The following is a 113,630-nucleotide window of genomic DNA, read 5'->3' as shown; positions in this document are numbered from 1 at the left end:
CAAGGTCGAATTCGGCTTGGATATTCATGCCTAATTACAGATTTAATCCACTACCAAATTACCGATAAAATCAGTGTGGTCGGCAACTATGCTTTCACCGATGCGCGCATTACCAAAGACTTTTCCGGTCTTCAGGGCAATCGCCTGAACAACGTTCCTGAGCATTCGGGTAGTTTGTGGCTCAAATATGATGTTCATCACTATGAACCGCTGAATGGCTTGAGTTTTGGTGTCGGTGTTTTCGCTGCCGGGCAACGGCAAGGCGATAACGATAATACCTTCGCTTTACCGGGATATGCCAGAGTAGATGCCTTTACCAGTTATGCTTATAAAATCGGCACTTCGCGCTTGATCACGCAATTCAATATACGCAACCTATTAGATAAAATCTATTACGAGTCCACCGATCCTTTTCAAAATGCACCGCCGCGTGTCGGCATTTACCCGGGTGCACCACTGACGGCGATGGGGTCAATACGTTTGGAGTTTTAACTGGGTAGATCAGCCTGCATGAGACTGCTTCGCTTTAGCTCCGTTCGGCAACATCTTTTCGTTGTCTCTAGCATCATGCGACAGTAGGCAAAATCGAAATCCACCACTCTCTTAAAGCATAGTAATGTTGAGTATAAACAGCATGCCTAACCGACAGGACTTTATATCGTGTTTAAAATTTCTAAAACTGCTTTTGATGAAAACAAATCCTTACGCCTAATTCGCCTCAAAAGCCGTCGTCAATTATGGCTAAACGTACACTTGTAGCTAGGGCTTATTTTAGGATGCTTTTTGGCTATCTTCGGCATTACCGGCAGCATTCTGGTATTTCACTCCGAACTCGACGAACTGCTAAATCCTACGCTGTTAACAGTTGAGCGACCTGTTGGCAATCCGGGTTATAAACCGTTATCCGATATTTTCCAAGCCGGTATTTTAGCAATGCCAAAACAAGATCAGCTTACGTTTGCAGATTATCCGCGTAACGGCGAGGCGGCTTTCAAGCTTTCCTTTTCGGAACCGTTAGCCGCTGACCGAATACAAAATTGGCAGGTTTATGTCGATCCGTACAGCGCAAAAGTCATCGGCAAACGCCTGATGAGCGGTTCCGACAGTCCGTTTCCCAAAACCTTCATTGGGTTTATCTTCGAACTGCATTATGCGCTGCTGTTGGGCGAAAGTCCGGGCTATGTCATCGTCAGCATTATGAGCGCGTTGCTGATTATTTCGGTATTGACCGGCCTGATTGTATGGTGGCCGTTGACCGGCAAATGGCTGCAAGCTCTGATAATCAAGCGTAAAGCGAGCACCGAGCGTTTTATGTTCGACTTGCACAAAACCTCCGGCTTTTATTCGACGCTGGTGCTGCTGCCGGTATTGTTTTCAGGTATTTACATGAATCTGCCCGAAAATGTCGTGCCGGTGCTGGAGTTGTTTTCCCCGGTCACTTACCGGTACTGGTTCCATTCCACGCCAACGCCTAATACTGAATCCATCACGATGGCGCAAGCGGTGTCCATCGCCGATAACCGCTACCCAACCGGACGACCTGGCTGGATTTACGGCGCAACCGCTCCCACCAGCACCTATACCGTCTGCAAAGACGGCGTTGAAGAACCTGGCAGTATTCTGCATAGGCGCTGCGTGGTGATAGATCGTTACAGCGGCAAGATACTGGACGTGGACGATCCGGCCATCGGCACCGCCGGCGAAGTGTTCACGCACTGGCAATGGCCGTTGCATTCCGGCCAAGCGTTCGGCTGGACGGGGCGGATTCTGGTGTTTTTATCGGGCTTGGCTTGTCCGGTGCTGTTCATTACCGGCGTAATTCGTTGGTTGCAAAAACGCAGGGTGCATCAGTTAAAAACAATGTAGCTTGGGTTGCGGTCTTTTTGTCGACCCAACTCGCCTGTTTAGGGGAGTACTGTTTTTTGTTCAATAAAAGCCAGTACGTCTTCGTTGTTGACCTGAGAGTAAATGTCTTCAACCGAGATAGTAATCCCTAACGAGTAAAAGGTGATCGAATCGCCCAGATAGTAATAAAACGATTGCCAGTTTTGGCTGCGGCTGAATACCTGTATTTCGCCTTTGTCTTGCTCGATAAGCACGTATTCCTGCAATGTGGGAATGGTTTGGCAGCGTATGCGTTTGCTGGTCTGGTCGAATTTGCGGGTGGCTTTGGATAACACCTCAACGATGATAATCGGCGACTTTTTGTAGTATTCGTCTTCGTTGTCCTGATCGCAGACCACCATGACGTCGGGATAGAAAAAATCCTCGGCAACCCTGACTTTCATGTCGGCCATAAAGGTGCGGCAAGGGGTGCCTTTCAGATGGTTCTTTAACTCACTGAAGATATTGCCCGCCAGCAAATTGTGGTTCTCGCTGGCGCCTGCCATTGCGTAAGCTTCGCCGTCAATAAGCTGGTGTTTTATGTCCGCTAGTAATTCGCCTTGCAAATACTCTTCCGCACTGATGTGTCGAGGGCTATTTTGTAATGCCACGGGCTAGTCTCCGGTTATAAAGCGTGTTGGTTTGGGCAAACGGTTGATTCAGTTTCGTAAGATTGCAAACTGGATTCGCCGATTGGCTTGTGATGGATAATACAAAGATGCCCCATTATTGGCAACCGCTTAACCATCTATAGCGCAATAGTGACCAGCATGATCCGGTTGAAAAGCAATGTCGGGGGTGAACAACGCTGTTTTTCTGGATAATTGCAGGGTGTTTGCGACGGCGACATGATATGGTGCCGACATTTCGGGAAATTGGTACTCCCTTCCCCATACGCCACGCATCATGATCGCTGCGACTAAAAAAGCCGTACGTGATATGCCTTATTGCACTGTGTCATATCACGCAGTTTTGCAAACTATAGCCATCTTTTCCTCGCCCGCCGGTAGCCAAAAAACTTATTCAATACAACGCAAGCCTTGTCAGATCAGGCCTGTATGCGCTCATATAAAAAACATCCAACTGTGGCATGGATGCTGCTTTCGCTTATCAAATACTTGTCAATCAATAGCCTGTCCTCGACTTTCAATGCCTAAATCCAAACACGATCTGTTCAACAGCCTATTCCGTCATCACAGCAAAGAGCTGTTGACTTTCGCCGGTTGGCGGGTCGGCGATTTCGCGGCCGAAGATCTGGTGCAGGAATCTTATCTGCGCCTGCTACAGCATCCCGAACCCGCATCCATCGGCAATCCACGCGCTTATCTTTACAAGGTGGCGGCCAATCTCGGCTTTGATTACCTTCGTAAAGAGAACGTTCGCAACAAATCCACCGAAACCGATGCAGTCGAACCGGATGACCTGACTTCTCCGCTGCCGGGACCGGAAGCGCTAATGGAAGGAGAGCTTCTACTGCGTAATTGTCTGGCTGCGCTGAAAACATTGCCCGAGGTATACCGCCATGTTTTTTTGCTGAACCGGATCGACGGCTTAACCCATCTCGAAATTGCCGAAGCCTTGCAGCTTCCCCGGCGAACCGTCGAACGTTATTGCGCCAAAGCGCTTGCCCACTGTTTTACCTATACGATGCGTGATCGTGGCTAAATCGGCGTATATCGCCGGCCGCTATTGTTTTATACTGCGCCGCTCACGACATCCTCTATTCCTATGACTGACACTCACGACATACCATCAGGCTCCGTCCATGAACTCGCCGTTTATTGGGTAACGCGGCTTCATTCCGGCAATTGCACAGACCGGGAACGCGATGATTTCGAAGTTTGGCTGGCGCAAAGCAAGGCTCATCGTATTGCTCACGACGAGGTGGCAGCGTTTTGGGAAGGATTAAGCCAAATTGAGCCCCATGCCGCTCCCCAACTTAAAGCTGCACGTTCTTATCTGCGCAAGGCCCGGCAGTCTCGTCGCGCATTCTCCAAAAAACATCTGGCTGGCATATTGTCCGTTGCCCTTATCGCGGGCTTCAGTCCGTTTTGGTGGCCATGGCTTAACACCGACACTTACCGCACCGCCAAAGGCGAATCCTTCGGCATCGAGCTTAGCGACGGTTCGCGCATCGACCTTAATACCGATACCGAGCTGAGCGTACAGTACACATGGACAAGACGCAGCGTGAAACTGGAACGCGGCGAGGCTTTATTTTCAGTCGTTCACAACCCGGAAAAGCCTTTTGAAGTCATCGCCGCAAATGGTCGTATTCAGGACATAGGCACTCGCTTCACTATTTATCGCCAAGCCGATCGCGTATCGGTAACGGTGTTGGAAGGCGAAGTCAGCGTTGCCGCCGATCACAATGCCGTAACGCAAAACCTGATTCCCGGCCAGCAGATCAGTTACGACTCGACCGGACAAATCTCCGCCATTTCACAAACCGATATTGATACAGCCACCGCCTGGCAAAAAGGGCAGCTGGTATTCAAAGGCCAACCCTTGAATGTAGTACTGGAGCAACTGGGCCGTTATCACGATGCCTCACTGCAAGTACCCGATTCGCGTCTACAGTCGCTTAAGGTCAGCGGAGTATTTCCGATCAACAATTTAAGCCTTGCTCTCAATACCATTGCAGGCGCCTTGCCGATCAAAGTCACCCAAACCGCAACCAATACCTTTGTCATAGCCCCGGCTAAATAGCCGTCCACGGCTCCCAAACACCTGCTCTCATCGTTATACACATCTTCCACCGGCTCCAAATCTCCAGTTTGGAAACCTGCGCGAAAAACTACCGATAACGGGAGTGCAGACTTCGCCTGCAAGCGTAAGCAGCCAAAGTAAACTCGAGCTTGAGAGCTTACATAACTATTTTTCAAAAAGTGGCGGTCTGCAACCTCGAAATCAGTCTTATAAGTTAGCGTCAACAAAATAAACTTAAAGGAGAACTGATGCGCACACTACCCAAACTGATAACAACCTTGCCGCTGGCAATGGTCATGGGATCTGCCGTAGCCGAAGAGAGCACTTTCAACCTCAACATCCCCGCGCAACCGCTAGCCGCAGCGATAGAGGCAGTGAGTAAGCAAACCGGATTGCAACCTTTTTACGCCGATGGCGCTTTAGTCGGTAAAAAAAGCTCCGCGCTGAAAGGAAATTTCAGCAAACGCGAAGCAATGGAAAAGCTGTTGGCGCAGAGTGGGCTGGATTACACTTTCACCGGTGACAACACTGTAGCCGTTAAGGCAGCCACCGACAAACCCGGCCAGAAGAGTGCAAAAAAAACAGAAGACCCTTTGGTTTTAGATACGCTAACGATCAAAGCGCAAAAATCCAATGTCGATCAACCGTTCGGCACTTATCTCGATCATTCCAAAATAGCCCTGGCCCGGACCGCTGTCAGCGATACCGCGCAAATGCTTCAAGGCACGCCCGGCGTAAGCTTCTCCAGAGGCGGCGGCATTTCCAGCCGTCCCGTCATCCACGGCTTGGCGGATGACCGCTTACGGGTTCAGGTCGACGGCATGAACCTGATTTCGGCTTGCGCCAATCATATGAATCCCGCTTTATCTTATGTTGCGCCTTCCAGCGTATTAAGCGCGCAAGTGCTTGCCGGAATCACGCCGGTCAGCATGGGCGGCGACAGTATCGGCGGCACGATTCGCGTCAACTCGGCCGACCCGGAATTTGCCGAGACCGGCGCAGCTCCGTTGATAAAAGGCCAGGCCTCGACCTTTTACCGCACCAACGGCGACGCTCGCGGCGGAAATATTGCCGCCTCGATAGCGAACGAGCATGCGGAACTCAAGTACACCGGCTCAACGGTGCAGTCCCGTAATTACAAAGCCGGCGGGAACTTCACCACGACCAATACTAAAAACGGCAACGATGTGGTCGCCTCTTCCGCCTATAAATCCGAAAACCAGTCGCTGTCGCTGGCTTTGCGCAACGACGACCATCTTGCCGTGATCAAGGTCGGCCAGCAAAACATTCCTTATCAAGCTTTTCCTAATGTACGGATGGACATGACCGGCGATGACAGCTGGTTCGCCAATGTCTTCACAAGAAGCCGGTTCGACTGGGGCAACATTGAAACTCGCGCCTATCACGAGGATGCCCAGCATAAAATGAACTTCCTTGAAGATAAATTGACGACGCCGACCCGCAGCATGCCGATGGATACGCATGGCGTTAACCAGGGACTGTCGGTAAAAGCCAACATCGATATCACCAACAAGCATTTGCTGACCGTAGGCAGCGAGTATCAGCGTTACCGCTTGGACGACTGGTGGGACCCGCTCGGCCCCAACCCGATGATCATGATGCAAGGACCGGGGCCGTTTTGGAATATTAACGGAGGACACCGGGATCGCATTGATCTGTTCACGGAATGGGAAGGCCGCTGGAACCAGCAATGGCTGACACAACTCGGCGCCCGTGTCGGAGCGGTGGAAATGAATGCCGGTAATGTGATGGATTACGGCGTCATTACGCCGGAGGCGCGGAGCGTTAACAGTCAAAACCGGAAACAAACCGACATTAATATCGATTGGACCGCACTGGCTCGCTATACCCCGAACGACATGCAGACTTATGAATTAGGGGCGTCAAGAAAAACCCGTTCGCCCAATCTTTACGAGCGTTTTGCCTGGTCTCGCGGACGCACCATGGGCATGATGACCATGCCGATGTCGATGTTCATGAACAACTGGGTCGGCGACGCCAACGGCTATGTCGGCGACATCAACCTTAAGCCTGAAGTCGCCCATACCGTCAGCGCCACAGCCAATTGGCACGATGCCGACCAGGAAAACTGGGAAACCAAGATCACGCCTTTTTACACTCACGTCGAAAACTATATCGACGCGCGGCTCTGTCAACCGGCCAATGGCGTAACCTGTACCAGTCCGTCCGGCGGTTTTAATTTACTGCAACTGGCCAACTTCGATGCACATCTGTTCGGCGTGGATGTTTCCGGGTCTAAACTGTTAGTGGATACCGGTAAATACGGCAGCCTGACCGGTAAAACCGTTTTAAATTATGTCCGGGGGAAAAACAACGATACCGGCAGTAACCTGTACCAACAGATGCCGTTCAATGCGACGGTAGCGCTGGAGCATCGCCGCGGAGGCTGGTCCAATACTATCGAAACGCAAATAGTCGCGCCTAAAACAGACGTACAAGCCGTCCGCTTGGAACCTAGAACCGCGGGTTACGCATTGCTCAACCTGCGCAGCAGCTATACCTGGAAGCATTTACGCATCGATGGCGGCATAGATAATCTTCTCGATAAAAACTATGCCCTGCCTTTGGGTGGCACCTATATTGGGGAAAAAAGTATTGCCGGAACCGCCGTGCCCGGTATGGGCCGTTCATTCAATGTGGGTATGACTATAAACTATTAAGTGTTCTTGATAGCTAACGTTATGCAAGCGACATAAAATCAGCACGTGAACGGTTGTATGGACAAATATTTGCGCCCTGCAGCCGTTCGCTGAACAGCAACTACCTTTCTTACATGACAAGAAACGCTACCAAGGAAACCCGATTATGAAGCAATTAATAACATCTCTCTCAGTAGCGCTGGTTTTTATAGCGATACCGGCCCAGGCCGTGGAAAAGGCAAGCGACGATCGGCTTGATCAGATTGCACGACGCGGCTCGCATGTCATGCCTTTCAATTTGGAGCAGACCACTCATATTTTTTCAAAAACCGATAGAGGCGGCTTGCAGCAGGTCATTGTTAAAGACAGCTCCAATACTGAGCAAATCAAGTTAATCCGCGAGCATCTGTCAAAGATTTCAAAGGAATTTATACAAGGCGACTTTTCCAATCCGGCAAGGATTCATGGCGAAGATATGCCCGGTTTAGCGGAGTTGAAAACTGCTAAGCCGGATCAGATCAAGATTAGCTATAAGGAATTGCCTGATGGTGCCGAAATCGATTATTCAACAGATGACCCCAAACTGATTGAAGCCATTCATCAATGGTTCGACGCGCAATTGAGCGATCACGCCCGTCATGCTGTTCCCGGTCATCCACATCATTTAATGCATCACAAACCATAAAACTTGAATCATCAAGTACTGCTTCCAATACACGTCAAAGGCTGGAAAATTTTTTCTCGCTCTTGACCCTGCAACCTATGGAGCTAACAAGTTAAAAGCCCAAAATATACCGATATAACGTTTAAAAAATGTACTTTTTTATAATGACCCAATTGCCTCATTGAGTTATTTATAATTTTTTTAGCTTTTAGGTGAGGATTTCTTGCACCTGAAACGTCTTATAGTTGAGGCTCGCAATTTGTTGTTTTTCCCTAAAAACCGGCTGTTAAATTAGACGCTGCAAATTCCGGGCTTCGTTGTCTTCCTCATTTTGTGTCAGGCACGGTAAACATTAGCCAGGGATGGTTTTTTTTAACCTTATCATGATGATTGAAGACTCGTTTAAGTCCAGATAAGAATTTATGACGTTTATTTCGTCCTTATCAAAACGCAAAGGCTGATAAAAATAAACTAACGACATGAGGAAGACGATATGAAAACACTAAAACTGGTGCAAAAACCTAAAGGGGTAAAGCCCCCTGCAAAGACGCCTAAAAATCGTGATGTTAAAAAAGATGATGATTTAATCGATTTATTTCCTCTACCACGATATTTCCAAGTTCATTTTCAGCATGTTCATGAAAATACGCACGATCTTCAAGGCGAGCTGGTTCAACTTAAAGCTTATGTGGCTAAAGTCGATGAAAAACTTGAGCGTTTGATGGCACTGTTAAGCCGTCCGCCCGAGCATGTGCTTTGATAAAAAGAGCATGTTCCCTATGTATTTATTCAATAGCCATGAAAGCAGTGCGTTAACGCCTTTGGACGGAGTAGCAATACCGACTGCGCAAAAAGCGAGCTCGCTGCTTAACGCCTTAACAAGTCAGGAAAATCCGCGCTCAATGGGTAGTTTGCTATTGATCTTGGTGCTGTTATTGCATCTATGGGGCGCTATCTGGATGCTGCAACCCGCTGAACCCTTTACCCAGGCTCAACCGATGATAATGGAAGTATCGCTGGTTTCCGCACCAAGCCAGCAAGCAGCGGCTGCGCCGATTGCACAACCTAAACCGGTAGAGCAAAAAAAACAGCCTGTTAAGAAGCCGGTCAAGAAAAAGCAGCCGGTTATCCGCAAACAAATGGAGCTTCCAAAACCGCTGACTATGGCCGATGAAATGCTGCCTGCGCCATCGACGGCTGAATCCGCCCCTGCTCCGGTAGCGGCTAGCGCTGCCGCGAATGCGTCAAGCAAGACCGTGGCAGATACCGCGCCCTTTACCGAAGCGAATTTCAACGCCAACTACGGCTCCAATCCCAAACCGAAATACCCCGGCATTGCCACCAGCCGAGGCTGGGAAGGTACCGTACAACTACGGGTCAAAGTATCAGCCGAGGGCGATAGCGAGGAAGTCACCGTGCAACGCAGCAGCGGTTATGAGGTGCTCGACGAAGCCGCTATCGAAGCAGTCGAAAAATGGAAATTTATTCCCGCAAAACGCGGTGAAACGCCAGTATCCAGTTCGGTAATCGTGCCTATTAATTTTGTTTTGAATAACTAATGTTAGGTCCGGTGCAATGGCCAGGCCAGTATGCGGTCCACAAAAAAACGAATGTAAAAATTTAGCGCCGAGGCCCATCTCTAAATAGCCTGTGCCGGGCGTGCAGGCTTCGCTTGCCAAACTGACGAAGCCTGCACTCCGATTTTCATATTTTTCGTAGACGACCCATAGCATCAATTAATAACTAAAAAAGGAGATCTTAATGCACTATCACATTTCGCCGGAAATTATCATCAACGGTACTTTATACACACTGCTGGCTTTTTCGGTGGCCACATGGACCGTGATTCTATTTAAAATCTGGGAGTTCACCAATAACAGTTACCGTAACCGGCGTTTTAACGCCGCATTCTGGGATGCATCCGACCTGGCGCAAGCGGAATCAGTGCCTGACGATACAGCCATCGGCCCGCAAGCCCGGATCGCACATCAGGGTTTTGCCTGGCTCAACGAAAGCCAACATGCCGGCGGTAAACACCTTAAATATATCGGTTCTCCGGCTGAGTTACTGGAACACTCGCTGTTGGTACAAATGCAGAAAGAGCAACATCTGATGGAAAGTGGCCTGACCCTGCTCGCCAGTATCGGCAGCACCTCGCCGTTTGTCGGCCTGTTCGGCACAGTACTGGGTATCATGCATGCAATGCATGAGATTACCGCCAGCGGTTCGACCAGCCTGGATGTGGTGGCCGGCCCGATCGGCGATGCGCTGGTCGCCACCGCAATCGGTATTGCGGTCGCCGTACCCGCGGTGTTGGCGTATAACTTTTTCCTGCGCCGGGTCAAAGAGCATCGTGCCGGATTGGAAAATTTTGTCACCAGCTTTATGCATATCGCGTCAACTGCGCACAAGGTATAAACATGGCTTTTAAACCGCAATCGGAAGACGAAGGAGCAATGAGCGACATCAACGTCACGCCGCTGGTCGATGTGATGCTGGTATTGGTGATTATTTTACTGGTGACCGCGCCGTTACTGACGCAATCGGTGCATGTGACTTTGCCGAAAACCGCAGAAACTACAGCAGATACTAAAGAGCAACCGCTACAGCTCGGCGTTGATGCGCAAGGGATTATAACGCTGAACAAAGTGCCCATGGCCGATCTTGCCGTCTTGGAAACGGCTTTGAAAGATGAGCTTTTGCAAAATCCTGAAATCGGCCTGCATTTATATGCCGACCAGGACGTTGTTTATGCCAAAGTTGCCGAAGTGATGGCGACCGTTCAACATGCCGGAATCGCCAAAATAGCTTTTGTGACCGTGGAGCAGTAATTTGCCCGGCCAGGTTTGTAATGCTGACCGACCTGCGTATTATAATCAGCGTAATCATGGTGCTTGCAACAGGTTGTGCAACAGCACCGGAGCGCAATGGACAACCGACAACGCATCCAGCAGCCCAATCGCAACATAGTGGTTAAGCTCTTTTGCCGACCCCACGCTAACAGCCTTAGTGCAAGACGCACTGAGCAATAACTATGACCTGAAAGCTGCCGCCCGTGTGGAGTCGTCGCGAGAGCAAACCCGTATCGAAGGCGCAGCACGTTGGCCGGCATCGGCTGCGCTTGGGCTGTCATTGCCACACGCCCGCAAATGGTTCCGAAAACGCCAAATGCCAAAGTGCCCCGTTGGTTACCGTGATTCAGGCCGAACCGCTAACGCTAAGGCTCGATGTTCATTCCCAAGGCATCGTCACGCCGCGCAATGAAATCGATTTGACCCCGAAAGTATCGGGCAAAATCATCCAGCTTCATCCTGATTTTGTCACCGGCGGTTTTTTTGCCCGCAACGATTTGTTGGTGACTATCGATCCACGCGATTACGACTATGCTATCGCGCAAGCCCAAGCACAAATCGCCGAAGACAAACGTCAATTGGCGATGGAAGAAGCCCAGGCCGACGTTGATGATGCTGATCATTATCGGCGGCATCGTTTGCCGCGTATCCGGGCGTTTACGACGTGGTCGATTCCAGCGAACCGGGCAAGCCGGAAATCCGCTTGACCTTGAAGCTGGAAGCCGAACGTTTAGGCTTGCGTCTTGAAGATTTGTCCGATCAGGTCCGCCACGGCTACTACGGCGATGAAGTGCAGCGCGGACGCAATGAAGTCAAGGTGATGGTGCGTTACCCGCGCGAGGAACGACAGTCGCTGGACAGCTTGGCCGCGCTGCCGGTGCAGTTGCCGGACGGTCAGCATGCACCGCTGGGCTCATTGGCTAAAGTCGCATTAGCCCACGGCGTCGCCTAACTGATCCGGCAAGATCGCCGCCGGTCGCTTGGTGCGGCGTGGTCGTCAACGACAGCCTGGTGCTGCTGGACTACATGAAAGAGCATCAGGATCAGGACAATCCGGTGACGGAACTGATTTGCGAAGCCTGCACCGCTCGCTTTCGGCCGATCTTTTTGGCCTTCCTGACCAATTTCGCCGGATTCTTGCCGCACTGCTGGAAGCCAGTCCGCAAGCGCAATTCCTGATTGCGATGACCTTATCGCTGTCGGCGGAGCTATTGTTCGGCATGGCTGCCAGCCTGATATTAACACCGGTTTGTTATGCCATTTTGGGCAAATAAAAGAAGCTTGTCCGCCCTCACTGATCGATTCTGAGCCAACCGTTTTCGGTACCGACTGAAAATATATCTGCTTTGATCATTTCAAGACGTGCTTATGATAGAAATTCTGATAATATCCTGATCACAGAGGGTAAAAAGACGGCTTCTCTAACGCAATAAACTAAGTTGCTTACGACGCCTGAAAGAACCAAGTCAAGCGGACGAAATCGTAGTGAGCAAACAGCACCACACCTCAATTTTATTGTCGCCAAAATCTGATAACATACAGAAACTTTTATAATTATTGATTGGACCTCTATGTCCGAGCACGACAAGTGGGAGCGGTTGTTTAACTTTGTAGGTATTGAACAAGCCATTCCTCATGGCCATTACCTATCGTGTAGCCCCATATTACTTTGGCTGCATGCCATCTCTGATCTGCTGATCGCTCTCGTCTATTATTCCATTTCCTTGATGCTCGTCTATTTTAGCCGACAGCGTAAGGACTTTCCCTATCCGAAGCTGGCTGCCATGTCTGCCGGTTTTATTATCGCCTGCGGCACTACGCATTTGCTGTCGGCTATCACGACCTGGATACCTTTATATCGGCTGGACGAGGTCATTAAAGCCTTTAGGTTGGTTATTCCGATCGCCGTCTCTGTGCTGGTGCTATATCTTATTTCACGCTCCTTGTCTTTGCCCGGCGCCAAACAGCTGCAAGCAGAGATAGACCGAAGAAAAGCCGCAGAGAAAGCTTTACGGGTCGCTAATATTAAGCTACAGAAAAACATCGCTCGCACTCAGCTACTGCTGGACTCAGCGTTAGATGCAATCATCAGTATGGATCATAACGGCAACGTAATAGACTGGAATGCCCAAGCCGAACATATTTTCGGTTATTCCCGCAAGCAAGCCTTAGGGCGAAAAATGGCAGAGTTAATCGTTCCGCCGGCTTATCGGGAAAGACATCTGCAATGTATATCGCACTTTATGGTAACAGGTCGTTCGAATATTATCGGTAAACGTCTGGAGATTACCGGCTTGCGCGCCGATGCTTCGGAGTTTCCGATAGAGCTGACTGTCGGCGCGCTGAAGCAAAAGGACAAGTATTTTTTCAGTGCCTTTATTCGCGATATTACCGAGTGCAAAATAATCGAAGATGCGTTGCACGCTAGTGAATATCGCTGGAAATTTGCCATTGAGGGTTCCGGCGACGGCGTTTGGGACAGGAACATCCAGACCGATGAAGTCAACTATTCCACCCGTTGGAAAGAGATGCTGGGCTATACCGAAACCGATATCCTGCCTACTCGCCAAGATTGGCTAAACCGAATTCATCCCGATGATCAATCCCATGTTGCACGCGTGATACAGGCATATTTGGCTGGACAGACGGATATTTACGTTTGTGAGCACCGATTGCGCTGCAAGGATGGAAGCTACAAATGGATTCTGGCTAGAGGTTCGGTGGTCAGCCGAAGCGAAGATGGCAAGCCCTTGCGCATGATCGGAACACATGCCGATATTTCTGAACGCAAACAGGCGGAAGTGGCTCTACGGCAAAGCCGGAAGGAACTGCAAGAAGCCCAGCGAATTGCCCATATGGGCAGCTGGCAGCTGGACGTAACGACTCATCGTACCGTTTGGTCGGAAGAACTTTACCGCATATTCGGTCTAAACCCGGCGTTGCCGCCGCCGGATTACCCCGAGCTCTTCCGGTTGTTCACCGCTGAAAGTTGGAAACGCCTGAGCACTACGTTGTCCCACACACAGAAAACGGGAATCCCCTACAAGCTGGAACTTGAATTTCTCAGGGCTGACGGCACGCACGGCTGGATACTGGCTCTCGGGGAAGCAATACAGGACGGCAGTGGTGTCATTGTCGGACTCCATGGAGTCGCTTTGGACATCACTGAGCGCAAAGTAATGGAAGATGACCTGAAAACCAGCGAAGCAAAATTCCGCTCTATCATTGAAGTTTCCCCTGTGCCGATGGCATTGCATGATGAGCAGCAGAATATTACCTTACTGAACCCGGCGTTTGTGCAAACCTTTGGTTACAGCGTAGATGATATTCCCACTATGGCAGAATGGCAGATAAAAGCCTTCCCTGATCCGGACTATCGGCACTGGATAAAGACTAGCTGGCAATCGACATTGGAAAAAGCCAAACAAAAACAGACCGACTTTCCTCCGCTGGAGTTGGCAATTCGTTGTAATGACAATAATATTAAAACCGTGTTGGCGAGCGCCGCTGCGATTCATCACGATTTCGCAAATGTGCATTTAGTGATTCTGTATGACATTACCCAGCGAAAACAAATCGAAGCCAAATTCAACGCTATTTTTGCCGCGTCTGTGGAAGGCATTATCACTGTTGATATAGCCAATACCATTGTATCCGCGAATGCCGCAGTAGAAACAATTTTCGGCTATAAACCGGAGCAGCTGATCGGCTGCAGTATTAACAAGCTCATACCGTCATCAAAAGAAACGAATGGTTACAGCTTGCCCGATGCTTTAAAGCTCATCGGTCAAATTCAGGAAGTTGAAGGCGTTGACAAAAACGGTTTTGCGGTGCCGCTGGATATGTCCGTCGCGGAGTTTTCAGTCGATAACGCCCATTATTTTACCTATATTGTGCGTGATGTGAGTTTGCGCAAAAGCCGGGAACAGCAGGATAAGCAACATCTGGACGAACTCGCCCATGTCACCCGCCTTGGACTGATGGGCGAAATGGCTTCAGGCATTGCCCATGAAGTCAACCAGCCCCTGTCGGCGATTGCCAGCTACACGCAAGTCAGCATAAACCTTATTAACGCTGACAATCCCGATCTGGCAAAGCTCTCCGAGATATTATACAAAACGCAGCAACAAGCTCTAACGGCGGGACGGATAATTCACCGTATGAGGAAATTTGTCCAATCCCATGCCAAACATCGATCAACCGCCGACGTTAACACACTGATTCATTATGCTGCCGACCTCTGTATTGCCGAGCTTAAACAACACAGCATAAAACTGACTTTTGAACTGGAGAATGACCTACCGCCTGTCTATGTCGATCATGTACAGATTGAACAGATCATTTTAAACCTGATTCGAAATAGCATTGATGCTTTGCAAAAATTAAGCACCAAACAACAACGCCGAATAACCATCCAGAGTCACTTGACTCTGGATAATGTCATACAGGTCAGGGTGAAAGACAATGGGCCGGGGCTTGACACCGATCAGCAACAAAAAATATTAACACCCTTTTATACCACCAAAGCGGACGGCATGGGCATGGGTCTATCCATCAGCCGTTCACTTATCGAAGCCCATGATGGAACCTTGCATTTCAATAGCCAAGCTGAAAAAGGCACCACTTTTTATTTCACCCTACCCACCTATAAAAATGATGAGCCTTAACAGACTGGGCAATTCCTACATTCTGTATATCTTGCCGACGGCAGCACGGTAGATGGACATGGAAAAAACCGACGTTCAGATTCATGCCGGAGCTATTTCGTAACGCCAATCTACCGTACCACGGCCTGGCCTTGAGCACAGATTTGACGATTCACCCTGTTTATCAGTGCTTAAAAATCAAAGCTTTCAACTTCCGCGATTAAAAATACCGGCGCGCCTCCGGTTGAAATTTCAACCGCATGTCCCGCCGTTTCTTGTCCTCCCGGTGAATTCAAACACGCTTCCAATGCTTCCATGGACGGAAAATAAACTTCCGCAATGCGATGAAAAGGCGTGGGATCATTGCCGGCGCTGCCCGTTATCAGGGACGCAACAAAGCGGGTCTTTCCTGCCAGCTTTTCTACAGCCATCGGCACATGCTCATCCGCATAGCGTTGCTCGAACGTATCAAGATTGGTCGGGTGTGGATACATGACAATCAGTTTTGCAGTTTTCATAGCTTTCTCATATGGTCTTGTTAATGGAGACCTTATCTTATAAGCAATACTATAGCTTTGTATAATACTGACTTACTATGAAACGATAGTCTTTACCTATATGAAAGTTGTATCTGCGGCGCAGGCGTCGAGGGCGAAACATTCCGCTTCGCCCCCACTGCAATAATGATAAAGCCTTTCAGGACAAGTAATGCTTACCCTGTGTCGGCTCAAAGATATCAATCCAGCTTAGTTTACTGAAGTTACTCGTGGCGTTAACGGTTCACCATTGATCTCAAAATCCATTTTGATACGTTTTACCGCTGCTCTCATTTCCGTTTTGCTCTTAAAAGGCCCGGCGATAACCTGATAGGCATCGTTTTTTGAGACTTTACGGGCCGGTATGATCGGTCCCTGATGATTAAGCATCGTTGCCAATTGCTGCGCCTTGGTTTCATCATTAAAGCTGGCCACCAAAATGGACCAGTCGCTCTCTTTTAACTCCCCGGCAACAGGTTGGTCGTAGAACTGCTCCGGATGCTTCAGCTGCACGGCATTTGCCGTTATTTCCGGGACATCGGCGCTGTGCATAAGTATCGGCGTGGGAATGCCGTCTGAACGCTGGAGTATGCGTTCGACTTTTTCCCAATCGACGGCTACGTCTTTTTTGGCGCTGATTTCATGTAATTGCTTCACTACCTGCTTTCGTAGATTGGCTTTGTCCTTGGCCCATTTCGGTAACGGTTCATGCGCTTCAAGATATAACATGTCCTGATGCCACGCAGTCAGATAAGGTTGATGAAGGATGCGCACCGGCATGCCGACCGTGGCTTTTTTGAACAGCACTTCGATGTCCTCCGGGTAAAGCTGCACACAGCCATGGCTGATCTGCATACCGATACCGTAGGGTTTGTTAGTGCCGTGAATCAAATAACCGGGAAACCCCAAACGCATCGCATAAAGTCCCAGCGGGTTATCAGGCCCCGCGCCGACAACCTTGGGCAATGAATCGCCTTTTTCGGCATGTTCGCGATGAATGGACTCGGGAACAGTCCAGCTTGGATTCGCATCTTTGGCAACGATGCTGGTCTGTCCCATCGGCGTATTCCATCCCTGACGGCCAATGCCGACCGGATAGGTGTAAACTTTTTCCGGCTGTTTTTTGGGATAGTAAAACAGCCGCATATTCGCCAGATTCAGTGTTATACCTTTATGCGGCGAATCGGGCAGTATGAATTGCAAAGGCAATAGAACGCGACTGCCCGGTTTGGGCGTCCAAGGAGAGACCGCGGAATTGGCAATGCTGATGTCGTTATAGCCAAGGCCGAAATGGCGGGCAATATCCGGCAGAGCATCATTTTCCTGGGTGTCGATTGCGGCAAGCGTGCCGACCATATTCTCACCATCAGGCAGTTCGAACTCGTGGGTCACTATGGTTTCCGGTTTCGGTTCCGGGAGTTCGATGGTAACCGTTTGTTGTTCTTCAGTGAAAAGCGTCGACAGCGTCTGACAGCCGCTCAGCAACATTAATCCAAACGCCAAACTGAGCGACAAGGCTGACTTTTTAATTTTGAACAGGTCAATTCTAAAGGTTTCTTGGCTGGTCATATAGGTAGCGCGAGTAAAGTTACAAACACCAAGTATATCCGAGCAGAGATTAAGATAGACCTAAAAAAACATTAGGTTATGATTAAATTCGGCTTTAAAAACACCGCCTTGAAGCCCTATTATTTTCGCCCTGCTGACACAGGACTAGCGTCAGACCGAACCGGTTAGTTCTCCGTATTGATGACGCAGCGGATCAGTCGTTAACCGGCCGGTCCGAGTTCAACGCATTCCATCCGATTACAACCCTGTATACTATCAGCATTACAGTTGCGATCAGGATATAAAGCCCGATACCCAGTTCAAAAGTCAATCCGGACAACGCAAAACCGGCCAGAGCTATCCACGCGGTCTTGATCTGCCAGTCAAAATGCGATTCCAGAAAGGTTCCCTTCACTTCGTCCTTCCTAAAAAAGTTAATCGCCACGCCCACCAGCAACGGCAACCCGGCCAATGCAAAGGCCAGTACCTGACACAGATACACGGCCGTTGCCAACCACTTTAATGAATGTAATCTTTCAGTATTAGTTTGATCTGTCGAACTTTCATTCATAACCCACCTTCCTGTTGATTTTTCTTGTTATGACCACAGCACAAAATGTGCTGTATCTCTTTTTGAGATATAAGGCTTTTATAAAGATAAATCAACCGGCGCCAAACTCAATTTATGATTTGAATAAACTCAAAGTCCAAGTTCGGACAACCCCGGATGGTTATCGGGCCTCGGCCCCAGCGGCCAATGAAATTTGCGCTCAGCTTCGTTAATCGGCAAGTCGTTGATGCTGGCTATGCGGCGCTTCATTAGGCCGTTTTGGTCAAACTCCCAATTTTCATTACCGTAAGAACGAAACCAGTTGCCTGAGGCATCATGCCATTCATAAGCAAACCGCACCGCAATACGGGCATCATGGAAAGCCCATAGCTCTTTTATCAGGCGGTATTCCAATTCCTTGGCCCATTTTTGCTGGAGGAATTGAACAATCTGTTCGCGGCCGGTAAAGAATTCAGCACGGTTACGCCATTGGCTATCAACGGTATAAGCTAAGGCTATTTTTTCCGGGTCATGCGTATTCCATGCATTCTCGGCGGCACGGACTTTTTGCGCGGCCGTTTCGGCAGTGAATGGCGGCAGTGGTGGGCGGATATTTTCAGTCATGTCCAGATCCTCTTTATTGTCGGAAGTGCGCAAAATAGATTTTATTGCAGTACGAATTTAAGCCCGATTAACATTAAAACAAAAGCTAAAATCGGCCGTAAAAATCTTTCAGGAATTTTTGCACTCAGGTGGCTGCCGATCCAGATGCCGGGCAAAGAACCGATCAGCAGACTGCCCAACAAAACCAGATCCACATTACCCAGACTAAGATGACCCAGCCCGGCAACTGCGGTCAGCGGAATGGCATGAGCCAAATCAGTGCCGACAATTTTCAGCGTGGTCATTCGGGGATAGAGAAATAACAGCGCAACAGTACCCAACGCTCCGGCGCCCACAGACGACAATGTCACCAATATGCCCAGCACAGCGCCGATAAGTATAGTCGCAGGTATTTGCAAGTGCCTGAAACGTCCGGCATTCTCGGGAGTGCTATGATCATCGTCGATAGGTTTAAGCTTTGCCGACCGTCTTAGTAACACACTACGCACTATCAGCGAAAAAGCAGTCAGCAGCAGCGCAACGCCCAGTGTAAAAGTGATCGCTCCGGTGGTTTCCTTGCCGACTTCCATGAGATGTTTAAGCACAAATAAGGTAGCCAATGCAAAAGGTATGCTGCCCAGCGCCAACCAGCCGACGATTTTCCAGTCTACCGAGCTATGTTTATTGTGATGGACCCATACGCCGCCGGTTTTAGTGATGGCCGCAAACAAAAGGTCCGTACCCACCGCAACCGCAGGTTTGAATCCGAACAGAAAAACCAACAACGGCGTCATCAGCGAACCGCCGCCCACACCAGTCAAACCTACCAACAGTCCTACAGAAAGACCGGAAAAAGCATATGCCCAATTCATAAAACTAGCCCTTGTTTTAATGCATCTAAAAAACCGAGCATTATAACAGCCGAGTAGCGCTATTTTTTAACAGTTGTTGTTCTGCGTGCATTTGATAATGAAGCACATATCAAATCTCTGAGCTTTAACTTGGTGTTGAGTAAGAGCAAATCGCTGCGATTAGCTTCATGGAAAACGATGCGTCTGAGCATTGATAGCGCATCAGTTTGATAATTCCGTCGGTAAGCTAAAAAGATGCGGTCAAAATGCTGACCGCACAGAGGAGGAAAAATAGCTAAACTCTAATTCCTTAAGGAGAGGGAGCGCATACAAGAGTTGCTTGCATTCTAATAATTAAACTCAGCCTTGAAAATGCGACCAATTGCCGCGCACTGCTTGCTCTGTATTAGAGTCGGCGCGAAAAAATATTTTAAAAGGCTTTGTTACAAAAACAGAGCTCATTTATCGCTTTATTAGATACACACATCGAATAATATCGTTTTATTAAAATAAAATATCCTCCTAAGCTATATCCAACCGCAAGCAATGCCGTAAATAAACAGTACGGCGTTGTTTATAACGTGTGTCTGACGTTATTTTTTTATCTGTACCTCCTCTATGACAAGGATTGTTTTTTAGGCGGGTTTCGACCCGCCTTTTTTAATCCGGACAAGGTACTGATTTTTTAAGACTTTCCATACAGCCAATGCAACCTGAAGCGGGAAATCCACTGGCAAATACCGCTTTTATCAGACTTGAGGAATAAATTTATGCCGTTACAAAATTTAGTTGAGTATTTCAATGACCGCTTCGGGCAAGAGCACCGTTCAAGCTTCCGTCCCTTTCTTGTTGAAGATGGCACAATCAGCGCCCTATTCGGTCAAATCAAAATAGGCAGTGTTTTTTCGCCTATTCGAAAAGCGTTAAAACCCGCCGAAATCGTAGGCCATGCCGCGAAGCTTAAAGTTTCCACCCATGACGTCCAGTACCTGTATTCGGACGAAATTGAAAATCTGCTGAGTAATCATCCGCACCAGGCCGGCGATTTTGAATCCATCATCAATTTCGATCGCTTATCCCGCACCGTCCACATGCTCAATTACCTGCCTATAACCCATTTGCAGGGTGCGTTGTTCCTGGAAGTCGATCCGCGGCATATACTGGGTGTTAAAAAGGATCATGGCGCCTATTTTGAAGAAGTGATCGAACAGTGCGGCCTGGAAACTAAAAATGTCGTCATCATTATGGCGGTAAACAGCCACTATGCCCGGCATTATCAGGAACTGGTTACCGGCCTTGATAATTACCGGCATCGGGGTTATCAAATAGCGCTTAAGTTCGATTACGTCGCGCAGGAGAGTCAATCGCTCGACCTGATTACCAAGCTGTCTCCGAATTACGTCAGTTTATCGGCGCGCTATCTTGACCAAGTACGAGACAACACCCTATTTGAAAAATTACAGAAGTTAAGAACGCTGATAGCTTCAGCGGGCGGGCAAAGTATCTTGCAGCAAGTCGATCAAAAAGAATCCGAGTCGCTAGTTCTCAATACCGGTTTTGACCTGGTGCAAGGCAGTTATTATGAACGGTCCTCGGCCCCGGTATTTTTAGCGGCAATACCCGAAGTCAGGATTAGCGCCAATAACTAGCCCTTAGCTTGCTGGAACGATGAAACTATCTTCATGTTTTCGGCTGCTGAACGGCAACAGCCGGCATGACATTGTGAGGAAATTCGATGTGTGAATTATTGGGTATGAGTGCGAATGTCCCGACCGATATTTGCTTCAGTTTTACCGGCCTGATGCAACGTGGCGGACGCACCGGGCCGCATCGGGACGGCTGGGGCATTACCTTTTACGAAGACCAGGGTTGCCGCACCATTAAAGACCCCGCGCCCTGCTGCGACTCACCCATTGCCAAACTGGTTCAAGCCTGCCCGATTAAAAGCCGCGCCGTTATCGGCCACATCCGGCAGGCTAATCGAGGCCCCGTTGCGTTAAAAAACACCCATCCCTTCACCCGCGAACAATGGGGCAGTTTTTGGACTTTCGCCCATAACGGCCAATTAAGCGACTATCAGGCCTTGCAGCAACCCGGCAAACATCTACCCGTCGGCGATACCGACAGCGAAACCGCGTTTTGCTGGCTGCTCAACGAACTGGACCGGAAATATCCCGACAAACCCGCCGACATGCAAACCATATTCAGCTATCTGGGCGAACTGTGTCTGCAATTACAGCATTTCGGCATCGTCAATATCCTGCTGTCCGATGGCAACTATTTGTTCTGCTTTTGCAGCAGCACCTTGCACTGGATTACCCGGCGCGCGCCATTCGGACAAGCCCGGTTGCTCGATGAGGATGTCACCATCGATTTCCATCAGGAAACCACGCCCAATGATGTCGTTACCGTGATCGCCACATTGCCGCTAACCGGCAATGAACAGTGGCATAAAATGGAACCCGGCTGTTACCGGGTGTTTCATAACGGCGAATACATAACTTACGCGTAGACTGTTTCAAGCATTGTTTGACCAATGCCGCTTGCTTAAATTCATCACCGTGCAGGCATATGACACGCAACAATTTTACTTTTGGTAGTAAAATTCCTTACTTTTGTAAGGTTGCAATGATATGTCTACTCTGGAGAACTCTTTATGAATTATTCAAACATGCTGGCCGAGGCATTTGCCGAAGCGCAAACCGGTTTTGATGAAGGCGGCGTACCTGTCGGTGCCGCACTGTTCGACGCTGACGGCAACCTGCTCGGACGCGGCCGCAATCGTCGGGTGCAGGACAACGATCCGTCCGTCCACGGCGAAACCGATGCCTTTCGTCAAGCCGGTCGCCAAACCAATTACCGCGACAAGATTTTGGTAACCACACTGGCACCCTGCTGGTATTGCTCGGGCCTGATCCGGCAATTCAATATCGGCACCGTGGTGGTCGGCGAATCGGTCAACTTCGAAGGCCACCTGGATTGGCTCAAAGATGCCGGGGTGACTATCGTTGAAATGAACGATGCCGATTGCATCGCGCTGATGCAGCGTTTTATCGAGCAATCGCCGCAGATCTGGTTTGAAGATATCGGCGAGTGCGATTGTGCTTAAACAGCTGATTCGAATCCTTTCGATAACCTGGCTGCTGTTTAACCTTACCCCGGCGCGGTCGGCCGAGCCGGACCCCGTCACCCTGCAATTGAAATGGAGACATCAATTTCAATTCGCCGGTTACTATGCCGCCAAGGAAAAAGGCTTTTACCGGGACGCAGGACTCGACGTCAATATCGTTGAAGCGGCTCCCGGCATCGATCCCGCCCAAGAGGTGATTGCCGGTCGCGCCCAGTTTGGCGTCGGCACCAGCGAACTAATTCTGAACCGCTATCGCGGCGATGCAGTGGTCGTGTTGGGCGTAATTTTTCAGCATTCGCCGCTGAGCCTGATTGCCTTGTCCGATTCGGGAATCGACAATATCCACAAATTGATCGGCCGCAAGGTGATGATCGAGCCGAGTTCGGCGGAGTTATTTGCCTACCTGCTTCAGGAAGGCTTTACCTCTAAAGCGTTCAACTTACAGCATCATAGCCTGGATTTGAACGATTTGCTGTCGGCTAAAACCGATGCAATGTCGGTGTACGTAACCGACGAGCTGTATCTGCTCCAGCAGCAGGGACGAACTTACACTCAATTCAGCCCGCGAATGAGCGGTATCGATTTTTACGGCGACAACTTTTTTACGCTGGAAAGCGAGCTGGATGAACGCCCGCAACGCGTCAAAGCATTCCGGGAAGCAACGTTGCGCGGTTGGCGCTATGCGATGCAAAATCCAGACGAAATCGTGCAGCTGATCTACGATCGCTATTCGCAGCGCCACAGCATTGAGCATTTGCAGTTTGAAGCCAATGCAATGCATGACCTGATGCAGCCGGAACTGATCGATCCCGGTTATATGAATATCGGCCGCTGGCAGCATATCGCCCAAACCTACCATCAGCTTGGCTTGTTGCCTGAGCATTTCGATGTCGAGCCGATGCTGTATTTTCCGAACTCGGCAATCGACCTCAAAAAGCTCAAAACCACGCTTTATTACGCAGCGGCAGGCTTATTGCTGTTAAGCGTGCTATCGGTGATTTTGTTCCGCTTCTATCGGAAGGCACGTATCAATGAAGCCCGGCTCAAAACCATGTTCGATTATGCGCCGCTGAGCTTGATCGTGCTGGACGATCAAAACCGGATTCAAGGCTGGAACGCTCAAGCCGAAAAAACCTTTCTCTGGCGCGCTGAAGATATGCTGGGGAAAAATATCTCGACCATAATCCCGCCTGCGAAACGCACGGGAGTGGAAAAAGTCCTGGCAACCGTGCATAAAGAGCACGCCATTTTCCATGCCGAGAATACCAATCTCAGAGAAGACGGCAGTGAAATCCTGTGCGAATGGCTGAATGCGCCTTTTAAGGACCAGCACGATCAATCGAGTTTCATCATTTGCATGGCGCGCGACATCACCGAACAAAAGCGTCTGGAACAAAAACTTGAGCAAGCCGCGCATTACGACAACCTGACTTCGCTACCGAACCGGGCGTTGATTCTGGATTTACTGAAACAATCTCTGGCGACTGCGGCGCGGCAAAAAACCAAACTGGCCATCCTGTTTCTCGACTTAAACGGTTTTAAAGCGATTAACGACAAGCTGGGACACGAGTCCGGCGATATAATTCTGCTGACCGTTGCAAAACGTCTGCCGCAGGCTATCCGCGAGTGCGACTATGCCGGTAGGTTGGCCGGTGACGAGTTTTTGGTCATTCTGCACGACATAAGCTCGCTTGAAAACGCGCTAATGGTTGCCAATAAATTGCAGGATTTGATTGGCCAACCTTGTGCGGTTAAGGATCAGGTTGTCACTATCAGCGCCAGCATCGGCATCAGTCTTTATCCCGACGACGCGACGGAAATTAATGAGTTGATTCATCAAGCCGATCAAGACATGTATCAGGCCAAACAGGCGCATCGTTCGGATAAATGATTTATCCATGAAAAACAAACAGTCACAAATGAAAATCCTTACCCGCCGCTACCTCTTTGACATAACCGGCCTTGATCACAAAGTCGCCGAATCGCTCTCCCGCTTCCCGCTCAAGGGCATAGCGTTGAAGGATAGGAGTAAGCTCGGCAAGAACCTGTTCCTCATTGATATTCTCGCGGTACAGCTTATTCAGGCGTTGGCCGTAAAAACCTGCGCCCAGATACAGGTTGTACTTGCCCGGCGCTTTGCCGATAAAGCCGATTTCCCCCAGCACTGAACGTGCACAGCCGTTCGGGCAGCCGGTCATGCGGATCAGGATCGGATCGTGTTCAAGTCCGGCTTGCTTGATGACCAGCTCAAGCTTATCGAGCAGCGACGGAAAGTAGCGCTCGCTTTCAGCCATCGCCAAACCGCAGGTCGGAAAAGCCACGCAAGCCATTGAATTCAGGCGCAGCCCGGTCTGCTGATTGACGTCAGCCAGCCGGTATTCCGTTAGCAGCGCGTCAATGACCGGTTTCCGTTTGCTGCTGACTTGGCCGATCATCAAATTCTGGTTCGCGGTGAGCCTGAAGTCGCCGTCATGCACTTTGGCGATTTCGCGTAGTCCGGTCATCATCGGGTAATCTTCGGTGTCAAGTATGCGCCCGTTCTGGATAAACACCGTGTAATGCCAAGTATCGTTAGCGCCTTCAACCCAGCCGTAGCGGTCGCCGGAATGTTCGAATACAAAAGGCCGGGGCGGCTCCATATCCCAGCCCAAGCGCCGGTTCAGTTCGAATTTGAGCCAGTCGACGCCCCGGTCTTCGATAGTGTATTTAAAACGCGCATGTTTGCGATGGGTTCTATCGCCAACGTCGCGCTGAATCTTGACGATTTCCTCAGCGACTTGCAGCGTCTTGCTTTTGGAACAATAACCGATCACGTCGGCCAAGCGCGGGTAGGTTTCGATATCACCGTGTGTCATGCTCAATCCGCCGCCGACGCTGACGTTAAAGCCGAGCAGACGGTCATCCTCGGCGATCGCGATAAAGCCGAGATCGTTGGCAAATAAATCGACATCGTTGCTGGGCGGAATCGCGACCGCTATTTTGAATTTGCGCGGCAAGTAGTGTTTACCGTAGATCGGCTCTTCGTCCTGCCGACTTGAGGACAGCAGTTCCTGATCCAGCCAGATTTCATGGTAAGCAGTGGTTTGGGGAGTCAGGTGTTCGCTGATGCGGCGGGCATACTCGTAAACCTCTTGATGCAGCCGCGATTGATGCGGGTTTGGATTGCACATGACGTTGCGGTTCACGTCTCCGCAGGCGGCAATGGTATCCAGTAGCGCGGCGTTAATCTCGGCAATGGTCTGTTTCAGGTCGCGCTTGACGACGCCATGCAACTGGTAAGCCTGCCGCGTTGTTAGCCGAATGGTCTTATTGCACCAGGTGTTCGCGATACGGTCCACTTCCAGCCATTGCGTCGGTGTGCATACGCCACCGGGTGCGCGGATGCGGACCATAAACTGGTAGCGAGGTTCCAGTTTTTGCCTGCGGCGTTCTTCCCTCAAGTCGCGGTCGTCCTGCTGGTAAATACCGTGATATTTACACAACTGGGTGTCGTCGTCAGCCAGCGCGCCGGTCAGCGGGTCTTGCAGGCTTTTGACCAGCGTGCCGCGCAGATAATGGCTCGCGTCCTTGACTCGCTCGACTTCAGCCCGTTTCGACAATTCTTCCGGAGTTAGTTCGATCATCGTTTAACCCTCACATTTAATACACATCCCGCTGATAACGTTTTGCCTTTTGCAAATTCACGACATAGTCTTCCGCGTTGTCCGTCCCGATTTCAGCCGCCACAATTTTTATCAACGCCGTATGTACGTCATGCGCCATCCGTTTCTCATCGCCGCAGACGTAAAGGTGCGCGCCGTCCTGTAACCACATATACAATTCCTTGCCGTGTTCGGCCATCAGGTGCTGAACGTAGATTTTTTGTTCTTGATCGCGGGAGAAAGCCACATTCATCCGGGTCAGCACGCCGTTTTTCAGGTAACGCAGCCATTCGGCCTGATACAGAAAATCGGTCTCGAAATGTTGATCGCCGAAAAACAACCAGTTTTTACCGGTCGCGCCTATAGCTTCACGCTCTTCGACAAAAGCGCGGAAAGGCGCAATACCGGTACCGGGACCGATCATAATGATCGACGTGGAAGGGTCCACCGGCAATTTGAAATTATTGTTGCTATCGATATAAACAGGGATGATCGTGTCCTCGTCTATGCGCTCGGCCAGAAATGTCGAACCGACGCCCTGACGATACCGTCCATGCGACTGGTAGCGCACGACCGCCACGGTGATATGTACTTCGTCGGGATGCTGCTTCAGGCTGGAGGCAATCGAATATAAACGGGGCGGCAGTCTGCGCAGGCAGTCGATAAACGCTTGCGGCGATAGATTCCCTGCTGGAAAATCCTCTACCAAGTCAATAATTTCACGGCCATGCAGATAATCTTTCAGCTTGTGCTTGTCTTTTTGCAACTGATCCAACTTTCGATTACTCGCCAACAAGGCATACTTCTGCATCATCGGCCGGGTAATGATAGTCGCCTCAAAATAACTGAACAGCGCGTCGTAAAGAAAAAAATCCTTATCGTCAAACGTAACCGGTTCGGTACCGTCAAAGTGCAGTGCCTGTAACAACGCATTGATCACGTCAGGCGCATTGCTCGGATAAACACCGAGCGCATCGCCCGGCTCGTAAGTCAGGCCGGAACCGTCCAACGACAATTCAAGATGATGGGTTTCCTTGATTGAGCCTCGCCCATTCAGTCTGATATTTTCCAGTAAAAGTGCAGGAAACGGGTTCTTGCGGGAATAGGCGGATGCGCCTGCAACGGGCGGCGAAGTCAGCACGGCCGTTTGAAGCTTTATCTCCAGGCGTACCGACAGTTCATTTAATACCGCATCCATCCAGGCTTCGGCTTTTGATTCATAGTCCACGTCGCAATCGACCCTGGGATGAATCCGCGTCGCCCCAAGCTCTTCCAAACGGCGATCGAAATCAACGCCGGTTTTACAGAAAAACTCATAGCTCGAATCGCCCAAGCCAAGCACCGCGAACTGTATTTGCGTGAGCGATGGAGCGCGCTTGCTGAATAAATGCTCGACCAGTTCCCTGGCATTGTCGGGAGGTTCGCCTTCACCGTAAGTGCTGATGATGACCAGCAGGTTTTTCTCGGCCTTCAATTGCAGGAGCTTGTAATCGCCCATCTTCTTTATGACCGTTTTTAATCCGCGGCCGGCGGCCAAGCGGTGCATTTGTTCGGCCAGCACTTCACTGTTACCGGTTTGTGAACCGACCAGGATAGTAATCTCGGCAATATCGTCAGCGCTGGGAACGGCGGTTAAATCCTTGGTAACCAGCCCGGTCAGATATCCTCCGATCCATGCGGCTTGTTCCGGCGATAAGGCGGCAATAAATTGCTGGAGAATATGATGTTGATCGCCGCTTAATGGCGTCTGGCTGCGTTCAGGTAATAATATCTGCATATAAATACCCTGATTCTTAAATGAATGAAGCGTAACGCGATAGTTTGCAACTTTTCTTGTCAGATTACTCTAAGCCAACCGGACCGGCAATACCGGTCAATACGTAGATTTGCAGATGAGCCCTCAAAAGTACCGGCTTTCAATTATCCTCGACAGCCTTAGTTCGGCTTTATCAAGACACAGGTCATTTTTACTGAAACAAGTATCACATCATCTGTTTATTGTGTATTTCTTAAAAGGGACAATCGCAGTTAAAAAAGGCGCGCCGAATTGTGCTACGCTCTTGGTATTGCGGGCGCTAAACTCGACCTGTAAGACTTTTATTAACGCGTATTACATTTCATTAATCAGGAGTCAAGCCATGCTAATCGGATTACCTAAAGAGATTAAGGACAACGAAAATCGAGTCGGTCTGACACCGGGCTCAGTCAAAGCGTTAACGCGCCGGGGTCATCAGGTGCTGGTGCAAAGCGGCGCCGGCGAAGGCAGCTCGCTTTCGGACGAAGAATATCAGTCTGCCGGCGCCCAAATCGTCCCTTATGCGGAAGATGTGTGGGCGGCAGACATGGTGGTCAAAGTCAAAGAACCGATTGCAGCGGAATATCAGTATCTGCGTCAGGATTTATTGCTGTTTACCTATCTGCATCTGGCATCGGATAAACCGTTGACCGACGCCCTGCTGGCCAGCGGAACCACCGGCATCGCTTACGAGACCGTGCAAACCGAAGACGGCAGCTTGCCTTTATTGATACCGATGAGCGAAGTGGCCGGACGCATGGCGACTCAGGCAGGCGCAACCTATCTGCAAAAATCGCATGGCGGCCGCGGCGTATTGATCGGCGGCGTGCCGGGCGTCGCTCCGGCCAATGTCGTCATTCTGGGCGGCGGCATCGTCGGTACCAACGCCGCGCGGGTCGCTGTCGGCCTGGGCGCGCAAGTCACGGTGCTGGATATCAGCCATACCCGATTGAAATATTTGGACGACATTTACCGGGGGCAATTACAAACTCGCATCAGCAATGAATCGACTATCGAAGAAGTGCTCGATACCGCCGACATGGTCATCGGCGCGATTTTAATCCATGGCGGACGAGCGCCCTGGCTGATCACCAAAAATATGCTCCCGACCATGCGTAAAGGCTCGGTGATCGTCGACGTAGCCGTCGACCAGGGCGGCTGCGTCGAAACCACGCGCCCCACAACCCATAGCAACCCGACTTATGAAGTTGACGGCGTGGTGCATTATTGCGTCGCCAATATGCCTGGCGCTGTACCGCGCACCAGCACCTTTGCGCTGAACAACCAAACGGCCGGCTACGCCTTGCGCCTGGCAAACGAAGGTTTGGATGCTGTACGTAAAGATACCGCTTTGCAATACGGACTCAACACCTATCGTGGAGATGTGACCTACCCCGCCGTGGCGGAAGCGTTCGGCCTAAAACATATCGATCCGTTGCTGGCATTGGCTAATTCTTAAGAACGACAGTTCCCGGTAGAAGCTTGAGTCGCCTCTACCGGGAACCGGCTTATGCAATAGTGTCCAAGGTTTTATTTCAGCCCGGCAGCCAATGCTGACTATTGGACAAACATTGTTGTATGGCTTATGTCGGACGGTATCAGGAATTTTTGTCGATCTTATTCGAAAGGAGAATCCGAATGCCCTCATGGCTTGTCTTTGTAATTATCGGTATTTTCGGCATCGGCTGCGCTTAAGCGGCCAAACGGTTGTCTTTGAGCGCGGCAATAAAGTGCTTTTTCTTTTTCGCAATGAACTCGACGTTTTCCATGGAATCGATCCAGCCATTTATTATCACATAATGAAATTTCAAGGCGTTATTCACCATACTCCGAATTTGTGCCCTATAAGTATCAATCCGCTTTTGATGACGTCACTGGCCCGCTTCACCTATCGTGTTTTCGCCGCAACTTAAATGCGACCGGAAGCGATACACCACCGCTGTAATACAGGGCATTCAACAAGTTGATTCTCCTTACCGAACGCCCACCGCAATGATTGAAATGCCAGCGTTACATTTCTTGACCGGTTGCCAATATCGTCCATTACTTCGTGATTTTCCCATACTGCTTCCAAGTGGCTTGGCTGTGGCATGTCGGGTCTGAGCGATTACATTTGGCTTTATTGTTGAAAAAATACTGCGGCATTTGACTTACTTTTATTGTTGAAATGCGTGATATGACACAGTTTTATTGGTTCGGTAGCTAAAAAAGCTTGCCGAGACCTGGCCGGCCGGGCTTTTCATTAATTGGCACATTTATTGTGTGCGAATTAGATTTATGGAACTTCGTTTAAAAGGAATAAAGCCCAAAGGACCGAGCGCTATAACTTTACAATTGTAGATACGGATAATTTGGTTTTCCTCTGAAACTGCCGAGGACGAACATGAACGAATGACCCTTTTTGAAATAATGCTCGTCAACCTGTAATTATTTGGAGATCTATGTGATGCATAATGTTATTCAACCTATTTTAAAAACCACGTTAACGGCGGCCGCTTTAACGGCTACGATGGCCGCTTCCGCAGCGACTAATAAGTGGGTTAACGAGGATAATATCCTCGAACCCGGCACAACCATTCAAGCCATTGCGGCAAACGCTAATAAAAACAGCTACACCAGCAATCCGGCGTTAACAAACAACGCTTGGGGTATGCAGGGAACATGGCTTAGTTTCAATGTGACCAGCCAGTCTACTGTGGTCGTTACCTTAACCTCGGCAATAACTAATGCGCCGGGGTTTACCGTTTACAGAACAGACGGCAGTTTTACCGGTAACGGCACCGGCACAACGACAGGAAATAACGGCGCGATTCATAGCTTCAACCAAGTTGGCCAAGCCGGAGCGGCCGGAATAGTCTGGGCGACCGATGACTCGGTTACCAATTCGTTGGCGGGCAATACAACCGCCAACGGTATCGTCGAAACACTGGGTTATGTCAACGGTTCAGCGAATGAATATATCAATGCTTATAGTGGTGTGATATCTCCAGGCGCTCACGACGTTAGTATCGACAATCTGTATGAAAACGGTGTTTTCGGCAGTACTGCCACCGTAGGTAACATGAACTATTCCAATTTGACGCTGGTTGGTTTGGCGCCGGGTTATTACACGATCTTTTTAGGCGGCACCAACACCAGCGCAACCAGCGGCACGCCTATAGACGTTAAGGTTTCTGCCATGCCGGTATCGCCCGCTGATTGTTTGTTTAACGCAAATGAACAAGCATATCCGAGTTTATTGCCTGCGACCGGCACCCCATCCGAATCTGCGACAACTTACTACTATCGCAGCTATCCGCAAACCAATTCATATATAGGTATATCTTCTGCCGATAACCATCTCTATTACATGGGACCAGACGCTAAAATGCAAGATCAAGGAAATGCCGCTACCTTGATGACACAGGCAGGATGTAATTAGACTTGGTCAGCCATGCTTGGCATGCGGATCATGTTTAGCATGGCTACGAATCAACGTATCTTCGGATTTTGGTGTTTGCCATAACCGAAGATCAGCATGAATGATGATGTTTTTACCTTTCCGCGATTTGGCTTGTTTTATGATGCCGTTGGACCGATTTTCTCGCCATGGCCTTTTGGCTCTATTCTTATCATTGACCTGGCTAACAGATTGCGGCGCTGAAGAATTGGCGCTGGGTCCTATGCCTATCAGTTTGAAATCCATGCAAGTACCGGAAGTACCGGGCTTGCTGGATGGTCCTCAGCCTATCGTAGTCAATAAAACGGCCGCTATTTCCTTGGGTAAGGCGCTGTTTTGGGATACCAATGTCGGCAGCGACGGCATGGCTTGCGCTTCCTGCCATTTTCATGCCGGCGCCGATCGCCGAATAAAAAATCAGGTTGCTCCCGGCGGTCAATCGACTCCGGTAGCCAACCAGCAATTTGCTATTTCCTCTCTCGGTGACTTATTGGGAGCCAACAATGTTCTAAGCTTGAGCGATTTTCCGTTGCATCGAAGACAGAATCCTCTGCAGGAATTCTCCCAAATTGTTTTCAATAGCAATAATGTCGTCGGATCGTCGGGCACTTTCGGGGGCGAGCTCAGAAGCGTCAACCGTTCAGGCAGCATGGTCGACGATTGCCGACGCGACGCCGATGTGTTGTTTCATGCCGGAAATATCGGTACTCGGCGTGTGACACCACGGAATGCGCCCAGCGTGATCAATGCGATTTTTAATCATCGCAGTTTTTGGGACGGCCGTGCGAATAATGTGTTTAACGGCAGCAGCCCTTGGGGTGAGCGCGACCCGGATGCTGGCGTCTGGGTAAAAATCAATGACCAACAACTGATTAAGGAGCGGTTGCACTTGATCAACTCCTCCCTGGCGTCATTGGCGACCGCCCCACCATTAAATTCAACTGAAATGAGTTGCAAAAACCGAACGCTAAAAGATATAGCTAGGAAATTATTGTCGCGCCGTCCGCTGGAAAACCAAAAAGTCCATTGGAACGACAGCGTGTTGGGACGTTTAAGTTTAAGCCGGCCGGGAAATTTAAACTCCGGACTTAATACGACTTACGGCAATTTGGTCAGACAGGCTTTTGACCCGAAATATTGGTCCTATTCACCGGTAGGCGAATTCGGTAGTCCGATTGAAGATAGCCCCTACACCCAAATGGAAGCCAATTTCGCGATGTTTTTCAGCTTGGCTATTCAGCTTTATGAAAGCACGCTGATTTCCGATGAGGCGCCGTTCGATAACAGCCGGCGCGATTCGAACAATCAACCGATCGACCTGACGGTTTCGGAATTGAACGGACTGGAGCAATTTAGAGTCAATATGTGTGGCCTGTGTCATTTGGGGCCGAATTTCAGCTCTGCCTCGGTCAATGCCAATGCCGCTTTGGCTCAGTCTCACCCGGAAGTTTTCGGCCAACCGACTTTCTATATCAGTACGACAAACAATGTCGTCGAGCGCATTCCGCTCTTGGTTGGTAATCAAGCGTTGACCGCATTTTACGATACCGGTTTCGCGTCTACCGGCGTTGCCAAGGAAACCTCCGACATTGGCTTGGGCGGTGTCGACGACTTCGGCAATCCCTTATCTTTTAGTTTGCAATATCTGCAATATTTAGCGGGCAATACGATCAGAGTCGTTGACAGTGATGTGAGCACGGTACGCGCCTGCGATTTTCAGGAAGAATTTGCATTAAATTTCCAGCCGCTTTATCGGGCTACCAGCTTATTTACTCCCGGCGACGGTATTCAACCTCAGCCGCAGGCTACCGATAATTGCTATTTACCGGCAGGAAGCAATGCTTTTCTTCCTACTACTGAAGCGGCTTTAACCGAACTGAACAATCCCAATACAACTAAAATGACCGCCGAGGTGAACGCCTCTTTCAAAATTCCTTCGTTGCGTAACGTCGAGTTGACGGGGCCTTATATGCACAACGGCAGTATGGCGACCTTGCAACAAGTAATAGAGTTTTATACTCGGGGCGGTAATTTTAATAATGACGCTAAACAAATTACTCGAGTCTTTCAATTACACAATTTGCAATTCTCAGCGCAAAACCGTGCCGATCTGGTCGCGTTTCTAAAAACATTGACCGATGATCGAGTGCGTTACGAGCAAGCCCCTTTCGACCATCCCGAGATTTTTATTCCGCATGGGCATGAAGGCGATCAGGTGTTTGTGACGGCTTACGAGTCGTATCCCAACCAGGCCAGAGATGAGTTTTTGGCGATTCCCGCAGTCGGTGCAAGCGGTACGGCAGTTCCGCAGCAGCCATTTGCCAATTATTTGGCACCCTAGATAATTAGATATAGCCTATGAACAATAGCCCATTATTTACCTTAAGCCTATTCGCACTGGCGATTTGCCAAAGCGCTTATGCCGGCAATGAAACCGAAAAGAGCGCGCTCGACGAAACCATTACCTTTCTTGAGGACATCATAATCGTCGGAAAATCACCTTCCTCGACTATGTCGGTCAAAAATGAAATGTCGACTGAAGAAATTGCCGCAAAACAGGCTCAAGTCACCGATACCGCAAAATTATTAGAAGATACCGCGGGACTTAGTTTTCAAGCCGGTGGCGGGGTATCCTCATTGCCGATCATTCACGGCTTAAATGATAACCGCATCAAAATCGATGTTAACGGTATGACTGTGCATTCGATATGCCCCAATCATATGAATCCGGCGCTATCTTATATTGACCGTACTAACGTCGGCAATATCACGGTTTTACAGGGCGTAACACCGGTCAGCATGGGCGGGGACAGTATTGCCGGAACGATTTCGGTCGAATCGGCTAAGCCGGAATTTGCCGAGCCGGGCAAAGACATTTTGCTTAGCGGCAAAATGTCGTCGTTTTATCGCAGTAATGGCGATGCGTTCGGCGGCAGCATCGCGGCCGGGATTGCCAACGAACATGTCAGGCTGGACTACACAGGCTCGGATACGCAAAGCCGTAATTACAAGGATGGTAATGGCAAGGTTGTGCATTCCAGCGCTTATGAAAATCAAAACCACGCCGCCGCGCTGTCGTTCAAATTCGATAATCACTTGTTGGAGATCAAGGGCGGACAACAGCATATTCCTTATCAAGGCTTTCCAACAGCACGGATGGACTTGATCAATAACGACAGTATTTTCGGCAATGTCCATTATAAAGGCGCATTCGATTGGGGGAATCTGGACGCTAAACTTTACCTGGAGAATACCAGCCATACCATGGATTATGAGGCCGATAGACGTGCCCCGGAGCCGATGCCGATGGAAACGCGCGGTAGAAATCACGGCTATAAGCTGCAAGCCGAGATGCCATTCGGCGAACAGGAAATATTTCGTTTCGGCAACGAATTCCATAGCAGTTTAATCAACGACTTTTGGCCCCCCACTTCTCCATTGCCTAGTATGATGGGACCCAATACGTTCTTTAACCTGAACAACGCGACTCGTGACCGTGTCGGCACCTTTGCCGAATGGGAGTCGGATTGGTCGGCTGAATGGAAAAGCATGTTGGGGGTTAGATATGACCATACCATGACCGATACGGGAAATGTTCAGGCCTACAATAATGTGACTTCCGATTATTTTCAAGCACTTGCATTCAACACCTTAGACCATCAACGCAATTACGATACCTTTGATGTTACGGCATTAATGCAGTTTACGCCTAATCAATGGAGTCAATATAATTTCGGTTATGCCCGTAAAAACCGCGCGCCATCGCTCCATGAACTTTACCCATGGAGTATAAGCCCGATGCAGATGACCATGGTTGGCTGGTTCGGCGACGGCAACGGCTATGTCGGCAATATGAATCTAAAGCCGGAAACAGCGCACAATATAAGCTTTACCGCGGATTTTTATGACCCCAAGTCGGATGCCTGGGGCTTAAAGGTGACGCCTTATGTTAGCTATGTCGAAAATTTCATTGATGCCGACCGGTGCAACAATTGCAGGCAACCCAGAAATGGTTTCTATTACTTGCAAATGGCTAATCATGATGCGAGGCTTTGGGGTATCGATGTGACGAGCAGGGCCGATTTATTTACCGACAAAACAGCCGGAAAATTTTCTACTCATTCCATTATGAGTTATGTCAATGGCCGGCGGATGGATGGAGGCAACCTTTATCATATGATGCCTTTCAACCTTAAACTTAGCCTGGATCATGAAAGGAAAGGATGGAAGAACACGTTTGAAATGCAATTTGTAGATGGAAAGAACGATGTGCAAGCCATTAGAAATGAATTGCGTACGCCCGCCTATGTTTTGTTGAACGCTAAGACCGGATATCAATGGAAGAACCTTGGCATCGATATTGGGCTGGATAATATCCTCGACAAGCAATATTACTACCCTTTGTCCGGTGTCTATATCGGCGATCAAAACGCCATGACGCTGGTCTCATCCCGGCCCAATATTAATAACCTTCCCGGCTTGGGAAGATCGGTATATGTGGGCATGACCTTGACTTATTAAGAAGTATTTAAGGCTTTCGATCGAGCACAAAATAAATTTACCAAGGAATATTAAAATGAAACCAGTTGTATTGCTTACCGCATTGTTCATCACGGTTGCCGACATTCACACGGCACGAGCGGATGTTATCCATTATCAGGTCTCGGTTACTTTCCTGGATGACACCACCTTCATCGGATCATTCGATTATGACGCCACGAATCAACAGACAAGCAATCTACGGGGAATATTGGACGATGTCCTGATGGGAAATGTGGAAACACTCAATTATCAACTGAGTGCCGTTAGCGATGGGAAAGGGGGCATCACTTCCAAGGTATATGAGTTAAATACAACGGCAATCAGTACTAACCCCCCGATAAACAACAACGTTTATGCCGCGATCAATTTTAATGCCACGGACCCCGCGCTTGGCGCAACCGATCCTGCTCAATTGGCGTACATGGATTGCTCGGCGGGCGGCTTAATGGGACAGACTTGCATGTACCACTTGTCATGGCATAATCCGGTATTTCCGATGGAGGGAGGGCATGGCATACTCTCGCAAACAATTACTGCCAGTAACCAAATCTCTCGTTCCGACTGTTTTTTAAATTGGGCGGAAAATTACTACGCACAATTATTTGCTCCCGCAGGCGCTATTTCACAAACATCGTCGCCTTATTTATATCGTTACTACCCAAATACGAATGCATATCTCGGCATTTCTTCCGCCGATAGCCACGTTTATTATTTAGGGCCGGATAATCAGTTGCTGGATGTAGGTCATTTATCCACTTGGCTAACTTCGGCAGGGTGTTAGTTCATCCTGATAAGGCCGAAGCAAAAAAGATGACTCCAGAGAGGGGATTGTTCAAACCCAAAAAGCGGCGTAAGTTTTAACCGTCGAGGAACAACTACATTGACAATTTCCGGTCACCTACGCCTGTCAAATCACGGCAGACCGGATTCCCCTATGCCGCGTCTTTGTTGGTAAAAACTTGCCGATATATAACGCTTCTCCCTCACCATCTTAAAAATTAAACGCCTTAGCCTTCCCCGCCTGCGCCTTAAACTGCTTCAACCACGATTTCCCTGACAATTTCTCAGCCAGCGCAACCGCAAGATGCTGCGGATCGACACCCATGCTCTTGTTACGCCCCAAACCCTGCATGCAGGATGGACAGTTGGTCAAGATCGTAGCCCTGCCTTTTTCCGGCATGACTTCCGCCAACGACTCGCGCTTGCGGTGCAGCATCGAGGCGGAAATGTCTGGGCGCGACAAGGACAGCGTTCCCGCCTCCGAGCAGCAATTGGGCACCGGTGTGACGCTACCGAATCCGCCCAGTTGATCAAGCACGTCCAGCGCTTTGCCGTCCAGCGAGTCGTGGCAGGGCGCATGATAGAGGTAGCTCTCGTTGCCGGTGCCTGCCAAATGCAAGTCCCGCTCCAACGCATAATGGGTTATATCGACCAGCCGGCCGCCGAACAACTTGGCCGCTTCCATCTCGTTCAAGCCTTCGCGGCAAGTTCCGCAGGTTACGACGCAGCCATCGAACTCCAGGTGGGTAAACATGTCCCGGATTTGATTAAGCTGAATCGTCACGCGCAAACTGTTTTGCGAATGCATTTCGGCTTGGCCGTTGGCGTAGGCCGGAAATCCGCAGCACAAAAACGGCGGCGGTAGTACCACTCGGGTTTTCAAACCCATCAATACATGGATCGCAGCCATCGAGATGTCGGACACCATGCGCTCGGAACCGCAACCCGGAAAATAAAATACGGTGCGTTCGGCTTCCTGATCGGGTTCAAACACCAAAACCTGGTCAGGCTTGCAGTCGGGTAACAGGTCGCGCAAGGTCTTTGCCGGCACTGTCGGCATCGGCGAACTCAGCAGTTGCAACGCATAATGCTTTGACTGGCCTTTTTTCGGTTGCAGCGGCTTGGATAATGCCGCGCCCAACTGCTGTCCGACAAAACCGGCCCGAAGAACGCCGAAGCGGAACACTTTATTGAACGTCGGCGAGTCGCTGTGCAAATAGCGCAACGTCATCTTGGTCGCCGCTGCCGTGTGCTTATAGCCCCAATCGGCCAGAATCCGGCGTTCCAGCACTGACACGTCGGCAGAATCGATATCGACCGGACAAGGTTTGGCGCATTTATGACAGGTCGTGCAATGATCGGACACTTCTTCCAGCCATTGCAGCAGTTCGAATTTTGTCGAATATTCGCGCTGCGCGTCGAACAGCAAGGCTTCGATAATCGCGCCGATCGCCAGATTCTTGTTGCGTGGATGATAAAACAGGCTGCCCGCCGGATGGAAAACGCCGCAATCGGGCTTGCACTTGCCGCAGCGCACGCAATGGGCGATCTTGTTCGCCAGCTCTTCCAGTTGGCCGTGGCGCAGTATGCGCGCTTCCAAGCCCAATAGGTTGAACGACGGCGTGAAGATATGTTCCAGCACCTCGAAATCTTCGAGCTTGCCGGGATTCATCAGCCCGGTCGGATCGACTTCCCGGCGATAGGCGCTGAGTGCCGCGATGCGTTCGGGCTCCAGGTACTTGAGTTTGGTGACGCCGATGCCGTGCTCGCCGGAAACCACGCCGCCCAGTTCGACGACTTTAAACATCACCTGATCGATGACTTCGCCGGAGCGTTCCAGCATGTCCCTGTCGTTGGACAGCACCGGTAAGTTCACATGCACGTTGCCGTCTCCGGCGTGCATATGAGTCGCCAGCACAATGCGCCGGTCGCGCACTTCCTGATAGGCGAGGTCTACGGCGGCGATAATTTTAGGAAAGCCGCGAGCCAGCTCGGCGAACTCCTGCCTGAAATCGTTGATGATAGCCAGGCTGCGTAATGTTTTTTCATCGGCCAGGGGCAGCGTTTTTTGGGCCGTCGTATAAAGGTACAAAGCGACGCTTGAACGCGCCGTAAATGAATCGGCATTATCTTCAACCGGCGGTTCGCGAAATAAGGCGGCCGCGCGATCCAGGAATTTCATCTGCGCATAACGTTCTTCTTCTACGTTGACCTCTTCGATAAAACGGGCAAATTCGGCCAGCGTTTCCAGAGGAATGACCACGTCTTCATTCAGTTTGAAGGCGTTGGTGCGCCGGGCAATCGCGCCGAATTTTTTGCGGTCGGCCCAATACCGCTCCGCTTCGGCGGAATCGTGCGCTTCAAAAAGTTCGCTGTTCGGATACTGATCCAGAATCGCACGTATCTTGTCGATACCGCGCTGGGCCTGATCTAAAGAATGACCCGCAACATCAATCAACAACACGGCTTTCGGCGTTTTGAACCGGCTCGATTTGACCTGATAATCGATCGCGCGAACGTACTCGTCATCGAAATGTTCCAACGCGACCAGTGTGTCTTCGCCTTGATCGGGAAACGGAAATGTCTTGGACAACTCGACAATCACACGGCTGGCTTCTTCCATATCCTGGCCGAAAAACTCCAGGCAGATCGTGCGCGTGGCTTCGAATTTCGGATAGAGGATGAATTCCGCCGACGTGATAATGCCGTCGGTTCCTTCCTTTTGCAGCCCCGGAACGCCGCCCAATGCTTTGTTGGTGATGTCTTTCCACAGGCCTTTCTTCCTGATCTCGCTACCTTTCAAGACAATGGTCTTGATCGACTCGCCGCTTTTCTGGTCGGATACCTCGAAAGTCACATCATCTTCCGGCAGGATTTTACGCAGTTGATGATCGGTTCTGCGCACTTCCCAACGTTTGCCGCCGGGCATCGCCATCCGCCAGGAAATCAAGTTGTCGATGCAGGTGCCCCAGCGCACCGCGCATTTGCCTCCGGCGTTTTCGGCTATGTTGCCGCCTATCGATGAAGCCCAGGCGCTGGTCGGGTCGGTCGCAAACACCAGGCCCCGGCTGCTTGCGTATTGGTGTGCTTTTTCGGTGATCACGCCAACCTCAACTTCCAGCACTTGGGCCGTTGCGGTCTGCCCGTCCCAAAGCTTGAATTCCATGTCGCGCGTGCCGCGAATGTGATCAAGTTTTTCGGTATTAATCACCACGCAGTCGGGGCGTAGCGGAACCGCGCCGCCGGTCAACCCGGTACCGCCGCCGCGCGGCAAGGCTTTCAGGCCCATCTTCGCAATAGCGATCAACAGCGGCGCAAGCTGTTCTTCCTTGTCCGGCATGATGACCGCGACCGGCAGGTACAAGCGCCAGTCGGTCGCATCGGTCGCATGGGAAACCAGCGTGAACGGGTCGAATAATACATTACTGACGCCGGTCACAGCGCCCAACTCTCTTTTCATCCGGCGGCGCAAGCCCGGCACTTTTTCGACATCGTCACGAAAATCGTCAAGCAATTGTCGGGAAGCGACCAGTACTTTATGCACCCTGGATTCGTTGCCGATATTCTGTTCGATGATGCCAAGGTGCTTTGCGGCATTGTCGAACATGCGTTTGCGCCTGCTGGCCGAAGTCACCAGCTCCTGGAACAAATATGGATTGCGGCGGTAAATCAGGATCTCGCCGAAAAAACGCATCAGCAAGCGGGCCGAGCGCCCGGTTACGCGGCGGTCGCGCAATTCTTCCAGAATCAGCGCAATCTCTGTCCCCAGCAGGAAGGATACGACCTGCCAATCATCCGCAGAGGTGTAGTTGAACGGAATTTCCCGGTAGCCTCTGGGAATGGTTACCGTAGCATTGGATTCAGTTTTTAAGGTAGTAGGCGACATGGGTTTAATCCTATCCGGGATGATCGATATGGGCTATTGTCCCATTAATGGCTGAGACGGCGAAAGTGCCCGTTTTTCTGATACTGTGTTTCCTATCGTTGTTCAGATTAACCATAACAACAGCAATTACAGTGCCATGCTTAGTCTGATGAATAGTTTGCAGTATAAAAAACCTTTGGGAAATTTTGATGACAAACGTCCAATCGGCAATATATTGTTATTTTTTGCCGTCTGACCCGGTCGATAAATCAATGGGCTAAACCCATCACTCCACCGGAAAAATCAAATAATCCGTCCACTTAGTCTCACCACCCGCTTGGTCGGGACTCGGCAGCATAGCCGTATTCCAGCCGCCGCCCAAAGCCTTGATCAGCTGCACCGAGGCCGTCAACCGTTCGCCATGTAGCTGTACCGCAGTCTGCCGGTTCGACAAGGCCGCCGTTTGCGCGATTATTACATTCAAGTAACTGATCGTTCCCGCCTGATATTGATTGATCGTCAACTTCAGCGCCTGATTGGCTGCATCGACAGCTTTATCCTGCACCTGCGTTTCTTCCTCCAATATCCGCAAGGTGGCTAGATTATCCTCGACTTCCTGGAAGCCGGTCAGCACCGTTTGCCGATAAGCCGCGACATTGGCGTCGAAACTGTCGATGGACTGCTTGTATTGGGCGTTTTTAGCGCCGCCGTCGAATGCCGTCAACGCCGCGCCGGCAGGTCCAAACGCCCAATAACGGCTGGCTGTCTTGAACAGGTTATCCAACGTGGACGTTTGAAAACCATTCGAAGCAGCCAGATTCAAAGTCGGGTAATAAGCCGCTTTGGCCACGCCAATCTGGGCATTGGCGGCGGCGATTTGGCGTTCTGCAGCAGCAATGTCGGGACGTCTTTCCAGCAGTTCCGAAGGCAGGCTGACCGGAATCGCCGGCGGCTGCACGTTCAGAGGTGCAGGAGCCAGCGACAGTTCAGACGGAGGCTTGCCGATCAATACCGCAATCGCATGCTCCAGTGTCGCCCGCTGCACGCCGAGATTAATGGCTTGAGCGCGCACCGACTCCAGTTGGGTTTCAGCCTGCACCACGTCGCTCTTGGCGGCCACGCCGACCGTATAACGATTTTTGGTTATTTGCAGGGTTTTGCTGTTAACAGCCACGATTTCATCCAACACCGCCTTTTGCTCATCCAATATCTTCAGCTGAAAGTAATCCTGCGCCAATGTCGCCTGACTGGACAGCCGCAAAGCCTGCAAAGTAGCCGCGCTGGCTTGGGCGCTACCGGTGTTGGCTTCAACCTGACGGCGGACGCTGCCCCATAAATCCGGCTCCCAGGCAATTGCCCCGGCGACGCCGAACAAGTTCCTGACCCCCGACACGGCCACGCTTTGACCGCTGGCGGCGCGAAAACGGTTAGTCGTGCCGGTCAAATTGAGCAGCGGGAAAAATGCCGATTGCGCCGATTGCACCAGATGCTGGGCTTGCCGGTATTGCGCCTCGGCCTGGATTATCGACTGATTGGCGGCCGCAACCTGCTCTTCCAGCTCATTCAGCCGGGAATCGTTGAAAATCTCCCACCATTTGCCGGACAGCACGGTATCTCGGGGCTGGGCCTGCTTCCAGCCTTTACTTTCCTTAAACTCTTTCGGAACCGCCGCTTCAGGACGGACATAATCCGGACCTACCGTGCAACCGGCCAAGTGTGCGGTTAATAGTGAATAAATCAGGGGTCGGGTAATATGAACTTTCATGTAAGTCTCGTTTTGGTTCAGTTATTCACCACGAAGGCACGAAGAGCACGAAGTTCATGTTTTTTCTTCGTGCTCTTCGTGTCTTCGTGGTGAGTAAAAATGCGTAACATTGTGGATATTACTTAAGCAGGCTTATTTGCTTGGGAAGCAGCGCGTGGGAGCGAGAAAAGTGGTCGCACTTACACTTCGTTCCGGACGGAACAACATGTCCCATCCGGCTTGTGAGTCGCCGAGAACACGGAGTTTCATCTCTTCGTGTCCTTCGTGTCTTCGTGGTGAATAAGAAATTTGGGCGTTCATTGTATTGAAAGATTTTGTCTGCTTCGAAAGCGTCCACCAAACCACAGCCGGAAACGATCCAGGTAAAGGTAGACGACCGGTGTCGTGTACAGCGTCAGCATTTGACTGAAAATTAGGCCGCCGACAATCGAAATGCCCAGAGGGTGACGAAGTTCCGCGCCGTAACCGCTGCCCAGAGCCAGGGGCAACGCGCCGAACAACGCGGCCAGCGTGGTCATCATGATCGGCCGAAAACGCAATAAACAGGCCTGAAAAATCGCCTCGCGAGAATTCAGGCCCTGCTCGCGTTCGGCAAATAACGCAAAGTCGATCATCATGATTGCATTCTTTTTGACGATACCGATCAACAAAATCACGCCGATCAGCGCGATGATACTGAACTCGGTGCCGCAAGCCATCAACGCCAGCAGCGCGCCGACACCGGCCGACGGCAGCGTGGACAGGATAGTCAGCGGATGGATATAGCTTTCGTAGAGCACGCCCAGCACGATATAGATGGTCAGCAAAGCAGCCAACACCAAAAAAGGCTGGTTGCGTAACGATTCCTGGAAAGCTTTGGCCGAACCCTGGAAGCTGCCTTGAACGGCATTCGGTACGCCGATGTCGCGCATGGTTTTCTCGATCAGCTGGGTGGCTGTGGACAGCGAGATGCCGGGCTTAAGATTAAACGACAACGAGGCCGCGGCGAATTGGCCTTGATGGTTGACGGACAGCGGCGTACTGGTTGGCGCAAAACTCGCCAGCGCCGACAGCGGCACCTGGAGTGCACCCGGCTGTTCGCCGCTCGGTAAGCGCTTGGCGGGCACACTGATATAAACCTGCTTCAAAGCTTCCGGGCTTTGCCAATATTCGGGAGCCAGCTCCATGACCACCCGGTACTGGTTAAGCGGGTTATAAATCACCGATACCTGACGCTGGCCGAAAGCATTATTAAGACTGGTATCGATCATCGCCTGGGTGACGCCGTAGCGCGTCGCCATATCCCGGTTGACGACCAAACCGATTTGCTGCCCTTTGTCTTGCTGATTGCTGCTGACGTCACTGAGTTCCGGCAGCTTGGACAGTGCGGCGATGACTTTAGGCATCCATTCACGGAGCAGGCCCAAATCGTCGGATTGCAAGGCGTAATCGAACGAGCCGAACGAAGGACGGCCGCCGATACGCAGTTCTTGTGCCGGGAACATATGCAGATCGGCGCCGGGAATGCGCTTGACCTTATCGCGCAAACGGCCCATGACTTCTTCAATCGGAGGGCGTTCATTATGCGGTTTGAGCACTACGAAGACTCTGGCGCTATTACTGCCGGAACCGGCGCCGCCAAACCCGGCCACGGTACTGACCGCAGGGTCCTTTAACATCAGTTCGGAAAACTCGAAAAGTTTTTTCTGCAAGGCCCAAAAAGAAGTGCCTTGATCGGTTTGAACCTCCCCAAGCAATCTGCCGCCGTCCTGGGTCGGGAAAAAACCTTTATCGATCACGATGTACAAATAAACATTGAGGCCTATCGTGCCGAGCAGCATCAGCATCATGATGCGGCTATGACGTAGCGCCCAGCGTAACGAACTTTCATAAGCCGCTTGCAGCCGGTCGAACGCCCGGCCTATGCCTAGATAAAGTCGGCCATGCTGCGGACTTTCTTTGCCTACCCACCGTGCGCACAGCATCGGCGTAACGGTCAGCGAGACCAGTAACGACACCAGAACCGCTGCCGACAGCGTTACCGCAAACTCTTTGAACAAACGTCCGACCACACCGCCCATCAATAAAATCGGCAGGAACACCGCCACCAGCGACACGCTCATCGCCAGCACGGTAAAGCCGACTTCTTTGGCGGCCAACAGCGCGGCCTTGAACGGCGCCACGCCTTTTTCGATATGGCGCTTGGTGTTTTCCAATACCACAATCGCGTCGTCGACCACAAAGCCGGTGGAGATAGTCAGCGCCATCAAGGTCAGGTTGTTCAGGCTGTAATTGAAGAAATACATGACCGCGCAGGCGCCGAGCAACGACGCCGGCACCGCAATAATCGGCACCAGCGTCGAACGTATATCGCGCAAAAACGCCAGCACGACCAGAATCACCAACACGATCGCAATCAACAAACTGTGCTCGACCTCGGTAATCGAAGCCCGGATGGTCTGGGAGCGGTCGACAACTACCGACAGCTCTATAGTATTGGGGATAGCCGCGCGCAACTCCGGCAACAAGGCCTTAACCTGATCGACGGTTTGAATTACATTAGCGAGCGGCTGCTTTCTGAGAATCAGCAGCACCGAAGGTTTGCCGTTTTTCAGCCCGGTATTGCGCAAATCCTCGACCGAATCCACGACTTCGCCGAGGTCTGAAATTTTGACCGGCGCGCCATTGCGGTAGCTGACGATCAGCGGCAGGTAATCCGCTGCTTTGCGCGCCTGGTCATTGGCCTGGATCTGCCAGCGTTGCTCGCCGTTTTCGAGCACGCCTTTCGGGCGGGAGATATTGGTTTGAGTGATGGTATTTCTGACATCCTCCAGACCGATACCGTATTTGCTCAGCGCGTTAGGGTTCAGTTCGACCCGTACCGCCGGTAGCGCCGCACCGCCGATTTGCACTTGGCCAATGCCTGGAATCTGCGATATTTTCTGCGCCAGGATGGTCGAAGCGGCATCATACATTTGGCCGCGGCCAAGGTTTTCGGAAGTCAGCGCCAATATCAGGATCGGCGAATCGGCCGGATTGTCCCGGCGGTAACTGGGACGATTGGGCATGCTGGTAGGCAGCAAGCTGGCGGCGGCATTAATCGCGGCCTGAACATCGCGGGCGGCGCCGTTGATATCGCGGTCCAGGTCGAATTGCAGCGTAATTTGGCTGGAACCCTGGGAACTGCTTGAGGTCATCTCGGTGATGCCCGCGATTCGCCCCAATGCCCGTTCCAATGGCGTGGCAACCGTAGCCGCCATGGTTTCGGCGCTCGCTCCCGGCAACTGGGCCTGTACATTAATGGTCGGGAAATCCACCTGCGGCAACGACGCCACCGGTAAATTCAAAAAAGCCAGGATGCCGACCAGAACGATGGCCAGAGTCAGCAGACTGGTGGCGACCGGACGGTATATAAACACTGCCGACAGATTCATTACAAACTTCCGTCGTTTTCAGGAACTTCGGGTGGATTCAGACGCAACCATCCGTTCACGCGCCGGGCCAGACTATCCATCCATAAATAAATCACCGGCGTGGTGTACAAGGTCAATAATTGGCTCAGCAACAAGCCGCCGACCATGGTGATACCCAGCGGATGGCGCAGCTCCGAGCCGACGCCGCTGCCCAGCATCAACGGCAAAGCACCCAACAGCGCGGCCAGAGTGGTCATCAGGATAGGCCGAAAACGCAGCAGACAGGCCTGAAAAATCGCATCGGCGGGCGACATGCCTTGCTTGCGCTCGGCGTCCAATGCAAAGTCGATCATCATGATCGCGTTCTTCTTAACGATGCCGATCAACAGAATAATGCCGATAATGCCGATAATGCCCAGATCGCCGCCGGAAACCATCAAGGCCAACAATGCGCCGACTCCGGCCGAAGGTAGCGTGGACAAAATGGTAATCGGGTGGATATAACTTTCGTATAACACGCCGAGCACGATATATACGGTGACGATCGCGGCTAAAATCAGCCACAAGGTATTGCCCAGAGACGCTTTAAACGCCAGCGCAGCGCCTTGGTAACTGGTGCGGATGCTTAACGGCAGATCGATCTCCTGCTTGGCGCGGTCGATCGCATTGACCGCATCGCCCAATGCTGATCCCGGAGCCAGGTTAAACGATAGCGTCGCAACCGGGAACTGGTCGAGATGGTTAATCGATAGCGGGGTTGGCCGTTCCGATATTTCGGCTATCGCCGACAACGGCACCTGCACGCCGTTGCTGGATGGAATCCGTAATTCTTTCAGGGCTTCCGGGGAACTTTGCGCGGCCGGATCGACTTCAAGCACCACCCGGTACTGGTTGGACTGGGTGAAAATAGTCGATACCAGCCGTTGCCCGTAAGCGCTGTACAACGCATTATCGACTGCGGCGGTGCTGACGCCGAGGCGGCTGGCGGTGCTGCGGTCGATATTGACATAGACTTGCCGGCCCTGGTCCTGCACATCGCTGGTCACATCGGCAAATTCCGGTTGGCCGCCTAGTTCTGCTACCAGCTTATGCGTCCAGCGATTCAATTCATCAATATCCGGCGTTTCCAGCGTGAACTGGTACTGGGTGCGGCTAATCCGGTTTTCCATGGTCAAATCCTGCACCGGTTGCAAATACAGGGTAACGTCGGTCAGCGCGGCCAGTTTGGGCTTCAGCCGGGCTATCACTTCGGTTGCGCTTAGCTTTCGTTCGGCTTGCGGCTTCAGGTTGATCAAAAAGCGGCCGGCGTTGGGCGTGGTATTGATGCCGTCGACGCCGATGAATGACGACAGGCTTTCTACCGCCGGATCTTCAAGCAGCAGAGCGGCCAACTTTTGCTGATGTTCGGCCATCGCCGAAAAAGATACATTTTGCGGCGCTTCGGAAAAACCCTGGATGATGCCGGTATCTTGAATCGGAAAAAAACCCTTGGGAATGAAAACGTACAGCGCCACGGTCAGCGCGGCGGTAACAAAGAATACCGACATGGTCAGGCCTTGCCGCAGCATGACCCATTCCAGGCTGCGGCCGTAAGCGGCAATCAGCTTGTCGAACCAATCGTCTGGCTTTTCGGCATGCGCTTGATGCGGACGCAGCAGCTTGGCGCACATCATCGGCGTCAGCGTCAGCGATACGATGGCGGAAATCAGGATCGCCACCGCCAGCGTGATCGCGAATTCCCGGAATAAGCGGCCGACCACATCGCTCATGAACAGCAGTGGAATCAGCACCGCGACCAGCGAAAAAGTCAGCGAAATAATGGTAAAGCCGATTTGTTCGGAGCCTTTCAACGCGGCTTTCAACGGCGATTCGCCGCGCTCGATATAGCGGGAGATATTCTCGATGACCACAATCGCGTCGTCGACCACGAAGCCGGTGGCGATAGTCAATGCCATCAATGTCAGGTTGTTGATGCTGAATTCGGCCAGGTACATCACAGCAAAAGTGCCGACCAAAGACAGCGGCACTGCGACGCCCGGAATGATGGTGGCCGGGACGTTGCGCAGGAACAGGAAAATCACCATCACCACCAGGGCCACCGCCAGCAGCAATTCGAACTGCACATCGTGCACCGAGGCGCGGATAGTCACGGTGCGGTCGGTCAACGGCAGCACTTCGATGCTGAGCGGCAACGAGGCCTGCAATTTCGGCAACAGCTCCTTGATGCGGTCGACCACCTCGATCACGTTCGCGCCGGGCTGACGCTGGATGTTGACGACCACGGCCGCAGTTTTGTTCGCCCAGGCCGCCAGCCGGACATTTTCCGCACCGTCGATCACTTCGGCGACTTCGGATAGCCGCACCGGCGCATTATTGCGGTAAGCCACGACCAAATCGCGGTATTCCGCTGCCGAACGGAGCTGGTCGTTGCTGTCGATAATCGCCGAGCGCATCGGGCCGTTGAACATGCCTTTGGGCTGGTTGACGTTGGCGGCGGCAATCGCGCTACGCACATCTTCCAGGCTGATGCCGTAAGCCGACAGCGCTTTATGATTGGCTTGAATCCGCACCGCAGGCCGTTGGCCGCCGCTGATGCTGACCATGCCGACACCGGACAACTGGGCGATTTTCTGCGCCAGCCGGGTATCGACCAGGTCTTCGACCTTGAACAACGGCAAGGCTTTGGACGTGACCGCCAGTGTCATGATCGGCGTGTCGGCCGGATTGACCTTGCTATAAATCGGCGCTTGCGGCAAATCATCCGGCAGGAAATTAGTCGCCGCATTAATTGCCGCCTGCACGGTTTGTTCGGCAATATCCAAGTCCAGATTCAGGTTGAATTGCAGGGTAACCACCGACGCGCCGCCGGAACTGGTCGAGGACATCTGGGTGAGTCCGGGCATCTGGCCGAACTGGCGTTCCAGCGGCGCGGTCACGACCGAAGTCATCACTTCGGGACTGGCGCCCGGATATAAGGTCACGACTTGTATGGTCGGATAATCGACTTGCGGCAACGCCGACACTGGCAATAACCGGTAAGCCAGGATGCCGAGCAATAACATCGCCACCATCAGCAACGAGGTCGCCACCGGGCGCAGGATGAACAACCGGGACGGGTTGAAATTCGGCAGGGTATGGTTTGAGGGAGTCATAGTCTAAGGACGCCGATCTTTTTTACGTGACTTGCCTTCGGGCTTGACCAGCGCATTCGTATCAGCGGCCACGGCCAGTCCGTCTTTTTGGGCAATATCGACCTGGCTGCCTTCATGGAGACGGTCGATACCTTCCACCACCACCGTTTCGTTGGCGGCAAGATTGCTTAACACCGCAACTTTGTCCCCATCGGTCGGCCCCAATGTGATACGGCGCAACTGCACGGTTTTGTCCGGGTTGACGACGTAGACAAACGCGCCTTGGGTATCGTGCTGAATGGCGGCGCTGGAAACCAGTGTTACGTCGGGCAAGGTATCCAGCTGCATTTTAACGTTGACGAACTGGTTGGCGAACAGGGTGCTCTCGATATTGTCGAATTGCGCCTTCAGTTTCAGCGTGCCGGTGGTGGAATCGATCTGGTTATCGAGCGCCAGCAATTTGCCCTCGGCCAGTTTGATTTTACCGGCCCGGTCATAAGCCTCGACGCGAACCGGTTCGTTCGAACGTCGGCGCCGCACCACCGATTGCACATTGTCTTCGGGCAGTGTAAACACCACGGTGACCGGCTGGAGCTGGGTAATCACTACCAGGCCGTTAGTATCATTGGCATGGACAATATTGCCCTGGTCAATCTGGCGCAAGCCGACCCGTCCTGAAATCGGCGCGGTCAGCCGTGCATAGGTTAGCTGGAGTTTGGCATTATTGACTTGGGCTTTATCCATTTCGACAATGCCGCGGTATTGTTTAACTTGGGCTTCCTGGGTCACGGTCTGCTGAGAGGAAATCGAATCCTGTTCCAACAAGGTCAGATAACGGTCATGATCTACTTGGGCATTTTTCAGCAGGGCTTCATCGCGCATCAATTGTCCTTCAGCCTGTTGCAGCTGTACCTGGAACGGGCGTGGATCGATTTCCGCCAGTAAATCGCCTTCCTTGACCATCTGGCCTTCGCTGAACGCTACCCGCACCAGTTCACCGTCAACCCTGGGCCGCACGGTCACTGTGCGCAAGGCAGTTACCGTACCCAAGCCGTTCAGGTACACCGGAAAATCGGCTTTGGCCGAGGTTTCTATCGCCACCGGTGCCGGTGCGTCATCGTCATGGCCACGTTTACCGCCTCTGGAATCGGATTTCTTCTCAGGCACTGCTGATGTCGAATGCTGGAAATAAAAACCTGTGCCGATCATAGCCAGCACGATCAGCGCACCGGGCAATAAAAAAGCCCGGCGCCGGTTGGCGAGCGTGGGTAATTCGTGGTGATTGTCTTTGCTCATACGGACATGGTTAATTAAGGGTTTGAGAGCGGATAGCTTGAATACCGGCCAGCGAGAATTGCACGACGTGTTCGGCAAAGGCTTTGATGTCGCTTAAGTCGCTGGGATGACTGCGGAACGGCCGGGCATTTTGCATGTGCCTTAAGCGCAGCAGTTGAAAACATTGGCCCATGATGCTGGCGTGGCAGTATTGGATTTGTTGGTCGGTAGCCGCCTGTCCCAGGCATTCTTTCAGCAAAGCGAACATTTGCATGCGTTGCGGGTTGATTTCCTTTTCCAGAATATCGGCCAACAACCGGGTAGGCTGCGCCATTTCCTTATGAATAATCGCAAACGAATAGGAATTCTCGTCGCCGATACGCCTGACCAGGGATTTAATCCGCTGCGCCAGCCGTTGTTCTGCCGATGCATCGCCCATCAGGCCGCCGTCGGGCGGATACAGGGCAAGTTCCTGGTTAAAAGCAAAACGCCAGGATTCCAGGTAGAGGGTTTCCTTATCGCGAAAATGATAATTGACCGAGGCGATGTTGGCATCCGCTTGCCCGCAGATTTCGGCTATCGTCGCATCCTGAAAGCCTTTCTCGGCAAAGATTCGACTGGCTGCGTTTAATAGGCGGATACGGGTTTTTTCCGGCTTGGTTTTAAGATTCTGCATGCAGACACATTGAAAATAGACCTGTTATTTATGTTTGGTAATTGTAATTGAAATCTATAATTTAAATACATATTTTACCAAACTTTACAACAAGCTCTATATAATTGATTTTTATTAATATTCGGCACTTAATCGCTGATCGCTCGGCAGCAGTTCGCAACGTTATCCCGGGATTTGAAATAATTCCCGCGCTGGAGCCTCACTACCATTAAGTTAAGAAGACAATGACACCGTAGGAGCGGGCCGCGCCCGCGATATTTAGGCGGCGAGCAGGGTTGTAGTTCCTTCATCGCGGGCATGGCCCGCTCCTACAACGCTTAACTTAATGGCAGTGGAGCTGGAGCGTGGGTAACGATAAATCCTGCTAAACCGGCCTATTTTGCAATTTAAATGTTAAATGCGTATTTCAAAGTCAGCCGTCCGCATACCTGCTTTATCTATTCGAGCTCCGCTGTTGACTGTCCGAAGATCAGCAGCGGTTGCGTAAAAAAAGCTATCTGTCGGCCAACAATTTGCCCGCGTCACCATCGCGGACCATACTGTTAAGCCGGGATTTAAGGCGAACCGATAAAAACAGTGAATCAAGGCAAAAGTCTTGCACTTTCACCTTGATTCGAATCGGGCCGGTTATTTAGCGGCTGTCGGTTGGCCAATGAAGTTACGCAGATCGGCCAGCGTGACCACGCGCGGACCGTGCAGGGCAGCAATCTGACCGACATCCAGTTTCAGCTTCTGGATGTTTTGGTAAAGATTTACTGAATAAGGGTTAGCTTTGGCAGGCGGCGGTACATTGGCTGCGGTAGGCGTGAAGGCGTCGGCTTCGACCAGGATTTTTTCTTTAGGCAAATAGACCAGTACGAACGCATCGTTGTGACTGTTACCGGCGATAGAATGAATCTCGATAGTGCGTTTGCCGTCCGAAAGTACATGTTTTCCGGTAAAGCTCTCAAAGTGCGCGGGCTTTTGCGACTTGGCCAGACGATCGGGATTGATCGTATGCGGAGCGGCCCAAATTTTTTCATAATACGACTGGTTCGGTTGCAACGTGACGATCGTTGAACCTTCATCGACATAAGTGCGCAAGCCTCCGGCATGGTCGAAATGGGCATGGGTGTTAATCAGGTATTTGATCGGCTTGTTCGGAATGATCTCTTTGAGCTTGGCGATCACAGCTTCCGAGCGCTCTTCATTTTGCGGTGCTTCGACCAGCACGATGTGGTCGCGCTGATTGATCGCAACGCTGTGATGACTGCCGCCGGTCAGGTAATAAACGCCGTCGGCCAGCTTGTTGGCGGTCACGACCACAGCCGGGGCCTTGGCGACTTGCTGGGGTACCGCAATGTCAACCGGCGGATTCGCTTTGACTGCCGAGACGTTGATGTCCAAAACCGGGTAACCGCCCTGATTGCGGACAATGTGGCTTGGGAATTGTATGCCGTCAAAATCCTTATAATCGCTGTACCGGGTTTCGACCAGCGTGTCGCCGAGCACAGGATTATCAATCCAGGTCTGCACCCGTTCCAGCTGATTGTTCGCGTTGATGGTGCCGACATAGCGGTATTTGCCTGCAATAGTGAACGCTACTTCGGTGCCGCTATCGACGGTTTTCGAAACGGCATTGTTGGCTTGCGCCGCTTTCAGGAAGCCTTGCGGACTGGCCCAGATTTCCGCCAGGCGCTCTTCAACAGCCGCCGGTTGCGCGGTTGGCGCTGGTGCGGCGTTACCGGCAGCGGCCACGTTCCAGGCGGTACCGCCGCTGACATATTGGTCGACCTTTTGCTCAACCGGCGCAGGACGTACGCGGCCGGGCTCCACAGTCTGGCTGCGGGTGATCTGCACCCGCACACTGGCAGTGTCGTAATTGATGTCGGCGGTAAAGTTTTTCACGTCGAACTGCGGCCAGGATAAATCCGGGTTCGGCGCCTGGCCGAACTGGTACCAGCGTCCGGCGCCTGAAAATTCGATGGATTTGATGTTGTCTGCTCCCGAAACCTCGGACGCCGCCTGCAAGCCCTGCGGTTGCAGAGCGCTGCATCCTGCCCCAGTCAATGCGACTGCCAAGCCAACAGCTGTATATATCGATCTATGCATGAAACCCCCTTAGGATTATATAGAATGAAAAAAATATGAAGGATCAGCCAAGTGCAATGCAATAGACATACCAGGCGGTCTTTACTGGGTAAACGAGGCGTTTAGGAATGAGTTCTGCTGAATATCCAGCAGAACTTGTTGGGAGGCTGCATCTGGTGAGGCAGTCTTGAGGCTGAATAGTTTTGATGGGGCTGGCAGCTTGCACTAATGTGTTTGATAAACAGCTAAACCTTAGCACTACCGCACATGAGCCTATCTCAGCCCGAATTTTTGTGGATTTGATACGAGCGGCGCTGAGTATCTTGATTGTGTTTTGATCAAAACGCTGGCACCGCCAAAAACTAAAAAAGCAGGCGAAATGTTTCGCCTGCTTATTCTCTTCGGCTAGTGATTATTTGTTGGCTGCTTTCAAGTGCTGAACAGCTTCTTCAGCGGATTTTGTTGCGATCTCGGCGTGGTCTTGTTTGCCTTGGGTTATCGAGTCTTCCAATGATTTTATACCCGCTTCCAGGTGGGTTTTGGCTTCACCCGTTGCAACATCTTCACCTTTTTTGGCATGTTCAAGGGCGCTTTCGGCATGCGTCACCAACACAGATGCGTGCCCCGCCTTGCCGTGGGTTACCGCCTGCTCGGCGTGCTTTAAGGCTGCGGCGGCATGTTCTTCAGCAAACACTCCTGTGCTAACAAATAATAATGCACTGATAATAATCGCTTTATAGTGTTTCATGAATTCTCCAAGGAAAAATATGTTATCGGGTTACAAACGGTTTAATTCAAAGCGCTAAAAAACTTAACTTACTCCAGTCGGTTGATTTTCGGACTTTGACCATCACAGGGTAATAGCCGGTTATTGCAATGCACGAGGCTCGGCAAGTTTTAAGAAAAGCCGATATGCAATATTAAGCTATCAATTTTCATACCATCGTTTAATACTCTGTTTTTGAAAGAAAAATAAATATTAAGACGGGCCATGATGATGCCTAACCAGCAGGTGTTGTTGAACAGCTGCTCATAGAACAACTATCGATTTCTTGAAGTTCAAGTTTTTAACTTGTTTGTATATTCTGAATAGGTACGGGCCAAACGGACGCCGCGCTTCAATATCTTGCAGACTACGAAAAACTGTTAATTAGGCCCGGATGAATTGGATGGCTTCCTGTTCCTCATATTCCAGCAAACCGGCTTATCCGTACGAAAAATATCAAAGCCCTAAATCATCAAAACCGGCGTTTGTAAGTGATTGTGCGTATTTACAATGATCCGTAGACAGAACACAGTAACCCGGCAAGCGAGCTGACCGGACAACCGGAAGCCTGTGCGCCCAAAGAGGCCACGGGCTTTTTTTTGGTTCAAAATTTAGCGGCAACTATCAGTTTGCGGCCCAATCACAGGAGCTTTTATGTCCCATTGGTACGAAGATAATTCTCTCTCCATCGGGAAAACACCGCTGGTACGGCTTAATCGCATCATCGACGGCGCGCCGGCCACTCTGCTGGCAAAAATTGAAGGGCGCAATCCCGCTTATTCGGTCAAATGCCGGATCGGTGCGGCGATGATTTGGGATGCCGAGCGGCGCGGCTTGTTGGGTCCCGGCAAAGAACTGGTAGAGCCGACCAGCGGCAACACCGGCATTGCGCTGGCGTTTGTCGCGGCGGCTCGCGGTATTCCATTGACCTTGACGATGCCGGAGACGATGAGTCTGGAGCGCCGCAAGTTACTGATCGCCTATGGCGCCAAACTGGTATTGACCGAAGGCGCCAAAGGCATGAGCGGCGCGATAGCCAAGGCCGAGGAAATCGCCGCGTCCGATCCCGAGCGTTATGTCTTGCTCCAGCAGTTTAAAAATCCGGCAAATCCGGCTATTCATGAGCAGACCACCGGGCCTGAGATCTGGAATGACACCGACGGCGCTATCGATATTCTTGTTTCCGGTGTCGGCACCGGCGGAACCATTACCGGCGTTTCCCGCTATATCAAGCAGACGCAGCATAAAGCCATCGTTTCGATTGCGGTTGAACCCGAGGCGAGTCCCGTACTCAGCCAGCATCGCGCCGGTGAACCGTTAAAACCCGGCCCTCATAAAATTCAAGGCATCGGTGCGGGATTTGTCCCTGATGTGCTTGATCTATCCCTGGTCGATGAAATAGAACAAGTCAGTAACGAAGACGCGATCGCTTATGCGCGCCGTCTTGCCAGAGAGGAAGGCATACTGTCCGGTATTTCCTGCGGCGCTGCGGTGGCTGTCGCTGTACGTGTTGCCAAGCGGCCTGAAAATGCAGGCAAAACCATTGTTGTGGTGTTGCCGGATTCCGGTGAACGTTATTTGAGTTCGCCTTTGTTCGAAGGCGTTTTCGATGCCGGTGGTTTGGCGGTATGAACGGCAAATATGATTGGGGTATCGATCAGCTCGTAGCGCAATTGCGTGATTCGCGTACGCAAGCGCAGGAAGCTCGAAACCGGCGAGATAAACCCTCCAAACCGCCATCAAAAAATGAGCTACATGCAATTTTAGAGGGCTTGAGTTCAGTCTTGTTTCCAAACCGCTTGGGACCACCTGATTTGAGTGACGAAGGCATCGATTACTTTGTTGGCCATAGCCTTGAAACCTTACTACGCCGACTGTGTACGCAAATCAGCTGTGAACTTCAGTCTAATTCGGAAAGTCCGGATATCGATAACGCAACTCATGAGCAAGCCATTGGCATTGTCAAACAGTTTGCTGCACAATTGCCCACGGTAAGAAAGTTACTTGATAGCGATATTCAGGCTGCATTTGAAGGCGATCCCGCCGCAAAAACGCCTGACGAAGTACTGGTTTGTTATCCGGGCATTACCGCCGTCATTCATCAGCGGCTTGCGCATATCCTTTATCAATTAGGCGCGCCACTGGTTGCCCGCATGATCTCAGAACTTGCGCACTCGGCCACCGGCATTGATATTCATCCCGGTGCACAAATCGGCGAGAGCTTCTTTATCGACCACGGCACCGGCGTGGTCATCGGTGAAACATCGGTAATCGGGCGGCATGTTCGTCTGTATCAGGCCGTTACCTTGGGAGCCAAACGTTTTCAAAAAGACGATACCGGTATTCTTCTCAAAGGATATGACCGGCATCCTATCGTTGAAGACGATGTCGTTATTTATGCGGGCGCGACGATTTTGGGTCGTATCACCATAGGCCGCGGTTCGAGCATCGGCGGCAACGTCTGGCTGACCCATAGCGTGCCGCCTAACAGTAATATTACCCAGGCGCAGGTGCGTAGTGAATTATTCCAAAGCGGAGCCGGAATATGAGCTTTTAGGCTTTTGCCTGGAAATTCAGGAATCGGAAGACGGAGCTTCCCTACTATTTAGTTTCCGATCTGGAGATTGGAATGTAACCAATTAAATTACACCAACCACAATAGGAAAAAGTCATGACAGATATCCACCAAGGCCAAGAACATACCGCATTAGGCGATGTTGCCGCGCGTACTCTGGCGAATGCCACCAAAACCGTCCCCATGCTATCAACCATCACGCCACGGTGGTTGGTCCATCTATTGCATTGGAAACCGCTCGAAGCCGGTATCTATAGAGTCAACAAAGTTAAAAATGAAAAAGATCTCCATGTTGATTGTTCCAGTCTCGATGAAAAAGAACTGCCGCAAACCTTTGCCGATTATGAGGAATGGGGGCGTGAATACAGGCTGAATGCCGTCAATACGGTACTTGATATTCATACACGTATTGCTGATTTATACAGCAGCCCGCATAACCAAACTCATGAACAGCTGCGTTTGACTATCGAAACCATTAAAGAGCGCCAAGAAAGCGAGCTGATTAACAATGCTGAATACGGTTTGCTCAATAACGTCGCGGTATCGCAGAAAGTACAGCCGGTTAAAGGTGGCACGGGCGCACCCACGCCTGATGATTTGGATGAATTGATTTCCCGTGTCTGGAAAGAACCGGGATTTTTTCTGGCTCATCCAAAAACCATTGCCGCGTTCGGACGTGAAGCTACTTACCGTGGCGTACCGCCTGCTATAGTCACTTTGTTCGGCTCGCAGTTTTTAACCTGGCGCGGACTGCCGTTGATTCCATCGGATAAGGTCAGAATTATTGACGGTAAAAGCAATATTTTGCTGTTGCGCACCGGTGAAAGCCGCCAAGGCGTGGTCGGTCTTTATCAACCCAACCTGACCGGCGAACTGAGCATGGGTCTTTCCGTCCGCTTTATGGGCATCAATCATAAAGCGATTGCCTCTTACTTGATCTCCCTGTATTGCTCGCTGGCGGTGTTGACTGATGATGCGCTCGGGGTGCTTGAGAATGTCGATGTGGGCCAATATCATGAATACAAGTAACGTTGAATCCGCCAATCAAGCTCCACAAGGCTTTACGGAAAATCCTGGTCACGCCGCATCGCTGCCCGATGTAGCGTATCTAACCAAACTGGCCAATGAGTTGTTTACGGCATTGCCTTGCGATGGATCGCGTATCGGTCTTGCCGCTTCGGCAGTGCCGAGCGGATTGGCTTCATCTTTGCCTGGTGTAGATAAGTTAGACATACCGCAAGGTTTTGCTCAGCCGGGTGAAGCAGAGCTGCAAAAGTTGTTTTCTCTAGGTCAACCGTCTTTAAAGAGCGTCCCGGACAGTCTTGATAGGGGCCCGGTTTTCGGCAATCCGTCTTCGACGGCAACATCGCCGTTGGCAGGTTTGGACGAATCGGTGCTGGCGGGTATTTTTCCGCAAGACCTTGGACTGCCCGGTGAAGCGGAATTGCAAAAATTGTCGGTTACGCGCCCGACTTCCGTAAGCGCCTTTCCTGAAAGTATTGACCCCCGTTCAATTCCTGCCGTTTCACCTTCGGTGGCGGCACACGAGCTGACGGCTGAAGCGCTGGCAGATAGCGACAAGTCAATGGAAACGGTAATTTCACCGCAGGTTTTTGAAACGGAATTGCAAAAACTTTTCGCTGCCAATGCATTGTCTACCGGGAAAATTCCGACAAATGCGGCAGACAGCTTGATATCCGGGATTTCCACGTTGACTGCAACATACGGTTTGGCTAGTTCGCTGGCCGGCTTCGACGCTTCATTGATAGCAGGGCTTTCACCTCAGGCCTATGGTCTGCCCGGCGAAGCTGAGCTGCAAAAACTTTTTGCTTCTTCGGGAAGCATCCCGGCAAGCACCGGCTCGGGTTCATCATTTTACTTTCTCGATGAATTGAAAACCGGCGGATTTAATGCGCAAGCGCCAACGTTGGCTTCCGCTCATCCACCTTTTGATGTCCAGGCGCTGCGTCGTGATTTTCCGATTCTCAAGGAACATGTCAACGGACATCCGTTAGCCTGGTTTGATAACGCGGCGACGACCCAAAAGCCGCAGGTGGTAATTGACCGGGTGTCGTACTTTTATGAGCACGAGAATTCAAACATTCACCGTGCAGCGCATGAACTGGCGGCGCGGGCGACCGATGCTTATGAAAAAGCACGGAATACTGTTGCGCACTTTTTGAATGCATCGTCTTCCGACGAAATTGTTTTTGTGCGGGGCACAACCGAGGCCATCAATCTTGTGGCGCAAACTTGGGGGCGGCAAAATCTTGTTGCAGGCGATGAGATCGTCATCACTTGGCTGGAACATCATGCCAATATTATACCGTGGCAACAATTAACCGAGGTTACAGGAGCGAAGTTACGCGTTGTGCCCGTCGATGACGATGGTCAGGTATTACTTGGTGAATTCCAGAAATTGCTGAATTCACGCACCAAACTGGTCTCGTTTTCGCAGGTATCCAACGCACTGGGTACGGTAACCCCCGCCAGGGAAATGATCGAGATGGCGCATCGTGTCGGTGCGCGTGTTTTGCTGGATGCCGCCCAATCCGTTTCGCATTTACACGTCGATGTACAAGAGCTGGATTGCGATTGGTGTGTATTTTCCGGGCACAAGATATACGGTCCGACCGGTATCGGCGCGCTGTATGGCAAGGCAGAGTTACTTGAGTCCATGCCGCCGTGGCAAGGCGGCGGCAATATGATCGAAGACGTGACCTTTGAAAAAACTCGCTATCAACATCCTCCCGCCCGCTTTGAGGCCGGTACCGGCAATATTGCGGACGCTGTTGGATTGGGGGTAGCGTTGGAATACCTGACGAAAATCGGTATCCATAATGTCGCGCGTCATGAGCATGAGTTGCTGGCCTATGCGATGGATGCGCTAAGAAGCATTCCCGGCTTGCGTTTGATCGGCACGGCTGCCGAGAAAACCAGCGTATTGTCGTTTGTGTTGGCAGGGCATAACAATCAGGATGTTGGTGATGCGTTAAACCGCGCCGGTATTGCGGTACGTGTCGGCCATCATTGCGCTCAACCTATTTTGCGCCGTTTCGGCCTGGAAAGCACAGTGCGTCCGTCGCTGGCGTTTTACAATACGCATGAGGAAGTTGATCGTTTAGTCAGCACCGTGAGACGGATTCAGAGCGGTAAAGATTTTTAGCGAGTTTGCTTGATAGCAAAAAGGATGCGATGAGGCTAGCGTTAAGGTCAAAGCCGTCGAAAAAAAAGATATAACCGTCTTTTAATCATAATATTTTAGCTCCAACAGCAGTGAAATAGGCCGTCAAAAGAAGCAATTAGTGAAGGAGTCAACAGATGTTTAAGGTATTAACGTATAACAATATATCGCGGGCCGGTCTGGACATGTTTCCAACCTATAACTACCAAGTTGCATCACAAATCGATAATCCCGATGCCATTTTGCTGCGTTCTTTTAATCTTCACGACCAGCCGATTCCCGAATCGCTGAAGGCCGTCGGCCGTGCAGGCGCAGGTGTTAATAATATTCCGGTGGAAGAATACACAAAGCGCGGCATTCCGGTGTTCAGTACGCCTGGCGCCAATTCGAACGCTGTCGCGGAGCTAACTATTGGCGGAATGCTGCTGGCCTCTCGAAACATTCCTGCCGCGTTAAATTTTGTCAGCGGCCTGGAAGGCGATGAGAACAGTATCAATAGCCAAATAGAGCAGAACAAAAAAGCTTTTGCCGGTTTTGAATTATCAGGCAAGACGTTGGGTGTACTGGGATTGGGGGCGATCGGGGTAAAGGTAGCCAATTATGCGGATGCTTTGGGTTTAAAGGTCATCGGTTTCGATCCGTTTATGTCGCTGCAAAGCGCCTGGAAACTTACCTCGTCCGCTGTGCCGGCAACCGGCATAGAAAACCTGATTTCCCGCTCGGACTTTATCAGCCTGCATGTTCCATTGAATAATCAGACGAAGAATTTAATCAACAAAAACTATATCGACCAAATAAAGAAAGGAGCCACCCTGCTTAACCTTTCCCGTGCAGGGGTGGTCGATGAAGCGGCTGTCTTGTCGGCTTTAGACTCCGGCGCTTTACATGCTTATGTCTGCGATTTTCCAACGCCTGCATTACTGAATCATCCTCGTGCTATCGTGCTGCCCCATCTGGGAGCGTCTACCAAAGAAGCCGAAGACAATTGTGCCGCAATGGTGGCGGAGCAGGTGCGTGAGTTTTTGGAATACGGCACCATTCGTAATTCGGTGAATTTCCCGGAAGTCGTTGTAACTCACAATGTAGAGGGAGTGCGCCTTGGCATTGCCAACAAAAATATCCCCAATGTACTGGGTCAGATTTCATCGACCTTGGGTGATGCCGGTCTGAATATTCTCGATATGCTTAACAAGTCGTGCGGCGATTTTGCTTATACCCTGATTAATATCAATGCCGATGTGCCCCGTGAGGTATTGGAACGCATTCGTTCTCTTGACGGCGTGCTGTCTACACGTGTGATTAAAGTTTCAAAATGAAAGTCGCCCGCCGAAGCAATTGCAGCAGGCCAACGGAATAACGCTGCGATACTGCTGGGCGGCATACCAAGCTTAATTAAATTTTATTCAAAATCGCCGCCGCTTTTTCCAAAGTCTCTTCTTTTTTAGCGAAACAAAAACGCAGCACACTATGATCTTCCTGTTGACGATAAAAAACCGAGACCGGAATGGACGCAATGCCAAACTCCTTGATTAAACGCAATGCGTAATCGGTATCTTTTTCCCGGCTTAAGTTTTTATAACTTAACAGTTGAAAATAGGTACCGGCAGCCGGTATCAATTCGAACTTAGCGCTTTTAATCAAGTCGATGAAATAATCGCGTTTTTTCTGGTAAAAACGCCCTAACTCTAAATAATGATCTTTTTGGCTTAAAAACTCAGCCAAGGCAAATTGGACCGGCGTGTTTACAGAAAACACCAAAAACTGATGCACTTTTCTAAACTCGTCCATCAAATTCGCCGGAGCCACACAATAACCAACTTTCCAGCCGGTGGCATGAAAAGTTTTCCCGAACGAAGAAATGATGAAACTACGCTCAGCCAATGCCCGGTATCGCGCTACACTGTGATGCGGCTGGTCATCAAAGATAATATGTTCGTAAACTTCGTCGCTGATAATAACAATATCGGTACCTTTGGTAACTTCCGACAACATGAGCATGTCAGCCGCACTCAGCACGGTTCCGGTAGGATTGTGCGGAGAATTTATGATGATCATCCGGGTGCGTTGATTGATGGCCTGTTTTACTTTTTCCCAATCAATCGTATAGCCGGGAGCCTGCAATTGCAGGTGAACGGTTTTACCGCCATTTAATTCGATGGCCGGTTGGTAACTATCGTAAGCCGGTTCAAAAATAATGACTTCATCGCCTTCGCGGATGACTGCGGTAATCGCCGTATAAATAGCTTGGGTGGCACCGGCGGTAATGGTAATTTCCAGCTCCGGGTCATATTTGGCACCGTACAAGCTTTCCGTTTTTTCCGCCAATATTTCCCTAAGGCTTGGGACACCTGCCATCGGTGCATATTGGTTGCGACCGGCTTGCATGTATTTATCGACCAGTGCCGGCAGTTCTTCGTGACAGTCAAAATCCGGAAAACCTTGAGAAAGGTTGATTGCATTATGGTCGGCGGCCAGTTTACTCATCACTGAAAAGATCGTGGTGCCGACATTGGGAAGTTTGCTGTCGATTAAATTGGGATAATTCATATTTTTCTCATGACTTCGCCACACTCTTTTCCTTCGGCTTGTCGTCCGGCTTTTTCTGTATTTCGACCACGCCGACCTTCTCGCCTTCGACCAACAGATCCGACGGACTGGCTACCAGCACATCGTTGGGCTCCAAACCTTGCCAAACTTCGACTTCGCGCCCAAAATCGCGGCCCAGCTTGACCGGACGAAACGCTATGCGCTTTTCCGCGTCGACAATGACGACATGGGTACCCGCTTGATCAACGACCAACGCATTCGCAGGCACAATCAACGAACCGGCTTTGTTGCCGACCACGTTGATCGAGATTTCCACATAAGAGCCGGGCAATAATTTCCCCTCTTTATTGGGAAGCGCAATATCCACCTGGCGTGAACGATTGACCGGGTCCAAAGCTCCTGCAACATGCTCCACGTGAGCGGCAAGAGGCTTACCTCGTGCGTCGACAGAGCGTACGTCGACTTCCTGACCCACCTTGACATCGTCCGCGTAAGCTTGAGGAACCCAGACGGTCAGGCGGAGCGGATCGATTTGCGTCAGCGCGAACAGTTCCTGGCTGCCCGCGTTGATCAGGCTGCCCACATCGACACTCCGGCGTGTAATAACCCCGGAAAACGGCGCGACGATGCGGCGATAATCCTCGACTTTTTCAAGCCGCTTGACATTGACTTCAGCCGCCGCCAAATCGGCTTCCGCCTGCAGGACGGCGCTGTGTTTTTCGTCCAGCTCTTGTTGAATAACGCTGTCGGTGTCTTTCAGCAGCGTCCATCGCTTTAACGTGGAGCGCGCCAATTCCAGCCTGACTTTGATCTGTGCCGCTGCGGCATGCGCCTGGGCCAGCTCCTGCTCCAATTCGGGAACATCGATGACGGCCAACAGTTCGCCTTTCTTGACTTGATCGCCGATGGTCTTGTGCCAGGCGCTCAGATAACCGTTGCTGCGGGCATAGAGCTGGGTCTCGGTGTTGCCGCGCAAACTGGCAGGCAACACGATCTTGCGCGATGCCTCACCCGGCTTGGAGCGCACCGTGATAACGCTACGCGACAGGCTGGCCTCGGTGCGCTGCCTCAAGCTATCGGCTTCGCTCCGATTGATCACCAGCCGCCAGCCACCGGCCAGCAGTAAAAACAATAACAGCCCGAAACCGAATCGCCTGACAATAATCAGCGTTCGTTGCGGATGGGACGGCAAAGCAAATACAGGTGTTTGATGACTACTCATGACGGTTTCATTCAGTGATAAGGATAGGTCGAGTCGAATGGCGATATTCAAGCCATCGATGCGTGCTGGCGAAGACTATCGGAACAAACAGCAAGGTGGATAACGTGGCGAACGCCAGCCCACCGATAACTGCACGGCCCAACGGTGCGTTCTGTTCGGCCCCTTCGCCCCAACCGACAGCCATCGGCAACATGCCGACGATCATCGCAAAGGCAGTCATCATGACCGGGCGCAAGCGGGTGGCTCCGGCTTCCAGGGCTGCCGTCACCGGCGGCACGCCATCGCTCAACCGGGTGCGGGCGAACGAAACCACCAAAATGCTGTTGGCGGTGACCACGCCCATCGACATGATGCTGCCGGTCAAGGCCGGAATGCTCAACGTGGTTCCGGTCAGGAACAGGGTCCAGGCGATTCCGGCCAGTGCCGCCGGTAATGCGCTGACGATAATGGCCGGATCGAGCCAGGATTGAAAATTGACCACCAGCAGCAGGTACAGCAATACGATGGCCACGGCCAGTCCGGTCGCAAGCCCGACAAACGAACTGTTGAGCGTCTGGATCTGTCCGCGCACCGCCAGCTCGACACCGCGCGGCAACTTGGCCGTGCTGTCTTCGATCAGGCGGTCTATATCGACGCTGACCGAACCCAAGTCCCGACCCTCGACATTCGCATAAATATTAAAAACATTATCCACGTTGAAGTGAGTCACTGCCGCAGGCTGCACTGAACGCTTCAATGTGACCAGATTGCCCAGCAGTTGCGGCTGGCCGTTATTATCGCCGGCCACCGGCGTCCGCATCAGCGCTTCGATGCTGTCGAGATCGAGCGGGTTGCCCATCACGCCGATGTTGACCGTATTGCCATTGTTGGGATTCAGCCAATAGGTCGGCGCAGTCTGCATGCTGCCGCTCAGCGTCAGCAACAGGTTCTGCGCCACGTCGCGGGCCGAAAGCCCCAATTGCTGAAGCTGCGAGCGATTCATCTCCAGGTCCAATGACGGCCTGTTGGTGCGTTGATAAATATGCGCGTCGACAATGCCGGGAATTTGCCGCAGCCGGTTATTGAACTCCACGACCAACGGCATAACCTCTTCCGGCTTGCCGCCGACAAACTGGATGTCGATCGGTGCAGGAATACCGAAGTTCAGCGTTTGACTGACTTGGTCGGCGGGTTGGAAAAAGAATTCTAGCCCTGGGAAACGGCGCGGCAATTCGGCTCGCAGATCCTTGATATAGTCGACACTCGGTGCGTGATCGCCGGGACGCAAAGAAATCATGATCTCGGTATCGGCGGTTTCGACCGTGCCGGAGTTTCCGAACAGCGTATTGCGCGTACTATAAGGCCCGCCGATAATATCCAGCACGTCGCCCAGTTCATACGACGGAATCCGCTCGCGGATCACTCTTTCCACCTCATCTATCTGGCTGGGCATTTCTTCTATCCGTGTGCCCGACGGCGCACGCACATGCAGCCGGATTTGGCCCGCATCGACCGCCGGAAACAAATCCCGGCCGAGCAACGGCACTAACGCCAGCGACAACAGGCAAAATCCCAAAAACGCGGAGCCGTAACGCAAGCGATGGTTAAGCAAATGGCTTAACAGCGCCACATAATGCCCGCGAAATACCTCGAAACCCTGCTCAAAGGCATGGTGAGTCTGCTTGAAAATGCGGGCAACAGCGTTAGACGGCGGACGTTCCTTGTGTCCATGATGTCCCGACATCATATACATCACCAGCGTCGGCACCAGCGTACGCGACAGCAGATAGGACGCCAGCATCGCAAACACCACCGCCTCGGCCATCGGTACAAACAGGCTGCGCGCAACGCCGGTCAAAAAGAACATCGGTACGAACACAATGCAGATACACAAGGTCGATACCAGCGCCGGCATCGCGATTTCCGCAGCGCCGTCAAGAATAGCCTGACGCGGATTTTTACCCATCAACATTTGGCGTTCGATATTTTCGATCTCGACGGTCGCGTCATCGACCAATACGCCGACCGCCAGCGCTAAACCGCCCATCGTCATCAGGTTGATGGTTTCACCGATCAGGTACAGCACGATCAGCGAGCACATGATAGACAGCGGTATCGACATCGCGATAATGCAGGTACTGCGCCAGTTGCCGAGGAACAGCAGTATCATCGCGGCGGTCAGGCCGGCGGCGATCAAGCCTTCGTGTATCACGTTGCCGATTGCCGCCTTGACGAACAGCGACTGGTCGAACATCAGTTTCATGTTGATGCCTTCGGGCATCTGCGCCAGCATTTTGGGTATGACCTGTCTTACATGATCGACGACATCCAGCGTCGACACGTTGCCTCGTTTAAAAATAGAGTTAAGAATGCCGCGTTCGCCGTTTTGGCGTGCGATGGTGGTCTGCGGCGCTGAGCCGTCGCGCACATTGGCGACGTCGCGAATCAGCGTGGTCGTGCCGTTGTCCGTGCGCACCGGAATGTCGCCGATGCGGGGAATCGCGGCAATCGCGCCGTTCAGGGTAACGTCGTACTCGGTCGAACCCACCTTGATCGTTCCGGTCGGTAAAATCAGGTTCTGCACGGCCATCGCATCGACCAGATCATTCGGCGTGAGTCCGCGGGCAAGCAATGCCGATGAGTCGATATCGACAGTCACCTGGCGGCTCTTGGAACCGAACGGATTGGTCACGGCCACGCCCGGTTTGGACTGGAGGGCGTTGCGGACGATGTTGTTAACCAGGTCGTTGACTTCCGTCTCCGGCACCGTGCTGCTGGAAATGCCCAATTGCACCAGCGGTAAGTCGGAAGCCGAATACTGTATAACCTGCGGCGGCGCGGTGCTGGCCGGCAGCGAGCGATAGACCGAGTTGCTGCTGGACATCACCTGCGCAATCGCCGTGCGGATATCGGTGCCGGGATGGAAAAACACCTTGATAACAGACGATCCGGCAAAGGACACCGATTCACTATGTTCGATACCGTCGATCAACGACATCGAACGCTCGACCGAACCGGCAAGACGGTCCGCGATTTCCTTGGAGTTCATGCCCTTGTAATCCCACAACATCGCGACCACCGGAATATCGATATCCGGAAAAATATCGGTCGGCATTTTGCTCAACACATAAGGCGTGGACAACAGAATAAGTAGCGCCGCTACTAAAAAAGTGTAAGGGCGGCGTAGTGCAATATTAACGATCCACATGAATTTCCCGAGAGATACGGTTTCTGCTCTAAATAGTCCATCCTGCAAGGACAGCAAATAACTGGGTTAAAGCAATTCATGTACCAGTAACGCGTCCGCGGTTGGTGTTAGCTGGATTTATAGCGATAGTTTGAAAGGGAATAGTGAGTTGCAGCTTGCTTGTCGCTCAAGCCGGATTCGGAAAGCGCGGCCGGAAATGTTCAGGCTGTTGATGTGGCGACAGTTGTCGATCACTTGTTGCTGCTTTAGCAGCAATGTTGAGCTAGGGATGAGTTTCAAGATTGGGTGAGGCACGCAGCCTAACATCTTTCAGCCTCGATCTGTTGGGCTTCCTTCGTCAGCCCAACCTACGCACTACGCACTTTCTTTAATTGAAGAAGAGTGTTCGTCTGCTGATATATCGACAATCATGAATCAATCATTGCTGCTTCAGCAATAATATTGGGAGCTAGATTGCTGTGCCAGTAGCGAATCTAAAATGTTGGAAAACTACAAGCAGTTTGCTCTATTTACATGTCTATCGGTACGGGCATAATGATAGACGGAATAAAAATAGCTAAGTAAATCTTAAGCTTATTGTAAGGGAATGACCTTTTATGGTAGATATATGAAACTTTATAGTTACTCAATATGTGAATAAGGGAAACAAATGGCATTAAATCTTGACAAATTAATCGGCGCTTACCGGTTTGTGTGGAATAGTAAAACACTCGGTAAAATTCTAGTACACAACCTTTCCGTTTCAGCAAATTTGACTCTCAATACCGCCCATGGGAGCTATATTGATGCAGACTCTATTGAGTTTGTTAGGTCATTGATAGCTATAGTTTGTCAATTGGATTTGGACGATTCCGGTAAATACACAGATTCAAGAGTCTCCACTGAACAAGCAAACACACTAACCGGCGATGAGCTAAACGAATTTTCAAGGATGTTTTTGGAGAAAAATTCGTACTTAAAAAATGACCAAGCCAAAAGCAAAACAAAAAAGAGGAAGAATCAAGATGGTAAGCTGGTAACGACAATTGAGTATGAGAAAAGAAACGACGTTGAAAAAGCTGAGGGAGAATCTGATTGTGATTTATTGAAGAGGTTAATGCATTATTATCGTCTCCACGAAGAAGAGCAGACAAAAAAATTATTTGAAAGCCTTAAACCAAAAAATATTTTTTCAAATTCTGTTCTTGATCTTATCGGTGAAAATCAAAGAATATCAGATAAGTTAGGTGTAACTCTGCGTAATTATGAACCAACTCGCCTCATTGAACTCCCAGAAAACCCTATATTTGAAACTAATCGTCAACTAGAAGTATTAGGTAGAGAATTCAGGGAAACCTCAATCCTCGTAAAAAATATGAATGATTTGGGGCTGCAAATGGCTGTAGATATGGCAAGTAGTTCTCAAATATCCCAGCGCCACAATACAATCATGATAATTATTGGCTTAGTTACCCTAATCTTTAGCGCTGTTATGTCATATTTATCTTATGTTTCTTCAGATGAAACAACACGTTCGACTCAAGAATTATTACTTAAAGTAAATGCAGATCAAAATGCTGCCCCAGCTTCTTCGATCAAGAATGGTGAATCAGCGTATTTGCGGCTTGGTGAGATCAGAGATAGTCTTTCAATCATTAGCAAACAACAAAATGCCTCAGATAAGGATCTGGAACAACTCGCATTAGAGATCAACAAGCTATCCGAAATACTGAAAAGCCCGCGTAGGTCCGATTAGCGCAGCGTAATCGGACGCATGCCATCCAATCATCAACACATTCCCAAACCGTAAAAGCACATGCCCAACTACAGACGCGCATTCATACCGGGAGGCACGTGGTTCTTTACGGTAAACCTGTTGCAGCGGCATCACAACGATTTGTTGGTCCGCGAGATCGATTTACTGCGCGAAACGGTGCGATGGGTACGCGAAAGACATCCGTTTCAAATCGACGCCTGTGTGGTTCTGCCGGAACATTTGCATTCCGTATGGACTTTGCCGCCTGGAGATAGCGATTTCAGCCTGCGCTGGCGATTAATCAAAAGCGAATTTTCGCGGCTACCCAAAACCGAGCAGAGTTCGGCCATGCGCAAGGCAGCCGGTGAGCGTGGTATCTACCCAAGGGCACAAGTGGCAACGGCATTATTGGGAGCATTTCATACGCGACGATTCCGACTATCAACACCATGTCGATTATGTTCACGTCAACCCTTTGAAACATGGGCACGTTATTCGAGTGGTTGATTGGCCTTATTCGACTTTTCATCGCTATGTCGCGAGAGGGATTTATCCTTCGAATTGGTGTGGCGATATGGATGTCGTCGTTGGCGGCGACGAATAACATGCGTCCGATTACGCTGCGAGACTGTGAAAGTATTCTTGAAAATATGACGTATATTATTTTAGTAACGTCTAAGTCATTGTTTTATTGATTGTGGGAGGGGCTTTAGCCCCGACTTTCGGGGCTAAAGCCCCTCCCACATGAATACTTTCACAGTCTCCTGCGCTAATCGGACCTACGCGTTATGCATCAATTTATATTTGAAGCTGTGCGGTATGGCGGGAAATTTGCTTCTTAAACACGGACATGTTCCAGCGGATACAAAATGTTGGACCGAAATCCGGTTAAAACCGAAAAAGTAGGCCTATTCTATTGCTTTACAATCCATTAAGATGCTTTTGCCGAAACGCCCGAAATTAGTCGATGCGTTGGCAACCCATGACGTTTCTACCCCTAACCATAATCAGATGCCATTAAAATTAAAGTTCACCCTCATCGTCCTATCAATATCGGCAATTGCAGCCTGTACGCAGAAATCGGTCATACGCGACCAGAAAGAAAATCTTAAATCGTCAGAGACGATTCAAGAGCTGATGCTCTCGTTGATTGCGCCCACCTCCGACGGGATTTGGGACTCTGCCAACAGGTCAGGCATAGTGGAACAACAACCGCAAACCAACGAAGAATGGGCGGCGGTCAGGCAACAAGCCGTCACACTGCTTGACGCTGCCGAACGTTTGAGTGAAGGCGGCCGCCGCGTAGCGGTAAAAGACTCGAAATTCGAAATTCCTGGGATCAAAAAAAGTCCTGAAGAAATTCAGCAATTAATTGATGCGAAACCGGAGATTTATTTCAGGTATGCACAGCAACTTCAGGCTACAGCAGAAGAAACGCTCGCCGCAATCGATGCCAAGAACGCAACTGCCTTGCTTGAAATCGGAGGCCGAGTCGATGACACCTGTGAACAGTGCCATAAAACTTTTTGGTATCCGAATCAGTTTGAGTCTAAACAGTGATTGTATGCGAGATAGTTATAAGAACCGGCAAAAATCAGTTTTACCGAGCTAAATTTAATCAATAACCAACAACAAGGAATGACTATGGAACGTCGCGATTTTATTCGCTTAAGTGTAGCAAGTGCAGGCGCGAGCCTGATCGCCCCAACCCTGGCACTGGCTGCCGGTGATGAGCAGGCAACGGCATCGAGAGATATTTATTATACAAAAGAAGCGCCGGGACGTTGGGCGGGCAAAGTCGCAACCCATTTACCCACGATTGAAATTACCAAAGCCGAAGACATTACTACGGTAAAAATTGCCACGCCTCATGAAATAAAAGGCTACGAACATTACATTGTTAAGCATGTTCTATTGGATAAAAACTATAAATTTATCGATGAGCATCTGTTTGATCCCACTAAAGACCGTGCGGCAGTTTCTACATTCACGCTTAAAAATTACAGCGGCGCGCTGTACGCGCTAAGTTTATGCAATAAACACGATCTTTGGCTGAATAGCGCCGAGGCGTAGGCTTGTCAGTTGGGTATGCGGTTTATGCCCAACATGACTAATCCGTAGAATGATAGTTTTACCATACGGTGCAATACGCTACGCTATTGCACCCTACATATTGCACCTTACCCTGTTGGATATTTTGGTTCTCGAAATAGATTGTCCATCGGAATGCTTTACCCCCAATTATTTTGGTATTTGTCAATGGGCCGCGATACGAGCGCCTACCAGACTCGTGTAGCCCGACGCACGGCCCATGTGGCGCTACGTGCGCGATTGAAGTAGAATCGCAAGGCTTTACCCACTTCAATTCCTTTAAGATTCTACCGAGGTCCGTCATGCCACAATACCGTTCCCGCACTACCACTCACGGCCGCAATATGGCAGGCGCAAGGGCGCTGTGGCGAGCCACAGGGATGAAGGAGGAGGATTTCACCAAGCCCATCATCGCCATTGCCAACTCGTTTACCCAGTTCGTGCCCGGCCATGTGCACCTCAAGGACATGGGGCAACTGGTGGCCCGCGAAATCGAAAAAGCCGGCGGCGTGGCCAAGGAATTCAACACCATCGCCGTGGACGACGGCATCGCTATGGGCCACGACGGGATGTTGTATTCGCTGCCCAGCCGCGACCTGATCGCCGATAGCGTGGAATACATGGTCAATGCCCACTGTGCCGACGCGCTGGTGTGCATCTCCAACTGCGACAAGATCACCCCCGGTATGCTGATGGCCGCATTGCGCCTGAATATTCCGGCTATCTTTGTGTCCGGCGGCCCGATGGAAGCCGGAAAGGTGGTCTGGAACGGCCAAACCCGCGCACTGGATCTGGTCGACGCGATGGTGGAAGCTGCCGATGACAGAATCAGCGACGAACAGGTCGCCGCCGTGGAACGCTCCGCCTGTCCGACTTGCGGTTCCTGCTCAGGCATGTTCACGGCCAACTCGATGAATTGCCTGACCGAAGCGCTGGGCCTATCATTGCCGGGCAACGGCTCCATCGTCGCTACCCATACCGATAGAAAACAGCTGTTCCTGCGCGCAGGGCGCACCATCGTCGAGCTGAGCAAACGGTATTACGAACAGGACGACGCATCTGTGCTGCCGCGTTCCATCGCCACTTTCGACGCATTCCAAAACGCGATGAGCCTGGATGTTGCGATGGGCGGTTCCACCAACACCGTACTGCACCTGTTGGCCGCCGCCCATGAGGCCGGCGTTGATTTCACCATGGCCGACATCGATGCCATTTCGCGCCGCGTACCTTGCCTGTCCAAGGTGGCTCCGGCCAGCCAGAAATACCACATGGAAGATGTACACCGTGCCGGCGGCGTGATGGGTATTCTGGGCGAACTGGACCGCGCCGGCGTCATCAATCGCGATGTGCCGACTGTGCATGCGCCGAGCATGGCCGCGGCACTAGACCAGTGGGACATCCAACGCAGCCAGGACGAGACGGTCAAAGACTTCTTCCGTGCCGCACCCGGCGGCATCCCGACCACCATTGCCTTCTCGCAATCCATGCGCTACCCGACCTTGGACGACGACCGCGCCGAAGGCTGCATCCGCGACAAGGCGCATGCCTATTCGCAGGACGGCGGCTTGGCGGTATTGCACGGCAACATTGCGCTGGATGGCTGCATTGTCAAAACCGCCGGCGTGGATGATAACGCCCTCAAGTTCACCGGCCGCGCCCGCATTTTCGAAAGCCAGGATGCTGCGGTGGCCGCTATTTTGAATGACGAAATCGTCGCCGGCGACGTCGTGGTTATCCGTTACGAAGGTCCCAAAGGTGGGCCTGGCATGCAGGAAATGCTCTATCCAACCAGTTACCTGAAGTCCAAGGGGCTGGGCAAAGCCTGCGCCCTGCTGACCGATGGACGCTTTTCCGGCGGCACCTCGGGGCTTTCTATCGGCCACGCCTCACCTGAAGCGGCCGAAGGCGGCGCGATTGGCTTGGTCGAAGAAGGCGACACCATCGAGATCGATATTCCCAACCGCCGTATCCACTTGGCAGTCACAGTGGAAGAACTGGAACAACGCCGCGCCGGGATGGAAGCTAAAGGCGTGCTGGCCTGGAAGCCGGTCGACCGTAAAAGGACAGTGTCCGCCGCGCTCAGGGCTTATGCCGCCATGACCACGTCGGCTGCTAAAGGGGCGATTAGGGACGTTTCACAAGTCGAACGAAAATAAGGGCAGAGGACGCCTTATCAGAATTGATTTAGGCGAGTAGTTTGGATGAAGCGTAACGGAATCCGGGATGATTGATGGCTACGAAACTTCGGATTCCGCAAAGCTTCATCTAGGTTACTCTGCTGAACTCATAAGACAATACGGATAAAGCTACGGCTGAGAAGGAAAAAAGGAGGGTAGGCCGGAATAAGACCATCCAAGCGCGTAGCGCGAGGTGGCGTTTCCGGCGAGTTTGACTAGTTCCCAAGCTCCCGCTTGGGAATTCAGTGTAAGAAGCTCCAGCTTCCCGTCCCGCAAAGCTAGAGCTTTGCTCACTGGGTTCCCAAGCAGGAGCTTGGGAACCAGCGTAACCCTGTTCAAGTTCACAATTATCCCATTTCAATTTTTCAAACAGGCCTTCACAGGTATTAATTGGGACGCGTGGTGATGATAGATCATTATTTATGTCCATAATTTATTTCGCCTCTTTTAAAAGCCAGGTCGAGTAGCCCCAAGGAACTGCCCCTTGAGGCTCTCACAGAACCGGACGTGAAACTCTCGCTTCATCCGGCTCTTATCATTCAACCTTAAGCCTACCAATGGGCAAACGCCCTTGGATTTCTTGACTTAAAAGCGTTTAATCGCCTCAGCGCTTGTGCAATAGTTTTAAGCTTCTTGTATTTTCGCTTTGCCCAGCGGCTCAGCTTCTTGTCAAAATGAAACAAAACGTGGTTAAGTTTGGCTGATGTTTGCCGGAAACGCCGGTTTTCCCTACCGCTCGAACCGGCTTATTCCGGCCTACTGGACTACGAACGCTCCGCCAACGGATAGCAAAATGTTGGGCAACGTGCCTAGCATGACTACAATTCGTGCTGAGCTAAGCCTAAACTAAATCCAATTAGTCGACCAACATGAAAAAAAGGAACGTCAATGTTCATTTCCATAATGTACGAATCTCTTATAGCAATAATGTTTTGATTGCCATTTGAAATAGTATTTCTCAGCACATCTGTATATTCTGTTCTGTCGCCACAAAAAACAATGTTTTTAAAATGCAGTGAGTTTTGTAGTTTATCTTGCCCAACATAAGATACAACTTTGCTAATACCGTTAATCATTTCTTTTATCTCCGATAAGTTAAATATATGAAACTGAAAAATTAATTTATCAGAACGTAAATTTTTTTTGTCTAAATTAACAATATCCTGTTCAAAATGACTAATGCTTTCTAACTTAGAAAAGAACACATAAAACAAAAATACACGATCTATTTCAAGTGTCCTCGTATTTGCCAATATGTGATAGAAAAACTCCTCACACTTTATTTTTTTGAAGTTTTTATTTGGATATATCTCTCCATAAATCTTAGTATACTTTTGTATAGACTCACTTAGCCAATCAGCATCAATTATGACTATCGACTTGGCACAGTTTTCTTCGTTGCTTTTCTGTTTGTTCTTCTCGGCAAGTTTCTTTTTATCTTCCCTAATTTGCTCTATATCTGACCATGATTTATTATAGCTCTCTATAAGGTCGTTAATACAGAAATGAAGATATTTTTGTAATTTATCAAATAGATATTCACGCTCTAATGAATCTTGATATATTCCTATATCTTCTAAGAATTTTCCGTTATGAATGATTTCAGTTCTTAATCCGTTATTGTTATTCCCGCCAGTATAGGCTTTAAACTCTTCTCTAATTCTTATCGCATCATTATTATTTTTAGCAACATGAGATAATATTTGTTCTTTTACTTTTTCAAATTTCCTCGATTCTTCTGGAAAGGCGATAAACTCAAATAATCTCATTATTTGAATAAACTTGTTAGTGTCAGAGCTTTCTTCTAAAGCAGAGGAATATATTTTTAATGCGTTTTTTGCAATATTTCCAACTTCTGCAATGTCATGATTGAAAAGTTTAAAATCATCAAAAATTTTATCTTCTTGTATTTTTAAACCATTTCCTATGGTTAAGGTATTATTGAATACTGTTTTATTTATGATTCTTGGAACTGCCATGTGATCCATAAATAGTAATAATGTTTCGCCTGTAGAAATTTGTCCTAATCTACTCGGCAGATTTTTTGAATTTGAAAAATGACAATACTTGAACTTTAAAAAATCAATTATAAAGTCTACTTTCTGATACGCTTTCTTTATTATTTGCTCATCGCTTACAACACTTAATGGGTAATTTTGAAAAGCTTCATCTGAAAATACGAGTAGCGTGTTATTTTTAAAAATCTTTAGTTGTTCATCTGCTTTTATTTTTTCTTCATTATCAAGATAAAAGACATTTTTCAGCAGTTCATCAATATCCAAATATCCAGCAGGGTAGATTGATACATCACCAACCTTTTCTTTATTTTTAATCTTTAGCCTTTCAACTGGAAAGATGTACAGATACTGATTTTCACCATCAAGACTATAGTCGTTGAGTACGGATTTCATTTTTATCATATCTGAATAAAGCCTAACGTAGAGTAGACACTTGAGCAGGTGTACATTAATTTTCAACCGCCGGTGATAACGCCGCCCCGGCAATTCGTTAGGCCTGATGCTATATGAATTAATAATTGATAACAACCTTTCAGGCAAACTAAAAAATACGCCTCCGAATCCGTTATTTTGCCGATACCGCCGGAGTCGATGTCGCCGGCCCGATACCGACAATCTGCAAAATCGTATCGCCATCCTTGGCACCGTCGTAATGAACTTCGTTGCCGTAATGGGTGACGAAACTGCCCGCCGGGACCGGTTTCAAATTGTCAGGATTGTAATCGGTGCCGGTGCCGACCCACCAAGTGCCTGAAATCACAGTGATGAAACGATTGTTCGGGTGGGAATGCGGCTTGCTGTTGTGATGCGCTTTCCATTTGTTCAGCACCACATAAAGACCGGGCTTGGAAGGGTCGCCGACTAATACCGCGGATTCCGAACCGCTGGGGTTTGCGACCCATTTGATGTCGTCGGGCAGTTTGATCGAAATCGCTTTGGGATCAAGATCGGCGGCCGATAGCGAGCCATAGCATAAAAACAAGCCGATTGTCAGAGCAAACCGCGCTAGCCGTTGGAGGATGAAAAAACGAGACATATGAATTCTCCTGTGAAAGTTATAATCGTTGCATGATTCGGTTGCGGATCAAGGCCCCGGCGGAAGGGGAGTTGACTGGCTTAATTCAGGCGGAACCACCGCTTTTTCAGAGTGCGCCGTACCGGCCGGCACCCATTCGTACGGCACCGGCTGACCGCGATACAGCTGATTGTTGGCGGTCGCCCGGCCGGTCAGCTTATCCTTGCCGATACGGAAATAAGGATTGACGTATTCCCATACAATGTCGCCGTTACGGGCCACCTGGAACAACCGGCCGCTCTGGCCTTCGTCTATAAACGTGTTGCCGTTCGGCAAGCGTCGGGCCGCGCTGATATGGGTGCTGCGAAACGACCAGGCGGGGCCGCCGGAATCTTCTCCGGTATACTGCCAAACGATCTCGTTCTTGACCGGATCGATTTCTAATACCCGGGAGCCGCCGGTTCTTGGCACCGCCGCCATCGGGTAGCCGGCCAGACCTTGATTGTCGAATACCAGCAAGTTACCGGCACCGGGCAGGCCTTCAGGAATGATATGGGCATCGTGCTGGGCGCTGATCTGATCGACCGGCCTCGGCACATTACGCGGCTGCGCCTGTTCTTCGCTGGCGGCTTTATAGTGTGGCCCCAGCCGCCAGACGATCTTGCCGGTCTTCTTGTCGATGATCGCGATGAAGTTGGCATTGCGCGCATCGAACAGCAGGTTGTCGGGGTCGAAGCGCTTGTCGCCGGCTGCAAACCAGTGGTTGGGGCCGACTACCTTGAGATTGTTCACATGCAGGTAGTCGGCTATGTCGGCGTTGCGTACCAGTTTGAGTTCGGCCGGACTGAAGCCGAATTCGTTGATATGCTCGGACGCGATCCATTTCCAGACCACTTCACCGGCCGGGTTGACTTCATAAACGACATCATCGAGTACCTGCTTTTGCTTAAAGCCTTTCACCGGATGCACGAGATTGGCCAACACGACAGTATTGCCGTTCGGCAAGCGCGCCCAATCGTGATGTTGCTGGGCGGCTCCGCCGGGCGCTTTGTCGCCGAAATTCCAAACGACTTTCCCGTCCCAATCCAGTTCGCCGATTGTCTTGGACACTCTCCTGCTAACCTGGCCCGGCACCAAGTCGGTGCCTATGCCGTCGGTCATCTCCAGTGTCACGAATACATGACCCAGTTTTCCGCCGTTTACGGTCGGGTCGATCAATGTGCTGTGACCGGCCGCATCTTTCCATTCATGAATCGAATTGCCGTTCAGGTCGATCAGGTGAGCGATGTTGTCGCCGGCGGTAAACAGCACGAAAGAATTGAAGGCCTTGGTCGGATCGTAACGCGTGGTGCCGGTGGGATAGATGCTGGGAGCAGCGGTTACAGTAGCCGTTAACAAGACGCCGGCCACGCCCAGCATCGCTTTGGATAAATCCGGTGAAAACCGGGCTATGCTACCGGGGCTGCCAGGTAACTTCTGAAAAACAGTTGTCAGCGTCATGTATTGATTCCGTTAGTGATTGATAAGCAAGTACTCGCATATGGCAGAGCAATTAACAAGCCAGAACAAGGAGAGAACCGTAAGCGGTACCGATTGCCTGAGACTGGGCAAGCTTTCTCCACTTAATTAAAATTAGCTTCTATCGTTATTAATATATTCTGCTGCTATAGCAATAGCAGCTGTTGTATTACTGCCTTTAAATCAGCATATTGCCCGCGGTCTGAAATAACCATGCCTGCGGAAGTAATTGTCGATTGAATCCATCACGTAAAAATATCGCCGGATTGGCTGATCGTCTTTAAGCCTGGGCTGCAAAATAGACCGCGGCACGGATCGGTAGGGACTTTCAAGTCAACAGAATACGTCTGTTAAACAGATATGTGTCATTGTTTAGAGTTGTTTGAAAAAAGGGGCTACCTGACTTTAGGCCGTTTGATAGTTATACTGGTAGGCAAAAAATCGAGCTAGGGCATCCCAATTGCCCGGATAACGATGTTGGGTGTTGTAAAGGTGCGTAAAAAAGAACAATTGCACCGCGCTGATGCAATCTCGCTATTAAAAATATAATTTTTTTCACTGCCGCCGGCAATCGCATTTCCTTCTCATACCCACAAAACCTTTGATAATCATGGTTTCCCGGCGATATTGAGCCGCGCCTTGCGGCTTTGACCGGCTAAAAATATTTTATGGCGTATATTTTGCTGCACTTTAATCAAGCAATTTCCTTAAGCAAAGCAACCGAGCATAACGATTATCGCTCACGCTTTTTTCATCATGTTGTCACTGTCTTTGCTTAAGATTCCATTGCGAGTTTACAGTTATCGAGGTAAAGACAATGTCCAGCGAAATTACGACGTCACTCATCACCTTTGTTGAATTCTATTCAACATGGCTCTCAAATCTGTCGGGAGAACTGGCGACATTTGCCCTGCTTATTGCATTTGTCGTGCTGTCGGCTCTTGAGCTTATCTATCCTAAACGCAGATTGCCCCTGAAACAGCTGCGCCAATCATATCGGACCAATGTCAGCCTGTTTGTTTTTAACAGTATCGTTATCTCGCTACTATCGGCGACACCTTTATTGATAATGGCCGACCGTTATTCAGACCGGGGACTATTAGACTATATCGCCAATCCTGTATGGAAAGCCCTGCTGTCGTTTCTGCTACTCGATTTACTGCTCTATTGCTGGCACAAGGCCAGTCACCATTTCGATTGCCTGTGGATGTTCCACAAAGTGCATCACAACGATCCGTATTTAAATGTTTCAACCGCATTTCGGATACATATTGTGGAACTGTTAATCATCACCGCGCTGAAGTCGGCTTATATCGTCTTGCTCGGAGTGGACAAATCGATGGTGCTTACTAATGAAGCCATATTGACCTTGTTCGTGATGTTTCATCACACCAATATCTCGTTTTATTGCGAGAAATATTTGGGCCTGGTCGTCATCGTGCCCTATCTGCACCGCACCCACCATTCAACGGAACGTCATGAGCACGACAGTAACTACGGCGCGGTCTTTTCGATATGGGACCGTCTTTTCGGCACATTGGCAGAACAAGAGCCTTTGGAAATCGGCATTAAAAACGGCTCACCGCAAACTGTTTTAGGCCTTGTGAGATTCGGATTCACCCCGGCAAATCCAATGCCTGTACCCACCGCACCTTTGCCTGCATACGAACTGAACAACATTAAGTCGATGATTGCCGAAGCGGCTTATTACAAAGCGGAAAAACGCGCTTTTAAGCCTGGGAATGAGCTTTGCGACTGGCTGGAAGCGAAAAGGGAAATCATCCGGATGGTTTATGGCGATAAATACATCCGCCAGCACGCAAACGATTCCAACCGTTCTTTCATGCGGGGATCTTTTACGCTTTGTTAGCCATCACAGCCAATCGCTCGGCGGTCCAACGGCTGTATGAGCGGAATTTTCCCGGTGTGGTGGCGTGAGATTGAGGGGCCGGAAGATTTGAAATCCCCCATGCCGACCGGGACAAGGCGTTGTTCGATATCGGCTATAAACCGACGTTGAAGTATGTCACTGAAACGTATGATCGGGAGTTTGGATTGTTGATTCTAATGCGGCGGCAGCTGTGAAACCGGCCAATGTGGTCAGGCGGCTGGTGCCCCCACAAACATTGATCCTACACCGGTCACAGCGCAAGCCGGTTTATTACACCGGCAGGACAGAAGCAACCGAAACCCATCATGACTCAATCTTAAAGCGATGGGTTTCGCATTGCTCTACCCATCCTACCGGGCTGAATCCTTGTAGTCGTTCGCAGTGATTTCACCTTCAATGACTTCAGTCTTATTTTCGGCGGCGGGATCGTGCTCGCCTTCTGCCACGGCCGTGCGAAAGCCTTTAATGGCCCCGCCCAGGTCTGTGCCTATATTGCGCAGACGTTTAGTGCCAAACACAACCGTGACGATGGCAAGTACAACTAATAAGTGAGTAACGCTAAGACCCATTTCCAACTCCAATGGCGACGTTGCATGACAACGTCATATTTATTGAAGACCTTGTGATTCAAGGCCTTTACTTGTTACGTTGCAGATTTCTTTCATACCTGACAAACCGATAACATTGCAGTGTTTGCAAACATTATCCGGCCGTTGTCCCTGATCGAACAGCAACACCTGGTAATAAAACCGCAAATCGGCAGTTTCATAGCTAATCTGGAAAAACCGGTTTATCCCCGAAGGGCACAACTAGTACTCAGTCAAATTTATAATGTCGAGTGAAGAAGGCTATGTGGGAGCGGCTTTAGCCGCGACAATCGCGGCTAAAGCCGCTCCCACAATTAAATTATCGCCCCACAAAACAAGATTGACTGAGTACTAGGGAAGCGCTGATTAAGTCGATTCCGCTCATGGTTCGACAAGGCTCTCCTGAGTTTATCGAAGAGCTCACCACGAACAGAATCAATAACTGACCGTTCGCCCTGAGCCCTTCGACTGCGCTCAGGAGAGCCCTGTAGAAAGACTTAATCAGCGCTTCCCTAGGTCAAGCGGTACAGATTTTCCGGAGCGATTGTTCCGGTCGCGGCTCCGACTTCCACATCACAGAGAGCACTTGATAGTTTTTTCTGCGCATTCGGCAGCATGCCGTAGAGTCCCAGCTTATGCCTAAGCACATTACGGCTGATGTCCAATAAACGTGCAGTCTGAACCTGGTTTTCCTCGCAAAATTCAAACGCAGTCCGGATCACCGTCTCTTCTATAATGTCAAACAGCTTCGGCGGCGCTTGCTCGCAAAGGCGTTGCAATGCGCTTTCCAACGACGTGGTTGAAACTGACGGCCCATGTTCCAGGCTTCTGACACCGGACAGTTTGAAATCTTCCGGGCGCAAACGATTACCCGGACACACCAGAAGCGCACGATGGACGGCATTTTCCAGTTCCCGGATATTACCCGGCCAATCGTAATTTAACAGGGTCAGTTCAGTCGCTGGCGACAATTTGATTTCGCCATAGCCCAAACGCTCGCCGTAAATTCTCAGAAAATGCCTTGCCAGCGGCAGGATATCGCCCGGCCGTTCGCGCAAGGGACTTAGCTGGATAGTCGCAACGTTGAAACGGTAGTATAAATCGGCCCGAAAATGCGAAGCGGCCACCGCCTCTTCCAGATTGACGTTGGTTGCCGCGATAATCCTGACATCGACCGGCACCGGCTGCCTCGAACCGACCTTAACAACTTCGCGTTCTTGTAGCACCCGCAACAATTTAGCCTGCATGCCAAACGGCAAGTCGCCTACTTCATCAAGAAACAGACTGCCTTTATCCGCAGTTTCGAACCAGCCGTCTTTACTCGTCAACGCGCCGGTAAACGAACCTTTTTCATGACCGAATAATTCGCTCTCGATCAGGTGCTCACTCAGAGCCGCGCAGTTTAATGCGCCGAAAATATTTTTACTGCGCTTGCTCAGGGCATGGATGTGCCGGGCGACCAGTTCTTTACCGGTTCCGGTTTCCCCGATAATAAGCACGGTGGCATCGCTAGGTGCAATGCGCTCGATCTGTTCCAGCAGGCGACGGGAAACGGGGTCTTCAAAAACCAGGGCCGTTGCCCGAACAGAGAGCGACAACGAACGCGATTGCAATTCATCAAAGGCCAGCAGTGTCGAGGCATGTTCCTCTTGGCTGCCGGCGATATTGCGACCTAAAAGTGTATCCATAATAATGTACTCGTTTGCATTTCAAAAAATGGGTAGTTCAACCCTTTTCAGGATCGTCATCTGGATTTAGATCAAATCACTGAGTTTACGAAACAACTACAATTAAATCGGGTTAACAGAGTGGATCATGTTATTCCGTCAACGTTGGCAGTTATCTTAGGACAATTGTTATGCGTAATAAAACGATATTATTAGATTTGTATATCTTTAAAATCGATGTCACGCATCAATAACCGGCTCCTTAATTCGCGTAAAATCCGTTTCATCACTTTTCTTGCCCACTTTACCGGCGACCACCGGCGTGCGGCGAACCGCACGTTTTTTAGGCGCAAAGGTTTTTTTCAGCAGTCGCCAGCCCATTACCAGCGAACTTGCGCCCAGCACCAGTCCGAACGATACCCAGGTCAACATCCAGAGATCCCATAGCGGCCGGTAATAAAGCCAGCCGAAATCCCAGTGATGCAGCGCGGAGTATAGCCAGCGAAAAATACGCGTACTTTGGTCCAGCTTGGCAAGCAGCCTTCCGTCTTGCGGATCCAGGTAAAAGCGGGTTCCGGCGGTATCGGCCAGTTTCACCATCAGTACCGGCAGCGGCTTCTCCACCAGACTTTGATGGTGTCTGGGATAATAGTAACTGTCGTATTCAGTCAGGACCGTCCTGGATTCCACTTTAGCATTACCGGCTACTCGCTCCACGGCAGCCAATAACGCCGCTTCGCTGAACTGCGGCGAGGTACCGTCCGGTGTTTGCGGCAAGCGCTGTCCGTCACGAGCATGAGCCAGCAACACGGCTTCACCGCCCAAGCTTCTCCAGCCCAGCTCGACAACATCGGAGCCATCGACAGCCGTAGCCAATAGAATAGGCAGAACCGGTTGCCACAAACGCATTGTCTCGGGTAATCCGGTTCCCAAATAGCGCGTTATTTCCTGTTGATTGGGATTGGCCGGTGAAAACAGTTTTCCGGGATTGGTATCGATAAAACCGCTGAGCGCCCAAAACAGTGCCACAGTACCGCCGATCAGCCCACTCCAGAAATGCCATTTAAACCAGAATTCGCGATAAGGCTGGGTGCGCCCTTCGGAATAGGTCGGCTTGCCGCCGAAACCGGGCCGCCAGCGCAGCCAGCCGATAATCAGGCCGGCCAATGTCGCTATCGTAGCGAGCAAGCCCAGCCACAGTTGTACATCATGGCGGATATTGCCCAAGCCGATAGACTCCAACGGCTTAAATAAATGCAGCCAGTTACCGGCCCAGTAGAACACCCGGTCCATACGCGTGGACGCATGCAATACTTCGCCGGTACGCGCGGAGATCAGCAACTCGCCGCCGTCGCCGACCGCAATGCGATGGAAAGGACGCAAGGCTTCCTGGTTGCGCAGAATAACCGGATTTTCAACGGTCTCTACATAACTTGCATTGATAACGCCGCCATCATTATCTTTAAACCAGTTTTCCGCAATTTTCAATGCCTGATCCGCCGACGTTTGACGCAATGAACCGTCAATTGCCGACAAGGCGAAGCGCTGGCCGCTGCTATCTTCGACCAGCCATAGCGGTTCTCCGGCACTACGCACTAATCGGGCATCGGCGATACCGACACCAACATTGCCGTCTGCACCGGCTTCTTTGGGCTTACGTTCCGCGCCGGCCTTAGTTTTATCCGCAGCCGCCTTGCGTTGTCCGGCACTGCGATCCCAAGCCTCGCCCAAACTCAGCCAGTCGAGCTGTGGTGCCAATGTTTCGGCGTGCGCGAGTTGCTGACTGCGATTTTGCGTGGTCGGCGTGGAATACATGATCACCAAGCCGGTAAAAAACCAGAAAAACATGAACAAGGCCAGCACCAGACCAACCCAGCGATGGACTTGATATAACAGCCGATTCAGAAACTTCATTGTTGCTCTCTCAAAAATAAAAACCGGGGAAATAGTGAACAAAGTTCTCGCCACCGTAGGGCGCGCCGTGCGCGCCAAAGGGATAGCACTGTTTTTTAAGCATAGGGAAAGGCGCGCACGGCGCGCCCTACTCTATTAATATTTTTCTTAACTTAATCGCATTGACGCGCTACGTGAGAGCGAGACAATAGTTACGCTACAGCCCGGAAATATAATCGACCAGCGCTTCGATTTCGTCATCGCTCAACGACTTGGCCTCTGCATTCATTACGCCGCCCGGACTATTGCTACGCTCGCCCAATTTCCAATTAACCAATTGAGCGCGCAAATAAACATTGCGTTGCCCGCCGATCACCGGGTAAACCACATTACCGGCAATGCCGCCCTTACCGTTTTCGCCGTGGCAACCCGCGCAAGGCAGAATGCCCCGGGCCGGATCGCCGTTAACGAACAGATTCCTGCCCAACTGACGGTCACCGGAACCGTCGCCGTTCATGATGTTCCGGCCCGCGAAATAAGCGCCAATATCCGCCATGTCGGTAGTGCTTAAATCTTCGGCCATGATGGTCATGATTTCGTGTTTGCGCGCACCCGACTGGAAATCTCCCAGTTGCTTAATCAAGTAAGCGGCATACTGCCCCGCATGATTGGGAATCTTGGCGTCGGAACTATTGCCGTCCGCACCGTGACATCCCTCGCAACGCCCGGCCTCGGACTGCTGTTGGCCGATACCGGGGTTGCCCCTGCCGATACGTCGTGAGACTGTTTCCGCATTCTCCTCGGCCGCCATGCCCTTTACAGAAGCAAGCAGCGCAAAAGTGCTGACGATAAGCAAAGAATTTCGCTTCCAACATCTGTGAGTCAGATGCTTTTGTCGCTGTCGGCCGGAACAAGCCGTCCTCCGCGACATCAAAGGCGATAACTGCATGCCTACTTCGCAGCCGCAAGCTGTTGCACGATTTCCAGCGACTTCTCGACATTCTCGGCCGGTTTAAGCCCGGTCAATGTGGCGGCAATTTTGCCGTCAGGCTTAACGATAAAGGTGGTGCGTTCGGCAAATCCATGGTTAATGTCAACCCCGCGGGTATCCTTCTTCCCAGGTGCCGCATCCCTGATCGTCAAATCGTAGGTTTTGGCGATATTGCCGTCGATATCGGAAGCAACCGCAACCTTACCGCCGCAAAACTCAGGATCGGCGGAGAATTCATTGAGTCTGTCGATACTGTCGAGCGACACGCCTATAATTGATGCCCCGGCGGCGGTGAATTTGTCATAATTGACCGCAAAGGTGTGGGCTTGAATATTGCAGCCGCCGGTATAGGCCGACGGGTAAAAATAGACCACGACCGGACCTTTTTTCAACGCATCTTGCAGCGAATAACTAAAGGCCTTTCCGGCCAGAGAGGCTTGCGTCTGGAAGTCCGGGGCAGGATGGCCCTCCGGTAATGCACCGACGGCAGGAAGCGCGATTGCGCTTGACAACAGGCAGCTCAATAGAAAACGTTTCATAGTTGTACTCTTTAAATTTAAAGAAAGATTTGAAATTTTAAAGTGGCTTATAAGTGTCGTGACATGCGTCGTCGCAAGAATTCGATATTTCAATGGCCTTATTTGAGGCAGCCTCGAAATTATTCGCTTCCGCAAATTTCACTATTTCGGCAGCCATATCCTCGTATCGCTTGGCATCAGTTACCGCGTCAGCCGCATTGCCTCTTTTTTCAAAGAAACCTTCGACCAGTTTGAAATCACTCTGCATTTTTTTGGCAAGGGCAATGGTTGCATTAGTATCTTTGTTGACGATATTGCCCTGTAGGTTATGAGAGTTGTTGTCTATAGACTCCATCAACTCTTCGAAATCGAATTCGGCTTCAGCATAGACAGCACTGCATGCCAGTACAAACAAAATTCCGCAAAGTTTAAACATCTTACGCATATTATTTTGATCCTTAAGAAGGCGGTTTCGTTTCCATGCCGCCTGCTGTTCCCCCATGCACACAACTGTTCAATTAGATTGTCACATTCAGGTTATTTTTTAGAAAATAAATGGCACAAACATAACCCGGAATGCCTATTCCATCCGGGCTATATTTATATCCCCAGTCAATATGACAGGGTTTCAACCTTAGGCTATAAGTTCCTTAATAACCTTTCCATAAACAACAGTAGGACGCTCCGAGCGGCCATTATGTAGGAAAGTCGTTTTAAGGTGATCTAACCCCATCAACTGAAGGACAGTGGCATGTAGATCATAGGTATCAACCGCTAAGCTTTTATCCGCCACTTGCAAGCCGATTTCGTCAGTTGCTCCGTACGTCGTCCCCGCTTTGACGCCACCACCAGCAAGCCATTGTGTGTAACCCCATGGATTATGATCACGTCCATTACCGCTTTGACCGTATGAAGTTCGACCAAATTCCGAAGTCCACACCACCAAGGTCGAATCCAACAAACCACGATCCTTTAAATCAGCAAGGAGTCCGGCGATAGGCTTATCCACGGCTCTAGCATGCTTGCTGTGATTCTCTTCAAGGTTGGTATGACCATCCCAGTTTCTGCTGTCGCCGGCAACTTCCTGCGGTCCTGAGATAACTTGTATGAAGCGCACACCTCGTTCCACCAGACGCCGCGCCCGCAACAAGGTTTCTCCATAACTTTTGCTACCTTCGTCATTCAAGCCGTAAAGCTCTTTGGTGGCATCGGATTCTTTCTTCAGATCGACAGCTTCCGGCGCAGTAGTCTGCATACGATCTGCTAGCGCGTATGATTGATTACGTGCTTTGAGTTCCGTGTCTTCCGGATAGCGAGCCCCACTCTGTTCATTTAAACGCTTCAGCAGATCCAGAGCACCGCGCTGTTGTGATGCTGCAACCAATTCGGGGCGATCTAAGAAGAGAATTGGCGAATCCCCCGGACGAAAAGCGGCACCTTGGTATACGGCCGGCAGGAAACCGGAACTCCAATTGATAGACCCACCAGTTGGTTCCTTTTTGTCATTGTAAAGGACAACATAGGCCGGCAAATCAGGGTTGGCAGTACCCAGAGCGTATTGCACCCATGCACCCAACGATGGGCGACCAGGATTCAAATCACCGGTATTCAACTTAAGAATCGAAATATTGTGGGTAGCACCTATGGTCACGCTGGACTTGATGAAGGCTATCTTATCGGCATGCTGAGACAGATTAGGCAGCAGATCGGAAAACCAAGCACCGCTCTCTCCATGCTGTTTCCAGGTCCGATTGGTGGCAAAAAGTTTACCCGTTCCTCCTCGCACACCTTCTTTAATTCCTTCCATGAAAGATTTTGGAATCTCCTGACCAGCAAGTTTTATCAATTCTGGTTTGTAATCATAAAGGTCCAAAGTGCTAGGCGCACCGTCCATGTGCAACCAGATTACCGATTTGACTTTGGCGGGGAAGTGGGGCTGCTTAGGCGCAAGGGGGTCAACCAAATCAGCTGCCATCGCAGATGAAAAAATCCCTCCACTTGGCAGCAAACCGCTCACTGCAAGCCCTCCCAGACCATATCCTGTTTTGACTAAAAAATCTCTACGCGATTGATTGTTCATGATGCATTTTCCTATTTAGAAAGTAATGTATGTCATTAAAACCGGTAACTGAATTCGTTTGAATTCGCAACTGTATGTACCAAGTCAACAAAAGCAGCAGCCCTTACAGGATTCAATACCTTTGTATCCTTCAAACCAGTCGGAATGCTAACCGCGAACTTGCCGGTTGCCGCCTTTTCCAAGATAGTTTTTTCCTGACTACCCAAAAATGCTATCAAAGCTGTTTTTTCCGCATCATTTGGAAAACGTGAAAACAAAATTTGATAGAGCCTATTTAATTGAGCCGTTTCATCACTACCTGCTTCACTGATTACTCTACCGGCTAATGCTTGAGACCATTCGAACACGGTATCGCTGTTAAACAATGCAAGTGCTTGTAACGGGGTGGTCGTCACGTCACGTTTACTATGTACCTGTTGCGCCGAGGCCATATCGAATGTTTGCAACAATGGATACGGAACACTGCGTCGGGTAAAGATATAAAGGCTGCGACGATTTTGATCGTGAGGATCCTTCGAAACCTTCCATTTATCACCCGCGCCTAGATTAGATGGCACAGGAGGAAACACACTCGGTCCGCCAACATTGCCTTCCAGCTTACCTGATGCTACGAGCAACGAATCGCGAATCTCTTCGGCCTCTAAACGCTGTCTGGGGAATACAGCCAACAGTTTGTTTTCAGGATCTGCTTTCGCTACTTCTTCACGATAATCGGAAGATTGACGATATACGCTAGACAAGAGAATCTCACGATGCAGCTTCTTAATACTCCAGCCTTGCTTAATAAAGTTGTCAGCAAGATAATCCAGTAATTCCGGATTCGTGGGTTTTTTCCCTGCCTTACCAAAATCGCTGACCGTTTCCACGATACCGCGTCCGAAATATTGACCCCATACACGGTTCACATAGACTCTTGCGGTCAGTGGATTATTTGCACTAGCAATCCATTTGGCCAGAGCCGCACGACGTCCTGATGAAAACGATAAAGATTCAATAGCGGGTTTCTCATCATTGATGGCGGCAATAAACCCAGGTTGTACCTCTTCTGTTGGCCGATCGAAAACACCAGCAAAACGCACATAAGTCGGTGGCGCATCAGTATGCCCAAGTTCGGTGACCGCTGAAATGGTGGTGGAACCACCGGCGGGTTTGAGCTTATCGAATTTTTTCAATTCCTTGTCTAACTCTTTATACTGCTTCGCTTTTTCAGCATATTCGGGATTGTAATTTTTGGCCGACTTATCCGAATTATCCGTATAGTAAGCCACCAAATCGTCATCCTTAGCGTTATCATCATAACGATGATTTACCCAACGATCATCAGGTGTCCACTCACTTTTGGGTTTATTAAGCGCTGCTTGTGTAGCCAGAGAAAAACGTTCGTAGTTATATTTTCTACCCGCCTCTCTGATAGGATCGAGCAGAGCTTTTTGCTTAGCCTTGATCTCCTTGGTTGCCTCTTCCCACTTATGCCATTCTGCTTCGTAATTGCGTTCGATCTGTCCTTTTGATGCTGGGATATTGTCCACCGCATGAACATTCGCAAAGAAAGACTGAAGCGAGTAATACTCTTTCATAGAAATATTATCGAACTTGTGATTATGGCATCTCGCGCAACCCACCGTCTGCGCCAGGAATACTTCGCCCACTGTATCGGTAATATCGGTTGTGTTTTGAAATTTCTTCTGGACCAGATCACGAGAGTTGCTATCATCCGGATAACTCCTCAAAAAACCGGTAGCAATCAATGCGTCTGGATTGCCCGGTGCAATTTCGTCCCCAGCTAACTGCTCTGAGACAAATTGGGAATAGGGCTTATCCTGATTGAAGGCATTGATTACATAATCTCGATAACGCCACAAGCTCTCACGCGTCTCATCATTAGTAAAACCTGAACTGTCCGCATAGCGCGCAAGATCCAGCCAACGGCGCGCTTGACGCTCACCGTACTTAGGCGATGCCAGTAAGCGATCCGCCAAATTTTCGTATGCATTCGGAGACGTATCGCTTACAAAAGCCGCAACTTCCTCCGGAGTAGGAATAACTCCCCATGTATCGAGTGTTGCACGACGCACAAAGGCTGCACGATCAGCATCTGGTGAAGGAGTTAGTCCTTTTGCTTCCAAAGGCGCCAACACGAACGCATCAAGCGGTGACCGTATCCAATTTTTATTATTAACGCTTGGTTGAGCCGGAGCTTTAATTGGCTGATACGCCCAATGTTTTGACTTCTTCGGTGCTGTTGCATCAGCCGTGGCAACCACTTTATTGTCCGTCACTGCCGACTGTACCGCTTGCGGTGACTGCGCAGCCTGTGCCGCACCTGTATCTGCAGCAACTTGTTTGTTTTCCGTTGCTGTGGGCTCAGCTTGCTTAGCCTCTACAGCAGCAGATGCTGCTTGAACTCCTATTTGACTAACCGGGCTGTTAAAAAGATCAGCCTGTTTACTCTCGCCTATAACGCCAACAGGATTGCTGAATCGATCCACTACTGCTCCAGACTCTTCGATTACCATCACCGAGAGCCCAAAGAGAATGGCAGAATAAATTTTCTTGCTCATAGACTTCCTCCAAAAACCAAATACTGAGACCATCTCTGACCTCACCAATCCTGAAAGGCAACAGAGATCGGCCTTTCAGAATCTTCACATTTATAGTCGTCGACTTATTTGTTGTAATTCTTGACTATTTCTTCGGCTCAGGCGGAACGACTTTAGTCAACTTGCCGCCTTCTTGTTCGTAGTTCTGCGCGCCTACCGCACCAACGACTTTAAAGCCTTTTACCGATAATAAATCAGCCGCAGCGCCTGCGCGGCCAGCGTGATTCGACACAGTAACAATGCTTCTATCTTTTGGAATAAACGCTATGCTATTCTCAATCTCTTTAGCCTGAATACTTAGGTAGACTGGAAATCCGCCTTTTGTGGATAGCTCATCCGGACGTCGTACATCGATAATAACCAACTGCTCTGGATTAGCCAGCAATGCGTCAAACTGAGCGCGATTAAGCTTTGGAGTCTTGTACTTATATTCTGTTGCAGCAGCCGGAGCCTCTGACTTTTTATCATGATCATGAGCAGCCCCAAACGCAACGGGTGTCACCAGAATCATTAAAAACAATATCAATTTCGATGGTATCTTCATAATATTTATCTTTCTCTTAATTAATTACTAAAAATGCATGAAATGCGCGTGCACACTGGATGTCAATGTAATATAAGCATCTATCATGCCACCATCATAAACATTACATTCAATTGATAATAGACAATTGGAAAAGAACTTAATTAATTGATTATTAAAATAATATTTTACTCCCCAACTTTTAACCTGCTCTGCCCTAGCTATAAGACTGATAAATTCTCAAATAAACTGTTATTAATACAGCAGTCCAGTAACAGTTGCTGCGGCTATATGAGCAGTCAAAATTTTAAAAATGAGGAATTGGACTATTGCGCGAGTTATTAGGGATTAACGCTAGCAAAACTGATCCTGCGAACAAGCTGTATGCTATTAAAAAAACACATAAAAAAAAGCCCGGGATGAACCCGGGCCAAGTGGAAGCCTGCTACATAAAACCCGTTATAACTTGCCGCTGACCATCACCCCAAACCATTGAGGAAGACCTGGCGTATAAGAGTTCCAAAGTATGGCACTAGGGGTTTGGTTATTGAATACATTCTTCCCCACCAAAGAGATATCGAACAACTTATCGCGACGGCCAACACCAATGGCAATATCCGTATATGAATTGGCTTTTATCGTACTGTAATCCGATAGAGAAACATCCGATTTGTAGCTGCTAGTGAATGAGGTATTGAAACTGGTGTGGAATTCATTTTTCCCCAGCGCCTGAAATCCTAACGCTTGCAGCGGAATCCGAAATTCAGGTCCTATATTAAATGTGAACTTCGCGGCACCCGGCAGAGTCTGCCCAGTGACATCCTGGTAAGCCGGCGATCCAGGAAAGTTTTGCTCCAGAGGCTTTGCACTGTTCTTGAAGTCCGTATAGATAGCATCATTGTAAGACCCGGAAAAATTAACCGAAGTATAAGGAATGCCATTAAAAGATCCATCTACTTCAACCCCTAACGCTCTTACCCCTGCTGCATTACCGGTACTGGAGATATAGGTCGGCGCGGCTGCGGGATTAGATTGTCTCGCAAGATTAGTTGAATACTCATCCACCACCTGAACTGCTTGCTGATAGTTAGAAATATCGGTGTAGAAGAAGTCTGTATTTAATATTAACGCTTTGTCGAATAGCGATGATTTAAAGCCTATCTCATAGGAGTTGGTTTTTTCAGGCGCGACACTAACCGCTATAGCATTAGGAGTCTGAGAAAAACCCGCTTTTTCACCATATTGCCACGACACATAGGTGGTCAGATCTTCGTTAACCTTATAGCTTGGGCTGACCACATATCCAGGCTGAGTTGATTTGAAGGACCGTCCTGGCTCTTTATCCCAGAGGACCCCCATATTCGTCTGGCGGAGAGTTTTAGCAGTAGCCACCTGAGTCATCTGCGCTGCAGTTAAACCGGCGTAGGTTGCCACGCCAAAATATTGCTGAGCCACTGAATTTGCCAGCGCTATCTGTGCAGCGCTGTTACCGGCGAGTAATGCACCAGTGGTGCCGTTAGAATTAAAGCCTCCCGTCTGTACACCATTTACCGAGACCGGATTCAGGGCGCCACCGGCCCCATTATTGGTGATTAATTTTTGAGTTTCCTGCTCTCGGCTTTCATTACTGAAACGCACACCGGTGGTCAAAGATAACGGCTCAGTTATATGCCATTTTGCATTTGCAAACAGAGCTCCGCTCTGATTATGAATAAAATAAGGACCATTGGTATCCAGTCCATCCAGAGAGTTTTGCATCAGTTGCCGACCAGCGCTATTGGTATCAAGTATATTGTACTGAGCAGTTGAAGCGAACCACGCACCGGCATCTGAACCAAAACCAACCCTGTTTCCTTTGGTCTGTTTCCGATCCATAAGATAGATGCCAGCTTGGTAATCGACCAACTTACCGAAACTCGAACTCACTTTCAGCTCCTGACTAAGCTGCAAAAAATCCGGCACCGCACCGCCGCCGTTTTTACTGATATCGAACGGAGTGCCTTCGTCATTTCTAGCCTGGAATCCATAATCCCTTGCGGCAGTGATCGAGGTCAATTTAAAACCGCCGACATTCCAATTTAATTCCGCCAACCCTCCCTGACTGTCCGTGACCAGCGGAAACTGAGCATCCTGGTTAAATGCATTCTGCCCGCCGCCATAGAGATAATCATTTTGGTAGGTGTATTTGGAATTTGCTGCGGTAAACCAACGCCTGTTCAATCTGGTTGACGCGTCGGTGCTTAAGGTATTAACGGCACCATTGGCATATTGAGTCGGCGTTGGCGTGAAGAATAAATTGCCATTGTAAAATTCGCTTTGTTGGGGCTGCTTGTCATAACTGAAACGGGCACTGAAATTTTCAGTAGGTGTAAATAATAACTGGATACGACCGGCTACACGATCCCTGTTATACCAGGTCTGATCTTCATTCCAGAGGTTTTTAGTGGCACCGTCTGCCTTGTTTACATGTATTGAACCTCGCCAGGCAAGAAGATTGTCAATCACTGCTCCACCACCAGCGGCATCGGCGATATAGGTGTTATATTTACCATAGGTCAGCGAGTAATTAGCTTCTGGCGTAAAGGTTGGACGCTTGGTAGTCATATTAATCACCCCCAGAATTGCGTTTTTTCCGCCCATAGTGCCCTGCGGACCACGGTCAACCTCTACTTGATCGATATCGAAAAAATCAAAACTGGTCAGCGGATTGTAGGCATAAGGCACGCCATCGACGACAGTACCGACGCTCGGATCCATGGCATCGGTCTGCGCTTGCTGACCTACACCACGAATGGATAAACTACTGGTACGTGAGTTGCCCGTATTCCACTTGACGTTGCCCGTGCGTTGCAAAATTGAACCCAGATCCTGAGCCAACTGCCTATTAAGCTCTTCACCTGATCTTACGGACGACGACGACGGCACATCCTTCACTTTTTCAAGACGCGAGCGAACTTTGCCTCTAACAACAACCTCGCCAAGATCATCAGTTTCAGCCGCCTCTTTTTTGGCAACTACTTCGGCAGATTCAGCAGTCGGTATCGCTTCCGAAGCAGGCGCTGCGACTGCATCTTGCTTAAGAAAACTGCGGTCGCCCTGCGCTGCTTGCAATTTTTGCAATTGTTCACGCAAATAAGCATTTTCCGCTTGCAATTCATTCACGACTTTTGCATTCGGTGCCTTATTTTTCGTTTTTTTCTTAGTGTCTGCCGCCTGTACATCTTGGATAGTCATCATAGAAGCGCCGACCATGGCAGCGGCTACGTATGCAGAAAGTTTTCGTCGGCGGCTTACCGCATCAGGAATATTCTGCTGCGGGCTGATGCCATCTAAGAAAGTGCCTGCCATAAAATATTTCATTATTTATTTCCCCTTGTTTTAAAAAATGCAAACTCAGCAACCACTACAAACATTTGAAATGTACATTTAGTTTTCGCTAGTCTAACTACCCTAATCTTTATCTCAATTATCAATTTAGCCAGAGTTTGTCCCACAATACGTGGGATTACCTAGTCATGAAGCAAGCCATGTGCCATTACCGTCATAAATTGAATTTTCTGGGAAACATCCCATTCCGACAACACATCCATTTGATTTTTATATTTTTTATATCTACATGACTGAAAAAACGCCGCTACCTCAGGTAATTAATAGTCTTTATTAATGCTCTGAACTGCTTATCGATATTCACCCACTGCTGATTCAGTGTTTATTAATCAGCACATGAAAAATACATAGGCAAGCCTATTCATGGATCTGTTTTTGTAGCTGTCTAACAAAAATGGATAATCTGAGGTTGGCAAAACGTATCGACCAAAAAGATGGATTCTAGGAATTAATCAAACATGCCGTATATTTGATTCTAGATTTGAACTGAAAGTTATATACTGATATTACGCAAGAAAACCAATAATCAATAACTTACGAAGCAAAAAGAGCTATAAGCTATTGATAGTTAGTAGACGGTGCGTAACATCAGTTATTAATTTAACAAACCAAGTTTCGTTTTTGCGCTCACCTAACGCTCACTTACCCTATGTGCAAAACCAGAGAAGCTGCGCTTTTGCATGTCTGAGTTAAACTGGTAGCTAAAGAACGATTTTCTTCTCCATGATTGTGACCGAATAACCATGGCATTCAGTTTTTTCATTAACACACCGTCCTAGTCTCGAATAAAAACCTTCAGACTCCGGCGTATACAAGTACAACTTTTCTATTTGAAGTTCGTGAGATTTCTTTTCGATAGCTGAAACCAGCGCTGTACCGACACCCTTTCGCCGCGATGGTGTTACGACATAAAGACCGGCTAGCCAAGGCGCTAAATCAAGACGCGTATCCATATCATGAACTTTGAGACACACGGTTCCGAGCAGTTAACCGTCTTCAAAAGCAACTAACGCGACGGGAATTTTTGTTGTGTTGGCTCTTTTTCACCAATAAGGCGTTCCACATCCAGCAAGGTACGGTCCGGATACAGATACGCCCATTCTTGGTAGAACCATTGCGCAAGTGTTGGAATGACTTCTTTGTGATCGGCTAAGTGGACTATGTCCATTCGCGATCTAATTGACAGATAAAATACTTACCAGACAGGTGGGAGCGCAACACTCGGCCAATTCAATGGCTGAGCACCGCACATTTATCCCACCCAACATAATTTTTACTCTTTTATACGAATCAGGTCATGACAACCTTTGCAGGATTCACCGACTTTTCCAAACTGGGTTTTAATCAGGTTGACATCACCTGTTGCCGCCACTTTCGCCAGTTCGTTTGCGGCTTCGTTGAAAGTGTTCGCAACTTTAGTCACTTCTTCTTTTTTCTGGAAGAATTCAGGCTTGAGCCGTGTTTGTTTCCAGCCGACTCCTTGATCCGTGCCTTCGCCATACAATGCGCCCAACCCGGAATTAGCCACCGCAGCAATCGCATTGGCGGCCGCGGCGACAGCGTCTTTGTTATAGGTTTCGGGATGATCCACTACCTGGTTTTTAATTTTCGAAATATTCCAGGCGGCAAAAGAATAGGCCGACTGGCGGAATCTTATTTGCTCTTCAATCGGACCGGCTAGCGCAGCGTTGGCTGATGCAGCGAGCAAAATAGCCAGTGTTAATTTTTTTTTCATTTTTTTCAGTTCCTGTGGTTGTAGAAATATTTAAGCGGGTTAAAAACTTGAAGGTGCTTGGGCGACTTGTTGCTGGCTTTGCATCGGATAAAGTTGAGATATTCCGCCCGAAACGCCCCAGACCACCGTACTGGAAATAATCAACGACAGAATAAAACGCAGAATGCCAAATCCTTGGTCATGACGGCCCGCGACAACTTCCGCCAACGCTACGGGAATGTTCTTTTTGCCGGTCAACATAGGCACAACGAGATTGGTTTTTTTAATCCAGCGATAATAAACGATCGCGGCCAAATGCAGCGCAACCAGAGCCAGCAAAAAATTGAATGCCGTATTGTGCCAGCCGGTCAATTTGTCGCTAGAGGACTTATCGACGAGGTTGAACAGCGGCCCTTCAAAAGCGATATCGTCATTAGCGAACAATCCGGTACCGACCTGGACAGCCAATACAGTCAGCAGTGCGATCACGGACAGCGCGCCTAACGGATTATGGCCAATACCCTGCCAACGGCCTTTAAGGTATGCAGCCAACCGTGAAAAGGTCGGAAAAAAAGTGACAAATCGGGAATGGGTCGAACCGATAAAGCCCCAGATAATACGAAACACCAGTAAACCCAAAATAAAAATGCCGATGCGGCCATGCCAATCGATCAGCGCGCCGCCGATTTTGGCTGTGATATAGGCTGCGGTTACAGAAATCACGAGTAACCAATGAAACAGCCTGTGCGGCAAATCCCAAACAGGTAATGTCACTTTCATCTTGATTCTCCGGTTAATCCAAGTGCTTCAGCGCACAGCAGCACAGCAGCACAGTTCCCGCTTGCGCAAAAGTGAAGCTCACTGAAACAATTCGATAAAGTCGATGTAAAAACATAATGGACTCCTTATTCATGAGTAAAAAACCGTGTTCGGGAACAGCTTAAAAATTAAAAAAAAGGCAGGAAATCAATCCATCTCATTCCTACCCGAATCGGTCCTTCAATAGCGAATCGGAGAATTGCCATCGCAACGCTTACCAGCTTTGCCGATCCCTACACTCTGGCTTGATCACGTCGACGCCGCCGGTCTGAATTGCTTTGGCCGGGTTTATTCGCTTCCTTTTTGAGATTGCATGGTCCGTTGCTATCTCCTTACTTTTTACTGGCTGCCTGTATCGTAGGGCGCGCCGTGCGCGCCTTGGAAGGGATGCAATGGCGCGCACGGCACGCCCTACGACCGGAATTACCTAGCTGCGCAAATGCCGGTTAAAAAACTCTATCGTGCGCTGCCAAGCCAACTTTGCCGCAGCCTCGTCGTAACGCGGCGTGGTGTCGTTGTTAAAACCATGCTGCACACCGGGATACACATAGGCTTCGTATTTAATGCCCGAGGCTTTTAACGCGGCCTCGTAAGCAGGCCAACCGGCATTGATGCGTTCGTCCTCTGAAGCGTAATGCAGCAACAGCGGCGCTTTGATTTTTGCGGTATCTTCCGCACTCGGCTGGCTGCCGTAAAAAGGTACACCCGCCGCCAACTCGGGAAGCTGCGTCGCCAGGAAATTGACAATGCCGCCACCGTAACAAAAACCGACCGCACCGATTTTGCCGTTGCTTTCGGGCAGACTTTTCAGCACGTCGGCTGCGGCGATAAAGTCGGCATGGGTTTTGGTTTGATCGAGCGATTTGAACAGTTCGCGCGCCTTGTCTTCATCGCCCGGATAGCCGCCGAGCGGGAACAGCGCGTCGGGAGCGAACGCAATAAAGTTATCGAGCGCAATACGCCGGGTAATATCTTCGATATGTGGATTCAGGCCGCGGTTTTCATGCACGACCAACACCGTCGGCAATTTGCCGGTGAATTGGGCCGGTTTAACCAGATAGCCGCGAATCTTGCCGTAACCGGAAGGAGACGGATATTCCACATATTGCGCCGAGATGCGGGCATCAACCGGAGCTATTTGCTGCGCCTCGGCAAAGCGCGGATTCAATGCCTCAAGCAAACCCTCGGCAGTCAGGCCGAGCAGTGTGAATTTTGCGGCCGAAGCCAAAAACCCCCGGCGCGATATATCGCCGTGGACGTATTTGTCGAATAGTGTCAGGACTTCCGGATCGAAGTCTTTTGCTGTTTTACGTGTCATAGTTCCACCTATTAATTGTTGTTCCCATGTTTCGACGTCACTGCCATAAAATTAAATTAAGCGTTGTAGGAGCGGGCCGCGCCCGCGATAAATGAGCGACAATTCTGTAATTACAACCCTAACATCGCGGGCACGGCCCGCTCCTACAGTATCCATGTGCTTAACTTAATGGCAGGAGGCCGGAGCATAGAAAAGTTATAGCTTTGTAAGCTTATTTGGCACGCCCTTTAAATCCCTGGGCCAGCAAAGGTATCTTATAAGCGGAACCGCGCCCTACCGCATAAAGCGTTTTCTTGTCCTTACCGGCAAACGCTATGTTTTGCGGTTTTTTAGGCAGGGCAATCACACCTAATGCTTCGCCTTTGGAACTAAACACTTCGATGCCGGAATTGGATGCGACATACAGTCTATCGCTATCGTCTATCGCCAGACCGTCCGCACCGCTGGACCAGACGTTGTCTTCATTCTTCCAGCCGTCCAGTTTGGCGCAGTTCCTTCTGTTGGAGATTGAGCCGTCAGCGGCGATATCATACGCAAGAACATATTCGCCAAGTGTATTGGCCACGTACAGCACAGTTTCATCTTTATTCAGCTGAATGCCGTTCGGGCGCTCAATATCGTTAGCCAGGCGTTTCAACTCGCCGGTCGGCGAGATGTAAAATACGCCCGGATGAGAAGGCGGCGGATTAGGGTTTTCCTTAGTCGGACGAGTGCCGCTGTCGGTAAAGTAAATACCGCCATTCTTGGCAAGAACGACATCGTTCGGCCGTTGAAATGCAACGCCTTCGAAATTTTCGGCGAACGTTTTTTGCTTGTCCGCAGGATAGATGATACCGACCTGAGGTTTAAGCGTTTGCACGGCGATAAGCTCGCCGTTCGCATTTAGCGCCAAGCCGTTTGCACCGTTTGAATTTTCCAAAAACGTTGAAACGGTATTATCGGGCGCGATACGCGTAATCCGGTTGTCATTGGTTTCAGTAAACAGCAAGCTGCCATCCGAATAGCCGATAGGACCTTCGGTGCCTTTGAAGCCGTCCTTGATCAATTCGATAATGACGCCGCCGGCCGATACGCCTGGAATGGCTGGCGTAACGGGATCTTCCGCCTGTACAGAGGCGGCAAATGCTAAAGCGCCCAGTAATGAAAATAATTTTGCATGTGAAGTTTTTAGTAACATCTTGTTCTCTGGATTTAAGTGTTGAATCAATTTAAACAATATCTGGCGGATAACTATCGACCTTTACTTCTATTTACTCGCGAATCAAAGCCTTTGGGTTGTCCAATCACGGATCAAAATGTAAGTAATCATGAAACTAACTCCTCTGGATAATTTATACATAATCAGATATCGCCCGGTTCTTTAAAACAAGCATCCCTAGCCAGCCCAGAGAGGGCTAGATTATTTTTTTGCGATAATTACTTACCGGGGATAGTCAAAACCGATAACTTGGTAATTCCTGATCTTTCTATCGATGACATCACTTTAGCTACGGTGCCGTATTGAACGGCATCGTCTGCGTTAAGGTTAAGCGCAATCTCTGGGTCGGCGGCCTTCCGGGATAACAATTCATTTTCAAAGGCAGCCAAGGCAATCTCCGTTTTGTCAATGAAGACCTTTCCCGTTGCATCGACACTGATATACACAGCTTCTTTTTCTTCGGGCGGCGCGGTCTCAGCAGTCTTCGGTAAATTGACATGTACGGCTTGAGTCAATAAGGGCGCTGTTACAATAAATACCACCAACAATACCAACATCACATCAACCAGCGGTGTGACGTTGATCTCGCTCATAACATCATCATCACCCCCACCGTCTTTTGTATTCATTGCCATCAGATTTATACCCCTTCCGTTTGTAAGTCTTCATGACTGGTATTATTAAGAACCGGTTTTTTCGTTGCGACGCTAGCGCGTGATGATGCATCCGGGCTAGGCGTTGAGCGTTTGATTAAAAATGAGGTTTTCAAAGCTAGATGGACAAAATCAATAGCGAAGTCGTCTAGAAATGCCCAAATTACCTTATTTCTGCGAATAAAAAAATTGTATCCGATAACGGCGGGCACCGCGACCGCAATGCCGACGGCCGTAGCAACCAGCGCTTCACCGATAGGGCCCGCCACAACCTCCAGACTAGCCGACCCGCTTTTGCTGATACTGGTCAGCGCCCCCATAATCCCCCAAACCGTACCGAATAAACCCACAAATGGCGAGATACTGCCGATAGTTGCCAATATGGACAAACCACTTTCTAATGCTCCACGTTCTTTCTGCATTTGTTGTCGCAGGCGTCTATCCAGTAACTCCTGGCGATCCCCGGTATGTTCAAGATCATGAGTGGTCGTGCCGCCGTCGGCTTCTATCAATGTGATAAAACCAACATCGGCGACTCTGGCAGCAGGTCCTTTATTATCTTCCAGTGCTGAGGCGGCCTGGAAATCATGAGCCCCCCAAAACTTCTTGCCATAAATTCGATTGTGATGAGAAATCCGCAGATGCTGTATGCCTTTGATCAGTATCAAGGCCCAAGTCACCACAGAAAATCCAATTAAAACCCACAAAGTGGCATCGACAATCAGCGCCGAAGTAATTTCCGTGGTCGCAGGCGTCCCGCTGATCGCACCTGCAACATCAGCACCTGAAAGCGGTATTTGATTAGCTGCCTGTGGAATTGTCGTTGCAGTAGATGTTGTTTCTGTCATAAATAAAACCTCAACGTTATAATTTAAAAGAGATAGGAACTGTTACCCAACCATCGATTGGAGTTTTTCCTCGAGTAGCCGGAGCAAATGACCATTTTTTAACCGTCCTAACCGCCTCATCGTCTAATACCGGCTTTCCACTCGACTTAAGCACGGAAACATTGTCAGGCTTACCGCTAGCAAGAACATGCACTTTCATTAACACCTTACCTTCCCAGCCGCGATCCATAGCAATTTCTGGATAAACCGGCGCCGGGTTATCCAAATAACCCGCACCACCGCGCGGCTCAGTCACTTTTTCTTCTACCGGAGGTGCCGGCGGTGCCGAAACCACCGGCGCATCGGTTTGCACCGCAGTTGGCGTGGAGATCGGCGGCGGCTCGACCTTTGGCGCCGGTTTCGGTTGCACCTTAGGCTTGGGCGGTTTATTAATTGCCACCACTTTCGGCGGCGGAGGCGGCTGGACCACCGTCTTCGGCTGAGGCCGAACAAACGAAATCTGCACTTTTGACGGCGGTTTGACCGGCTCGACCAGTTGTTCTTTTTCAACCGATGCATGCTTGAAGTGATCGACAAGTATGGTATGCGCCAGTATCGACAGCACAGCTATAACCAGATAGTCGATAACTTTGCTGTCGCGATAATCGGCGCTATGTCTAAAATTTCCCAACGCCACGGAAGCTGATGAAGTGGAAAAGCTTTCCATCAGTCGGCCTATGTCCTGATTGATCGGAACAACATCGGCCCTTTTCCTGTCCGGCGCGGATGTTGCCGACTCAAACTTATTAAAAGCCGCCAAAGGTCTATTCATGAGAGTTCTCCCGTTCATTAAAAAATCACCGGTCCTGTCCATTCACTGATAAATAGGAGGCTATAACCCCAACTGCCGACCGGTTTTAGCAGACAGTGTCTCTATCAATAGAGCATGTCCCATGCCATTTCTGGAATAATCCGTAAAAACGCCGAATAATCTTCCGCCTACAATCAATAACGTGTTGTATTTGCAGTGCTTATTTTTCATGTCAAATCTCTTGCCGATAACTGCCAAGCGAATATTTTTAACAAACGCTCAATTAACGGCTGCTTGTTGAGCATCAATTTTGGGAAGCTTTTGCTTGCAGGGTGTTCGCTGATCAACAGTTCGGGAACGCGATAACGGGAAATCAAAAGGGAAATGCTCAGATGTTTTTCAGCCACAAATGCGTTCGACAGTAAGCAAACGATTCCGACTGCTCTTCAATGCGGTGATTTTGTAAGCTTTATTAAGCAACTGCGGACAGAGCTGCGGTAATTTGCGACAATACTTGTATACTCCCGCTCAATCCCGATGCCAGATCAACTCGCCGTTCTTGTAAACCGACTTGACCCGGTGCAGCGGAATGGTATGCGTCCGGCCTTCGCAATCGATCAATTCGAAAACGCCGGGGCCATCCTTTGGAAATGCAACTTCAAGAAACGGCACGCGGATGATTTCGTGCGCTATCCGGTCGTAATAACCGATGACGAATTCGCCGCGGCCAAATTCCGGATCCCAGCGGATGCGATGCAGGAGGTCTTGAATGGGGATCATGATCGCGTTACCTGTTCGCCAGGATTTTAATGACACCGGTTCCGTCGGCGGCCGGAGCGATGTCTATCCGCGCCAGCCCGAAACGCTCAACCACCCAGGCATTAGTGACAATGTGCGAACTGATGCGCTCGATGCCGAGCATGGATTCGTCCCGGCACAAGGCGGCCGGCAGGATCAACTGATCGGCAAGATGCTGTTCCAAGGCAGCGCCCGAACGATAGTGATATAACAGCGCGGAACAGGCTTCCTCGGCGACTTGCTCGGCGGGCTTGCCACGTTTACCCTGGGCGCTGAAACCCGCCAAGCAGTTTTCATAATGCGCCGTTAAATACAGACCGGCTCCGGGACAGGCCGCTTTCAAAACGACCGCCTCGATTTCCGCGCTGATCCCGGCCTGCTCCAGAAGGTCGCGCGCGTGGGAAGCCATGCGCTCGCAAATATGGGCAGGCAGGTTCGCTGCCAGTGCACGTCCCGTAACCGCAACTAGCGCACCGCGATGTTCCAAGCGCAGCGGTAGTAATTTCCCGGCTTCCATGATTCGCAGCTTCACTTGTCCTTGCCCGACCGGGTACCAGCCGGAGCGCACCAGGGACAGCTCGACGTTCATGCCCATGCGGGCAAGTGTGGGTAGCCAGACATCGTGCACGTAATCGTATGAAGGACTCATGTTAACGTGCGTGCCGCCGCGCAATGTGACGGTGGATACGCCCGTCGTTAACGCCAGCGGCAGCAGCAGGGTTTGCAATACCAGCATGGCCGCACCGGAGCTGCCGCCTTCCCGTGCCTGGGCCACATCCAGAAAGTAATCGCCGGACCGGACCGGCGTGCGGGGAATGAATTGCAGGGCTTGCGATCCAAGTTCCGCGCCCTTCATTTCGGCGCTGCAAAGCATCGCCGCGGCCCGCACCGAAGTCAGATGCTGAGCCGCCAGTCCCGGCTTATTCCGGTTCGCACGGAGGTTTTCGATACGCACCGGACGCCCGGTGATGGCGGACAAACTCAATGAGCTACGCAGGATTTGCCCACCGCCTTCGCCGTAAGAACCGTCGATAATCAGAAACTCTGTCATATTAAATCTCCGGTATTTAAGAAGGATCCTGAAAACAACCGTTAAATCCTGAAAGTCGGCGTCGGCACTCCTGTCGAAAGCGAGTGTCGAGTAGAGTTTGTATCTACAAGATACATATCGATTTTGAGACCACTGTATTTATAAGACAAGACTTTGTTGAACCCGCCGGAATTTGACGAACTAGAGCGACAGCCGCGTCGATGCTCAAAAGCTGCCCGTTTCTTTGACCTGATGTGGATTAGATTAGCGGCGATAAGCATCACCTTAATAATGGAGTGCGGGCTTTGCCTGCAAGTACTGCGATGTTTTTTTAAAAACTGATGTTGCGCACTGTCCACGAAAGCGCAAGCAAATAAAGAGCCATATCTTTCTCGGCTGAGGGATTTCGCGACAGATAACTTTCGCTTACGGTTCATCAACACTCCGTAGGAGCGGGCCACGCCCGCGACATTTAGGCCGTAGTTGCAAATTTGTCGTACTCTTACGCGGGGCATGGCCCGCTCCTACAACACTTCGCTCTCGTTCCTACGGGCATTCCGTGGGAATGCCGTGACGGACGCGCTGCGTCCCGTATCTGCGACCTGAGTCATATCTCGCTACGCAGCGCGTGGGGACGAAAACAATTTATTGGTCCTATGATAGCTATATGTTTTGCTATACCCGCTTTTTATTATGTCATGCGTAACATCAGCTAATAACTAACTGATGTTACGCAGACGCATGATAAAAAAGCGTCGTCCACGAAAGACACAAAAAACACGAAAAAAAACGGTTCCAAGGACACCATCGGCAAAGCATACCCCGTTAGACCTTCCAGGTTTTAAAAACCAGAAAGGTCTGCCGTTCGACTTTTTTCCTGCCTGATTGATACTTTTTCCTTAACTGAATGGCCGGATGCAGTCTGGAATAAAATTATCTCAAGGGCCGCGAAAAAGACGTGAAGAATATCGGGTATGATCCTATCAGCGACCAATCCATGGCTGAACTTTTTCGTGCCTTTCGTGTTTTTCGTGGACGTACGTAACATCAGTAACTAAGTGGAGCTTGCACTCCTGCTATTATCTAAAAATACGGATTAACGCGCCGGAAATTCCGCTTCTTAATAAAGATGAAGCTCTTTAGCCGCAACCTGCAGCTCTTCGATAAAATGCCGCGTATATAAAGGCAGGTAGTTGTTTTTGAGGTAGGCGATCTTGGTTCTTGAGCTTGGAATAAGATGTGACAAATCCCGCGCTACCAAATCCTGGTCCATCGCCGGGTCATAGGCCATACCGGCAATAATGCCGACGCCCATCCCCAGCCGAACGTAAGTCTTGATCACGTCGGTATCGGCCGCCGCCAGGATGATATCGAGCGCCATGTCAGTGTTTTTAAACGCAGTCTCGATATTTGAGCGTCCGGTAAAGCCAAAGCTGTAAGTGAGTATCGGATAAGAGGCCAGCCGCTTGAGGGAAATGTCACCCTCACTCAGCGGATGATTCTGCGGCACCACCGCCGCATGATGCCATTCATAACAGGGTTTGATGACCAAGTCGGTATCTTCATCGACTTTCTCGGTACAGATGGCGATGTCCGCTTTCCGGGTATGCAATTTATTAATCAGTTGCTCGGGCGAGGCTTCCATCATATAAATCCTGACGCCCGGATATTTTTGCCTAAAACGCAGGATAGGTTTCGGTAGAAAATACTTGGCCTGAGTGTGCGTAGTCGCAATGTGCAGAACGCCCTGGTTACTGTCGATATAATCCGCCGCTATGGTCTGGATATTTTGTTTAGCCAGGTTAATGGCTGCGACTTCTTCCATGATGCGCCGCCCCAAAGTGGTTAAACCTATCAGCTTTTTGCCCTGCCGTTCATATAAAGGAGAACCCAATTCCTCCTCAAAAAGCTGCAATTGCCGACTGACCGCCGATTGCACAACGTGCATTTTTTCGGCCGCTTTTGAAAGGTTGAAATCGTTTTCCTGAAGCACGCGAAGTAATTCAATCTGGCTTAAATTCATAATAATTCCGATAGATTGCGCGCGGCTATATCGCAAAAAAGTGTCAACGCCCGGAGCGCATCAATAATTAAGTGGGTCACTCTATTTTGCCCCCTAGTAATGGCCGGCCTTATTATCTGATTATCCGATTTTATAATCCATTAATATCGCTATTAGAGAATACCAAGCGTTTCAACGATTTCGCCTTATAGAGCAATGACAACCTTCCTCATCATTCAAGCCAGCAGTTCGGATACTAGATTCAGACGACCATCCAATATCTATTTATAAGATATCGAGTTCTAATTATATCGTTTTATCAACAATCAAGACGGTACTAAGATATATCCCAACAACATGGCAGCCACCTTTGCCGCTTCTGTTTAGAACCGAAAGGCGGATCAAACAGATCAAATAACGTTATGCCTTTATGAAAGATAGTTAAGTTTTTTGTCACTCCTGAGCATACAAGGATGTTGTTGTTGCGGCGGGTTACGACCCGCCTTTTTTTATATTGGGAAAGCCCGTTAACACTCTTGCCAGCAACACGCATTGTCAGCCCGGAAACAAAATCCCATGCTTTTTTATATTGGTTTGGAGTAAAACTTATGCCATTACAAGACCTGGTAGAGTATTTTAATGATCGATTCGAACTTGAACACCGCTCAACTTATCGCCCATTCATTCTGGAAAACGGGGAGGTCAGCGGCCTTTTCGGCCCGATACGGATAGACAGTATTTTTTCCCCGCTCAGGCAAACATTAAAGCCCACGACCATTGTCGGCCATACCGCGCAAATTACCGTTGCTACGCATAAAACCCCGCCGTTGTATTCAAACGAGATTGAAAATATCCGTACCGATAGTTCGGTACAAGCGACCAATTTCGAGTCCATTATCAATTTCGACCGCTTGTCACGCACCGTACACATGCTGAACTATTTGGCGTTACCACGCTTACAAGGCCTGCTGTTTTTAGAAGTCGATCCGCGACATATATTGGGCATTAAACAGGATCACGGCGCCTATTTTGAAGAAGCGATTGCAAGATGCGGGCTGGAAAACAAAAACATCGTAATATCGATGGCCGTATTCAGCCAATATGACCGCTATTATCAAGAGTTGATTAACGGCCTGGATAACTATCGTCGGCGCGGCTATCGAATTGCCCTTAAATTCGATTATATACCTCAAAAAAACCAGTCGGATTTGATTACAAAACTATCGCCGGATTACGTTGCTTTCTCGGCGATAAATATCGACAGCAAAATTGAAGAAACCTTATATCAGCTAAAAGTCCTCGTGGCGTCAGTGGGTGGCCTCAGTATCTTGCAACAAATTGATGATAAAAAAACCGATACCTTAGCCCGTAATATCGGATTCGACCTAGTCGAAGGCAGTTACTACAGGGCCATCGCATTTGATTATTTTGATAGCGCCAAACCAAAAAAACTGAATATTCCTTTATCTGAAAATCGGTAGTAACCACTGACTGTCGTCTACTGGTTACGGCATTTGCTGCAAGAAAAGATCGGAAAGATACCTTTAACCGGTTAGCGTCCATAAAAGGCAATAATTATGTCTCCATATACAAACATTAATGCATTAGAAACGAAGATTGCCCGCTTCGAGCATCTGCTTTCCGCCGCCCCCATCACTATTTATACCCGCAAGCCGTTTGCCGACTTTAGTATTACTTTTATTTCCAACAGCGTAAAAGAATTATTAGGGCACGAAGCCGATGCGTTTATTTTTTTTCCCGATACATGGCTAAGCCATGTGCATCCTGAGGATCATCACGTCGTATTGGACAATTTTCATCGTATTCTGCTGGGCGATGCAACCCTCATTAAATACCGTTTTAAAATGAACGGTGGGCAATGGAAATGGATACGCGATCGAGCAAAATTAATTACCGACACAGCAGGGCATGCGTTAGAGATTATCGGTGGCTGGACGGATATGACCGAATTGGTTCAAACCGAAGAGGCCCTTAAGCAAAGCGAAAAAAAGCATCGTTTTTTGCTCGAACAAGTCAACGCCGGCGTAATCGTTCAGGCACCGGATACACGGGTGGTGTCAAGCAACCGGCAGGCCGCGCATTTATTCGGTTTAACCGAAAAACAACTGGTCGATAAATTAGCCGTCGATTTTAAACGGATTCTGTTAAATGAAGACGGCTCGCTGATCGCCTTTGATGACATCCCCGTAAACCAGGTCATTCATACCCACAAAGCGGTAAAAAACCGTGTGCTGGGTATTGAGCGCAACGATCTTAACGATATTGTTTGGGTTATGGTCAATGCGTTTGCCGAATTTGATAATAACAAGCAAATCAGCGCAATTAACACAACATTAATCGACATTACCCAGCACGTTAAATCACAGGAAAAAATTCATCGCCTCGCGCATTACGATTCACTGACGCAATTGCCTAATCGGGTTTTAATCAACGAACGTATCGAGCAGGCAATCCACTTTTCTTTCCGGGAAAATAAGAATTTTTCGCTACTGTTTCTGGATTTAGACGACTTTAAAACCGTTAACGATTCACTCGGCCATCATTACGGCGACATGCTGTTGCGGCAAGTCTCCCAACGTTTGGAGCGCGGTTTACGCGAAGTGGATACGGCCGGCCGATTAGGCGGCGATGAATTTGTGATCATACTGAGCAGCACTAATGCGGATGGCGCGGCGACTGCGGCGCAAAAAATCACCGACATGCTCAAAGAACCTTTTGACCTTGACGGACAAATTCTTTCGATTCAGACCAGCATCGGCATCAGCATTTACCCGAAGGACGGCCGTGACAGCAACACCCTGACCCGCCATGCCGATATTGCGATGTACCATGCTAAACAGGCAGGGCGCGGGCGCTTTTCGTTTTTTGATTTAAAAATGAATACACGTCTTGAATACCGCTTGGCAATGGAACGCGAACTGCGCCTCGCCATAGAAGAAGAGCAATTTTTACTCTATTACCAACCGCAAATCGATTTAAACAGTGAACACATTGTCGGTGTGGAAGCCTTGATTCGTTGGCGGCATCCCGAGCGCGGCATGATTTCACCCGCTGACTTTATTCCCATTTCGGAAGACTGCGGTTTAATCAACCCGATAGGCGAGTGGGTTTTACGGCGGGCTTGCGAAGATATGAAAGCCTGGCAGGCCTTAGGTCTTGCACCGCTTAAAGTGTCGGTCAACCTGTCATTGCGTCAGTTGCAGGAAGGCACGCTGTTTAACAAAATCAGTAACATTCTGGCTCAGAACGGTATTGCGGGCAGTCAGCTGGAATTGGAACTGACCGAAAGTGTGATGATGGAAAACCACGCCGTCACGCTTAATTTTATGACGCAATGCAAAGATCTAGGCATTCATTTTTCGATTGATGATTTTGGTACAGGCTATTCGTCGCTGAGTTATTTAACCAAGCTACCGCTGCTGGATAAGTTAAAAATAGATCGTTCGTTTATTCAGGAACTTTCTAAAAACAATGACGCGAACACCATTGTCAGCGCGATCGTCAATTTAGCCAAAAGTTTGCGCTTAAAGGTCATTGCCGAAGGAGTGGAAACCGGAGAACAACTGGCTTATTTGAGAAATTGCGGTTGCGATACGGTGCAGGGTTTTTATTTCAGTCCGCCTGTCAGTTATGACGCATTGACCCGATTACTCACACAAGAGGTGCTAGCCGCATGAACAAGTTAAGTTTTAAAGCCCGGATATTTTCAGGTTATGTACTTATTATCGGCATGATGATGATCATCGTTACCTCCACATTGCTGAATTACGCACATACCGAACAAAACCTTAAGACCATAAAAAACACTTATTTACCGAATGCGCTGGTGTCATCGGTTATGGCGCACGAGATAGTCATCTTGCAGCAATTTTTAACCGACGTTGCCGCAACTCATGATTCGGAAGGACTGGCCGATGCGCGAACCACCAGTGAAAACTTTAAAAAGAATCTTGAGGATTATAGACAGCGTTTAAGCGATGATCCCGAAGAGCAAAACAACATCAAGCTCCTTGAAGCTAATTTCGACAAGTTTTATAGCGACGGCAAACGCATGGCCTTCACCTTTATGGATAAAGGCATTGATGCGGGCAATGCGTTCATGGATGATTTTGATGGGACAGCAGACCGCTTGACAATGCAAATCGGCAACATTCGTGCTAAAGAAGCCGGCGCGGTAAAAAACAGCATTGATGAAATTACCGACTACGCACATAAGATGTATATTATTTTGTTGGTTCTGTCGGCGATTATTGTCGTAATGGCTTTTATCATCGCTACGCTGCTGACCCGTCATTTAAGCAAACAAATCGGCATCGATCCTGTTCATGCCAAAGGCATCGCCAAAGAAATCGCCAAAGGCAATCTATCGCGGCAAATCTATTTAAACGACGATGACGACAGCAGCTTGTTGCACGCGATGAAAGAGATGCAGCAGGAACTGCTGGAACGGCGTAACACCGAACAAAAAGCAACGGCCGAAATTCTCCGTATTAAAAACGCACTCGATAACACCAGCACCGGCATTATGATTGCCGATAATCACCGGCAAATTGTATATACCAATAAATCGGCGATATCCATCATTCGCGCTATGGAAGCAAAAATCCGCGAGCGGATACCCGATTTTTCTACGGATAAACTGGAAGGCAGCAGCATGGACGACTTCCATCAAAAACCGCAACACCAAGCCGATTTACTCGAAAGCTTAATACAAACCTACAGCGCGGATTTAGCATTAGATCAACGCACGATTCGTGTGATTGCCAATCCTGTAATTAATGAGCAAGGGCAACGTTTGGGCACGGTTGCCGAATGGCACGATCGCACCGCCGAAGTCGTTGTCGAACAAGAAGTCGCTGCAATTGTACAGCGGGCAGGCCGGGGCGATTTTTCCCAACGGTTTGATTTAGAGGGTAAAGAAGGCTTTTTACATGAATTATCCCAAGGCTTAAATGAATTATTAAGCACCAGCGAAACAGGTTTAAACGAAATTGCGCATGTGTTGGCGGCAATTGCGCATGGCGACTTGACTAAAACAATCACCAACGATTATGTCGGCACCTTCGGGCAGTTAAAAGATAATGCCAATATTACTGTTGAACAACTGAAAGCGATGATCGATCGCATTAAACTGGCAGCAGACAGCATTTATGTCGGCGCAAAAGAAATCGCTTCCGGCAACAACGACCTGTCGCACCGCACCGAAACCCAAGCGGCGCATTTACAAGAAACCGCGGCAAGCATGGAAGAATTTACCGCCGCAGTACAAAGCAATGCCGATAACGCCAAACGCGCTAATGAATTAGTGGCCGATGCGGTTGAAATCGCTACGCAAGGCGGTGAGGTCGTTAAAAACGTTATCAGCACGATGCAAAATATCAACGAATCTTCGCATCGTATTGAAGACATTATCACCGTCATTGACGATATTGCTTTTCAAACCAATATCCTGGCATTAAATGCGGCGGTAGAAGCCGCGCGTGCAGGCGAACAAGGCCGGGGATTTGCGGTCGTTGCGATCGAAGTCCGCAATCTGGCGCAACGTGCCGCTACAGCCGCCGATGAAATTAAACGCCTAATTGCCGATTCGGTGACTAAAGTTAATGACGGCAGTCAGTTGGTTACCCAGGCGGGCGATACGATGAATCGAATCATCGACGCAATCCAGGGCGTCACTGCGATTATGACCGGCATCAGTACGGCTTCGGATGAACAAAACGCCGACATTAGCCAAGTTAACCAAGCCATTAGAAAAATGGATACGGTCACCCAACAAAACGCCGCGTTGGTCGAACAATCCGCCGCCGCAGCGGAATCGCTTGAAGAGCAAGCACAAAATTTAGCGCTTGTCATAGGGGATTTTAAACTATAGAAATCCGTCAGGGCATGCTTTTAGACTCACAACTTACGACATGACTTGCCGTTCAGCTTTAACAACGAGACGAAATGAGCGCCCTGCCCCGGCAAAAAACAAAAACCGGGAAGGCCGCTCTCCTTCAACAAAATGATTTTCTACAGTGCCATTAATGCCGGATAACTTCTTTACCGCTTTGAATTTTCCGGACAACGTTGACCAGCCGGTCAATTTCCTCATAGGTATTGTAGAACGCCAGTGACGGACGTACCGTGCTTTCCAGGCCAAACCTTCGCAAAATAGGCTGTGCGCAATGATGGCCGGTACGGACCGCGATACCGGAGCGATTTAATGCCACACCGATATCCTGATTGCTGTGCCCTTCCAGCACAAACGACAGCACGCTGGTTTTTTCCGGAGCGGTGCCGATTAAGCGTAAACCGGGAATGCTCTTTAGCGCTTCCATACCGTAAACCAACAGCTCATGCTCATAACGGGCGACATTATGAATACCGATTTTTGTCAGATATTCCAACGCCGCACCCAATCCCACCGCATCCGCAATGTTGCCGGTACCGGCTTCAAAACGTGCCGGGGCAGGTTGATAGACGGTTTTTTCAAACGTCACATCGGCAATCATGTTGCCGCCGCCCTGCCAAGGCGGCATTGCGTCAAGCAATTCCGCTTTGCCGTACACTGCGCCGATGCCGGTTGGACCGAATATCTTGTGTCCGGAAAACACGAACCAATCGCAATCCAGCGCCTGCACATCGACAGCCAGATGCGAAATGGACTGGGCGCCATCCAGCAGTACCCGGGCGCCAACGCGGTGCGCCATATGGATCATTTCCTGAGCAGGCGTGATGGTGCCGAGCGCGTTGGAAACCTGGGTAAAGGACACCAGCTTGGTCCGTGAAGTCAGCAATTTTTGATACTCGCCCAGCAATACCTGACCGCTATCATCAACCGGGACTACGCGCAGCTTGGCGCCCGTCAGTTCGCACAATTGTTGCCACGGGACAATATTGGCGTGATGTTCCAGCCATGTGATGACAATCTCATCGTCTGCACGGATATTTTGCCGTCCCCAACTTTGCGCAACCAGATTGATCGCTTCGGTGGTGCCGCGGACAAAAACAACTTCCTCGGAAGAAGGCGCATTAATGAAATGTGCAACCGTATTACGCGCTTTTTCGTAAGCATCGGTCGATCGCGCCGCCAGTTCATGCGCCGCGCGATGAATGTTGGAATTCTCATGCTCATAGAAATACGAAAGCCGGTCTATCACCGCCTGCGGCTTTTGAGTCGTCGCCGCATTATCCAGCCAAGCTAACGGGTAACCGTTGACGCGTTCTTTTAGAATCGGAAAATCGCGACGAACGGCCTGGACATCGAAAGGCGGATGAGCGGAACCCAGACCGGCCGATTGCGCATTGAACCCGCCTGTTTTCAATTCATCCAAAAAATAAAATGACGGATTCGCCCCGGTAGCAGCGCTCGCCGGAACCTGTCCGGGCCGCGAAGAGAACGTAGCGAAGAACTCCTGCAACTCGGTTTCTCCGGGCAGACCGTAGGCTTGAGCCGACAAACCGGCGATTAATGAAGCGTCCAACTCAGCCAGGGAAGCGGTCAATCCCTGCGTTGCCGCCGAAGACGGTACCGAACTGCCCGCCGCCGTTTTTTGAATTGTCTCCGCCGCCGCGTTATTGGCAGCAAACAGTTTTTGCAGTTCCGTCTGAAAAACCTGCGACGAGATGCCCTCAGCCACCGACTTATCGGCGTCAGCCAGCGCTTCGTCAGCCGCCGGAACAGCAGCAATGCTTGCTGAAGGCGGCGGCGTTACCAGCAGCTTTTGCAATTGGTCTTCGCCAGGCAAACCGAAGTCGTGCTGAAAAAGGCCCGAAAGCACGGCTTTGTCCAGGCCTGCCAAAGGCGATGCTAAGCCGTTTGGCTGATTGCCCAAAATCGACCCTGTATCAATGCTGTCAGGAACGCTTTCGAAAGACAGTTTTCTTGGAGCGAACAGCTGCCGCAATTCCGCATCTCCCGGCAGGCCGAAGCCTTGCCCGGGAATGCCCGCTTGATCAAAGCCCGTCAAAGACGTCGCCGACCCGCTCTGCACTGCCGATGCGGCAAGACCGAGTCTCGAACCATCGCAAGGCAGAGCTGAAAACAACTCATTGGCCAGTTTGGTCAGCTGGTCTACATCGGGCAACAATGCAGAGTGATTTGAATTTTCCGTAAAACCTTGCTGCGCAGGACTGGATTGATCAAATTCACTTGTATTCATGGTATTTGCCCACTTCGACATTCTCGAGCACCCCGAGCGCATCATCAGTCAAGACCGCCAGCGAGCAATACAGCGAGATCAGATAAGAGGCTATCGCTTTGTGGTTAATACCCATAAATCGCACCGAAAGTCCCATGCTCAGTTCACCGGTCAGGTTAGGCTGATAAAGACCCACTACGCCTTGACGGCTTTCACCGGTGCGTAATAACAGGATGTTGGATTTGCCGTTGACAACTCTAAGCTTGTCAGTGGGAATTAAAGGCAGGCCGCGCCAGGTCAAGAACTGGGAACCGAACAATGTGACTATCGCCGGTGGTACGCCGCGACGGGTGCATTCGCGTCCGAACGCGGCAATGGCTTGCGGATGAGCCAGGAAAAACGCGGGTTCTTTCCACACGCGGGAAATCAGCTCATCCAAATCATCCGGCGTTGGCGCACCGTTTCCGCCGGGACGCGGCTGCACTTTCTGAGATGGCGCGACGTTATTGAGCAAACCGTATTCTGCATTGTTGATCAGTTCGCTTTCCTGGCGTTCTTTAATGGTTTCGATAGTCAAACGCAGCTGTTCATGGATTTGATTATGCGGGCTGCTGTATAAATCTGAAATGCGGGTATGTACGTCGAGTACCGTGTTAACAGCATTCAACCGGTATTCACGGCCCCATTCTTCGTAATCGACAAAGGTTTGCGGCAGTTCTTTTTCATCAAGGCTGGAACAATCAACCAGTAGAGCGGATTCGTTCTTAACTTTGTTGACCCGGTAAATACCGGCTTCGAGGGGTTTCCAGTGTAGTAGATGAACCAACCACCGAGGGGTGATGGTTGATAACATAGGGACGGTTTTGGTGGCATTCGCCAGTGTACGCGCGGCGACATCGCCTAGCGCGGTATGGGATTGGCCTTCGTGGATATCAGACATGATTTTTCCTATTGTGGTTAATGTAATGAGTTGTTTAATATCGTTCCCTCGCTCTCCAGCTTGGGGACTTCAGTCTCGAAAGCTCCAGCTTTCAGTGTTTCAGCTTCCAATTCCGCGTTCCCAGGCTGGAGAGACTGTGAAAGTATTCATGTGGGAGGGGCTTTAGCCCCGAAAGTCGG

General features: G+C 50.0%; 83 protein-coding genes and 3 pseudogenes. 37 read left to right on the top strand and 49 right to left on the bottom strand.

Annotated features, from left to right (window positions below; all coding sequences use genetic code 11):
- Both V7051_RS06150 and V7051_RS06145 read left to right on the top strand, forming a co-directional pair.
- The coding region (locus V7051_RS06150; protein ID WP_334168719.1) for a TonB-dependent receptor domain-containing protein at positions 1-492 on the top strand (492 nt) is incomplete at its 5' end.
- A gap of 168 nt (positions 493-660) precedes the next feature.
- A pseudogene (locus V7051_RS06145) lies at positions 661-1,866 on the top strand (PepSY-associated TM helix domain-containing protein).
- Positions 1,867-1,904: 38 nt separating this feature from the next.
- Here V7051_RS06145 and V7051_RS06140 read toward each other — a convergent pair.
- Positions 1,905-2,495, bottom strand: coding sequence for a Uma2 family endonuclease (locus tag V7051_RS06140; RefSeq protein ID WP_333874060.1), 591 nt, complete (start codon positions 2,493-2,495; stop codon positions 1,905-1,907).
- Positions 2,496-3,033: 538 nt separating this feature from the next.
- On the opposite strand from V7051_RS06140, the gene V7051_RS06135 reads away from it, so the two are divergent.
- The 12 genes from V7051_RS06135 (at position 3,034) to V7051_RS06085 (ending at position 15,457) form a co-directional block, all read left to right on the top strand.
- Positions 3,034-3,549 (top strand): RNA polymerase sigma factor, encoded by a 516-nt coding sequence (locus V7051_RS06135; protein WP_333874059.1) that lies wholly within the window; start codon positions 3,034-3,036, stop codon positions 3,547-3,549.
- A gap of 63 nt (positions 3,550-3,612) precedes the next feature.
- Entirely contained in the window at positions 3,613-4,593 is a 981-nt protein-coding gene (locus tag V7051_RS06130; protein WP_333874058.1) for a FecR family protein, read from the top strand.
- 248 nt (positions 4,594-4,841) lie between these two features.
- Positions 4,842-7,295 carry a TonB-dependent receptor gene (locus V7051_RS06125; protein ID WP_333874057.1) on the top strand — a complete coding sequence of 818 codons (2,454 nt, stop codon included), beginning with the start codon at positions 4,842-4,844 and terminating at the stop codon, positions 7,293-7,295.
- Between the two features lie 145 nt (positions 7,296-7,440).
- Positions 7,441-7,959, top strand: a complete 519-nt coding sequence (locus tag V7051_RS06120; RefSeq protein WP_333874056.1) for an aspartate carbamoyltransferase — start codon at positions 7,441-7,443, stop codon at positions 7,957-7,959.
- A gap of 472 nt (positions 7,960-8,431) precedes the next feature.
- Positions 8,432-8,698, top strand: a complete 267-nt coding sequence (locus V7051_RS06115) for a hypothetical protein (protein WP_333874055.1) — start codon at positions 8,432-8,434, stop codon at positions 8,696-8,698.
- A 19-nt stretch (positions 8,699-8,717) separates the two neighbouring features.
- A complete protein-coding gene (locus tag V7051_RS06110; protein WP_333874054.1) occupies positions 8,718-9,497 on the top strand; it encodes an energy transducer TonB in 780 nt (259 codons plus the stop codon).
- Between the two features lie 202 nt (positions 9,498-9,699).
- The gene (locus V7051_RS06105; protein WP_333874053.1) at positions 9,700-10,356 is read left to right on the top strand and encodes a MotA/TolQ/ExbB proton channel family protein; all 657 of its coding nucleotides are present in this window, start codon (positions 9,700-9,702) and stop codon (positions 10,354-10,356) included.
- Between the two features lie 2 nt (positions 10,357-10,358).
- Positions 10,359-10,769 (top strand): ExbD/TolR family protein, encoded by a 411-nt coding sequence (locus tag V7051_RS06100; protein ID WP_333874052.1) that lies wholly within the window; start codon positions 10,359-10,361, stop codon positions 10,767-10,769.
- Between the two features lie 224 nt (positions 10,770-10,993).
- Positions 10,994-11,497, top strand: coding sequence for a hypothetical protein (locus tag V7051_RS06095; protein WP_333874051.1), 504 nt, complete (start codon positions 10,994-10,996; stop codon positions 11,495-11,497).
- Positions 11,455-11,742 carry an efflux RND transporter permease subunit gene (locus V7051_RS24620; protein WP_442919629.1) on the top strand — a complete coding sequence of 96 codons (288 nt, stop codon included), beginning with the start codon at positions 11,455-11,457 and terminating at the stop codon, positions 11,740-11,742. The genes V7051_RS06095 and V7051_RS24620 overlap by 43 nt, the downstream gene beginning before the upstream one ends.
- A 74-nt stretch (positions 11,743-11,816) precedes the next feature.
- Entirely contained in the window at positions 11,817-11,969 is a 153-nt protein-coding gene (locus V7051_RS24615; protein ID WP_442919630.1) for a hypothetical protein, read from the top strand.
- A 392-nt stretch (positions 11,970-12,361) separates the two neighbouring features.
- A complete protein-coding gene (locus V7051_RS06085; protein ID WP_333874050.1) occupies positions 12,362-15,457 on the top strand; it encodes a PAS domain S-box protein in 3,096 nt (1,031 codons plus the stop codon).
- 170 nt (positions 15,458-15,627) lie between these two features.
- Here the strand turns inward: V7051_RS06085 and V7051_RS06080 are convergent, their stop codons facing one another.
- The 5 genes from V7051_RS06080 to V7051_RS06060 form a co-directional block, all read right to left on the bottom strand.
- Positions 15,628-15,954: an EthD family reductase gene (locus V7051_RS06080; RefSeq protein WP_333874049.1), complete on the bottom strand. Its 327-nt coding sequence runs from the start codon at positions 15,952-15,954 to the stop codon at positions 15,628-15,630.
- 228 nt (positions 15,955-16,182) lie between these two features.
- Positions 16,183-17,541: a L,D-transpeptidase family protein gene (locus V7051_RS06075; RefSeq protein ID WP_333874048.1), complete on the bottom strand. Its 1,359-nt coding sequence runs from the start codon at positions 17,539-17,541 to the stop codon at positions 16,183-16,185.
- 193 nt (positions 17,542-17,734) lie between these two features.
- On the bottom strand, positions 17,735-18,091 hold the full coding sequence (locus V7051_RS06070) for a DUF4870 family protein (protein ID WP_333874047.1): 357 nt from the start codon (positions 18,089-18,091) through the stop codon (positions 17,735-17,737).
- 129 nt (positions 18,092-18,220) lie between these two features.
- Complete coding sequence (locus tag V7051_RS06065; protein ID WP_333874046.1) at positions 18,221-18,694, bottom strand: nuclear transport factor 2 family protein; 474 nt, start codon at positions 18,692-18,694, stop codon at positions 18,221-18,223.
- Between the two features lie 41 nt (positions 18,695-18,735).
- On the bottom strand, positions 18,736-19,545 hold the full coding sequence (locus tag V7051_RS06060; RefSeq protein WP_333874045.1) for a sulfite exporter TauE/SafE family protein: 810 nt from the start codon (positions 19,543-19,545) through the stop codon (positions 18,736-18,738).
- Between the two features lie 749 nt (positions 19,546-20,294).
- Here V7051_RS06060 and V7051_RS06055 point away from each other — a divergent pair.
- The 4 genes from V7051_RS06055 (at position 20,295) to V7051_RS06040 (ending at position 24,545) form a co-directional block, all read left to right on the top strand.
- The gene (locus V7051_RS06055; protein ID WP_333874044.1) at positions 20,295-21,173 is read left to right on the top strand and encodes an EAL domain-containing protein; all 879 of its coding nucleotides are present in this window, start codon (positions 20,295-20,297) and stop codon (positions 21,171-21,173) included.
- Positions 21,174-21,259: 86 nt separating this feature from the next.
- Complete coding sequence (locus V7051_RS06050) at positions 21,260-22,036, top strand: class II glutamine amidotransferase (RefSeq protein ID WP_333874043.1); 777 nt, start codon at positions 21,260-21,262, stop codon at positions 22,034-22,036.
- A gap of 144 nt (positions 22,037-22,180) precedes the next feature.
- On the top strand, positions 22,181-22,633 hold the full coding sequence (locus tag V7051_RS06045) for a nucleoside deaminase (RefSeq protein ID WP_333874042.1): 453 nt from the start codon (positions 22,181-22,183) through the stop codon (positions 22,631-22,633).
- The gene (locus V7051_RS06040; RefSeq protein WP_333874041.1) at positions 22,602-24,545 is read left to right on the top strand and encodes a diguanylate cyclase domain-containing protein; all 1,944 of its coding nucleotides are present in this window, start codon (positions 22,602-22,604) and stop codon (positions 24,543-24,545) included. Before V7051_RS06045 ends, V7051_RS06040 begins: the two co-directional genes overlap by 32 nt.
- A gap of 22 nt (positions 24,546-24,567) precedes the next feature.
- Here the strand turns inward: V7051_RS06040 and cysI are convergent, their stop codons facing one another.
- Together cysI and V7051_RS06030 are read right to left on the bottom strand one after the other, a co-directional pair.
- The gene (cysI, locus tag V7051_RS06035) at positions 24,568-26,277 is read right to left on the bottom strand and encodes an assimilatory sulfite reductase (NADPH) hemoprotein subunit (protein ID WP_333874040.1); all 1,710 of its coding nucleotides are present in this window, start codon (positions 26,275-26,277) and stop codon (positions 24,568-24,570) included.
- Between the two features lie 16 nt (positions 26,278-26,293).
- A complete protein-coding gene (locus tag V7051_RS06030) occupies positions 26,294-28,072 on the bottom strand; it encodes an assimilatory sulfite reductase (NADPH) flavoprotein subunit (protein WP_333874039.1) in 1,779 nt (592 codons plus the stop codon).
- Positions 28,073-28,433: 361 nt separating this feature from the next.
- On the opposite strand from V7051_RS06030, the gene ald reads away from it, so the two are divergent.
- Positions 28,434-29,549, top strand: a complete 1,116-nt coding sequence (gene ald / locus V7051_RS06025; protein ID WP_333874038.1) for an alanine dehydrogenase — start codon at positions 28,434-28,436, stop codon at positions 29,547-29,549.
- Between the two features lie 235 nt (positions 29,550-29,784).
- On the opposite strand, the pseudogene V7051_RS24610 reads toward ald, so the two are convergent.
- Positions 29,785-30,097: pseudogene (locus V7051_RS24610) on the bottom strand (IS701 family transposase); the annotation flags it as partial.
- 436 nt (positions 30,098-30,533) lie between these two features.
- Here V7051_RS24610 and V7051_RS06020 point away from each other — a divergent pair.
- The 4 genes from V7051_RS06020 to V7051_RS06005 all read left to right on the top strand — a co-directional run bounded on the left by V7051_RS06020 (position 30,534) and on the right by V7051_RS06005 (position 36,852).
- Positions 30,534-31,511 (top strand): hypothetical protein, encoded by a 978-nt coding sequence (locus tag V7051_RS06020; RefSeq protein ID WP_334181126.1) that lies wholly within the window; start codon positions 30,534-30,536, stop codon positions 31,509-31,511.
- A 100-nt stretch (positions 31,512-31,611) separates the two neighbouring features.
- Positions 31,612-33,870 carry a cytochrome-c peroxidase gene (locus tag V7051_RS06015; protein WP_333874036.1) on the top strand — a complete coding sequence of 753 codons (2,259 nt, stop codon included), beginning with the start codon at positions 31,612-31,614 and terminating at the stop codon, positions 33,868-33,870.
- Positions 33,871-33,887: 17 nt separating this feature from the next.
- Complete coding sequence (locus V7051_RS06010; RefSeq protein ID WP_333874035.1) at positions 33,888-36,050, top strand: TonB-dependent receptor; 2,163 nt, start codon at positions 33,888-33,890, stop codon at positions 36,048-36,050.
- A gap of 55 nt (positions 36,051-36,105) precedes the next feature.
- On the top strand, positions 36,106-36,852 hold the full coding sequence (locus V7051_RS06005) for a hypothetical protein (protein ID WP_333874034.1): 747 nt from the start codon (positions 36,106-36,108) through the stop codon (positions 36,850-36,852).
- Between the two features lie 210 nt (positions 36,853-37,062).
- Here the strand turns inward: V7051_RS06005 and V7051_RS06000 are convergent, their stop codons facing one another.
- The 8 genes from V7051_RS06000 to smbP form a co-directional block, all read right to left on the bottom strand.
- On the bottom strand, positions 37,063-40,737 hold the full coding sequence (locus tag V7051_RS06000; RefSeq protein WP_333874033.1) for a DUF3683 domain-containing protein: 3,675 nt from the start codon (positions 40,735-40,737) through the stop codon (positions 37,063-37,065).
- A gap of 265 nt (positions 40,738-41,002) precedes the next feature.
- Positions 41,003-42,481, bottom strand: a complete 1,479-nt coding sequence (locus V7051_RS05995) for an efflux transporter outer membrane subunit (RefSeq protein ID WP_333874032.1) — start codon at positions 42,479-42,481, stop codon at positions 41,003-41,005.
- Between the two features lie 296 nt (positions 42,482-42,777).
- Positions 42,778-45,894 (bottom strand): multidrug efflux RND transporter permease subunit, encoded by a 3,117-nt coding sequence (locus tag V7051_RS05990; protein ID WP_333874031.1) that lies wholly within the window; start codon positions 45,892-45,894, stop codon positions 42,778-42,780.
- On the bottom strand, positions 45,894-49,025 hold the full coding sequence (locus tag V7051_RS05985) for an MdtB/MuxB family multidrug efflux RND transporter permease subunit (RefSeq protein ID WP_333874030.1): 3,132 nt from the start codon (positions 49,023-49,025) through the stop codon (positions 45,894-45,896). The genes V7051_RS05990 and V7051_RS05985 overlap by 1 nt, the downstream gene beginning before the upstream one ends.
- Positions 49,026-49,028: 3 nt before the next feature.
- The gene (locus V7051_RS05980; RefSeq protein WP_333874029.1) at positions 49,029-50,300 is read right to left on the bottom strand and encodes an MdtA/MuxA family multidrug efflux RND transporter periplasmic adaptor subunit; all 1,272 of its coding nucleotides are present in this window, start codon (positions 50,298-50,300) and stop codon (positions 49,029-49,031) included.
- Positions 50,301-50,310: 10 nt separating this feature from the next.
- Positions 50,311-50,955 (bottom strand): CerR family C-terminal domain-containing protein, encoded by a 645-nt coding sequence (locus tag V7051_RS05975; protein ID WP_333874028.1) that lies wholly within the window; start codon positions 50,953-50,955, stop codon positions 50,311-50,313.
- Positions 50,956-51,582: 627 nt separating this feature from the next.
- Positions 51,583-53,046: an MBL fold metallo-hydrolase gene (locus V7051_RS05970; protein WP_333874027.1), complete on the bottom strand. Its 1,464-nt coding sequence runs from the start codon at positions 53,044-53,046 to the stop codon at positions 51,583-51,585.
- A gap of 391 nt (positions 53,047-53,437) precedes the next feature.
- On the bottom strand, positions 53,438-53,773 hold the full coding sequence (gene smbP, locus V7051_RS05965) for a small metal-binding protein SmbP (protein WP_333874026.1): 336 nt from the start codon (positions 53,771-53,773) through the stop codon (positions 53,438-53,440).
- A 672-nt stretch (positions 53,774-54,445) separates the two neighbouring features.
- Here smbP and cysK point away from each other — a divergent pair.
- The 5 genes from cysK (at position 54,446) to V7051_RS05940 (ending at position 60,866) form a co-directional block, all read left to right on the top strand.
- Positions 54,446-55,423, top strand: coding sequence for a cysteine synthase A (gene cysK, locus V7051_RS05960; RefSeq protein ID WP_333874025.1), 978 nt, complete (start codon positions 54,446-54,448; stop codon positions 55,421-55,423).
- Positions 55,420-56,340, top strand: a complete 921-nt coding sequence (epsC, locus tag V7051_RS05955) for a serine O-acetyltransferase EpsC (protein ID WP_333874024.1) — start codon at positions 55,420-55,422, stop codon at positions 56,338-56,340. Before cysK ends, epsC begins: the two co-directional genes overlap by 4 nt.
- A gap of 122 nt (positions 56,341-56,462) precedes the next feature.
- Complete coding sequence (locus V7051_RS05950) at positions 56,463-57,395, top strand: family 2A encapsulin nanocompartment shell protein (protein WP_333874023.1); 933 nt, start codon at positions 56,463-56,465, stop codon at positions 57,393-57,395.
- Positions 57,382-59,532 (top strand): family 2A encapsulin nanocompartment cargo protein cysteine desulfurase, encoded by a 2,151-nt coding sequence (locus tag V7051_RS05945; protein WP_333874022.1) that lies wholly within the window; start codon positions 57,382-57,384, stop codon positions 59,530-59,532. Before V7051_RS05950 ends, V7051_RS05945 begins: the two co-directional genes overlap by 14 nt.
- A 155-nt stretch (positions 59,533-59,687) precedes the next feature.
- Positions 59,688-60,866 carry a phosphoglycerate dehydrogenase gene (locus V7051_RS05940; protein WP_333874021.1) on the top strand — a complete coding sequence of 393 codons (1,179 nt, stop codon included), beginning with the start codon at positions 59,688-59,690 and terminating at the stop codon, positions 60,864-60,866.
- A 76-nt stretch (positions 60,867-60,942) separates the two neighbouring features.
- On the opposite strand, the gene V7051_RS05935 is transcribed toward V7051_RS05940, so the two are convergent.
- The 3 genes from V7051_RS05935 to V7051_RS05925 are packed head-to-tail and all read right to left on the bottom strand — an operon-like array spanning position 60,943 to position 66,506.
- Positions 60,943-62,097: a methionine aminotransferase gene (locus V7051_RS05935; protein ID WP_333874020.1), complete on the bottom strand. Its 1,155-nt coding sequence runs from the start codon at positions 62,095-62,097 to the stop codon at positions 60,943-60,945.
- Positions 62,098-62,104: 7 nt separating this feature from the next.
- On the bottom strand, positions 62,105-63,319 hold the full coding sequence (locus tag V7051_RS05930; protein ID WP_333874019.1) for an efflux RND transporter periplasmic adaptor subunit: 1,215 nt from the start codon (positions 63,317-63,319) through the stop codon (positions 62,105-62,107).
- Positions 63,320-63,326: 7 nt separating this feature from the next.
- On the bottom strand, positions 63,327-66,506 hold the full coding sequence (locus V7051_RS05925; RefSeq protein WP_333874018.1) for an efflux RND transporter permease subunit: 3,180 nt from the start codon (positions 66,504-66,506) through the stop codon (positions 63,327-63,329).
- A 649-nt stretch (positions 66,507-67,155) separates the two neighbouring features.
- On the opposite strand from V7051_RS05925, the gene V7051_RS05920 reads away from it, so the two are divergent.
- From V7051_RS05920 to ilvD, 5 genes and pseudogenes are all read left to right on the top strand, one after another.
- Complete coding sequence (locus V7051_RS05920) at positions 67,156-68,241, top strand: hypothetical protein (RefSeq protein ID WP_333874017.1); 1,086 nt, start codon at positions 67,156-67,158, stop codon at positions 68,239-68,241.
- A gap of 60 nt (positions 68,242-68,301) precedes the next feature.
- Positions 68,302-68,845, top strand: a pseudogene (locus tag V7051_RS05915) (REP-associated tyrosine transposase).
- A gap of 407 nt (positions 68,846-69,252) precedes the next feature.
- Positions 69,253-69,801 carry a hypothetical protein gene (locus tag V7051_RS05910; RefSeq protein ID WP_333874015.1) on the top strand — a complete coding sequence of 183 codons (549 nt, stop codon included), beginning with the start codon at positions 69,253-69,255 and terminating at the stop codon, positions 69,799-69,801.
- 84 nt (positions 69,802-69,885) lie between these two features.
- Entirely contained in the window at positions 69,886-70,314 is a 429-nt protein-coding gene (locus V7051_RS05905; RefSeq protein ID WP_333874014.1) for a desulfoferrodoxin family protein, read from the top strand.
- Between the two features lie 320 nt (positions 70,315-70,634).
- Complete coding sequence (gene ilvD / locus V7051_RS05900; RefSeq protein WP_333874013.1) at positions 70,635-72,488, top strand: dihydroxy-acid dehydratase; 1,854 nt, start codon at positions 70,635-70,637, stop codon at positions 72,486-72,488.
- 839 nt (positions 72,489-73,327) lie between these two features.
- On the opposite strand, the gene V7051_RS05895 is transcribed toward ilvD, so the two are convergent.
- The 3 genes from V7051_RS05895 to V7051_RS05885 form a co-directional block, all read right to left on the bottom strand.
- Entirely contained in the window at positions 73,328-74,920 is a 1,593-nt protein-coding gene (locus V7051_RS05895) for a hypothetical protein (protein ID WP_333874012.1), read from the bottom strand.
- Between the two features lie 172 nt (positions 74,921-75,092).
- Positions 75,093-75,563, bottom strand: coding sequence for a cupin domain-containing protein (locus V7051_RS05890; protein WP_333874011.1), 471 nt, complete (start codon positions 75,561-75,563; stop codon positions 75,093-75,095).
- Between the two features lie 48 nt (positions 75,564-75,611).
- Complete coding sequence (locus tag V7051_RS05885; protein WP_333874010.1) at positions 75,612-77,042, bottom strand: arylsulfotransferase family protein; 1,431 nt, start codon at positions 77,040-77,042, stop codon at positions 75,612-75,614.
- 835 nt (positions 77,043-77,877) lie between these two features.
- On the opposite strand from V7051_RS05885, the gene V7051_RS05880 reads away from it, so the two are divergent.
- Positions 77,878-78,930 carry a sterol desaturase family protein gene (locus V7051_RS05880; protein WP_333874009.1) on the top strand — a complete coding sequence of 351 codons (1,053 nt, stop codon included), beginning with the start codon at positions 77,878-77,880 and terminating at the stop codon, positions 78,928-78,930.
- A gap of 371 nt (positions 78,931-79,301) precedes the next feature.
- Here the strand turns inward: V7051_RS05880 and V7051_RS05875 are convergent, their stop codons facing one another.
- From V7051_RS05875 to V7051_RS05760, 24 genes are all read right to left on the bottom strand, one after another.
- Complete coding sequence (locus V7051_RS05875) at positions 79,302-79,520, bottom strand: Sec-independent protein translocase subunit TatA (RefSeq protein ID WP_333874008.1); 219 nt, start codon at positions 79,518-79,520, stop codon at positions 79,302-79,304.
- A 530-nt stretch (positions 79,521-80,050) separates the two neighbouring features.
- The gene (locus tag V7051_RS05870) at positions 80,051-81,226 is read right to left on the bottom strand and encodes a sigma-54 interaction domain-containing protein (RefSeq protein ID WP_333874007.1); all 1,176 of its coding nucleotides are present in this window, start codon (positions 81,224-81,226) and stop codon (positions 80,051-80,053) included.
- 219 nt (positions 81,227-81,445) lie between these two features.
- Positions 81,446-83,119, bottom strand: coding sequence for a PepSY domain-containing protein (locus V7051_RS05865; protein WP_333874006.1), 1,674 nt, complete (start codon positions 83,117-83,119; stop codon positions 81,446-81,448).
- 196 nt (positions 83,120-83,315) lie between these two features.
- Entirely contained in the window at positions 83,316-83,954 is a 639-nt protein-coding gene (locus V7051_RS05860) for a c-type cytochrome (protein ID WP_333874005.1), read from the bottom strand.
- A 95-nt stretch (positions 83,955-84,049) separates the two neighbouring features.
- On the bottom strand, positions 84,050-84,628 hold the full coding sequence (locus V7051_RS05855) for a peroxiredoxin (RefSeq protein WP_333874004.1): 579 nt from the start codon (positions 84,626-84,628) through the stop codon (positions 84,050-84,052).
- A 37-nt stretch (positions 84,629-84,665) separates the two neighbouring features.
- Positions 84,666-85,109, bottom strand: a complete 444-nt coding sequence (locus V7051_RS05850) for a hypothetical protein (RefSeq protein WP_333874003.1) — start codon at positions 85,107-85,109, stop codon at positions 84,666-84,668.
- 132 nt (positions 85,110-85,241) lie between these two features.
- Positions 85,242-86,687 carry a DUF1501 domain-containing protein gene (locus V7051_RS05845; protein WP_333874002.1) on the bottom strand — a complete coding sequence of 482 codons (1,446 nt, stop codon included), beginning with the start codon at positions 86,685-86,687 and terminating at the stop codon, positions 85,242-85,244.
- 35 nt (positions 86,688-86,722) lie between these two features.
- Complete coding sequence (locus V7051_RS05840) at positions 86,723-89,248, bottom strand: DUF1549 and DUF1553 domain-containing protein (RefSeq protein ID WP_333874001.1); 2,526 nt, start codon at positions 89,246-89,248, stop codon at positions 86,723-86,725.
- 124 nt (positions 89,249-89,372) lie between these two features.
- Positions 89,373-89,831, bottom strand: coding sequence for a rhodanese-like domain-containing protein (locus V7051_RS05835; protein ID WP_333874000.1), 459 nt, complete (start codon positions 89,829-89,831; stop codon positions 89,373-89,375).
- Positions 89,832-90,269: 438 nt separating this feature from the next.
- Positions 90,270-93,170, bottom strand: coding sequence for a TonB-dependent receptor (locus tag V7051_RS05830; protein WP_333873999.1), 2,901 nt, complete (start codon positions 93,168-93,170; stop codon positions 90,270-90,272).
- A gap of 728 nt (positions 93,171-93,898) precedes the next feature.
- Positions 93,899-94,171, bottom strand: a complete 273-nt coding sequence (locus tag V7051_RS05825; RefSeq protein WP_333873998.1) for a GNAT family N-acetyltransferase — start codon at positions 94,169-94,171, stop codon at positions 93,899-93,901.
- A gap of 32 nt (positions 94,172-94,203) precedes the next feature.
- Entirely contained in the window at positions 94,204-94,365 is a 162-nt protein-coding gene (locus V7051_RS05820) for a hypothetical protein (protein ID WP_333873997.1), read from the bottom strand.
- 105 nt (positions 94,366-94,470) lie between these two features.
- Positions 94,471-94,932: a cytochrome c gene (locus tag V7051_RS05815; RefSeq protein ID WP_333873996.1), complete on the bottom strand. Its 462-nt coding sequence runs from the start codon at positions 94,930-94,932 to the stop codon at positions 94,471-94,473.
- A 39-nt stretch (positions 94,933-94,971) separates the two neighbouring features.
- Positions 94,972-95,691 (bottom strand): cytochrome b/b6 domain-containing protein, encoded by a 720-nt coding sequence (locus tag V7051_RS05810; RefSeq protein ID WP_333873995.1) that lies wholly within the window; start codon positions 95,689-95,691, stop codon positions 94,972-94,974.
- Between the two features lie 466 nt (positions 95,692-96,157).
- The gene (locus V7051_RS05805) at positions 96,158-97,048 is read right to left on the bottom strand and encodes a dienelactone hydrolase family protein (RefSeq protein ID WP_333873994.1); all 891 of its coding nucleotides are present in this window, start codon (positions 97,046-97,048) and stop codon (positions 96,158-96,160) included.
- 211 nt (positions 97,049-97,259) lie between these two features.
- A complete protein-coding gene (locus V7051_RS05800) occupies positions 97,260-98,225 on the bottom strand; it encodes an SMP-30/gluconolactonase/LRE family protein (protein ID WP_333873993.1) in 966 nt (321 codons plus the stop codon).
- Positions 98,226-98,464: 239 nt separating this feature from the next.
- Entirely contained in the window at positions 98,465-98,881 is a 417-nt protein-coding gene (locus tag V7051_RS05795; RefSeq protein WP_333873992.1) for an ExbD/TolR family protein, read from the bottom strand.
- 5 nt (positions 98,882-98,886) lie between these two features.
- A complete protein-coding gene (locus tag V7051_RS05790) occupies positions 98,887-99,747 on the bottom strand; it encodes a MotA/TolQ/ExbB proton channel family protein (RefSeq protein ID WP_333873991.1) in 861 nt (286 codons plus the stop codon).
- A 16-nt stretch (positions 99,748-99,763) separates the two neighbouring features.
- Positions 99,764-100,558, bottom strand: a complete 795-nt coding sequence (locus V7051_RS05785) for an energy transducer TonB (RefSeq protein WP_333873990.1) — start codon at positions 100,556-100,558, stop codon at positions 99,764-99,766.
- Positions 100,559-100,618: 60 nt separating this feature from the next.
- The gene (locus V7051_RS05780) at positions 100,619-100,768 is read right to left on the bottom strand and encodes a hypothetical protein (protein WP_333873989.1); all 150 of its coding nucleotides are present in this window, start codon (positions 100,766-100,768) and stop codon (positions 100,619-100,621) included.
- Positions 100,765-100,944 (bottom strand): hypothetical protein, encoded by a 180-nt coding sequence (locus V7051_RS05775; protein ID WP_333873988.1) that lies wholly within the window; start codon positions 100,942-100,944, stop codon positions 100,765-100,767. Before V7051_RS05775 ends, V7051_RS05780 begins: the two co-directional genes overlap by 4 nt.
- Positions 100,945-101,065: 121 nt before the next feature.
- Positions 101,066-101,317, bottom strand: a complete 252-nt coding sequence (locus tag V7051_RS05770) for a DUF504 domain-containing protein (protein WP_333873987.1) — start codon at positions 101,315-101,317, stop codon at positions 101,066-101,068.
- Positions 101,318-101,324: 7 nt separating this feature from the next.
- On the bottom strand, positions 101,325-102,386 hold the full coding sequence (gene rtcA / locus V7051_RS05765) for an RNA 3'-terminal phosphate cyclase (protein ID WP_333873986.1): 1,062 nt from the start codon (positions 102,384-102,386) through the stop codon (positions 101,325-101,327).
- A 1,099-nt stretch (positions 102,387-103,485) separates the two neighbouring features.
- On the bottom strand, positions 103,486-104,388 hold the full coding sequence (locus V7051_RS05760) for a LysR substrate-binding domain-containing protein (RefSeq protein WP_333873985.1): 903 nt from the start codon (positions 104,386-104,388) through the stop codon (positions 103,486-103,488).
- Positions 104,389-104,975: 587 nt separating this feature from the next.
- On the opposite strand from V7051_RS05760, the gene V7051_RS05755 reads away from it, so the two are divergent.
- The 3 genes from V7051_RS05755 (at position 104,976) to V7051_RS05745 (ending at position 110,260) form a co-directional block, all read left to right on the top strand.
- On the top strand, positions 104,976-105,848 hold the full coding sequence (locus V7051_RS05755; RefSeq protein ID WP_333873984.1) for a hypothetical protein: 873 nt from the start codon (positions 104,976-104,978) through the stop codon (positions 105,846-105,848).
- Between the two features lie 96 nt (positions 105,849-105,944).
- The gene (locus V7051_RS05750; RefSeq protein WP_333873983.1) at positions 105,945-108,065 is read left to right on the top strand and encodes a putative bifunctional diguanylate cyclase/phosphodiesterase; all 2,121 of its coding nucleotides are present in this window, start codon (positions 105,945-105,947) and stop codon (positions 108,063-108,065) included.
- On the top strand, positions 108,062-110,260 hold the full coding sequence (locus V7051_RS05745) for a methyl-accepting chemotaxis protein (RefSeq protein WP_333873982.1): 2,199 nt from the start codon (positions 108,062-108,064) through the stop codon (positions 110,258-110,260). Before V7051_RS05750 ends, V7051_RS05745 begins: the two co-directional genes overlap by 4 nt.
- 151 nt (positions 110,261-110,411) lie before the next feature.
- Here the strand turns inward: V7051_RS05745 and V7051_RS05740 are convergent, their stop codons facing one another.
- Both V7051_RS05740 and V7051_RS05735 read right to left on the bottom strand, forming a co-directional pair.
- On the bottom strand, positions 110,412-112,532 hold the full coding sequence (locus tag V7051_RS05740) for a family 2A encapsulin nanocompartment cargo protein cysteine desulfurase (protein WP_333873981.1): 2,121 nt from the start codon (positions 112,530-112,532) through the stop codon (positions 110,412-110,414).
- Positions 112,519-113,451, bottom strand: a complete 933-nt coding sequence (locus V7051_RS05735; RefSeq protein WP_333873980.1) for a family 2A encapsulin nanocompartment shell protein — start codon at positions 113,449-113,451, stop codon at positions 112,519-112,521. The genes V7051_RS05740 and V7051_RS05735 overlap by 14 nt, the downstream gene beginning before the upstream one ends.
- Positions 113,452-113,630: the final 179 nt, after the last annotated feature.

Origin of the sequence: Methylobacter sp. (genome assembly GCF_036845245.1) — a bacterium.
In the GTDB taxonomy this organism is placed as follows: Bacteria; Pseudomonadota; Gammaproteobacteria; order Methylococcales; family Methylomonadaceae; genus Methylobacter_A.
The sequence above is the reverse complement of the archived record's forward strand: the minus strand, read 5'-3'. Positions and strand labels throughout refer to the sequence as shown.

What these genes read in the sequence shown, in the direction of transcription:
- V7051_RS06135 (WP_333874059.1), top strand. Translation starts at nt 3,034, where the DNA reads ATGCCTAAATCCAAACACGATCTGTTCAACAGCCTATTCCGTCATCAC.
- V7051_RS06130 (WP_333874058.1), top strand. Translation starts at nt 3,613, where the DNA reads ATGACTGACACTCACGACATACCATCAGGCTCCGTCCATGAACTCGCC.
- V7051_RS06125 (WP_333874057.1), top strand. Translation starts at nt 4,842, where the DNA reads ATGCGCACACTACCCAAACTGATAACAACCTTGCCGCTGGCAATGGTC.
- V7051_RS06120 (WP_333874056.1), top strand. Translation starts at nt 7,441, where the DNA reads ATGAAGCAATTAATAACATCTCTCTCAGTAGCGCTGGTTTTTATAGCG.
- V7051_RS06115 (WP_333874055.1), top strand. Translation starts at nt 8,432, where the DNA reads ATGAAAACACTAAAACTGGTGCAAAAACCTAAAGGGGTAAAGCCCCCT.
- V7051_RS06110 (WP_333874054.1), top strand. Translation starts at nt 8,718, where the DNA reads ATGTATTTATTCAATAGCCATGAAAGCAGTGCGTTAACGCCTTTGGAC.
- V7051_RS06105 (WP_333874053.1), top strand. Translation starts at nt 9,700, where the DNA reads ATGCACTATCACATTTCGCCGGAAATTATCATCAACGGTACTTTATAC.
- V7051_RS06100 (WP_333874052.1), top strand. Translation starts at nt 10,359, where the DNA reads ATGGCTTTTAAACCGCAATCGGAAGACGAAGGAGCAATGAGCGACATC.
- V7051_RS24615 (WP_442919630.1), top strand. Translation starts at nt 11,817, where the DNA reads ATGAAAGAGCATCAGGATCAGGACAATCCGGTGACGGAACTGATTTGC.
- V7051_RS06085 (WP_333874050.1), top strand. Translation starts at nt 12,362, where the DNA reads ATGTCCGAGCACGACAAGTGGGAGCGGTTGTTTAACTTTGTAGGTATT.
- V7051_RS06080 (WP_333874049.1), bottom strand. Translation starts at nt 15,954, where the DNA reads ATGAAAACTGCAAAACTGATTGTCATGTATCCACACCCGACCAATCTT.
- V7051_RS06075 (WP_333874048.1), bottom strand. Translation starts at nt 17,541, where the DNA reads ATGACCAGCCAAGAAACCTTTAGAATTGACCTGTTCAAAATTAAAAAG.
- V7051_RS06070 (WP_333874047.1), bottom strand. Translation starts at nt 18,091, where the DNA reads ATGAATGAAAGTTCGACAGATCAAACTAATACTGAAAGATTACATTCA.
- V7051_RS06065 (WP_333874046.1), bottom strand. Translation starts at nt 18,694, where the DNA reads ATGACTGAAAATATCCGCCCACCACTGCCGCCATTCACTGCCGAAACG.
- V7051_RS06060 (WP_333874045.1), bottom strand. Translation starts at nt 19,545, where the DNA reads ATGAATTGGGCATATGCTTTTTCCGGTCTTTCTGTAGGACTGTTGGTA.
- V7051_RS06055 (WP_333874044.1), top strand. Translation starts at nt 20,295, where the DNA reads ATGCCGTTACAAAATTTAGTTGAGTATTTCAATGACCGCTTCGGGCAA.
- V7051_RS06050 (WP_333874043.1), top strand. Translation starts at nt 21,260, where the DNA reads ATGTGTGAATTATTGGGTATGAGTGCGAATGTCCCGACCGATATTTGC.
- V7051_RS06045 (WP_333874042.1), top strand. Translation starts at nt 22,181, where the DNA reads ATGAATTATTCAAACATGCTGGCCGAGGCATTTGCCGAAGCGCAAACC.
- cysI (WP_333874040.1), bottom strand. Translation starts at nt 26,277, where the DNA reads ATGATCGAACTAACTCCGGAAGAATTGTCGAAACGGGCTGAAGTCGAG.
- V7051_RS06030 (WP_333874039.1), bottom strand. Translation starts at nt 28,072, where the DNA reads ATGCAGATATTATTACCTGAACGCAGCCAGACGCCATTAAGCGGCGAT.
- ald (WP_333874038.1), top strand. Translation starts at nt 28,434, where the DNA reads ATGCTAATCGGATTACCTAAAGAGATTAAGGACAACGAAAATCGAGTC.
- V7051_RS06015 (WP_333874036.1), top strand. Translation starts at nt 31,612, where the DNA reads ATGATGATGTTTTTACCTTTCCGCGATTTGGCTTGTTTTATGATGCCG.
- V7051_RS06010 (WP_333874035.1), top strand. Translation starts at nt 33,888, where the DNA reads ATGAACAATAGCCCATTATTTACCTTAAGCCTATTCGCACTGGCGATT.
- V7051_RS06005 (WP_333874034.1), top strand. Translation starts at nt 36,106, where the DNA reads ATGAAACCAGTTGTATTGCTTACCGCATTGTTCATCACGGTTGCCGAC.
- V7051_RS06000 (WP_333874033.1), bottom strand. Translation starts at nt 40,737, where the DNA reads ATGTCGCCTACTACCTTAAAAACTGAATCCAATGCTACGGTAACCATT.
- V7051_RS05995 (WP_333874032.1), bottom strand. Translation starts at nt 42,481, where the DNA reads ATGAAAGTTCATATTACCCGACCCCTGATTTATTCACTATTAACCGCA.
- V7051_RS05990 (WP_333874031.1), bottom strand. Translation starts at nt 45,894, where the DNA reads ATGAATCTGTCGGCAGTGTTTATATACCGTCCGGTCGCCACCAGTCTG.
- V7051_RS05985 (WP_333874030.1), bottom strand. Translation starts at nt 49,025, where the DNA reads ATGACTCCCTCAAACCATACCCTGCCGAATTTCAACCCGTCCCGGTTG.
- V7051_RS05980 (WP_333874029.1), bottom strand. Translation starts at nt 50,300, where the DNA reads ATGAGCAAAGACAATCACCACGAATTACCCACGCTCGCCAACCGGCGC.
- V7051_RS05975 (WP_333874028.1), bottom strand. Translation starts at nt 50,955, where the DNA reads ATGCAGAATCTTAAAACCAAGCCGGAAAAAACCCGTATCCGCCTATTA.
- V7051_RS05970 (WP_333874027.1), bottom strand. Translation starts at nt 53,046, where the DNA reads ATGCATAGATCGATATATACAGCTGTTGGCTTGGCAGTCGCATTGACT.
- smbP (WP_333874026.1), bottom strand. Translation starts at nt 53,773, where the DNA reads ATGAAACACTATAAAGCGATTATTATCAGTGCATTATTATTTGTTAGC.
- cysK (WP_333874025.1), top strand. Translation starts at nt 54,446, where the DNA reads ATGTCCCATTGGTACGAAGATAATTCTCTCTCCATCGGGAAAACACCG.
- epsC (WP_333874024.1), top strand. Translation starts at nt 55,420, where the DNA reads ATGAACGGCAAATATGATTGGGGTATCGATCAGCTCGTAGCGCAATTG.
- V7051_RS05950 (WP_333874023.1), top strand. Translation starts at nt 56,463, where the DNA reads ATGACAGATATCCACCAAGGCCAAGAACATACCGCATTAGGCGATGTT.
- V7051_RS05945 (WP_333874022.1), top strand. Translation starts at nt 57,382, where the DNA reads ATGAATACAAGTAACGTTGAATCCGCCAATCAAGCTCCACAAGGCTTT.
- V7051_RS05940 (WP_333874021.1), top strand. Translation starts at nt 59,688, where the DNA reads ATGTTTAAGGTATTAACGTATAACAATATATCGCGGGCCGGTCTGGAC.
- V7051_RS05935 (WP_333874020.1), bottom strand. Translation starts at nt 62,097, where the DNA reads ATGAATTATCCCAATTTAATCGACAGCAAACTTCCCAATGTCGGCACC.
- V7051_RS05930 (WP_333874019.1), bottom strand. Translation starts at nt 63,319, where the DNA reads ATGAGTAGTCATCAAACACCTGTATTTGCTTTGCCGTCCCATCCGCAA.
- V7051_RS05925 (WP_333874018.1), bottom strand. Translation starts at nt 66,506, where the DNA reads ATGTGGATCGTTAATATTGCACTACGCCGCCCTTACACTTTTTTAGTA.
- V7051_RS05920 (WP_333874017.1), top strand. Translation starts at nt 67,156, where the DNA reads ATGGCATTAAATCTTGACAAATTAATCGGCGCTTACCGGTTTGTGTGG.
- V7051_RS05910 (WP_333874015.1), top strand. Translation starts at nt 69,253, where the DNA reads ATGCCATTAAAATTAAAGTTCACCCTCATCGTCCTATCAATATCGGCA.
- V7051_RS05905 (WP_333874014.1), top strand. Translation starts at nt 69,886, where the DNA reads ATGGAACGTCGCGATTTTATTCGCTTAAGTGTAGCAAGTGCAGGCGCG.
- ilvD (WP_333874013.1), top strand. Translation starts at nt 70,635, where the DNA reads ATGCCACAATACCGTTCCCGCACTACCACTCACGGCCGCAATATGGCA.
- V7051_RS05895 (WP_333874012.1), bottom strand. Translation starts at nt 74,920, where the DNA reads ATGAAATCCGTACTCAACGACTATAGTCTTGATGGTGAAAATCAGTAT.
- V7051_RS05890 (WP_333874011.1), bottom strand. Translation starts at nt 75,563, where the DNA reads ATGTCTCGTTTTTTCATCCTCCAACGGCTAGCGCGGTTTGCTCTGACA.
- V7051_RS05885 (WP_333874010.1), bottom strand. Translation starts at nt 77,042, where the DNA reads ATGACGCTGACAACTGTTTTTCAGAAGTTACCTGGCAGCCCCGGTAGC.
- V7051_RS05880 (WP_333874009.1), top strand. Translation starts at nt 77,878, where the DNA reads ATGTCCAGCGAAATTACGACGTCACTCATCACCTTTGTTGAATTCTAT.
- V7051_RS05875 (WP_333874008.1), bottom strand. Translation starts at nt 79,520, where the DNA reads ATGGGTCTTAGCGTTACTCACTTATTAGTTGTACTTGCCATCGTCACG.
- V7051_RS05870 (WP_333874007.1), bottom strand. Translation starts at nt 81,226, where the DNA reads ATGGATACACTTTTAGGTCGCAATATCGCCGGCAGCCAAGAGGAACAT.
- V7051_RS05865 (WP_333874006.1), bottom strand. Translation starts at nt 83,119, where the DNA reads ATGAAGTTTCTGAATCGGCTGTTATATCAAGTCCATCGCTGGGTTGGT.
- V7051_RS05855 (WP_333874004.1), bottom strand. Translation starts at nt 84,628, where the DNA reads ATGAAACGTTTTCTATTGAGCTGCCTGTTGTCAAGCGCAATCGCGCTT.
- V7051_RS05850 (WP_333874003.1), bottom strand. Translation starts at nt 85,109, where the DNA reads ATGGGGGAACAGCAGGCGGCATGGAAACGAAACCGCCTTCTTAAGGAT.
- V7051_RS05845 (WP_333874002.1), bottom strand. Translation starts at nt 86,687, where the DNA reads ATGAACAATCAATCGCGTAGAGATTTTTTAGTCAAAACAGGATATGGT.
- V7051_RS05840 (WP_333874001.1), bottom strand. Translation starts at nt 89,248, where the DNA reads ATGAGCAAGAAAATTTATTCTGCCATTCTCTTTGGGCTCTCGGTGATG.
- V7051_RS05835 (WP_333874000.1), bottom strand. Translation starts at nt 89,831, where the DNA reads ATGAAGATACCATCGAAATTGATATTGTTTTTAATGATTCTGGTGACA.
- V7051_RS05830 (WP_333873999.1), bottom strand. Translation starts at nt 93,170, where the DNA reads ATGAAATATTTTATGGCAGGCACTTTCTTAGATGGCATCAGCCCGCAG.
- V7051_RS05820 (WP_333873997.1), bottom strand. Translation starts at nt 94,365, where the DNA reads ATGGACATAGTCCACTTAGCCGATCACAAAGAAGTCATTCCAACACTT.
- V7051_RS05815 (WP_333873996.1), bottom strand. Translation starts at nt 94,932, where the DNA reads ATGAAAAAAAAATTAACACTGGCTATTTTGCTCGCTGCATCAGCCAAC.
- V7051_RS05810 (WP_333873995.1), bottom strand. Translation starts at nt 95,691, where the DNA reads ATGAAAGTGACATTACCTGTTTGGGATTTGCCGCACAGGCTGTTTCAT.
- V7051_RS05805 (WP_333873994.1), bottom strand. Translation starts at nt 97,048, where the DNA reads ATGACACGTAAAACAGCAAAAGACTTCGATCCGGAAGTCCTGACACTA.
- V7051_RS05800 (WP_333873993.1), bottom strand. Translation starts at nt 98,225, where the DNA reads ATGTTACTAAAAACTTCACATGCAAAATTATTTTCATTACTGGGCGCT.
- V7051_RS05795 (WP_333873992.1), bottom strand. Translation starts at nt 98,881, where the DNA reads ATGGCAATGAATACAAAAGACGGTGGGGGTGATGATGATGTTATGAGC.
- V7051_RS05790 (WP_333873991.1), bottom strand. Translation starts at nt 99,747, where the DNA reads ATGACAGAAACAACATCTACTGCAACGACAATTCCACAGGCAGCTAAT.
- V7051_RS05785 (WP_333873990.1), bottom strand. Translation starts at nt 100,558, where the DNA reads ATGAATAGACCTTTGGCGGCTTTTAATAAGTTTGAGTCGGCAACATCC.
- V7051_RS05780 (WP_333873989.1), bottom strand. Translation starts at nt 100,768, where the DNA reads ATGAAAAATAAGCACTGCAAATACAACACGTTATTGATTGTAGGCGGA.
- V7051_RS05770 (WP_333873987.1), bottom strand. Translation starts at nt 101,317, where the DNA reads ATGATCCCCATTCAAGACCTCCTGCATCGCATCCGCTGGGATCCGGAA.
- rtcA (WP_333873986.1), bottom strand. Translation starts at nt 102,386, where the DNA reads ATGACAGAGTTTCTGATTATCGACGGTTCTTACGGCGAAGGCGGTGGG.
- V7051_RS05760 (WP_333873985.1), bottom strand. Translation starts at nt 104,388, where the DNA reads ATGAATTTAAGCCAGATTGAATTACTTCGCGTGCTTCAGGAAAACGAT.
- V7051_RS05755 (WP_333873984.1), top strand. Translation starts at nt 104,976, where the DNA reads ATGCCATTACAAGACCTGGTAGAGTATTTTAATGATCGATTCGAACTT.
- V7051_RS05750 (WP_333873983.1), top strand. Translation starts at nt 105,945, where the DNA reads ATGTCTCCATATACAAACATTAATGCATTAGAAACGAAGATTGCCCGC.
- V7051_RS05745 (WP_333873982.1), top strand. Translation starts at nt 108,062, where the DNA reads ATGAACAAGTTAAGTTTTAAAGCCCGGATATTTTCAGGTTATGTACTT.
- V7051_RS05740 (WP_333873981.1), bottom strand. Translation starts at nt 112,532, where the DNA reads ATGAATACAAGTGAATTTGATCAATCCAGTCCTGCGCAGCAAGGTTTT.
- V7051_RS05735 (WP_333873980.1), bottom strand. Translation starts at nt 113,451, where the DNA reads ATGTCTGATATCCACGAAGGCCAATCCCATACCGCGCTAGGCGATGTC.